Here is a 109705-nt window from a genome sequence, read left to right on the forward strand (position 1 = left end):
TCGAGACCGAGGCGTATCAGCCGGAAGATTGCGGGGTGATCGTGGCCGACGGCTACGATGCCGAAATCCTGCGCCACGCGCCGCTGTCCGCACTCGCGCCCGCACGGCGCAAGGCGCAGCTCGAACGTCTCGCACGCGCGGCGATGCGGCGACACACCGGGCTGCTCGATCCGCACTGCGCGCAAATCCCGCTGTAAAGGGCTGTCGCGGCGGTCGAAACTGCGGCATACCGGCATCGTGCTCAGCCCGGAAACGCCAATCCTCCTTGCCCTGCTGATCGTCAGCCTCGTCACTGCGGCGATGGTCGCGCTGCGCTATTTCCTGTCGAGCGGGCTGTTCGCCTGGGCGACGAAGAAGCTGCGCCCGGGGCTGTACGACGGCCTCGATGTCCAGATCGGCCGCGAAATCCGCTGGTCGCTGATCGCCGCACTGATTTACGGTGCTCCCGCGGGAATCGTGTTCTGGGGGTGGCGCCATCACGGCTGGACGCTGATGTACACCGACCCGGCGGCCTATCCGCTGTGGTACCTGCCTGTTTCGGTGCTGGTCTATCTGTTCCTGCAGGACACCTGGTTCTACTGGACCCACCGCGCGATGCACACGAGGGCGCTGTTCAAGGCGATGCACGCGGTCCACCACCAGAGCCGCCCGCCGACCGCTTGGACCGCGATGAGCTTCCACCCGCTCGAATCCGTGACCGGGGCGATCGTGATCCCGGCGCTGGTGTTCGTCATCCCGATCCACCTGGCGATGATCGGCGTCGTGCTCGCGGTCGCGACGGTGATGGGGGTGACCAACCACATGGGGTGGGAGATTTTCCCGCGCCGGATCGTTCATTCGCCGTTGGGGAACTGGCTGATAACCGCCAGCCATCACGAACGGCACCATGAGGAATATCGATGCAATTTCGGGCTGTATTTCCGGTTCTGGGATCGCGTGTGCAGCACCGATCGGGGTCTGTCGCGGCGGATCGTCGCACAGACGCGGCGCGCGGCGTGAGACGTCTTGCGTTGCTCGCGGCCGGTGCCGTTGCCACTTCCGCCGCTCCCGCGGCTGCAAACGAGGTCGTCATCACCGTCACCAATGTCCGTTCTGCCGACGGCGTGGTGCGGGCCTGCATGACCACCAAAGAAAGCATTTTTCCGCGCTGCATCAAGGATGCGGACTCGCACCGCACCGTCGTACCCGCCGGGCAGACCGTCACCATCCGGTTTACCGGGGTGAAGCCCGGCAACTACGCCATCGCGCTGCTTCACGATGAAAACAACAACGGCAAGGCCGACCGCACGCTCGGCATGATCCCGAAGGAAGGCTACGGCTTTTCGCGCGACGCCAAGGTCAGCATGGGTCCGCCCAAGTTCGGCGATGCGGTGTTCACGCACGGTACCGACAAGCAGCGGCTGACGATCAAGATGCGCTACTGGTAGGCCCAAGCGCCCGCGCCGCAGTGACGTCACGCCGGCGCGGGTGCGACTCGACGTCAGACGCACCGCACTCCGCCCAACTTTCCGGCGCGACTTAAGGATATGTTTACCACGCAGGGCCAGAACGCTCCCGATAACGGTGTAACAAGGGGCAAAACTGGCCATGGACACGCTGCGGGGCGCATTCGATTCCGGAAACGAGGCCGACGACGGCGACGATTGGGGTGCCCATGAAGAGGGCAGCTCGCGCGAGATTCCGCCCGAAGCCATCGGCCAGGACGAACGCCGCATGCAGGTGCGGGCCTACAATCACTGGGCCAGCCTGCTCGGCGATCGCAGCTTCCCCTCGATCGAGGATCTCGAACCGCACAATCTCCACGATTTCGGACCGAATTCGGTGCTGCTCGATTTCTCGAGCGGGATCGACGATCCGATCGTCCAGTACCTCGGCGAGACACTCGGCGAGGAATGCGGTGCCGACGGCCCGATCTCCCGGCTTTCCGATGTGCCGCCGCGCTCGCTGCTGAGCCGGATCACCGATCACTATATGCAGATCCTCGCCAACGAGGCGCCGATCGGGTTCGAGGCCGAATTCGTCAATCAGCGCGGGGCATCGATCCTTTATCGCGGCATCCTGCTGCCCTATTCGAGCGACGACGAAACGATCGATTTCATCTATGGCGTCATCAACTGGAAGGAGATGGCGGACCAGGTGACTGCGGACGAGCTGTTGCTCGAAATCGACCAGGCGCTCGAAGCGGAGGAGCCCGTCGAGGACGAAGACAAACCGCAAAAGCATCACGCCGACCCGGTTACCGAATGGGCAGATTCGCCGCTGGCGGACATGGAAGATTCTGCGGTTGCCGAACAACCGGTCGAGGAAACGCACGACATTGACGATTTCGATGGCTCGCTGGCTTCGCTGGTCGGCGGCACCGATGATGGCGACGAAGACGCCGACGAACCCGATCTTCCCGATTTCAGCCAGTACCGGCTCGACGATCCCGAAGCGGACGAAGACGAAGACGAAGACGAGGAAAGCCCCGCCTACAGTTTCGCATCGCTTACCGACTATATCGAACCTCCGACCAAGAAGGCACTCGTTCTCGGCAGCGGGGAGTTCGATCCCGCCGATTTCGAAACGCCCGATGCCGACGCGCAGGAACCCGAGTTCTCCGCCGAGGAAGACGCCGCGCCGCTTGCAGAGGCGCAGGAATTCGACCCCGAATCTCCGGACCTGTCCGACGATCTGCCCGCAGATGCCGGACTGCACGATTGCCTCGCCTCGGCGCGCGAACTCGCGCAGAATGCGCGCGCTTCGGAGGATCGCAGCCGCCACGCGCTCTATGCCGCGGTCGGCCGCGCCTACGATTTCTCGCTCGCCGCAAGGGCCGAGCCGCAGGAATACGAGGAGCTGATCGAGGAAAGCGGCCTCACCGTTCAGGAGCGCGCTCCGATGACCCCGGTGGTCAAGCTCGTGTTCGGCAGCGATTACGACAAGACCCGCCTGACCGAATATGCCGCCGTACTCAGCCACGCGCACCGGCTCGAACTGGCCCGCGGTTCGCTTGCCGACTTCCTGAGCGAGGCCGAGGGCGGTCTCAAGGGCGTGGTCAAGGCCGAACGCCGTCTGCGCCGCGAAGAGAACGGCAAGACCGTAGAGCCCGAAGATGCGGTACGCCATGCGCTGGCACAAAAGCTGCGCGAACTCGATGCGCTGACGATCGATGCCCTGGCGGGCGAAGGCCCCGAATTCGGCCTGGTGATGATCCGCCGCGACGGCGCGGGCAAGGTCGAGCTGATCGGCGAGGTGCCCGAGGATCTGCCGCTGGTCGAACGCGCTGCGCGCAAGCTGGTCGGCTGACGGACATCGCGCTGGCCCGGGCCGACTTGGCGCGCCGGGCGAAGAGCGCTAGGCGGCTGCCGATGCTGTTCGGTCGAGCCCCCTTGCGTGTGCAGCCCTATTTCGGGTTTCGAGGCGAGGAGCGGCTGTTCCTGACCGCGCGGGCGCTGCGTTCGCGCGAACCGGTGTTCGAAAGCCGCAATTTCCTGTCCGATTTGCGAACGATGGTGCGCCAGTATGCCTCGCACGAGGTGCCGGGCGTCGAGATCGAGTTCGAGTACCGACAGGACGATGGCGCATCCGTGACCCGGCGCGTTGCGACCGGGCCCGAAGGATTTGCCCACTTCGATCTCGCATTCCCCGCGCCGCACACGCGTCCCGAATTCACTCGGTGGGAAACGGCGACCCTGCGCTGGAACGCGGTCGCGGGCGAGCATGACGCTGGCGAGGCAGAAGCCTACATTCTCGCTCCCGGACGCAAGGCGGGCCTCGCGGTGATCTCGGATATCGACGATACGATCGTCGAAACAGGCATCACCGGCAATGTTCGCGTGATCGCCCGCAACTGGAAGCGGGTGATGGCGCAGATGCCACATGCACGCGAACTGGTTCCGGGCGCGCGGGATTTCTACGGAGTGCTGGGAGGCGGGACAGCCGCCGCCATCGCGCCGCCGCCCGATCTCGCTGGAGGCGAACTGCCGGTGCAGCATCGGCCCGTGTTCTACGTCTCATCGAGCCCCTGGAACCTGTTTTCGTATCTGGTCGCGTTCAAGCGCCAGCGCGACCTGCCGATCGGCCCGGTCATGCTGCGCGATTGGGGCTTCAATCGCGCGACCTTGGGGTCGGAAGGCCACGGGTCGCACAAGCGCGAGGCGATCGACCGGATCATCGACCAATATCCCGATCTGCGCTTCGTGCTGGTGGGCGACGACACGCAGAAGGACCTGATCGCTTTCGGCGGCGTCGTGGCCGACCTTCCCGGCAGGGTCGCGGCGGTGTTCATCCGGGAAATTTCGCTCGCAGCGGCAAGCGAGGCGGAACTGGCAGCGCGATCGTCGATCGAGCAGGCCGGCGTGCCGTTCTGGATGGGAAGCGACTATTCGGACGCGCATGACTTGCTTGCGCAGATCGGTTTGGCAGAGGATCCCGCCGTCGAGGATATCATCCGCGCAGGCGAGGTGTCGTGAGCGGACCGGCCGAACCGGAGCGCAGGCGGAAAGGAAAGCGGATGGTGTGGTGGACCTTCGGTATCATCGTGCTGCTCATCGCCGGCGGCGGCGCCGCGTTGCAGTTTGCCATCGCGCGCAACGGCCCGGCGGTGCTTTCCACGGTCGATCGGCTGGCGGGCGGCGATGCGGGTGGGAGGATGCAGGCCGCCATCTCGATCGGAGACCATCCGGCGCAAAAACTGATCGTGTGGGGCCCGCAATCGCGCGATCCGTCTGGCGCCCCGCTCCCGGTGCTGCTGTTTGTCCATGGCGGCAGCTGGAACTCGGGCGATCCGGCCGATTATGGATTTTTCGCGCGTGCCTTTGTGCCAAAAGGGTTCGTGGTGGTGCTCGCGGGCTATCGCAAGCACCCCGACGCGGTCTATCCGGCGATGCTCGAAGACACGGCGGTTGCCGTCGCCTGGACCCGCGCGGAAATCGCCGGCTATGGCGGCGATCCCGACCGTATCACTCTGGTCGGCCATTCGGCCGGGGCATACAACGTGGTGCAGGTTGCGCTCGAGCGGCAATGGCTCGGGCGGCGCGGCCTTGCGGCAGACGATCTGGCAGGCGTGGTGGGGCTCGCGGGTCCGTACGATTTCTACCCGTTCGACAGCGACAGCGCGATCGCATCGTTCGGGGACGCGGACGACCCCGCAGCGACCCAGCCGGTCAATCACGTGCGCGCCGATGCGCCGCCACTGCTGCTGATCCACGGCGAGAAGGACACGCTGGTCAAACCGCGCAACACCCGCGAGCTGGCGAAGCGGATCGCGGCAGCGGGCGGCAGGGTGACCACCAGGTTCTACCCGGCGATGAACCACAACGACCCGCTGGTTTCGCTCGCTGCACCGTGGCGTTCGCGCCGCGACGTCGACGATCTGATCGCCGAATTCGCCCTCTCGGCGACCAGACGGGACGAAACTTCAGTTCCGGTTCAGGCCGAAACACGTTAGGCCGATGGCGATGCGCCGCTTCCCAGCCCTTTTCGCGTATGCGTTCGCCCTCGTCGCGACCTGCCTGTGGGCGGTCCAGCCGGTGGCGGCGCAGTCGATCCTGCGCGATGCAGAAACCGAAGCGCTGCTGCGCGACATGGCCGCGCCGCTGGTCGAGGCCTCCGAGCTCGAGCCCGAGAATGTCGAAATCGTCCTGATCAACGACACCTCGATCAACGCCTTCGTTGCGGGCGGGCAGGTCGTCTACGTTCACGCCGGCCTGATCAACGCGGCCGAAACCGCCAACGAAGTGCAGGGCGTGATCGCCCACGAACTGGGCCACATCACCGCCGGCCATGTGGTGCGTTTCGACGAACGGGTGCGCAGCGCACAGGGCATCACGATCCTGTCGCTGCTGCTGGGCGTCGGCGCGGCGCTGGCCGGGGCGGGCGACGCGGCAATCGGCGCGATGATGGCCGGTCAGCAGGCTGCACTCGGCAGCTTCCTCGCCTTCAATCGCAACCAGGAGGCCGCGACCGATCTTGCCGGGGTACGCTATCTGTCGGGCGCGGGCATCTCCGGGCGCGGCATGATTTCGTTTTTCGAGAAGCTGCGCAATTTCGAAATTCGCCGCGGCTACAGCCAGGCCGACGAAGCCGCCTACGGCCGCACCCACCCGCTGTCGGGCGATCGCATCGCCACGCTGCGCGAAGTGCTGGAGAAAGACGCGGCGTGGGCAACGCCGGAAGATCCGGAGCTGCAAGCCCGGTTCGAGCGGGTGCAGGCCAAGCTCTACGGCTATCTCGCCGAGCCCCAGCGCACGCTTAATCTTTATCCCGAAAGCGACACCAGCGATGCCGCGCGCTACGCCCGCGCCTACGCCTATCACAAGGATGCGCGGACGGACCGGGCGATAGCCGAAACCGATGCGCTGCTCGCGACCGCTCCCGACAACCCGTATTACCTCGAGCTCAAGGGCCAGGTGCTGCTCGAATCCGGGCGACCCGGAGAAGCGCTCGATCCGCTGCGGCGCGCCACGGAGCTGTCGCTGAGCGAGCCCCTGATCGCGTCGATGTTCGGTCACGCGCTGATCGCCACCGAGGATCAGGACAATTACGCCGAAGCGGAGCAAGTGCTGCGCGCGGCGGTGGCGCGCGATCGCTTCAATCCCTTCGCCTGGTACCAGCTCGGCGTGGTCTATGCCGCGCGCGGCGACATCCCCCGCGCGCGTCTTGCCAGCGCCGAACAGCAGGTGATGGCGCAACGCTATCCCGAAGCGCTCCGCAACGCGCAGGCGGCCGAAGCCGGTCTGCCGGTGGGGTCGCCCGACTGGATCAGGGCGCAGGATGTCGCGCTGCAGGCCCGCTCCGAACTGGAACGGCTGCGCGACCGGCGCTAGGGTCGCCTCCTGCGCAACCGGATCGGCTTTATGAAATCGACACTTCCCACCACCTTCGCGACCGCACTGATGGCGCTCGTATTCGGCTTTCTCGGCGCGGCGCTGTGGTCGTATAGCGGACTTGCGGACAACCGCACGCGCACCTTCCTGCTCGACAATCCCGACATGCTGCCGCAGATGGCGCAGGCCTATCAGCAGCAGGAAGCGGGCAAGCGGCTCGCTTCGATCGGGAACGACGTTTACGCTCCGTTCGAAGGCGTCATTCTCGGCAATCCGCAAGGCGGCACTGTGCTGGTCGAGTTCACCGACTACAACTGCCCCTATTGCGAAGCGAGCCTCGCCGATGTCGACCGGCTGGTGGCGGACAACCCTGATCTCAAGGTCGTCGTGCGCGAATGGCCGATCTTCGAGGGCAGCGATGTCGCCGCCCGGATGGCGCTCGCAGCCGGAATGCAGGGCAAATACGAGGCGTTCCACGCCGCGATGTTCGAAAACGGCCCGGTCACGCCCGAATCGGTCGAACGGGCGGCGCGCGCCGCAGGGCTCGATCTCGATCGGGCACGGACCGACGCCGCCTCCGATGCGGTGACGGTCGAACTCGCGCGCAACGCGACGCTCGCCCAGTCGCTCGGCTTCGGAGGAACGCCGGCCTGGGTCACCAGCGACGCCGCATTCGAAGGCGCGGTCGGCTTCGAAGGGCTGAAATCGGCGCTCGAAGGGTCCGGTCCGCAAACGGGCGGCTGATGCGCCGCGTCGCGTTCTTTGTCGCAGCAATCGCGGCGCTGCCCGCCAGCGCCGCCAGCGCCGCACCCGATCCTGCCGCTATCGACCTCGCGACCGAGCGCACCGCGATCGGCCATTTCCAGGCGCTCGACCAGAAACTGCAGGATGTCGGGTGGAAACTGGTGCGCGGCAACGCGCCGTTTTGCCAGCGTCAGATCCGCTCGATCGGGCTGCAATTGCAGGACCTCGCGAGCTACGGTGCGCCCGACATCGCGCGCTTGGCGCTCGGCCTTTCGGGCGATTTCGCGGTCCAGACCGCTGCGCGCGGATCGCCGGCTGCGCTGTCCGGCGAATTCACTCCCAACCGTGAGATCACCCGGCTTGGCGATCGGGACCCCAACCTGTGGGAAGCGGGCGAGCGCCGCCATTGGCAACGCCTGACCCGGGCGCACGACTGGATCGATTCCGCGCTCGCCGACGGGCGGAGCCTTGCGTTCGGTTTTGCCGATGGCGGGGAAGCGGCTCCCGAGCCGGTCGTCATATGTGCGACCCGCTTCGAACTGGCAGGCGAAGGCAAGCGCGCCGTCGCGACCGGAGACCGGGTGGTGATCGGGATGAATTTTGCCGGCTTTTCCTACGCCGAAGAAATCTTCGCCGGAGCGGTTGCGCACGAACTGGCGCATAATCTGCTGGGTCATCGCGCGTGGCTTTCAGAACACGGGCGCAAGCGCCGCAACGTGCGCCGCGCAGAGCGCGAGGCCGATCGGCTGATGCCATGGCTGATGGCCAATGCTGGATACGATCCGGCAGCCGCCTACCGCTTCATGACGACCTGGGGGCCGCGCCACGATGGCGGGCTGTTCCGGGCGCGCACGCACGACGGGTGGGACGAACGCGCCGAATTCATCGCGGCCGAACTGCCGGCGATCGCGGCACTGATGGAGCGCGAGGGAAAAGCCGACTGGTCGCGCCATTTCACCCGCGATATCGACCCGAATTCCGACGAAAGGATCGCGAGCGGCGATTAGGCGAGGCTTGCGCGGGCGCGACGGGAAGTGTCCGGCGAGCGCCCATTCCGCGCGAAAGCCCCTGCTAACCTGCGAAAAATGGTCTACATAGTCCGACGATGGCGATGATCCGGATCCAGCCTGCGCCGTTCTTTGCGAGCAAGAACCGGGCGTTTTGGAACCTGCAGCTGGCTGGCTGGGGAGGGGCGTTCCTGCTGCGCGCGCTTTCTGCGCTGGCCAACGGATTGCCGCTCGATCTGCTGGCGGTGATCCTCGTCAACACGCTCACCGGGTTTTCGATCACCCTGGTCCTGTCGGTAATCTATCGCCAGCTGATCAATCGCAAGCCGATCGTCACCTGGGGCGGCACCGCGCTGGTGCTGCTGGCCGCGGTCATCTTTCACGCCACGATCGATGCGTGGGTGCAGGGCATCTATTACGGCGGCAGCCGCGAGACGACCTTTGCCCAGCGCTTCATCGGCATCACCTACATCCCGCTCACGCTGCTCGGTGCGTGGAGCGCGCTGTATTTCGCGATCAACTACTTCCTGACGGTCGAACAGCAGGCCGACCGGCTGCAACGGCTCGAAGCGCAGACGACTGCGGCGCAGCTCGCGATGCTGCGCTATCAGCTCAATCCGCACTTCCTGTTCAACACGCTGAATTCGATCAGCACGCTCGTGCTGCTCAAGCAGACCGGTCAGGCCAACGCGATGCTGACCCGCCTTTCGGGCTTCCTGCGCCACACGCTCATCGCCGAGCCGGGCAGCCAGGTGACGCTCGCGCAGGAGGTCGAGACGCTGCAGCTGTATCTCGAGATCGAGCGCATGCGGTTCGAAGATCGGTTGCGCACGCACTTCGAGCTCGAAGAAGCCGCCTTGGAAGCCTGCCTCCCGTCGATGCTGCTGCAACCGCTGGTCGAAAACGCGATCAAGTATGCCGTCAGCCCACAGGAAGAAGGCGCGCGAATCTCCGTCACCGCGCGGGTCGTCGGCGAACGGCTGCGGGTCACGGTCGAGGATACCGGGCCGGGAGTCGACGGGCCGATCCACGAAAACCTGTTCGACAACGCCTCGACCACCCAGGGTCAGCCGGTGTCGACCGGCGTCGGGCTCGCCAACATCCGCAACCGGTTGATGCAGGCCTACGGCGAGGACCAGGTGTTCGAAACCCGCTCCGAACCGGGCGGCGGCTTCACCGTGCTGATCGAAATTCCTTACGAACGGGCGAGCGAAAGCGCGAGCGAGCCCGAACCCGGTCGCGAAGCGGCGGCACCCCCCGCTGCAGCCGCTTCCGACAATGCCGAACGGGCCGATCCGGCCGGGGCATCGGCGACCGTCATCCCCCTGAACCCCCCGCGCACAATGGGATCATCTGCATGACTATCCGTACTATCCTCGTCGATGACGAGAAACTCGCCATCCAGGGCCTCCAGGTCCGGCTCGAACCGTTCGAGGATATCGAGGTGATCGATACCTGCGCCAACGGGCGCGAAGCGATCCGCAAGATCAAGACCGAGAAGCCCGATCTCGTCTTTCTCGACATCCAGATGCCGGGATTCGACGGATTCTCGGTCGTGAAGGGCGTGATGGAAATCGATCCGCCGCTGTTCGTGTTCGTCACCGCCTACGAGGAGCACGCGATCCGCGCGTTCGAGGCGAATGCGGTCAATTACCTGATGAAGCCGGTCGACGAGGACAAGCTAGCCGACACGATCGAACGCGTGCGCCAGCGCATCGCCGAGAAGAAATCGACCGAGGATGCGGAGCAATTGCTCGACGTGCTGGCCGAGGTCGCGCCCGATCGCGCGGCGCAGTTCAACGATGCCAGCGGCGAAAGCACCGAGCGCTTCGAGAAGCTCATCAACGTCAAGGACCGCGGGCAGATTTTCCGCGTCGAGGTCGATTCGATCGAGCATATCGACGCGGCGGGCGACTACATGATCATCTCGACCGGCGACAATTCGCTGGTTCTGCGCGAGACGATGAAGGATCTCGAACGCCGTCTCGATCCACGCAAGTTCCAGCGTGTACACCGCTCGACCATCGTCAATCTCGACCAGGTCCGGCAGGTCAAGCCGCACACGAACGGCGAATGCTTCCTGGTGCTGGACAGCGGCGCCGAGGTGAAGGTTTCAAGGTCGTACAGAGATGTGGTGGCGCGGTTCGTGCATTGATTTTCGCTCGCGGCGAGTGCGCGTTGCGCACCGCCTCCGCGGGGGCGGCCTGACCGGCCGACGCGCGGTCGCGCTCTGACTGCCGTGGCCAGAAACCAATCGGCTGCGAAGCAGTCGCAAGGCCGACCGGCCGCCCCCTTCGGCTAGCTGGCAAGCCAGCCGCTCAGGATAAACTACGCGATGCGACCTTCAGGTCGCGTGAGCGAGGATATCGCGAGCGCGGATGCGCTTGCGGAAAACAAACGACTCCGTCAAACCGCGCTACATGACCACTTTCACCCTTCCCGGTTTCGATCTCGACGCTTTCGTCCAAGCAACTCTGGACGAGGATCTTGGGACAGGGCTCGAAGGTGGCGGAAAAGACGTCACCAGCGAAAGCGTGATCCCCGCCGATGCGCGGTTTTCCGGGGTGATGGACAGCCGCGATGCGATCGTGGTCGCGGGGCTGCCGCTGGCCGAGGCGTTCTTCAGGGCACTCGATCCCGACGTGCGGATCGAAACCCTGGTGCACGACGGCGACAAGGTGAGTGCGGGCACCGACCTGATGCGACTCACCGGCAATGCCCGCGCCATGCTGACGGCTGAGCGGAGCGCGCTCAACATCGTGCAGCATCTGTCCGGCATCGCCACCATGGCGAACGCATACGTTATCGCCATGCGCGGGCCGGGCGGCAATCCCTCCTGCACCTTGCTCGATACCCGCAAGACCCTGCCCGGCCTGCGCTTCCTCGAGAAATATGCGACGCGGCAGGGCGGCGCGCAGAACCATCGCATGGGCCTGTGGGATGCGGCGATGATCAAGGACAACCACGTCGCAGTCGCAGGCAGTGTCGGCGAAGCCGTGCGCCGCGCGCGCGATGCGGGCGTGAAGCACATCATCTGCGAGGTCGACCGGCTCGACCAGATCGAACCGGCTCTGGAGGCGGGGGCGCACCACCTGTTGCTCGACAACATGTCCCCCGAAATGCTCAGGCAGGCAGTCGGGATGGTTGCGGGCCGCGTGCCGACGGAGGCCAGCGGCGGGGTCAATCTCGACACCATCGCGGCGAAAGCGGCGAGCGGGGTTGATTACGTCTCCGTGGGCCGGCTTACGCAAAGCGCTCCGGCAGCCGACATCGGCCTCGATTTCACCCCGCTGTGAGGATTGCGAAGGGACCGCGCCCGCTTTCGGTGCGACTGTTCGCGCTCGCCTTTCTCATCGCCGCGCTAGCCGCATTCGCGGAGAACATCAGCGATCTCGAGCTTGCGCAGTTCAACTGGACGGTCCGCGCGCCGTGGTTCGCGTGGGATCGCGACTGGACGATCATCGCAAGCAGCGCCGAACTGTCGATCGCGATGATCCCCGTGTGCTGGATTTACGTGCTCGGCAGCGGCACCGCACGCTGGGTGGTGCTCGCCTTCGGACTGGTCAAGCTGCTGAGCTTCCAGCCCTTGCTCGAAGTGTGGCTGATCGCCGGCCCGATCAATCCGCTGTGGGTGATCGAACCGGGGCTGATCCTGTTTGCGCTCGCCATGCTGTTCACGCCCGCCACCCGGAGCTGGCTGGACAGGCGCGACGAACCGGATGAAACGGTGTTCGAATGATCCCGGTGCGCGCCCTTCACTGCATGATCGCCTGCGCGGCGCTTATGGTTCCGGCGGGTGCCACGGCGCAGGCCTATCAATGCCGCATGCCGCAAGTCTCCACCGTTCCGCAGGTCTCGCCCGACAGCCGCCCGCGAGTCCTTCCGGTCACCGGCTACACGCTGGCGCTGAGCTGGTCCCCGGCGTTTTGCCGCACCCGGCAGGATAGCCGGGCGCACAAGACGCAATGTTCGGGCGACAACGGGCGGTTCGGGTTGGTGGTGCACGGCCTGTGGCCGCAAGGCAGCCGCACCTGGCCGCAATGGTGCCCGGCCAAAGGCCGCCTGACCCCGGCGGAGGTGCGCCGCAACCTGTGCATGATGCCCTCCGCCCGGCTGGTGGCGCGGCAATGGGCCAAGCACGGCAGCTGCATGACGCAGCGGCCCGATACCTATTTCAAGGTGACGCGGATATTGTGGGACAGCCTGCGCATCCCCGATTACGACCGCATCAGCCGCGAGGACGGCCTCACCGCCGGTCGCATCCGGCAGGCCTTCGCCGACGCCAATGGCGGGTGGAGCGCCGACCAGATCGGCGTGAAACTCAACCGCGACGGCTGGCTGCAGGAAATCCGGCTTTGCTACAGCAAGCGCTTCCGCCCGACCCGCTGCGATGCCCGCCGCTATGGCGCGCGCGACGAGGTGCAGGCGAAAATCTGGCGAGGACTGTGACGAGATGGACGTAACGGCGACCAGAGAGAAACTGCGCGTACTTGGCGATCGCGAATGGCCCGAAGAATGGGGGTTCGAACAGGCCGGTGACGACTTCCTTGGCTGGAGCCATCGCTATCGCCTCGACACGCCGCTCGACACATCCGAGGTCGAAAGTTTCGAGCGGCAGCACGCAGTGGCGCTGCCGGCAGACTATCGGCAATTCCTGATCGAACTCGGTAATGGCGGTGCCGGCCCTGGCTACGGAATCTGGCCGCTCGGCGAAGGTGAGAACGGCCCGCTGCCCGACGAGATGCTCGCCAATCTATCGCAGCCATTCGCGCATACCGAGCCGTGGAACGAGAATGGCCTGCCGGATGAGGAATATTATTCATATTCGGTGATTGCGGGCGCGTTGGAAATCGCCACCGATGGGGATGCGCTGTATTATTTTCTAGTCTTGAACGGGCCCGCCGCGGGGCAGGTCTGGTATGACCGCCGAACCGACGGCAAGGGCCTCGGACCGGTGCGCGATGCGGGCGGCGCCATCATGACGTTCGGGCCATGGTACGAAGCATGGCTTGGGCTGGCGCTCGACAGGTTTGCCTCCGAATGATTTGATCGCGATCAAATCACTACGGGCGCCCATGTGGCATATGAAGCTGCATGATCGACATCGAACAAATCTCACCGACAGCCCACCGCATCGTCGTGATGGAAGAATTCCACCAGGCCGACGCTGAACAGCTGGTCGACTTCGCCAAGAAGCGCAACGCAGCGGGAGGCGGCGGAAACCTGTTGTTCGACGCCACGGCCGTGGCGGGCTTCACCTTCTCGGCGGTGACCGTCGAACTGGCGCATATTCCGACCCTCGTGAAATGGATCTACGGGCTCGATCGAATCGCCATCGTTTCCGACGAGGAATGGATCCGCACCGGCTCGCGGATCGAAAGCGCGCTGCTGCCTGGCGTCTCCTACGCGGTCTATGACAAGGACGAAGCCGAGGCTGCGCGCGCCTGGATCATGGAGGAGACGGAAGGCCCGCACACCGGCGCGTTCCACGAACTCGATATCGGGAAGCCGGGCATCGCCGCCTTCGAACTGACCGGGCGGTTGGACCGCGCAGAATCCGAACGCGGTGTCGCGATGGTGCGCGCTCGGCTGGAGGACCCCGACTGCTCGAAACTGCTGATCGTGATCAGGAGCTGGCACGGCTTCGATCTCGACGCGATGTTCAGCAGCGAAGTGGTGCGCGGGAAGCTCGACCTGATCGGCAAGCTCGATCGCTACGCCATCGTCGGCGGACCCGACTGGATCCACGGCATGGTCGGCCCGATCAACCTGCTGCTCAAACCCGACATCCGCGCCTTCGATCTCGACGAACAGGACGAGGCGTTGGCGTGGCTGGAAGAAACCGCGGCGGCGAAGCAAGACCGCCCCGCGATGCTAAGCGACTAGCGCGCATCCGCCCCAATGCGGTAAGGCAGAGGCATGGCGCCGCCGCAAGAACCGCAATCCGACACTGCCGAGTCTCCGGATCTCGTCGGTCGCGGGTTCGTGCTGGGCGAACGCCTGCTGTTGATCGTCGCGGCGATCATGACCTTCATCGCCGCCGGGGCCGAGATCGTTTCGATCTACCAGCGCGGCAGCATCGATCTCGCCGATATCCTGCTGATGTTCCTCTACACCGAGGTGATCGGGATGATCGCGGTGTTCTATACCGGCAAGGGATCGTTCTTCATCTACCCGATCTTTATCGCGATCACCGCGCTGGCGCGGCTGGTGGTGCTGCAGGGCAAGGACATGGCCCCGGAGAATGTGGCTTTCGAGGCCGGAGCGATCCTGTTGCTGGCGTTCGCGGCGCTGGTGCTGTCGCGGGTGCGGAGCGGTTAGCGCCGCTCCCTGAAGAATCCGCGCAGCAGTTCCGCCGCTTCCGCTTCGCCCATGCCCGAATAGACTTCGGGCCGGTGCAGGCATTGCTCCTGCTCGAACACGCGCGCGCCGTATTCGACCGCCCCGCCCTTGGGGTCGCTCGCGGCGTAATACAGCCGCGCGATCCGGGCGTGGCTGATCGCGCCGGCGCACATCGCGCAGGGTTCCAGCGTCACGTAGAGATCGCAACCGGTCAGGCGCTCGTCGCCGAGTGTCTCGGCTGCCAGCCGCAGCGCGCGGATCTCGGCGTGGCCGGTCGGATCGGGCGGCGAGCGGGTGGCGTTGGCGGCGACGGCGATCACGTCCTCGCCCTTCACCACCGCTGCCCCCACAGGGACCTCACCCGCCTCGGCTGCCTCGCGTGCAGCATCGAGGGCCATTTGCATCGGTTGCGGGATCGGCCATCTGTTCCCTTGGCGGTTCATACGTGGCCGCTAGCCGGGGCATCGAGCGGGCGCAACTTGCTTGACGATTCGGCACCTCGCGGCTATGCGCGCCGCTTCCCGGGATAACCCGTCAAATTAACCCAAGTGTCTGGACCGCCGAATCACTCGTGCGGACCGCCACTGTGAACGAACGAGAGATATCATGTCGCGGATTTGCGAACTGACCGGCAAGGGCCGCCAGGTGGGCCACAATGTGAGCCACGCCAACAACAAGACCAAGCGCGTGTTCCTGCCCAACCTGCAGAACGTCACGCTGCTGAGCGAGAAGCTCGATCGCAGCTTCAAGTTCCGCGTCTCCACGCAGGGCCTGCGTTCGGTCGAGCACAACGGCGGACTCGACAACTGGCTGCTCAAGACCAGCGACGACAAGCTTTCGGCCAATGCGCTCAAGGTAAAGCGCGAGCTGAAGAAGGCGATGGCGGCAGCCTGACCCCCCGGTCCGTTCGCGGGCCGGCCAGACAACAGCAGGGCGTGCAGGGCAGCTTGCACGCCCTTTGCTTTGCCGGTCGGCTATTTTCCGTCGCCGAAGGTTTCGGCGTCCGCCGCCGACGGATCGAATCGCAGCTTGACCAGCAGCGTGCGCTGCAGCGCCGCCAGATTGTCGTCCGACATCAGCCACACCGTCACCGACCCGTCCGCGCGGGGGCGCAATGCCAGCGCCTCGTAATTTTCGCGCGGGACAATCCCAGCGAGGTCGAGCGCAAGCGCGGGCGACCAGGGTTGTTCTTGTCCGGCGCGCGGCGGATCGCCGATCACCAGCTTGCTTTCGAACGGAGGCCAGCCGCCGATCCCGAAATCGAGATTGCGCATCAGCAGCAGCACCCGCCCGTCGGGCAGCTGCGCCATGTCGGTGACCGCAAAACCCGGCGCGGGATTGCGGAAGGCGAAGCTTTCGGCCTCGGCGCCTTCTACCGGATCGGTTGCGAATACCAGGCCTTCGGCAGCACCTTCGGGCAGTATCACGAACCGGCCATCGGCGAGCCGTACCATCGCCTCCGCACCCGAATTGACCTTCCAGTCGACCTCGCGATCGAGATCGCGCAGGCCGTGGGCATCGCTGGCGATGGTAAAGCGGTGCACGGTGTGAACATTCTCGAATCCGAGCCAGTAATTGCCGGTCACCGGGTCGCGGGTGGCGGATTCGATGTCCCACAGATCGTGGCCGCGCCCCGTTTCGACCGGTTGACGCGCAATCGTGCGCACCCTGCTAGCACGATCGGGCTCGGTGAAGGTGAAGCGCGTCCCGCGATCGGAAAAGGCGCGCAAGGTGTCTTCGCCCAGCGGCAGCATCGCCGAATAGCCGCCGAACATCAGCCCCTCCCCGTCGATGTGCCAGATGCCTTCGAGCGACCACCCGCTTGCGGAAAGCTCGCGTGAACCGGAAAGCTGCTCGAGCGTGATTGCATTCGGGGGACCTGACCGGACTTCGCTACGCAACCACGCCGTGGGCGCACACAGCGCGGCGACCAAGGCCGTCGCAACCAAGCGGCGGGTGCGCATCGGATCAGTTCATCGGGCCGACGAAGAGCAGCGGATCGAGCCGGGTATCGTTCCACTTGAGGCCCCAGTGCAGGTGCGGGCCCGTGGCGCGTCCGGTCGCGCCGACATTGCCGATATACTGGCCCTGCCGAACTGTCTGGCCTTCCTCCACTGCGACCTTGGACGCGTGGAGGAAGGCGCTGTTGAGGCCCATCCCGTGATCGATGATGATGAGCCCGCCTTCGAGGCTGAACCCGGTCCGCGCGAGCACGACCACCCCGTCCGCCGGAGCGACGAAAGGCTCGCCATCGCCCGGCGCGATATCGATTCCGGAATGGTAGCTGCCCGGCTCGCCGGCATAGATGCGTTGCCGCCCGAACCGCCCGGAGATCCGGCCTTTCACCGGCCAGATGAATTGCTGTTTCCACCCGACCGCGCCGGTGGCCTTCGCCCGCGCTGCGTTGATCGCGTTGTACTCGGGCTCGCGAACCTTCCAGTAGGCTTCAAGATTGCGCCCCGGTCGGCGCGCGACATTGACCCGCTCGATCTGCCATGCGCGCGGCGCGATCGTCAGGTCCTCGCGCACCACCTGGCCGCTCGCCACGGTGGCGCTGAGCGTCAGCGAGTCGTCGCTGTCGCGATCGAAGGCGGCGAAGAACGATCCGTCGTCGGCAAGATCGAGGACGCGTTCGCCGAGCGTCGCGCGCACCGTGCCGTCCGGAACGACACCGCGGATGAAGCCGCCCTGCGTAAGCTCCCCCGAATAGGAAAAGCGGGTGTTTTGAACGGCCTGCCGGTTTGGCGGCGGTGCTTCCGGTATGGGACGCGCATCATCGATCGTTGCGGTGTAGGCCTGTTCGGGCGCAGGCGCGGCGCTTTCGGGAGCCGCCGCTTCGCTGCCGGTGCAGCTGATCAGCGCGGCAAGGCCGAGCGTCGCCGCGAACAGCGGAGCGAGATGTGCAGGCCGCGCCTTCATCCCTGCCCGAGCAGGCGCCGCGTCGCGATTTCGGGCGAGGCATAGGCTTCCTGATGCTCGGCGCTCCAGTAGCGCAGCTCCTCGAGCGGGATGGCCTCGCCGGTCACCGCGCACAGCACGTGCTGCCCGGGCCTCAAGACGCGGAAGGAAGCGGGTCCGTAATAGAGCTTGGCGGCCTTGTCGCCGGTCGACATCAACATGATCTGCCTTCTAGCATTGCAGGCTTAACCGAACAAATCCTCTTGTTCAGGATTGGATGACGGCGGCTTGCGGCGCTTCGAGGGCTTGCCGGCAGGTGCAGCGGGGGCCGGTTTGCCGACCGCAACGCCAAGCATCCCGTCGCGAAACTGCAGCGACAGCGCCGCTTCCTTTTCCGCCTGCGCCTTGCCGGTGAGCGCCCTGCCTTCCGGATCGCGCACGATCGCATAGCCGCGCTCGAGCGGCTTTTCGGGATGCAGCTGGCTGGCCAGCCGCGCGAGCGCCGCCAGCCGGTCCTGCCCCGATTTCAACGGACGTTGGACCAGCGCCGGAATCAGCCGCGCGCGTTCGAGTCGGCGCTGCGCCTCCGCATGCGCGCGGGTCAGCACCGGCGGCGATAGCCGCGCGCCGACCCCCGCCAGCCGTTCGCGCCCCTGCACCGCGCGGTCGGCCAGCCCGCGCCTGAGCCGCTCGGACAGCTCGTCGAGCCGCTGCGCCTGCGGTTGCAACAGCGTTTCGGCGCGCGGCATGCGGCGCACCCGCGCTTCGAGCCGCTCGCGCCCGAGCTCGACCGGGCGATGGACCGCGCGACGCTGGCGCGTGGCAAAATCGGCCAGCGTGGCTTCGAGGTCGATTCGCACCGGAACCGCCATTTCCGCCGCTGCGGTGGGGGTCGGCGCGCGGCAATCGGCAGCATGATCGGCGAGCGTGGTGTCGGTCTCGTGCCCGATCGCCGAAATAACCGGTATGGTACATTCTGCAATGGCACGAACCACGGATTCTTCGTTGAAACTCCACAAATCCTCGATCGAACCGCCCCCGCGCGCGACGATCAGCAGATCGGGGCGCGGCACACCTCCGCCCGGTTCGAGCGCCGAAAACCCCCGAATTGCGGTCGACACCTGCTCGGCCGCGCCCTGACCCTGCACCAGCACCGGCCACACCACCACATGACTCGGAAAACGATCCGCCAGGCGGTGCAGAATGTCGCGAATAACCGATCCGGTTGGCGACGTGACCACGCCGATCGTGCGCGGCAGGAACGGCAACGGCCGCTTGCGCTCGCGGGCAAACAACCCCTCGGCTTCGAGCCGCGCGCGCGTTTTCTCGAGCAGCGCCAGCAGCGCCCCCTCGCCCGCCAGCTCCAGCTGCTCGATCACGATCTGGTATTTGGAGCGCCCGGCGTAGGTGGTGAGCTTGCCGGTCGCGATCACTTCCAGCCCGTCTTCCGGGTTGAACGCCAGCCGCCCGGTGCTGCCGCGCCACATCACCCCGTCGAGCACCGCCTTCTCGTCCTTGAGCGCGCAATAGAGGTGCCCCGACGCCGCGCGCTTCACGCCCGACAGCTCGCCGCGCAGCCGCACATGGCCGAACCGGTCCTCGACTGCGCGCTTGAGCAGGTTCGAAATCTCGGTGATCGACAGCGGCTGCGCGTTGTCGCCCTGCCGCTCGCGCGCTACCAGCCCTGCTGGATCGTCGGATCGGGAATGACCAGAGGAGGGAGCGCGCGCCATGAATGTCCTGTTGCTGGGTGCGGGAGGCCGCGAACATGCGCTGGCGTGGAAGCTCGCGCAATCCCCGAGCCTGACGCGGCTCTACGCTGCCCCCGGAAATCCCGGCATGGCCGAGCACGCCGAACTGGTGCCGCTCGATGCCGGCGATCACGGTTCGGTCACCCATTTCTGCGCCACCAACGACATCGGGCTGGTCGTGATCGGGCCCGAGGCACCGCTGGTGGACGGGCTTGCCGACAGCCTGCGCGCCAAGGGATTCGCGGTGTTCGGCCCGTCGCAGGCGGCCGCGCAACTCGAAGGGTCGAAGGGCTTCACCAAGGACCTGTGCGCGCGCGCAGGTATCCCCACCGGGGCTTACGTGCGCACGAAGTCGCTTGCAGAGGCCGATCGCGCGCTCGCCCGGTTCGCCGCACCCTATGTGCTCAAGGCCGATGGCCTCGCGGCGGGCAAGGGTGTGGTGATCGCCGAGGGCATCGAGCAGGCTGAGATCGCGCTCGCCGACATGTTCGGCGGCGGGTTCGGGGAAGCGGGCGCGGAGGTGGTGATCGAGGAATTTCTCGAGGGCGAGGAAGCGAGCTTCTTCGCGCTGACCGATGGTCAAGCCATTCTCCCTTTCGGCACCGCGCAGGATCACAAGCGCGTTGGCGAAGGCGATACTGGCCCCAACACCGGCGGGATGGGTGCTTATTCGCCCGCCCCGGTGCTGACACCGGCCATGCAGACCCGCGTGATCGAGGAAATCATCCGACCCACGGTCGAAACCATGCGCGGCGAGGGCATGCCCTATTCGGGGTGCTCTATGCCGGGCTGATGCTGACGGCGGACGGCCCGAGGCTGATCGAATACAATTGCCGGTTCGGAGATCCCGAATGCCAGGTGCTGATGATGCGCTTCAAGGGCGATCTGGTGGCGGTGATGCTGGCCTGCGCGAAAGGCGAGTTGGCGGGTGTGAAGGCGAAATTCGCCGAAGACACCGCGCTGACGGTGGTGATGGCGGCCAGGGGATACCCCGGCACCCCGGAAAGGGGCGGCGCGATCGATCTCGGATCGTCGGAAAGGGAGGGCGCAAAGGTCTTCCACGCAGGAACGGCGGTGGAGGATGGCCAGCTGGTCGCGAGTGGCGGCAGGGTGCTGAACGTCACCGCGATGGGCACGAACGTGACCGAAGCGCAGGCCGCAGCGTATCGCGCGGTCGATGCAGTGCAGTTCGAGAGCGGGTTCTGTCGCAGGGACATCGGATGGCGAGAAATAGAGCGGGAAGCAGAATCAGGCTGAACGGGCTGGAAATGATCTTGATCAATCCATGTTTCATCAAAAGGTGTATGATGGGCGCATGAAACAGCGCGCTCTTGCCCTTGCATTCGTCGCCATGTCGCTGGCTGCGTGCCAGACGACCGGTCCTGCAACCGAGGATGTGACCGCCGCGCCCGACCCGCCCGCGTTCGTCGAAGCGGCGTGCGGGGGCTGCCACGCGGTGCAGCCGCCGTTCCTTTCGCCCAATCCGCAAGCGCCGACATTCGAGGCGATCGCCAACCGCGATGGACTGTCGGAAGATACGCTCGCCGAATGGCTGGCAGACGCGCACAATTATCCCGAGGTGATGGATTTCGACCTCGAGCCCGGCCAGATCGACGCGGTCGCGGAGTACATGATCACCCTGCGTCGCGGGGACTACCGGGTCGTGAAGTAACGGTTCACAACCGCTCCAGCATCAGCGCCTGCATGTCCGTTTCCGGACGCGGGCCGTAATGCGAAATCACTTCCGAGGCCGCGATCGCGCCGCGCTTGAGGCACTTGGTCAGCGGTTCGCCCTTGGCGAAGCCCGACAGGAACCCGGCGGCGAACTGGTCGCCCGCGCCGGTCGTGTCGACCACCCTGGTCACCGGCACCGCCGCGACTTCGGCGCGGGTACCGTGCGCGATCGCCACCGCACCCTTTTCGCTGCGGGTTGCAACCAGCACCGGAACCTTGTCCTTCACCGCTGCAATCCCGGCCTCGAAATCGTCTTCGCCCGTCAGCGTCGCCAGCTCGCTTTCGTTGACGAACAGGATATCGATCACCCCGTCATCGATCATGGCGCGGAAATCGCCGCCGTGGCGGTCGATCACGAAGCTTTCGGAGGCAGTGAAGGCGATCTTGCGGCCCGCCTCACGCGCGACCTTGATCGCGCGGCGCATTGCCCGGCGCGGCTCTTCCGGATCCCACAGATAGCCCTCGAGATAGAGGATCGCGCCGCTTGCGATCAGCTCTTCGTCGAGCGCGGCGGCAGGCAGGTACTGGCCCGCGCCGAGGAAGGTGTTCATCGTCCGCTCGCCATCGGGAGTGACGAAGATCAGCACCCGCCCGGTTGCCGGTTCGCCATCCCGCGCCGGAGTGTCGAAATCGATCCCGGTGGCGCGCATGTCGTGGCGGAACACCTTGCCGAGCTGGTCGTCGGCAACCTGGCCGATGAAAGCGCATTGCAGCCCGAGCGTCGATAGCCCCGCCAGCGTGTTCGCCGCCGATCCGCCGGAAACCTCGCGCGCGGGCGGCATCGCGGCGTAGAGCTCTTCGGCACGGGCCTCGTCGATCAGGGTCATGCCGCCGCGGTTGAGCTGGAGCTCGTCGATCAGCTCCTCCTGGCACGAGGCAATCACGTCGACCACGGCATTGCCGATGGCGATCACGTCATAACGCGGCGCGGCTGCGGAATCTGGCACTTGAAATCACCTGTCTGCTTGAAAGTCCGGGAGGTGGCGCTCCGCATAGGGATGAGACCTGCAACCTGCAATGGTCGAGATCGCTCGCACGCCGTTGCGGATCACCACCGATCGGGGTTTGACTTGACGCGGGAAGCTGGCGCATCTGCCTCGGTCGTGAATTCCGTGATCGCCTCGCTGCTTAAGGCCATACGCCAGCTCGCCGATCCGGCGGTAGTGAGAGTTGCCGCGAAGAGCATCGCGATCACCGTCCTGATCTTCGTGCTGGCCGGGTTCGTCCTGTATTACGCGCTGGTCCTGGGACTCGCGCGGGTCGGCCTCGACGGCGGAGGATTGGCGGGGGCGACCGCGGCCGTGCTGATCGCTCTGGTCGCCTTCTGGTTCCTGTTTCGCGTCGTGGCGCTAGGGGTGCTGCAGTTCTTTGCCGACGAGATCGTGGCAGCGGTCGAGGCGCGGCATTATCCCGATGCGGCAAAGCGGGCCACGCCGCTGCCGTTCCGCCGCGACCTCGCCAACTCTTTGCGTGGGATCGGGCGCGCGCTGCTGTTCAACCTGATCGCGCTGCCCATCGCGATCCTGCTGGTGTTCACCGCGATCGGTCCGGCAATCGTGTTCCTGCTGGTCAACGCGGTGCTGCTGGGGCGCGAGCTGACCGACATGGCATGGTTGCGGCATTGCGGCGATCCGCCCGGGCCGACGCCGGTGTCGGGGATTCAGCGGTTTGCGCTCGGCGGTGCGATCGCCGCCATGATGCTGGTGCCGTTCGCCGGGCTGCTCGCCCCGATCATCGGTGCGGCGGCGGGGACCCATGTCACACTCGGCGCGATGGGCCGCCGCGCACCGGAGGATCCGGCGCATGCGTAGCCTCGTGGCAGTTGCGGTACTGTTCGCGGTGTCGGCCTGCGCCGGGGGATCGGCGAGGGTGCCGACCCGACCCTCCGCAGCGCCCGCCCCGGTCGCAGCCGCACCGCCTGCGGGAGCATTCAAGGCCCCGCAAGTGCTACGCGGGCGCGGGCTCGACGGGATCATCGGCGCCCGCGCAACCACCCTTACGGCACGGTTCGGAAGCGCCCGGATCGACCTGACCGAAGGCGACGCGCGCAAGCTGCAGTTCGCCAGCGATCGCTGCGTGCTCGACGTGTTCCTCTACCCGCTCGAGGCCGGGGCGGAACCGGTCGCCACCCATGTCGAAACACGCTGGCGGGCAGGCGGAGCCGAAGCCGACCGTGCGGACTGCATCGCGGAGATAGATCGCGGCTGAAGCGGCTTGGTAACTCCGTCTTAAGCGTGTTCGTGCCATAGCGCCTCGCAAAGCTATGAGGGGTTGAACCGGCTTATGACGACGCATTTCAAAGAGCTCGCACAGCGCGTTGCGGCCGATGGACAGGTAACGGCAGACGAGGTGCTGGCGCTGCGCCGCCAGGGCTGGGGCGACGGTGCCATCTATCAGGACGAGGCCGAGGCCCTGTTTGCGATCAACAACGTGCTCAAAGAGCGCGACAGCGAATGGTGCGACTTCTTCGTCGAGGCGATCGGCGAATTCGTGCTCAACGGCACACCGCCGCGCCTGCAATGCAACGACAGCGAAGCCCAATGGCTGATCGCGCAAGTCGATCACGACGGCATCGTCGAAAGCCTCGTCGAGCTCGAAACCATCGTTCGCATCATCGAACGCGCCGAAAACGTTCCGGTGCGGCTCAAGAACTACGTGCTCGAACAGGTCGAGCGCGAAGTGCTGACGGGCGTCGGCCCGACCCGCTGCGGCGGGGAGCTTTCGGCCACGCATATCAGCTCGGCCGAATGCCGCATCCTGCGCCGGGTGATCTTTGCCAGCGGAGGCTACGGCCCCGCGGCGGTCAGCCGGTTCGATGCCGAGTTGCTGTTTCGCCTGAAGGACGCGACGCTCGAAGACGAAAACGCGCCGGAATGGGCCGACCTGTTCGTCGACGGGGTAGCCAATTTCCTGCGCGGCTTCACGCTCGACAACGCGCAGCTGAGCCACGAGCGCAAGCTCGAACTGGTGAAGTTCGTCGAGAGCGAGAGCAAGGGCCATGCGGCCTTCATCGCGGCAATGATGCAGAGCCGCGCCGGGATCGGCGAGCGGATCGGCTGGGCGGTCGAGCATCTGCGCGGCACCGATGGTCCGCAGAACGACTATCTCGGCGATCTCGCTGCGGGCGACGAAGTCACCGACACCGAGCAGAGCTGGGTCGATGCGCAGATTGCGGGCGATGGACAGGTGGACGACCTCGAACGTCGCCTGATTGCGCGACTGCTCGAAGAGGATTGAGGCGCTACTCGGTTTCGAAGTCGAGCGGCGCTTCCGCCCCGCCTTCCTTCGGTAGCGGGCCGCGTGGTGGTACGGCAGGCACCGGGATACCCGCTTCGGGAGGCCTGCGGCGTTTCGGCATTGTAGCCTCAAGGATCGAGAGCAGGATCGCCCGGTGCGGACCATCCAGCGCCGACAATACGCGCTGCACTCGCGAATTGGTAACCCGGTCGGACTTGCGCCGATTGCCTTCGTCGAATGAACCCGCTCCTGGGCGGCGGTCTGACCTCAGGCTCTGCATCACCGCTTCGAAATGGGCGATCTCGGCTTTTATCAGAATGCGCTCTTCCTGATCGTGCGTTCCGGCGAGTTTGGCCTTCAGCTTGAGCACTTCGCTGTCGAGAACGGCAATCACATGCAACAATGAATGAGGTCGCGGGGGAGAGCGTCGCTTTTCAAGGCGGGCCCTTGCCTCCTTGCTGCGCAACAGGCTTTCGAGCGTCCGACGAGCGGCATAGCGGCGATGCTCGTCCGCATGCCGCATCAGCTCTTCGTAGCGCTTCCTGTAGTCGCGTCTCGGCTCGTTCATGCGAGGTGTCTTATCACACCAACACGGCCCGCGCCATATGGCTTGCGCATCCTAAATGCTGCGCATCACACCATGAAGCTTTCGCCGCAGCCGCATGCGCCCTTGGCGTTGGGATTGTCGAACACGAAACCGGCGGTGAAATCATCCTCGACCCAGTCCATGGTCGAGCCGACGAGATAGAGCACGCTCGCGCCGTCAATGTAGAAGGTGCCGCCGGGGGTTTCGATCTTCTCGTCGAACCTGGTTTCCTCGGTGACGTAATCGACCGAATAGGCAAGTCCCGAGCACCCGCGGCGCGGGGTCGACAGCTTGACCCCGATCGCGCCCTCGGGGGCCTGGCTCATCAGGTGCGCGATCCGGTCTTCGGCGCCCTTGGTCAGGATCACGGCGGCGGGTGCTTCGAGCCGCCGCTTCGACAAGCTCAGCGGCTCCTCAGTATGGGCGGGTTTATCGGTCATCACAGCATCCCCAGTTCGAGCCGCGCTTCGTCGGACATCTTCTCCGGCGACCATGGCGGATCCCACACCAGATTGACCTCGGCATCGCGAATCCCCGGCACCGAGGAAGCACGCAGCTCGACTTCGCCCGGCATCGTTTCGGCAACCGGGCAGTGCGGCGTGGTCAGCGTCATGGTGATCGTCGCATCGGCCTCGTCATCGACCTCGACGCCGTAGATCAGCCCCAGATCGTAGATATTGACCGGAATTTCCGGGTCGTAGATTTCCTTGAGCGCCTCGACCACTGCCGCCTGCAAGTCGCTCCCGGGACCGCCCGCCGCGCCTGCCTCGGGCTGCTTGTTCAAGAACCCTTCGAGGTAATCGCGCTCGCGCTTTGGTGCGGCCGTCGCGTCGTCGCCATCGACCGCGTCGGAGACTCGCGCGCGCGGCGGCTTTGCCACCTCGTCGTTGGGGGCCGGAGCGGCCACGAAATCCTTTTCGTCCTGCGGCTTGTTCATGGCGTCATGCCTTTCCAAAAATCCGGCGGGTGCGGGCGATGCCTTCGAGCAGCGCGTCGATATCGGCGTCGGTCGAATAGAGCCCGAAGCTGGCGCGCGCGGTCGCCGGGACACCGAGATAATCCATCAACGGCTGCGCGCAATGGTGCCCGGCGCGGATCGCGACATTGGCCTCGTCAAGGATGGTGCCGAGATCGTGCGGGTGGATGCCGTCTATCGCGAAGCTGACGATACCGGCGCTGTCGGCGGGGCCGAACACGGTGACATCGTTCATCGCGGCGAGTTCGCGGCGCAGACGCGCGACCAGACCTGTTTCGGCGGCATGGATACGGTCGAGCCCGATTGTGCTGACGTAATCCGCAGCGGCAGCGAAGGCGATCGCCTCGGCAATCGCGGGGGTCCCCGCTTCGAAGCGCTGCGGTGGCGGAGCGTAGGTGGTCTTTTCGAACGTCACGCGGTCGATCATCGCGCCGCCGCCTTCCCACGGGGGCATGGCGTCGAGAATGTCCGCTTTCGCCCACAGCGCGCCGATCCCGGTCGGTCCGTAGAGCTTGTGCGCGGAAAAGACGTAGAAATCGCAGCCAAGCGCCGCGACATCGACCGGCATGTGCGGCGCGCTCTGGCAGCCGTCGAGCAGCAGCTTGGCACCGACCTTGTGCGCCATCGCCGCCGCGCGCGGCGCATCGAGCACGCTGCCCAGCACATTGGAGACATGCCCGAAGGCCACCAGTTTGTGCTGATCTGTGAGCATGGCCCCGGCGGCGTCGAGATCGATCCGGTGATCGTCGGTCAGCGGGCAAACGTCGATCACGGCACCGGTCGCTTGCGCGACCATCTGCCACGGCACGATGTTGGAGTGATGCTCGAGCCGAGAGAGCAGGATGCGGTCGCCGGACTTCAGGTTTGCCCGGCCCCAGCTGTTGGCCACGAGGTTGATCGCCTCGGTCGCGCCTCGCGTAAAGACGATCTCGTCCTCCGCACCGCCAAGCAACGTGGCAATCCGCCGCCGCGCCGCTTCATAGGCGAGCGTCATCTCCGCCGAGCGTGCATAGACCCCGCGATGGACCGTGGCATAATCCTCCCCCAGCGCGCGTGCCATCGTCTCGATCACCGCACGCGGCTTTTGCGCCGTCGCGGCGGTGTCGAGATAATGCCACGGCGCGCCGTCGCGGGTCACGAGGCCCGGAAAGTCGGCGCGCAGGTCGCGCGTCATGGCGGCCGGCGCGTTCACAGCGTCGCACCTTCCAGAACTTCGAGTGCCGCTTCGAGCAGTCGCTCGCGTTCCGCCTCGTCCTCCAATTCGACGAAGGCATCGCCGAGAAAGGCCTGCACCAGCAGCCGCTGCCCCAGCTCCGGCGGAATGCCGCGCGCAGCCATGTAATAGCGCGCCGCTTCGTCGAGCTCGCCCACGGTCGCGCCGTGCGCGCATTTCACATCGTCGGCGAAAATTTCGAGCTGCGGCACCGCGTTGGCGCTGGCTCCGGCCTCTAGCAGCAAGCCCTTGAAATCCTGCGCAGCGTCGGTCTTCTGCGCGCGCCGGGCGACCTTGATCTCGCCGAGGAAGTTGCCGGTGGCCTTGCCCCAATGGACGCTGCGCACGGTCTGGTTGCTGGTGGCCTCCGGTTCGGCATGAACGGTGGTGGTGACGAATTCGCGCACTGCATCGCCGCCGCCGATCGTCACGCCGCCGAACTCGAAATGCGCGCCTTTGCCCAGGGTCACTTCCACTTCGACGCGGGTGTAATCCGTGCCCAAAATCGTGACGAACATCTCCGCGCGCGCGCCTTCGCCGAGCGTCAGGCGGATGCGGTGCAGTTCGGGCCGGTCGCTGCCGACCACCATGCAGTGCCGCTGCGTCTCGCCATCCGCGAGCGCGATCTCCTGCCACGCATCGAGCGCGTCCGCGCCGAGCCGCTCGAGCGCGGAGATGTCCGCGTAGCGCCAGGCTTCGTCGCGTCGGGAGGGCAGGGTCGCCGCCTCAGGCATCGGCCATCACCGCGTCGTAGCCTTCCTCTTCGAGCCGCAGCGCGAGTTCGGGTCCGCCGGTTGCAACGATGCGCCCACCGGCGAGCACGCTGACCTTGTCGGGCTTCACCACGTCGAGCAGGCGCTGGTAGTGGGTGATCAGCAGCACGCCCTTGTCCGGCTGGCGCATGATCGCGTTGATCCCGTCGCCGACCACGCGCAACGCGTCGATATCGAGGCCGCTGTCGGTTTCGTCGAGCACCGCGAAGGCGGGATCGAGAATGCCCATCTGCACCATCTCGGCGCGCTTTTTCTCACCGCCAGAAAAGCCGACATTGACCTGCCGCTTGAGCATTTCCATGTCCATTTTCAGCAGCGCGGCCTTGTCCCTGGCGAGCTTCAGGAACTCGCCACCCGACAGCGGTTCCTCCCCGCGATACTTGCGCTGCGCATTGAGCGCCTCGCGCAGGAACTGGACATTGGAGACGCCGGGGATTTCGACCGGATACTGGAAGCCCAGGAACAGTCCGGCACCCGCGCGCTCGTGCGGATCGAGGTCGAACAGGTCCTGGCCGCGGAACGTCACCGTACCTTCGGTAACCTCGTAGCCCGGCTTGCCGCCCAGCACATGCGCCAGCGTCGATTTGCCCGCACCGTTGGGGCCCATTATTGCGTGGATCTCACCCGCTGCCACCTCGAGCGTCAGGCCGCGCAGAATTTCCTTGCCGTCGATCTCGGCGCGAAGGTTATCAATTCTGAGCATCGAGCGGTTCGCTTTCCTGGACGGGTTCCTGCACAGGACGGTTGAGCAGGAGCCCGTCGCCCTGATTCTCGCGATATTCGACCTGCCGCGCCTCCGCGCGCTGAAGCCGCTGGGTGAACTGGTTGTCGAGATCGCGCCCGCGCGCGATGTGGATCATGCCGATATTGCCGAACAGCCGGTCGACCTCTTCGGGCGTCAGCTTCGTCTTGGCCCCGATCATGGCCGCGTTCGATCGCGTGATCGCCTGCGCCGCGATGTCGGCGCATCGCGGAATGTCAGAGCGGTGCTGCATCTCGAAATCGGCCACCCCGCGCACGATCCTGTTCGAGCTGCCGAGGCAGTTGCGATATTGCACCACGAACGGGCGAATGATGCGCGGATATTCGACCGTCCAGGTTTCCGGCTCATCGTTCTTGATGGCGACCGCGGTTTCGGTCGCTCCCTGAAGGCTCATCGCCAGTGCAAGTGCGGTAGAGATCATGGTGTCAGTCCTGGCTTTCCGTTTCATCGATGGGTGAATGGCTGCGATCGCCATGGTCGCGCGCCCGGCGACTGGATCGCTTTTCCTCGATCCGCTGGCGCATTCCCGCAGTGATCCGCGCGAGCACACCGTCCATGTTCTCGAGCACTTCGCTGGCCTTGACCCGCATCACCTTTATCCCGACCGCTTCGAGGCTCTTGTCGCGGCGGGTCGCGAGCGCTTCGTTGTCGCCTTCCTCGAAGATATCGACCGCCATGCCGAGCGAGTGGCAGTTGAAATCGACGATCGCGCTGCCAACCACGGCGTGGCGTTTGAAGGTGTGACGACCGAGATTGGCAGAGGCGAAGCGCTTGGCGAGCGCCTTGTGCGCGTCGGACGAAAACCGCCGCCGCTCGCGCGCCTGGCTGTGCAGCTCATCGAGCCGCGATTCCGAAATCTTCCAACCGCGCCCCTTCTTGTTGAGATTGGGCGCGGTTTCGGAGGTGTCCTTGAGGCCTAAAGTCTTGCGGGTGGTCATTGGGCAGGACTTACCGCGCCAGAGTACGCGCTTCCTAAGGCGCCAAGTAAAGCCTCAATCGCCAATATTGCCAGTAGAATGCCCGTATTGAAGGCCGGGACCACCATTATCCAGAATTGGACTGGGCGGCACGATCGATCAGTAGCGACCCCAGATTGTGAAGGCTTGCCCGATAGGTTGCCTGTCTGAAACCAAAGCCTCGCGACCCCAATGAAGAGGAAGGCCAGAAAAGCGAAAAAGGCAAAGGCGACCAGAGATGTAATCACCCCACGCTCCCCTCAAGCGAAATCGCCAGCAGCTTCTGAGCCTCAACCGCAAATTCCATCGGAAGCTCTTTGAGCACGTCCTTCGCAAAGCCGTTGACGATCAGCGCCACGGCCTCTTCCTCGTCCAGCCCGCGCTGCATCGCGTAGAACAGCTGCTCGTCGCTGATCTTCGAGGTGGTCGCCTCGTGTTCGATCTGCGCGCCGGGGTTCTTGACCTCGATATAGGGCACGGTGTGCGCGCCGCATTCGTCGCCGAGCAGCAGACTGTCGCACTGGGTGAAGTTGCGCACGCCATCGGCCTTGGGGCCGACGCGGACCAGCCCGCGATAGGTGTTGGACGATTTGCCCGCGCTGATGCCCTTCGAGATGATCGTCGAGCGCGATCCGCGCCCGTTGTGGATCATCTTGGTGCCGGTATCGGCCTGCTGGAAATTGTTGGTCACCGCGACCGAGTAGAACTCGCCCACGCTGTCTTCGCCGTTGAGCACGCAACTGGGGTATTTCCACGTCACCGCAGAGCCGGTTTCGACCTGGGTCCAGCTGATCTTCGAGCGGTCGCCCTGGCACAGCCCGCGCTTGGTGACGAAATTGTAGATCCCGCCAACGCCTTCGGAATTGCCCGGATACCAGTTCTGAACGGTCGAATACTTGATTTCGGCATCTTCCATCGCGACCAGCTCGACCACGGCGGCGTGGAGCTGGTTTTCGTCGCGCATCGGCGCGGTGCAGCCTTCGAGATAGGAGACGTAAGAGCCCTTCTCCGCCACGATCAGCGTGCGTTCGAACTGACCGGTGTTCTCGGCGTTGATGCGGAAATAGGTGGAGAGCTCCATCGGGCAGCGCACGCCTTCGGGCACGTAGACGAAGGTCCCGTCGGAGAAGACCGCGCTGTTGAGCGTGGCGAAGTAATTGTCCTGACGCGGAACGACGCGGCCGAGCCACTTCTTCACCAGCTCGGGGTATTCCCTGATCGCCTCGCTGATCGACAGGAAGATCACGCCTGCGCGTTTCAATTCCTCACGGAAGGTGGTGGCGACGCTGACGCTGTCGAACACCGCATCCACAGCAACCTTGCGCGCGCCCTTCACTCCGGCGAGCACTTCCTGCTCCGCCACCGGAATGCCAAGCTTGTCGTAGACCCGCTTGATCTCGGGATCGAGCTCGTCGAGCGATCCCAGTTCGATCTTCTTCTTGGGCGCGGCGTAGTAATAGGCGTCTTGGTAATCGATCTTGGGATAGCCGACCTTGGCCCAGTCCGGCTCCTCCATCTCCTGCCACATGCGGAACGCCTTGAGCCGCCAGTCGAGCATCCATTCCGGCTCGCCCTTCTTGGCGGAAATGAACCGAACGGTATCTTCGCTGAGACCCTTCTCGGCGAATTCGGTTTCGATATCCGAGGACCAGCCGTGTTCGTATTCGGCCGCCTTGGCCGCCGCATCCCTGGCTTCGCGGTCGATGTCCTGGGTGTCGAGATTGTCGGTCATGCCGCGTGCTCTTTGGGCTGAATTGCAGGGGCGGCGCGCAATTGGTCGAGCGTAACCTCGGCCAGCGCGCTGCGGAGTTTCCGGTTGATGATCGGCCAGTGCGGCTTCATCGTGCAGCCGGTCTCGAAATCGCACTCGCCGTGCTCGATACAGGCGGTGAGCGTGATCGGACCCTCCACCGCTTCGACGATGTCGGCAACCGTGATCGCTGCCGCCGGGCGACCGAGCTGCAGACCGCCGCCCGCGCCGCGCACGGACCGCAGCAGACCCGCCGCCGTGAGCTTGGAGACGAGCCGCTGCACCGTCGGCACCGGAAGCCCCGTCTCGCTCGCCAGCTCCGCCGCACTCACCCGCCCGTCACCGCAATGCGTCGCCGCCTGAACCATCGTGATGACGGCATAATCGGCGAGGTTGGACAGGCGCATGGTGAGGCTCGTAATCCGCTAGTTGCGAGTGGTTCTTAAATCCGACTGATTCGGTCGGATTTCAAATACGCACGGATCGCTCCGATTTCAAGCACAGCGCCCTGGGCCATGGCTACTCGATGGCGCGAAACTGCGCGAGCCGGTCGAAATTCTTGAGCCGGATCATGGTGTGAAAGATCGGGTCCGCCGGTCCCCCCAGGCGCGACGGTGTATAGCCGCAGAAGCGCCTGATTTCGCGGATCATGTGCGGCTGATCGTAGAATGCGGCGGCGATCTCGGCCTCGGCCTCGTCGCCGAGGTCCTCCTGCGAAAGCAACGCCGCTGCCCTGACCGCACGGAATTTGCGCGCGAGCGCCGCCGGTGGCAGCCCGAAATACCGTTCGATCAGGCGTTCGCCCTGTCGCCGCGAATAGGTGAGCCGCGCGAACAGGTCCTCCATCTCGGGGTTGAGCGACGACCCCAGCCAGCAAATCGTGGTTTCGATCAGCCGCTCATGCGAAGGGGCGATTTTCCCGAGCCGCCGCCCGATCCAGTCGGCCAGTTCGTGGCAGGCCGCTTCCCCGCTGGTCGTGCCGGTATTGTAGCGCGCAATCAAGCTGTCGCCGAAAACGTCGATATCGTGGCCGAGAAACTCCCGGGCCGGCACCAGGCGATCGATATGCGTGTTTGCGGGCTGTCCGGTCAGCGCCGCCCAGCCCAGCGGGGAAAGCGACGCGCCGATCGAATGCCACGGCCCCCGCATCCGGAACCCCATCGCCGCACTGAAACCGCAGAACATATAGGCGCCGGGCGAGACGGGTTGCACCCCCCCGGGCAGATCCGCCTCGCCTTCGCCGCGCGGGAACAGCACCACCTGGCCCAGCCCGCCAGGATGCCGATCTTCGATCTCGACCTGCTCGGTCGAAAAGAAGAAAGTCGTCAGAATATGGCGATTTAGCTCAGGCGGCGGGTCAAAGTATGCTAGGGAAAAATGGGACGGCATGATAGCCTGGAGCGACCCTCTATCGTGCCGTCCCACAACCCTTTGAAGGCAAGCTTCGAATGCTTGCTTCAACCGGCTTGAGGAAAAGCTGTAAAGGGGCGGCGCTGTGTCTCATTGTATCTCAGCGACATTCAGACCGATGGAGTTGAGATCGGCAAGTCACTACAGTGCTAGTTGGCTTGCTTTGAGGCGATCCACACCTCGACGTTCTCTTCGAGGATGGAGAGCGGAACCGGTCCGCTGGTCAGCACGGCATCGTGGAATTCGCGTATGTCGAAATCGTCGCCCAGTTCGGCCTGCGCCCGCGCTCGCAATTGCATGATCTCGAGCTTGCCAATCATGTAGGCCGTCGCCTGGCCGGGCGTGGTGATGTAGCGCTCGATCGCCTTGACGATGTCGCCTTCGGGATTGGGGGTGTTGTCCTTCAGATATTGGATCGCCTGTTCCCGCGTCCACCTCTTCGAATGGATCCCGGTGTCGACCACCAGTCGGCACGCGCGCCACAGCTCCATCCCGAGCCGTCCAAAATCGGAATACGGGTCCTGGTAGAAGCCCATGTCCTTGCCGAGCTCCTCGGTGTAGAGGCCCCATCCCTCGGTATAGGCCGTGACACCCCCGAACCGCCGGAACGGCGGAAGGTCGCCCAGTTCGGTTTGCAGCGCGCGCTGCAGATGGTGGCCCGGGAACCCTTCGTGATAGGCGAGCGCTTCAAGCTCGTTTCTCGACATGTCGCGCAAGTTGTAGAGGTTCACGTAATAGGTGCCGGGCCGCGATCCGTCGGGCGCGGGGCTCTGGTAGAAGGCCTTGCCCGCGCTCTTTTCGCGGAACGCCTCGACCGGCTTGATGATCATCGGCGCCTCGGGCAGGCGGCCGAAAAATTCCGGCAGCTTCGCTTCCATTGCGTCGAGCCTGGCCTGCGCTTCGGCGAGGTAATCCTCGCGGCTGGTATGGAAGAACCGGTCGTCGGTCCGTGTGAATTCGAAGAAGTCCTGCAACGATCCCTCAAATCCGACCTGGTCCATGATCGCGCGCATTTCGCGATGGATCCGATCGACTTCGCGCAGGCCGATGTCATGGATTTCGTCCGCGGTCAGATCGGTGGTGGTGTAGCTGCCCAGCAGCGCCGCGTAATACTTGTCGCCATCGGGCAGGCGCCAGATCCCGTCATCGGTCGGCGCGATCGCCTGCTGGCGCTTCATTTCGGCAAGCAGCCTTGTGTAGGCGGGCAGTGCCGATTCCATCCAGGCCAGCTCCGCCGCGCCAAGCAAGGCAACCGCAGCGCCAGCCATCTTGAGCACTTCGCCTTCCGGTACGGGCAGTGCCATGACCTTTGTCTCGAAATCTCTCAGCACCGCATTGTCTTTCCCGGCGGCGATCAGCGCTTCGAGATCGGCTATGACATAGGGATAGACCCAGTCGGGCGGCATGACGCCGGAATCGGCACGCGCCCGGCTTTCGGCGGTCAGCGCATCGAGATTGGGGCCGATCCCCGCTATTCGCGCGACATAGGCCTCGGCGTGTTCCACCGAGTCGACGCGGTGGATGTTGATCAGAAACGCCGGAATGCTCGTATGTGCCCCGCGGCGGTGATCGAACAGGAATCCGTATTCGCGGTAAGGATGCAGCGACGCACGCCGCTCCGCCAGTTGATCGAACAGCCGGTACGACAGCGCATCCGGCTGCGGCAGCGATTCGAGATCATAGTCGGCGCGCATGGTTGCCGCCGTGTCCTGCAACAGCCGGAATTCGCGCTCTGCCGCCGCGTCCGAGGGGTCGTCCCACCGGCCGTAATCGTCATCGCGGATACCGCGATAGGCCTTGGTTTCAGGCGACATGGCCAGCTGTGCCGCATCGTATCCATCGAACAGCGCGGACAAGGCGACGGGCGTGGCAGGAGCGCTCTCGATCGTCGGCGGCGCGGATTCGGCCAGCGGGGCTTGCGGATAAGTCGCGCAGCCTGCCAGCGAGAAAGTCGAAACGGCGAATAAGGCAATACGAACCATGGGGCCTCTGCGAGAATGCTTCTGGGTGGATAACGGCGCAGACGCGATTCGGTGCCGGAGCACCGCCACGGCCTAGCCGAGTTCGCGAAAATTCTTGGGATCGATCATTTCGCTCAGGAATGGACTGTCCTTGTCGGCCAGCCGCTTCGGCGTGCGACCGGCAAAGCGGGTGATTTCGCGAATCATGTGCGACTGATCGAAGAACGCCGCGCCGAGTTCGGCCTCGAATTCCGGAGTCAGCTGCGGGAAGGACAGCAGCGCCGCCGCGCGCAGGGCGCGATATTTGCGCGCGAGGGCCTGCGGCGGCAGCCCGAAATAGCGTTCCACCAGGCGCTGCACCTGGCGATCCGAATAGGCGGCCTTGGCCATCAACGCGCCGATGTCGGGACTGAGCGACGATCCGAGCCAGCCATTGACCAGCCGAATCAGCTCGGCATGGCGCGGATTGATCGGCTTCGCCTTGCGGGCGATATATTCGCCGATCGCCAGCGCGCAGTCCCGGCCGCTCCTGCTGCCCGCACGGTATTCGGCGATGAGCTGTTCGCCGAGCGGTACGACGTCGTCGCCCAGGATCTCGCGCGCTTCGCGCAGCCGGTCGCGGTTCTGGCCGGCATGCAGTCCGGTGAGTGCCGCCCAGCCCAGCGGTGTCAGCGCAGCCCCGATGGCGTGAAACGGGCCATTGACCACGATCGGAGTCGCGGTCGACAGCGGCGTCATCACGGCGATTTCGGGATTGGGATCGCAGCGCCCGTCGCCGAACTGCATTTCCCCCTTGCCGTACGGAAACAGCGCCAGATGACCCACCGATGCGGGCTGAACATCGCGAATCAGCTGTTCGTCGCAACGGAAGTGATACAGCGTGGTGACGTAGTCGCTGACGGCGGCGGGCGGCGCGATGTAGTCTACCGAGATGAGCGAAGCAGCGGTAAGCTCGGGATCGACCTTGCCGTGATCTTCCGAGTCCCGGCTCGGGTCTGCATTTTCGGAATCGTACATCGAATTTGCCCCAACGCGCGACATGTAGCGGCTTTTCAATGAATTGGCACAAAAAAAGGGCGGCTCCATGATGGAGCCGCCCATTTGAGTTGAGGAACTCTTCGCATTGCTGCTCCGAGCCCTTCGGGTCGCAGGGCAGTATGTAAACCCACTTGAGCGCGAAGAATTGTATGCAAACGACAAGGTTGGCGATGAGTTCGCTGGAAACTCCGGAATATTCAGACATATTCATGTCGGCGGTCTGCAGATGGGTGCCGCGAATCGCTGTGCCGGGTGCGACTGCAGGTTTTCGGCGCGGCATCTCGACAGGCCCGCGAAAATCGGCATAGCCGCGCGCGATGCTGTTCCGCTTGTTCAAACCCGCGCTGTTCGCTCTCGATTCCGAGGCGGGGCATAGGCTGGCGATCGCCGCGCTCAGGAAGCTGCCGATCCGAGGCCCCCAGAGCGCGGAATCCGGCCCGCTCGCGATCGACGTCGCAGGGCTCGGCTTTCCCAATCCGGTTGGAGTCGCCGCGGGGTTCGACAAGGATGCCGAGGTGCCCGACGCGCTGCTCGGCCTCGGCTTCGGCTTTACCGAGGTCGGATCGATAACCCCGCGGCCGCAAGCCGGCAATCCCCGGCCACGCCTGTTCCGGCTGGTCGAGGACGACGCGGTCATCAACCGGATGGGCTTCAACAATGCCGGGGCTGCGGCCGCGCTGGCGCGACTCGAACGGCGCGCCGGGAGGCCGGGCATCGTCGGCATCAATATCGGCGCGAACAAGGATTCGTCCGATCGCATCGCCGACTATGCCGCGATGACGCGGGCGATGACGCCCTATGCGAGCTATCTGGCCGTCAACGTGTCGAGCCCCAACACGCCCGGCCTGCGCGCGCTGCAGGACGAAGCGGCGCTTTCCGCACTGATCGACGCGGTGATCGCAGCGCGGGCGGAGGCGGGGTCGATCTCTCCGCCTCCGATATTCCTCAAGGTCGCACCCGATCTCGAACCGGCCGATATCGATGCGATCGCGCGAATCGCGCTGGACAAGCGGCTGGGCGCGCTGATCGTTTCGAACACCACCATTGCGCGCCCCGCCCTTCGCTCGCACCATGCAGGGGAAACAGGCGGGCTCTCGGGTGCACCCCTGCGCCCGCTTGCGCTCGAGCGGCTGCGCGATTTTCGCAAGGCGACAGAGGGTGCGATCCCCCTGGTCGGGGTCGGCGGCATTGCCAGCGCCGAACACGCGTGGGAACGGATCCGCGCCGGTGCCAGCCTGGTCCAGCTCTATTCGGCGATGGTCTACGAAGGACCGGGGCTGGGCAAGCGGATCGTGCGCGGGCTCGACCGGCTGATGCGGCGCGACGGATTTTCCAGCATTGCCGAAGCGGTGGGAAGCGAATAGCGCCGCATTTGTCATGAAGCACACCTATCTGATCGGCCTCGCGCTCGCCCTCTCGCTCGCTGGCTGCAAGGCCTATGGCGCCCCCGACGGCGCCCCGCCCTCCCCATCGCAAGCGACCTCGATCGGCGCGGTCAGCAGCGCCGATCCGCGCGCGACCGCCGCAGGCGAGGCAATCCTCGCCAAGGGTGGGTCGGCGACCGACGCGGCGATCGCGGTGATGCTGGCGCTGACGGTGGTCGAGCCGCAGAGCTCGGGCATCGGCGGGGGCGGTTTCATGGTGCGCTCCGACGGCGACAGCATCGTGACGATAGACGGGCGCGAGACCGCTCCGGCGGCGGCGACCGGTACGCGTTTCCTCGATGGCAAGGGCGAGCGTCTGCCGCGCGAGATCAGCGTCACGTCCGGCCTCAGCGTCGGGGTCCCGGGCAACATCGCGCTCGCCGCCAAGGCCCATGACCGGTACGGCAAACTCGAATGGTCGGAACTGTTCGAACCGGCCATCGGGCTGGCGCGCGACGGGTTCGTGATGAACCGCCGGCTGCACGAATCGCTGTCCGACCAGAAAGGCCGCGCCGACCGCAGCGCGGAAGCGCGCCGGATCTTCTTCGGCCCGGATGGCAATGCGCTGCCGGTCGGTGCGCTGGTCCGCAACCCCGAATTCGCCGACACGCTCGCGGACCTCGCCGAAAGCGGCCCGCAGGCCATGTACGATCGCAATGCCGCCAGCCTCGCGCGCTATATCGCCGAAGAGACGCCGCAGGGCGGGCGGATGAGCGCCACCGACATCACCGGCTATACCGCCAAGGATCGCGATCCGGTGTGCGTACGTTACCGTGTCTACAAGGTGTGCGGCATGGGGCCGCCATCGTCGGGCGGCGTCGCCGTGGGCCAGATGCTCGCCCAGCTCGAGCGCTTCGACCTCGCCGCGCTCGGGCCGGACAGCGCCGAATTCTGGCACCTGTTTCTCGAATCGCAGCGCATCGCTTACGCCGACCGCGAGCTCTACCTCGCCGATGACGATTTCGTGACCGTGCCGGTCGCCGGACTGCTCGATCCGGACTATCTTGCGAGCCGCAGCGTGCTGATCGATCCAGCCACAGCGCTGGCGGAGGCAACGCCCGGCACGCCGCCCGGAGCGCCGCTGGCGCTGGCCGATGGCGACGAACCGCAGGAAAGCGGCACCACGCATTTCTCGGTCGTCGATGCCGAAGGCAACGCGGTGAGTTACACCTCCACGATCGAGGGTGCATTCGGTTCGGGGCTGTTCTTCGGCGGGTTCTACCTCAACAACGAGCTGACCGATTTCAGTTTCAGCCCCGACGCCCAAGGCAGTCCGGTCGCCAACCGGGTCGAGGGCGGAAAGCGCCCGCGCAGCTCGATGGCGCCCACCATCGTGTTCGACGAGCAGGGAGAGATCGTCCTCGTAATCGGGGCAGCGGGCGGACCGACGATCCCGGTTCAGGTCGCGCGCTCGATCATCGGTGTGCTCGATTTCGGCATGGGTGCGCAGGAGGCGCTCGGATTGCCGTTCATCATGGCTTTCGGCCCGACCGTGGTGATCGAGCAGGGCACCGCTCTCGAGGCGATGCAGCCGCAGCTCCAGGCGCTGGGCCATGAGCGGATCCGTCCATCCTCCCCGCCGCTCAAGGCCAACGCGCTGCTGCGCAAGCCGGACGGAAGCTGGGAAGTGGCGACCGATCCGCGCATCGCGCCGCTGCTCGTCTACGAGTAAGCGTCCGAAATCCATCGCGATTCGCCGAACGTCGCCCTCAGGGGCTGCCAGCCGAAGCTTGCCGCTACGGCAATCCCGCCCTAATCCAGCCGCACAAGTCGATAGAGTCTCGCGTGTGCCGCCCCGGTTCCGGGTAGACGGCCCGGGGAGAGGAGGAGCCCTCAGGGGCACAGGAGAATGTCAGTGCACGCGCCAGCCACGCCGTCGACCGCCATGCCGGTGGTCAACCCCGCCGACGACCCGCACCTGCAGGACATCGACGCCGCCAACAACCTCATCGAACTGTTCCTGAAGCGCGCCGACGAAAAGGGCGAGACGCCGTTTCTGGGCCGCAAGCAAGACGGCGAGTGGCGCACCCAGAGCTGGCGCGAGGTCGCCGACCAGGTGTGCCTGCTGGCGGAAAGCCTGCGCCGCATCGGCCTCAAGGATGGCGAGCGAGTCGCGCTCGTGTCCGAAAATCGCCCGGAATGGTGCATTGCCGATCTCGCGATCATGGCGGCGGGGTGCATCTCCGTGCCGACCTACACCACCAATACCCAGCGCGATCACGCGCACATCCTCGACAATTCGGGCGCGCGCGCGGTGATCGTCTCGAACGAGAAACTGCTCGGCCCGCTGGTCGGCGCGATCGGGCAGACGGGAATCGTCGATCACGTGATCGGGATCGAAGACCTGCACCGCAAACAGGCCGGGAGCTTCGAGTATCACGGGTGGGACGCGTTGATCCAGGGCGACGCTGCGGCAGCGCGCAAGGCGGTCGACGAGCGAATCTCGCATATCTCCCGCGACGACACCGCCTGCCTGATCTACACCAGCGGCACCGGCGGCGCGCCGCGCGGGGTCAAGCAGCATCACGGATCGATCCTGTGCAATGTCGCGGGCGCAGCGGAAATCCTCATTACCGATTTCGGAATTACCGACGAACGTTTCCTGTCGTTCCTGCCGCTCTCTCACGCTTACGAACACACCGGCGGGCAATATCTGCCGATCTCGGTCGGGGCGGAGATTTACTACTCCGAAGGTCTCGAAAAGCTCGCCTCGAACATCGAGGAAGTCCGCCCGACCATCATGGTCGTCGTCCCGCGCCTGTTCGAGGTGCTGCGCACCCGGATCATGAAGCAAGTCGAAAAACAGGGCAAAGTCGCCAACTTCCTGATGGACAAGGCGCTGAAGATCGCAGATCACGCAACCGAGGGCAAGACCCGCACCCGACACAAGCCTCTGAATTTCCTGGTCGAAAAGACCCTCCGCCCGAAAATCCGGCAGAAATTCGGCGGACGGGTGAAGGCAATGGTTTCGGGCGGCGCGCCGCTCAACCCCGAAGTCGGCAATTTCTTCGAGGCGATGGGGCTGACGATGCTGCAGGGTTACGGCCAGACCGAGGCCGGGCCGGTGATCAGCTGCAACCGCCCGCGCGTCGGCCTCAAGATGGACACGGTCGGCCCGCCGATGCGCGGCGTGGAAATCAGGATCGCCGAGGATGGCGAAATCCTGTGCCGCGGCGAGCTGGTGATGCACGGCTACTGGCGCAACGACGCCGAAACCGCGCGCACGATCCAGGACGGCTGGCTCCATACCGGCGATATCGGGCACCTCGACGACAAGGGCCGGATCGTCATCACCGATCGCAAGAAGGACATGATCGTCAACGACAAGGGCGACAATGTCGCACCGCAGAAGATCGAGGGGATGCTGACGCTGCAGCCCGAGGTCGCGCAGGCGATGGTGAGCGGCGACAAGCGGCCCTACGTGGTCGGGCTGATCGTGCCGGATGCCGAGTGGGCGCTCGAATGGTCTCGCGCCAATGGCGAGAAGTTCGACATGAAGGCGCTGCAGGATCTGCCCGCCTTCAAGAAGGCGGTGCGCGAAGCGGTCGACCGCACCAACACCGACCTGTCGGTGATCGAAAAGGTCCGCAAGTTCGAATTCGCGGACGAGGCCTTCACGATCGAGAACGAGGAAATGACGCCGAGCATGAAGATTCGGCGGCACAAGATCCGCGATCGCTATCGGGAGCGGATCGACGGGATGTATTGAGGACTAGGGCGATAGAGATTTCAGCTCGATCAATGTTGCTTCGAGCTCTTTCCTTTCGGAAATGATCGCAGCGAGAAGCGCCTCTGCCTCTATGTTGGTAATTGGCACCCGATTGGTGACAGAGAATCCTTTCCTGACTTCGGTAGTTTCATTGACCAGCCTCCAACGGCCAGTCCCGTTGGGTTTGACAGTGAAACAGCCGTGGACAAGGTGGTTTCGCTGCTTTTCCCTGAGACTCCAATTTTCCAACTGCGCCACCGCTTTATTTGCGCTGGGATTGTTCGGCCAACTCCGACGCAACGCTTGAGCAAGGTTTCTTGTCCGATGGGCGGCCGTCTCGTGTAGTTTGGGCGGAGCTTCGAGGCTTGCGAAAACTTCGAACGCGAAGGCGGAAATGATCGCTTTCTCGGCGCGAGCAAAGTTGTCGAGACACTGGCCTCGCCAATGGTTGACTGCGGTTATTGCATCATTCCCCATCTGGGTGCGGTTTTCGCAAACCGACAGGCGAAATCAAGCCGCTTCAACGTCTTCGACGTATTCGGGATAAAAACTCGGCGCGCGGTCCGACCAGCCCGGTGCGGTCGCGGCGGCTTCGCTCAGCGATTGCAGCAACATCTTGCGGCGTTCGGGGCGGATTTGCGGGAGAGCGGAGGCGGCGCAGAAGGCTGCGGGCAAGAAGGGCCGCGATTCGGCTCCCAGCAGGCGCTCGTAGAGGAAGCGAAAGGCAGAGAAGCTCGCAATCCGCTCCTGTTCGAGGTCGAACGTCACCATCCTCACCAGCTTGCCGATGAAGCGCTCGACTTCGCCGATCGTCCCTTCGCACGGGACCAGTTCGCGCAGCGCCTTGAGGTCCTGATAGGCAACATACTGCCGGCGGATCGCGGTGTTTTCGTGCTCGGTCCGGCCCCACAGCTTGAAGGCATCGCAGCGCGCCAGGCCGATATCGAGGCTGCGCTTGATATAACGCTGCTCGCACGGTTCGAAGCTCGCGAACTCGCGCATTTCGCTGATCGCCATCGTGGCAGTGCCGGCAAGGGCCATGTGATCGCCTCCCTGTTGGAAGACGGTTGTCGGCTAACTTGGTTAATACGTCGTAAGGATGGGTTTGTTTTTTCCGCACCCCATTCGGGGCGCGATATCCTCGCTCACGCGATCAAAGATCGCTTCGCTGCGGGCGGGCGGTCGCCCTTGCGGCCCTTCGGGCCGATTCATCAGATCAAACCAGCGAGGGGGCTGCTTGGATCGGCATATTTGCGGCGCCCCATGCGGCCCGCAAGATAGGCCTCGCGCCCGGCCTCCACCGCGAGTTTCATCGCGCGCGCCATGCGGATCGGGTCTTTCGCTTCGGCAATTGCGGTGTTCATCAGGATGCCGTCGCAGCCGAGCTCCATACCGACCGCGGCATCGGAGGCGGTGCCGACACCCGCATCGACCAGCACCGGCACATTCGCGCCTTCGACGATCAGGCGGATCGTCACCTGGTTCTGGATGCCCAGCCCCGACCCGATCGGCGCGCCGAGCGGCATGATCGCCACCGCGCCCGCATCCTCGAGCTGCTTCGCCGCGATCGGATCGTCGACGCAATAGACCATCGGGAGGAATCCCTCCTTGGCCAAGACCTCGGTCGCCTTGAGCGTTTCGCGCATGTCGGGATAGAGCGTGCGCGCCTCGCCCAGCACTTCGAGCTTCACGAGATCCCAGCCGCCCGCCTCGCGTGCCAGCCTGAGGGTGCGCACCGCGTCCTCGCCGGTAAAGCATCCGGCGGTGTTGGGAAGGTAGGTGATCTTCCTGGGATCGATATAGTCGGTCAGCATCGGTGCCTTGGGATCGCTGACATTCACCCGGCGCACCGCCACGGTGACGATCTCCGCGCCGCTTGCCTCGACCGCGGCGGCGTTCTGCTCGAAATCCTTGTACTTGCCGGTGCCGACGATCAGCCGCGAGGTGAAGGTGCGCCCGGCGACGGTCCACGTGTCGGCAGCCGAACCCTGGTGATCCCCGCCCCGACAAAGTGGACGATTTCGAGCATGTCGCCCGATGCGAGCGCCGCCTCCTCCAGCGTCGAGCGCGGCACGATTTCCCCGTTGCGCTCGACCGCGACCTTTTGCGGGGCTAGTTCGAGTTCGCGCACGAGGTCCGCAATCGTCGCTGCCGCCGTCTGGCGCGGTTCGCCATTGAGGGTGATGGTCTTGGTCTCGCTCATGCGCACCGAAATAGGCGGATCAGCCGCCTGCGCAACCGCGAGTTTTCGGGTAAGCGCCTGCTCAGCGCGGGGCGCGCAGGTTGAGCAGGTGTCCCGCCGCGACCAGCGAGACGCCGATCAGCGTCAGCACGAACTCCTTCGGGCCGTGCGGTACCGCGAGCGCGCCGCCCATGAAGGTAAGGCCCATCATGGCGGTGACGAACGGCATGCGGCGACGATGCTTGATCGCCCCCCACCCGATCGCCACGGCGGCGACGAACAGCGCGAGCGCCAGCCCGATCCGGTGGATCAGCGGGTCGGCCAGGAAATGCCCGCCCAGCCCCAGCGCCGATACTATCAGCACCGTCACCAGGCAGTGCAGCGCGCACATCCCCGCCAGGCCGATCCCGACCTGGTCGAGTCGACGGCGAATCGTGGGAGAGGGCGTAAATTGTTCCATCGCTGGCTGGCGACATATGTAACATTATCACATTTCGCAAGGCCATTTGCGAGGAATCCGCCCGCGATTGCGATCGCTGCATCGTCGATTGCGGCAATCAGGCTTGCAACCGGGTGCGGCGCAGCACAATGAGGCGACACCATGGCCACGACCGCCCAATCACCCGTTTCGCTCGATCGCCAGCGGGAATCGCCCGCCCGCCCGCTTGCGCTAGCGCGATGGCTTGAATTGGTAGCGCTGATGATCGTTGTGATCGTAGCGGTCGGCGGGATCACGCGGCTGACCGAAAGCGGTCTGTCGATCACGCAGTGGCAGCCGGTGACCGGGATCCTTCCGCCGCTCGACCAGGCCGCATGGGAGGTCGAATTCGCAGAATACCGCGCGACTCCCGAATACCGCTTCGAAGCGAGCGCGGGCGGCATGACGCTGGCCGAGTTCAAGTTCATCTACTTCTGGGAATGGTTCCACCGGGTCATCGGTCGCCTGATCGGTCTCGCCTACGCCCTGCCGCTGGCGTGGTTCTGGATGAAGGGCGCTATACCTAGGGGCTACAAGCCGCGGCTCTTCGCGCTGCTGGGCCTCGGAGCGCTGCAAGGCACAATTGGCTGGCTGATGGTGCGCAGCGGGCTTTCCGGACAAATGACCGATGTGAGCCATTTCTGGCTCTCGGTGCATCTGCTCACCGCCCTGTTCACGCTCGGCGGCCTGGTCTGGACCGCGCTCGACCTGCGCCGGCTGGCGCGCGACCCTGCGGCGCGGCCAGCGTCGCTCACGGCTGCCTCGCTGGCAGTCGCCATCGTCGTGTTCATGCAACTGCTGCTCGGCGCATGGGTCGCCGGGCTCAATGCCGGTCATGCCGCCTACGATTGGCCGCTGATGAACGGGCGTCTGGTGCCGGAAATCGACTGGTCGGGCGGGTTCTGGTGGACTCTCACCCACGATCCGTTCCTGCTGCATTTCCTCCACCGCTGGTGGGCCTGGATTGCGGTCGCCGCGCTGGTGTGGATCGCCCGCCGCGTGCGCAAGGCGGAGCGCCGCGCCTCGATTGCGGTGCACAGCGCGTTCGGAACGATGGTAATCCTCGGCATCGCCACGGTCATGAGCGGCGTGTCCTTGTGGATCGCGGTGGCGCACCAGCTCACCGGCGCGTTGCTCGTCGCCAGCCTCGCCTGGGCCATGCATGCCGATGGCGTCCGGCAGCGGGCCACTGCCGACTGACGAAACGCGATGACCGAAACCCTCGCCGCTCTCGCCTGGTGCCCCTTCCCCGACCGCGAAACCGCACGCGCGATCGCGGCGTCGTTGCTAGACGAAAAGCTGATCGCCTGCGCCAACATCATCGGCGATGTCGAGGCGCTGTACGAATGGAACGGCGAACGCGGATCGGGCTGCGAAACGGCCGTTTTGTTCAAGACCAACAGTGCGATGCTCGATCGGCTGGTCGAACGCTTGGGCGAACTGCACCCCTATGATACACCCGCGATCCTCGCCTGGTGCTGCGATGTCGCGCATCCGGCGACTGTGGATTGGTTGGGGGCAATCGGGGGCGCTAAACGGCAATGAACGGGTTTTCGCGTCGCGCGGCCTTGAGTGCTGCGTTGGCTGGTGCTTGCGGGGGGCTGTCTCTCGCGCACGGACAGGTCTACGCGGCTGCACAGCTGAATATCCCGAAGCGGCCGATGCTGCTGTCGCGGCGGATCGAGCGCGGGTTGCACGACGGGGCATCGATCGCGGTGGAGCGCGCGTGGCAGATCGATTTCTCGAACCAGGGCAACGGATACGCGGTTACCGGCAGGCAGGTTTCCGCCCGGGTCGAGGCACCGGCAGCCCTGTCCGCTCTCGCGCGGATCGAGGAATCGCGCTCGACCGACGGCATGTTCCCGATCCTGCTGTCTGCTTCGGGCCTCGTCGTCGCGGCCGGCCGCTACACCCGCGACCACGACATCGACGCGGCGGTTCGGGAGGCCAAGAGCGTGATCGGCGGCTGGGCGATTCCGGCCGATGCCAAGCTTATGCAGCTGCAATATCTCGCGCAGTTGCAGCGCTCGGCCGGAAGCATGCTCGAAAAGTTGCCCGCTGACCTGTTTTTTCCCGGCCCGGCTCCGGCGCGCTCGGTCCAGACGGTCGATCTGCCCGAGGGGCTGAAGGGTGAATTCGAGGTGACCTACGAAGCGCGCCGCGCCCCCGGCGGGGCGTGGCTGGAACATGCCGTGCGCCGCGTCATCACGCGGATCGGGGAGAGCGAACGGCGCTCGAGCGAGGTCTGGACGATGGGCGAGTTCTAGCGCTTGCGGCAGACCCGCTCGTTCTGCGGTATTATTTTACCTCTCCCGAATCGCCCGGTTTTGCTTGACTTCCGCGCCCTCCCGGCACAAATGCGCGCCACTTCGCGAGCATCACCGGCCCTCGGTCGCGTCGCGACGATAACCAGCCAATTTGGGTTAAGGACATTCAGCCATGAAGGCTCTGAGCAAGCAGACCCGGTCGATCAAACCGGCCGAGGTCGAAAAGAACTGGCACCTGATCGATGCCGAAGGCCTCGTCGTGGGTCGGGTCGCTACGATCATCGCCAATATCCTGCGCGGCAAGCACAAGCCGAGCTTCACCCCGCATGTCGATTGCGGCGATCACGTGGTCGTGATCAACGCCGACAAGGTGCAGTTCACCGGCAAGAAGGCGACCGACAAGGTCTATTACAAGCACACCGGCCACCCCGGCGGGATCAAGGAGACTACTCCTGCCAAGGTGCTCGAAGGGCGTTTCCCCGAGCGCGTGCTTGAAAAGGCGGTCGAGCGCATGATTCCGCGCGGTCCGCTGGGCCGGCAGCAGATGAAGGCGCTGCACCTCTACAACGGGACCGAGCATCCGCACGACGGGCAGAACCCGCAGGTGCTCGACGTCGCTTCGATGAATCGCAAGAACAAGGTCACTGCGTAATGGCTGACGAAAAGACAACCACGAACTCCGGCGAAACCGTGTCCGACCTGTCGGATCTGAAGGACATCGCCGGCGATGCACCCGAAGCCGATGCCGCCGCGATCGCGGTCAGCACCGCGCCGCTGCGCGAGCAGGAGCTCGACGCACAGGGCCGGGCCTACGCCACCGGTCGCCGCAAGGACGCGAAGGCCCGCGTCTGGGTCAAGCCCGGAACCGGCAAGGTCACCGTCAACGGCAAGGACCAGGAAGTCTACTTCGCCCGTCCGACGCTGCGCCTCATCATCGACCAGCCGTTCGCGATCACCGATCGGCAGGGCCAGTACGATGTCGTCGCCACCGTCAAGGGCGGCGGTCTTTCGGGTCAGGCCGGTGCGGTCAAGCACGGCATCAGCCAGGCGCTGACCAAGTACGAGCCGGAGCTGCGCGCCACCGTTAAGGCGGCCGGCTTCCTCACCCGCGACAGCCGCGTGGTCGAGCGCAAGAAGTACGGCCGCGCCAAGGCACGTCGCAGCTTCCAGTTCTCGAAGCGCTAAGCGCCTCGAGCACGCAAATTGCAGAAAAGGGCGGCTTCCTCGGCGGGAGCCGCCCTTTTTTCGATGATCCTGCGAATCGGCGCGCTAGCGCTGCAGCAGGATCAATCCCCACGACAGGCCGGTGGCCGACAGGAACAGTGGCCAAGACCAGTACATCTTGAAATCCACTATGTGCATCGAGTGGACTGCCAGTGACCCGCCGCTCGACCCCTGCGAACCGACCACCAGCGCGATGGCCCAGGTCAGGACCGCCGCGAGAGTCATCGCCTTCAAAACGCCCATGACGCGCTCCTTTCCAAACAAGGTGTCTTTTCAGACACATATCCGGCCTGGCCGCACCGTCGAATCCGCGCGCGAACAAAGCCTAGGTAGTTTCACCAAGGAATCGTTACCGCGAATGCGATAAAAAAGGTTAAACCCGCAGTTGGGTTTTCTGCACCGGGGCCGGGCCGAACCGCCTGAGATCGACCGAAACCGTGCCGCCGCGCTCGCAGGTAAGCACCTGATAGGAGGGCGGCTCGCCGTGCCGCAGCCTGGTCGACAGGGTGCCGGCCCCAATCATCCGCGCCGAGTGTCCGTCGCGTGTGCGCACCTCGTCGATCGGACGATGGATATGCCCCGACATCACGATATCCGCGCCCGCCCCCGCAATCGCGGCAAAGGCGCGGTCGCCGCCGATTGTGGGATTATCGCCCCCGTCGCGGGGCGCGAGCAGCGGGTGGTGCGCGGTTACGATGATCGTGCGCGGATCACCCTCCAGCTCGCACAGCCGCGCCAGCGTGCGTTGCAACGCGTCGCGCATCACCACCCCGTCGGACCACGGAAAGCGCGGCTGCGCGCGCACGGTGGTCTTGAGCGGGACCAGCACGACATCGTCCGATTCGAACCCGGCGCCGACCTGATCGTCGAGCCGGCGGTAGCGCCGATACGGGTCGGTAAATCGCTCCCACGGACTGTAATAGGGCATGTCGTGATTGCCCGGATCGAGCCAGACCGGGACCCCGAGCGATGCGAACCACTGCGCTGCGGCGCGGTATTCGCGGTGCTTGGCACGCTGGGTCAGGTCGCCGGTGCAGATCACCGCATCGGGCCGTTCGCGTTCGACCGCTTCGGCGACGCGGGCCAGTGCGGCGCGGTCCTCGATTCCGAAATGGATGTCGCTGGTGTGGAACAGGCGGGTTGTCATGCTGTGGATCTCAAAGCGCGAATGGCGAGCCGGCGCAATGGCATTGTCGCGCGGCGCAACTCTTGCCGCCCGATCACACCCTGCCCGTCAGGATCAGCCATGCGGCTCCGGCGTTGAGCGCGGTGTAGGCGAGATAGGCCCAGGCCAGCGCGGGCCAGCCATTCGCGGCGAGCAGCAGCGCGGCGAGCAGCACGACAAATTCGGCCACGATCGTCAGCCGCCCTCCCACGCTCCTGACGAATCCCGGCATCTGCCCGACCAGCGGATGTCCGCTTTCGAGCACCGCCCGATGGATGGCGAAATTGCCGATCCCGAGCAGGAAGATGATGGCGACCGCGATCCACATGCATGACAGTATGACGCAAACCCCGGTCGGCTGGAAACACCCATTTGTCGGTCGATCTGCAGCATCGGTCAGGCGGGCGCTGCGCCAATCGATTCGCGTTCGCGGACGATCGATCGGCGCGTGAAGGCGCGCGTGCAGGGCGGTATCCCGATCTTCGACACGGCGCCCCACCAACCCCCGGGTTCGAACCCCCGCTCGAACCGAGGCGTCCTGTCAGGAGGAGAGACCGATGAAGACATTGACCCTTGCCGCCGCCGCGTTCGGCGTTGCCGCCACCGCCGTCCCTGCCATTGCCGGGCAGTCCCCGCAGCCGACCACCGTGGTCAGCACTGCGGGGCTCGATCTGGCGACGCCCGAAGGCCAGAAGATGCTCGACAAGCGCGTCAACGCCGCAGCGCGCAGGATCTGCCAGACCGACCGCGCTCCCACCGGATCGCGGCTGCGTACGCTCGAAAGCCGCAGCTGCTACGCCAAGGCGCGCGCGAGCGCAAAGCGCCAGGTGGCGTCAGCCATCGCCGATCAGCAACGCGGCGGCTAGCTTGCCGCCGACGTGCGCCCCGCGGTGCACCCATGGCGGCCCGGCCCTCCAGTCCCGGGGGCCGGGCCGCTTCATGTTGGGAGACAATGTGGCCAGCTCAACGCCCGGCCATCGCCTTCACCTTCGACAGGAATGTCCGACCGATCCTGAGCGCATCGCCGTTCTGCAGCTCTGCCGACCATACGCCGAGACCGTCATGACGGAGCCCGCGAATATTGTCGCGCCGCAGGATGGTCGACCGGTGGATGCGGATGAATTCGTCCGGATCGAGCCGCGCTTCGAGGCCGGCAATGGTCTGGAGCAACAGATAGGAATGCGCCTTTTCGCCTTCGCCGACATGCAGGCGCACGTAATCGCGCTCGGCATCGATCCGGTGAACCTCACTGACTGCGATGCGCAGCAATTCCGAGCGATGCGGCACCCACAGCTCCTCGAGCCACCGGCTCCCCTTTTCCTTGCGCGATCCGCGTCGGGCGATTGCCCGCTCGATCGCGCGCTCGAGCCGGTCGGCGGCGACGGGTTTCAAAACGTAATCGATCGCTTCCAGGTCGAACGCTTCGACCGCGAAATGATCGTGCGCGGTAACGAAGATGACCGCAGGCGGATTGTCCAGATCGGCAAGCTTGCGCGCCACCCCCAGCCCGTCGAGCTCGGGCATGGTCATGTCGAGCAGCACCAGATCGGGAGCGAGCTTGTCGATCAGCCGCAGCGCCGCCGCACCGTCGCTGGCGGTGCCTGCAACGCTGATCGCGTCGATCTCTGCGCAGATGACCTGGATCCGTTCCACCGCCAGCGGTTCGTCGTCGACGATCAGGGTGCGCAGCGCGCTCTGTTCGGTTGCAGCATCAGCCATGGCAGGTCAGCGGAATGCGAATCTCGGTCTGGTATCCTCCGGGAATCGGGCCCGAGGTCAAGCCGATATCGGGTCCGAACCGGGCTTCGAGCCGGTCGCGGACATTGGCAAGGCCGATACCGAAGCCATGTTTCACGCCTTCGGGTACGCCCGGACCATCATCGCTGACGGTCAGCACCAGCCGGTCGAATTCCTCGCGCGCGGCAACCGTTATGGTGATCTGGCGGTTGACCGTCGACACCGCGTACTTGACCGAATTTTCGACCAGCGGCTGTAGGATCATGCCCGGCACCCTTGCATCGACGAGGTCGTCTGGCAGATCGAACACGCAATTCAGCCGCTCGGGAAAGCGCACCGCCTCGATATCGAGATACAGCCTTTGCAGGTCGAATTCGTCGTTCAGCGGCACGTCCGATGTCGGGTCTTCGGCGAGGCTGTGGCGGTAGAAGCGACTGATCGTCTGGATCATGCGCTCGGCGCGATCCGGCTTGCCGGTGATGACCAGCGCCGACAGCGAATTCAAGGTGTTGAACAGGAAATGCGGGTTGACCTGATAGCGCAGCGATCGCAGCTCGGCCGCCTTCGCGGCAGACCGGAACTGCTGTTCGCGCCGTTCGGCAGCGCGGGCCTGCGAGATCGCCAGCAGCGCGAGATACAGCGCCGCCCAGGTCAGCAGGATATAGTACCGGCTCAGCGCGGAATCGACCAGCGGCAGCCATTGCTCGCCCTTGTCGCCCGCTTCCTGCAAGGTAACGGTGATGGTCGCTGGGTTGTCGGGATCTTCGTCCTCTGGCGGAGCATAGTCCCAGCCTGACGGGCGCGGGATTTCCGCGAAAAGATTGCCCGCCTCGTCGCGGCGCAGGCTGATTCCGCGCTCCTGGGCGAATTTCTGCTCCATCTTCTCCTGGATCGGGGCGAACAACATCTGATTGACCTGTGCCACCAGAACCGCGCCGGGGAGAGCGGCGATCAGCGCCACGCACATCATGATCCAGCGACTGCGCGCCTGGAACAATCTGAGGATGAACCACAGGACCAGCGTCACCAGCACACCGGTCGCGCACACCGTGCCGCGCCGCCACAACAGATCGGTATCGAGATCCATCCCGATCAGCGAGCCGCGGGCCGTGATCAGCAGGAAATACACAGCCCACAACACCACCGCCGAAATAAGGACGGTGCGAACCGAAACGGTCGGCGGACTGTCGATGATCTCAGGTCTGTGCATTGACGGGCCGAGAGATAGACCCTGACCGCGCCGCTCGCCAAGGTCGCGGAGAGTGGATCATCGGATCAGGTCGGGCCTTGGTCGAATGGCGGCCGGGTTAAGGGGCTGAATCCGGCTTCAGGCCCGCGGCTTGATCATATCCGCCGGTACAACCCATTTGGAAAACTGCTCTCCGGTAAGCAGATCGAGCGCCAGCGCCGCCTCTTGCAGGGTTGTACCCTCGGCGTGCGCCTTCTTGGCGATCTTTGCCGCATTGTCGTAGCCGATATGCGGGTTGAGCGCAGTCACCAGCATCAGGCTCTCGTTGAGCAGCTTTTCGATCCGCGCTTCGTTGGCTTCGATCCCGGTGACGCAGTGATCGGTAAAGCTGCGCGCCGAATCGCTCAGCAGCCGGATCGATTGAAGCACTCCGTAGATCATCACCGGCTTGAACACGTTGAGCTCGAGATGCCCGTTCGATCCGGCGATGCTGACGGTCGTGTGATTGCCCATCACCTGCGCGCACACCATGGTCAGCGCCTCGCACTGGGTCGGGTTGACCTTGCCCGGCATGATCGAGGAGCCCGGCTCGTTGGCGGGCAGCGCGATCTCGCCGAGGCCGCAGCGCGGGCCCGAACCGAGCAGACGGATATCGTTGGCGATCTTCATCAGGCTGACCGCGACCGAATTGAGCGCGCCCGACAGCTCGACCAGCGCATCGTGCGCGGCGAGTGCCTCGAACTTGTTGGCGGCACTGACGAAATCGTGCCCGGTCGCGGCGGCGACCTGCGCGGCGAATGTCTCGGCGAACCCGGCCTTCGAATTGATCCCGGTGCCCACCGCGGTGCCGCCCTGCGCCAGTTCCAGCACGCGCGGCAGTGCGTTTTCGAGCCGCACGATCGCATATTCGACCTGCTTGGCATAGCCCGAGAATTCCTGACCCAGCGTCAGCGGGGTCGCGTCCTGAAGGTGCGTGCGACCGATCTTGACGATGTCGGCAAAGGCTTTCGCTTTGCCATCGAGCGCGCCGTGGAGATGGTGCAGCGCCGGAATCAGCTGCTCGATCGTCTCGCTTGCCGCGGCGATGTGCATCGCCGTCGGAAACGTGTCGTTCGAACTTTGTCCCATGTTGCAGTGATCGTTGGGGTGCACCGGCTCCTTGCCGCCATGCTGTCCTGTAAGGATCTGGTTCGCGCGGCTGGCGATCACCTCGTTGGCATTCATGTTCGATTGCGTGCCCGAACCGGTCTGCCACACGCTGAGGGGAAACTGGCTCGCCAGCGTGCCGTCGATCACTTCTCCCGCCGCCTTGACGATAGCTTCGCCCAGATCGCTGGCGAGCACGCCTAGCTCCATGTTCGCCTTCGCCGCCGCGCGCTTCTGGATTCCCAGGGCCTTGACCAGCGGCGCCGGCATGGTTTCGGTCCCGATCGCAAAATTCGCCAGGCTTCGCTGAGTCTGCGCGCCCCAGTGCGCATCGGCCGGCACAGCCACCTCGCCGAGCGAATCGCTTTCGATCCGGACGTTGCCCGTCGCCCCGAAAATCTGTCCGTCGTTGCGTATGTCACTCATCGAAGCTTTCCTTATGCCGGTCGATTGCGGGGTCCCATAAGCATCGCCGAGCGGGCACGTCAAAGCTCTTGGAAGTGACGCCCGCGAAGTATAGGAGGGGGTTGACGCGCTGTATTGCTCGGATAATACAGCTATCCGGAGGGCAAATGACCGATATCGCCGCATCTTTTGACACTTCTGCCGCCCGCCGGGCGATGATCGACAGCCAGCTGCGCACCAGCGGCGTGAACGAAGAGTTTGCGCTCGCCCGGATGCTCGCAGTGCCGCGCGAAGACTTCCTGCCCGACCACAAGGCGCCGCTCGCCTATATCGACCGTGCCGTCCCGCTGGGCGATGATGGCCATCTCGCTGCGCCGCTGTTTTACGGCAAGTTGCTGATCGAGGCTGCGCCGATGCCGGGAGACCGGGTGCTCGTGGTCGAAGGCGGCACCGGCTATCTGACCGAGCTCCTGCGGCCGCTGGTCGCAGAAACCGACACGATGTCCGCCGCACAAGCCGCTGAGGCTCCGGAGCAGTCGGGCAAATCCTACTCGCTGGTTCTGATCGATGGCGCGATCGAGCAGCTGCCTGAAGGGCTGGCCGCTCGTGTCGAGGAGGACGGGCGCCTCGTTTCAGGCCTGTTGCTGCGGCAGGTCACCAGGCTCGCTTCGGGGCGGAAGGTTTCGGGCAGGATCGCGCTGCTGCCGATCGAGGACCTCGGCATCCCGGTGCTTCATGCCTTCGACAAGCCGAAAAGCTGGTCGTTTTCGTGACTTTCGCTTCACTCCGACGGGCAGCGGCGCTCGGTACCGCATGTGCCACATGTGCCGTCGCGGCACCGGCTCAGGCAGATACGCTGCGCGAGGCGTTGGTGCATGCCTACAACACCAACCCGACGCTGCAGGGCGCGCGCGCCAACCAGCGCGCGACCGACGAGGAAGTCCCGATAAACCGCGCACAGGGCCTGCCTTCGGTTGACGTGGTTGCCAACCACATCGAATTCCTGAAGGTTTCGCCCAACTCGTTCACCGCGCCCGCGCGCCGTCTTCAGATCGGACCGGATCTTGCGGTCCCAATCTATTCGGGCGGAGCGGTCAAGAACGCGATACGCGGAGCAAAGGAGCGCGTCTCCGCCGGCCGCGCCGATCTGCGCGCGACCGAAAGCGCGATCTTCAGCCGCACGGTCGCCGCCTATATGGACGTGCTGCGCACCGAGGCGCTGGCGTCGCTGGCCGCAAACCAGGTCGAAGTGTTGCGGGTGAATCTCGAAGCGACCAGCGACCGGTTCGAGATCGGCGACCTGACCCGCACCGATGTGGCGCAGTCGCAATCGCGCCTGGCGGTGGCCGAAGGCGACCTGCAGACCGCCTATGGCAATTTGATTGCCGCACGCGAAACATATCTCCAGCTGGTGGGCAAGGCACCCACCGATCTCGAAGCGCCCCCGCCGCTGCCCGGCTTGCCTGCTACGGTCGGCATGGCGGAGGTCGCCGCGCTCGAGAACAATCCCGATCTGATTGCCGCGAAGGAGCGCGCCGACGCGGCGCGGTTCGACACCAAGGCCGCAGGTGCCGGACGGCTTCCGACCGTAAGCGGCTTCGCGAATTACGATTACACCGACTATTTCGGCACGCTCGGCGGCCCGATCTCGTCCGATTTCACCCAGTCCGAGACCACCGCCAATGTCGGCGTGCAGATCAACATCCCGATTTTCCAGGGCGGGTTGACCGCCGCCCGGCAACGCCAGGCCGGGGCCCGCGAAACCGCGGCGCTGGAGCAGGTCATCGCCACCGAACGCGACGTGATCGCGCAGACGCGATCGGCCTATTCGAGCTGGCAGGCCGCCAACGCCGTGATCGAAAGCTCGAAATCCGCCGTCGAGGCGGCGGAAGTGAGCCTCGAAGGTGTGCGCGCCGAAAATTCGATCGGCAATCGCACGATCCTCGACGTGCTCAATGCCGAGCAGGAATTGCTGCAGGCGCGTGCGCAACTCGTGACGGCGCGGCGCAACGCCTATGTCGCGGGATTCACGCTGCTCGCGGCGATGGGGCGGGCCGAGGCGCGCGATCTCAACCTCGATACCGGGGGTCCACTCTACGATCCGCAGGTCAATTACGACCGGGTCCGCGGACGGCTGTGGGACTGGGACCGCGATCCCGCACCCGCCGCCAATTCGACCAGAACCGTTGACATTCCCGCTGCCGACGCAACAATCGGCCCACAGCTGGAACCCGGCGAGTAGCGTCGGGATCCTTCGAAACTTGCAACGTCGGGGCAATTGATGGCGCAGAATAACGAAGCTTCGGTCGAAGAAATCCTCGAATCGATCAAACGCGTCATCGCGCGTGACAACCGCGACGAGGCGATGGAAGCGCGCCGTCGGCGCGTGGCCGAGGCGGACGACGCGGCCGAACGGCCCCTTGCCACGGATAGCGACGGTCCCCAATCTGCCGAGGCCGAAGCGGAGGAAGACGCCGAGGAGATCCTCGACTTGGCGGATATGCAGTTCCCGCACGATTTCGCTGAGTCGGCCGGAGACGATGAGCTCGACGACAGCGACGGGCCGCTGATTGCCGAGAACGTGCGCGGCGCGATGCAGGAAAATCTCGCCGCTCTCGCGATGCTCGCCGAACCGGGCGCAAAACCGCAGATCGTGCGCTCGGGCGAGACGTCGCTCGAAGGACTGACTCGCGAATTGCTGCGTCCGATGCTGGCCGAATGGCTCGACAGGAACCTGCCGACCATGGTCGAAAAGCTGGTCCGCGCCGAGATTTCCCGGATCGCGGGCAAAAAGGGCTGATCGCACCCGATCGGCTTGGTGATACTCCGCAGCGCGGTTTTGCTGGCCTCGGCTCCGCCTACGGGCTAGTTGCGATGCTCATGAAGAGAATGCCGACACTGGCCGTCGCTCTGGCGGCCGCCTCGTTCGTTTCAGCCCCGCTTGCGGCAGATGATCACACAGCCCCCTCGACCGAGGCGGTTGCCGGGGTGACTGCGCCGCCGATGACGGCGCAAGACCTGATCACGATGCCACGCCTGGGTGCGCCAACGGTCACGCCGTTCGGTCGATACGCGGTCTATTCGGTGACCGAAACCGATCCCGAAACCTACGAGCGCGCGGCGAAGCATTACGTGCTCGATCTCTCCCGGCCCGGGGCCCGGCCGGTGGCGTTCGATCTCGGCATCAAGGCGGGCTCGCTGGCCTTCGGTCCCGACAATTTCCTGTATTTCCTGAGTTCGGAACACACCGACGAGGATGCGGAAAAACGCTCGCGCGTCTGGCGCGCCGCGCTTGAAGGAAACGGCAATGTCACCGGGCCGATGGTGGTGGCCGACATTGCCGGCGCCGATATCGCCGGGTTCAAGCTTGCACCCGGCGGCGACAAGATCGCGCTATGGTCGCAAATCGATCGCGACTGTCCGCGGTTCGGATGCGAGCCAGAGGCCACGCCGGTCGGTAGCGGGCGACTGTACGAAGGCGATGCCGGGTTTGTCCGGCACTGGGACCGCTGGATTGAGCCGGGCCGTTTCAACCGCGTGTTCGTGTTCGGCCTCCAAGACGGTGTGGTGATCGGAGACGGAGTGCCGCTCGACGGGGCCGATCCGGCGACCGGGATCACCGGCAACACCCCCACAATGCCGTTCGGTGGCGGCGAAGACATCGCCTGGGCTCCTGATGGCAATGGGCTCTATTTCGTTTTGCGGGAGTCCGGATCGGGCGAGCCGATGTCGACCGATCTCGACATCTACTATGCCGATGCGCTCTCGGGCTTTCGCACCGCTCTGACATTCGAGAACGAGGCGACCGATACCGCCCCCACGCCGTCGCCCGATGGCAGGTTTCTCGCCTATCTCGCCATGTCGCGTCCCGGCTACGAAGCCGATCGCCTCGTTGTGCAGTTGCGCGATCTGGAAACCGGGGAAACGCGCGCGCTGACGCAGGACGTCGATCTCTCCTTCGGCAGCCTGACCTGGGACGCCGACGGTCGCTACCTGCTCGCCACCGCCAGCGAGGTGCTCGATACGCCGGTGTTCCGCATCGATCCGCGCAGCGGGGAGACGACCAGGCTCGACCTCATGGCGGGGAACGAGGCGCATATCGGCAATCTCGCCGCGCTGCCCGGCGACCGGCTGCTGTTCACCCGCGATTCGATCGGGGCGCCGGGCGAACTCTACCTGTCCACCGGGCTGAAACAGGCCCGTCCGCTGACCGATATCGTCACCTCCCGGATGGGAACGATGGCGAGCACCGTGACCACGCGGTTCAGCTTCGCCGGAGCGGAAGGCAACACCGTGTGGGGCCAGATCACCCGGCTCGAGGATCAGCAGGGCCCGATCCCCGCAATTCTCTACATCCATGGCGGCCCGCAGGGATCGTTTTCCGACAGCTGGTCATCGCGCTGGAATCCGCGCGTCGTCGCAAGCCAGGGGTACGCGGTGATCTCGGTCGATTTCCATGGCAGCGCGGGATACGGGCAGGATTTCATGGACGCGATCAACCGCGACTGGGGCGGCAAGCCGCTGGTCGATCTCCAGCGCGGGCTCGAGGCCGCACTCGAGCGAGACAGCCAGATCGACGGCACCCGCGCCTGCGCAATGGGCGCGAGCTATGGCGGCTACATGGTCAACTGGATCGCCGGCAATTGGCCCGACCGGTTCGATTGCCTCGTCCAGCACGATGGCCTGTTCGACCTGCGCAGCTTCTACTATTCGACCGAGGAACTGTGGTTTCCGCGCTGGGATTTCGGCGGATCGTACAGCGAAGCGCGCGATACCTACGAGCGCTGGAACCCGGTCAACCACGTCGACAAGTGGCAAACCCCCATGCTGGTGATCACAGGCGAGCAGGATTTCCGCGTGCCCTACACGCAGGGCCTGCAAAGTTTCACCGCGCTGCAGGAGCGCGGCATTCCTTCGCAATTGCTGGTCTTCCCGGATGAAAACCACTGGGTGTTGGGCGCGAAGAACTCGCTGCAATGGCACACCACCGTGTTCGACTGGCTGGCGCGCCACCTCAAGGACGATGCGGCAGGCGAATGAGCGATAGCGACCTGCTGGCGGCGCAGACCGCGCTGGCGAAGAAGTATGGCAGCGCGAAGCAGGCTGATGGGCCGGGAGACGGCATCGCGCGGCACATCTTTTTGTGCGCGCTGTCCGAAAAGCAGAAATGCTGCTCGCGCGAAGAAGGCGAAATCGCGTGGCAGTTCCTCAAGGATCGGCTCAAGGAACGCGGCCTGGCGGGGCCGAAACGCACCGCCGACAGCCCGCGCGGGCCGGGCGGCGGGATCCAGCGCACCAAGGCCGATTGTCTCCAGATCTGCGCCTCGGGCCCGATCGCGGTCGTTTGGCCCGACGGCGTGTGGTACCACTCGTGCAGCCCGGACGTGCTCGAACGGATCATCGAGGAGCATCTGGTCGGCGGAGTCCCGGTCGAGGAATTCCGCCTGAGTGGGCCGACTGTAGGCTAGTCCTCGTCCTTGCGCGACCAGAGCTCGTCGCTGCGCGGCAGCCGGTTGTCGACCGAGTCGTCGTGTCCGGTGCCGTTGGAGAGGAACACCAGCCCCATCAAGGCGCCGCCGAGCAGCATCGTAAACGCGATGCCGAGCGCGACCGCGATGTAGAAATGCACCGAAACTGCGCCATTGAAGGCGTAGAGCAATCCGATCGCCAGCAGCACCGTGGCGATCGTCACCGCCAGAAGCAGTCGCATGATCTGGCGGTAGCGAGCCCAGGCGTGGGCCGCATTCTCGGGGTCGTCGAGGGGGACTTGTTGACCATGGCGGCCCACATGGGCTGCACCGCATGGCTTTGCAATCGATTCGAGCCAACCGGTACCCGGGACACTGCGGATTCGCTTTTTCGCGGCGGAAATGGCATTTTCCATGGTGAAGGAGAGAATTGCCGACATGACCATAGCCAACATCATTGCCGGCCGGTCCGCCGATAGCATCATATCGTGCGATGCCGCGACATCGGTCGCCGAGGTGGTCGAGCTGCTCGCGGGCAAGCGCATCGGGGCGCTTCCGGTGCTGCGCGACGGCAAGATCGCCGGAATCGTGTCCGAGCGCGACGTGATCTACAAGCTCGCGGAAATCGGCCGTAGCGCGCTCGACCAGCCCGTCGAGACGATCATGACCTCGCCGCCCGTCACCGTCGAGCCCAGCACCAAGGTCAACGACGCACTCGCGCTGATGACCCGGCGACGGTTCCGGCACTTTCCGGTGGTGGAGAACGGCGAGCTGGTGGCGTTCATTTCGATCGGCGATCTGGTGAAGACCAAGATCGACGAGATCGAACACGAAGCCGAAGCGCTGCGCAGCTATATCCAGACCGCTTGAGGAACGCACCCGCGCTCCCTAGATTGGTACCATGGCCGAAACGCTCACCCTCACGCCCGCCGCCGCCAAGCGTGTGGCGCTGATCGCGCAGAAACAGACGCGGCCCGCAATCCTGCGGCTTTCGGTCGAAGGCGGGGGCTGTTCCGGGTTTCAATACAGGTTCGACCTCGCCGATGCACCGGATGCAGACGATTCGGTCAGCGAAACCGACGGCGTGATACTGGTGGTCGATCCGGTCAGCCTCGACCTGGTCGGCGGAAGCATCGTCGATTTCGTCGAATCGCTCGGTGGCGCCGCATTCCGGGTGGAAAATCCCAACGCCGCGGCCGGCTGCGGTTGCGGGTCGAGCTTCGGGATTTAGGTTAGACCCGGGCGGCGAGTTGGGGCAGTAGTGCCCGCATGAAGATCGCCACATTCAACATCAACGGGATCAAGGCGCGGCTGCCGCGCCTCAAGGAATGGCTTGCGGAAACGCGGCCTGCGGTCGCGTGCCTGCAGGAAATCAAGAGCGTCGACGAGAACTTTCCGGCGAGCGAGCTGGAGGAGCTGGGTTACCACGTGCTCGTTCACGGTCAGAAAGCCTTCAACGGCGTCGCAATCCTGACCGATGGCGAAGCCGGATACGAACCGCCGAAGGAAGTTCAACGTGGGCTGGGGATCGATGGCCCGAAAGATGGCGAGGGCGAACAGGCGAGGTATCTGGAAGTCGATGTTGCGAAGTCCGACGGCGCTGCGACGCGGATCGTGTGCATCTACCTGCCGAACGGCAACCCGCATCCGGGGCCGAAGTTCGACTACAAGCTCGCCTGGATGGACAGACTGCGCGCGCGCATGGGCGCGATCTGGGCGGCCGAAGTGCCTGCGGCGGTGCTGGGCGATTTCAACGTCATTCCCGAGGATGACGACACCTTTTCGGTCAAGGCGATGGTGTCCGACGCGCTGATGCAGCCCGAATCGCGCGCAGCCTATGCCCGGCTCCTGGCGGACGGCTGGACCGATGCATTGCGGACCCTCAATCCGCGCGGGGGGGTGTGGACCTACTGGGATTATCAGGCCGGCGCGTGGCAACGCGACCACGGGTTCCGGATCGACCACGTCCTGCTGTCTCCCGAGCTTGCCGATCGGTTGCTTGCCGTCGGAGTCGATCGCGAACATCGCGGACGCGAAAAGGCCAGCGATCACGCGCCGGTCTGGGCGACGCTCAAGGACTAGATCGAACCGAAGCGGCTCCCGCCTTGGCGGGAGCGCTCTTCGATTACCGGTAGAAGATGTGTGTATCGATCTGAGCGGTGCGCGTCTTGCGGCGGCTCCAGCTCGGACGGACATACTTGGCGTGGAAGTACACCGCGTCGCCGGCTTCCGAATCCCACAGGTCTTCGTGCGCGATTCGGGCGATCGCCTTGGCGCGGTCCCAAGCGGCGGAGCCGGTCCTGATCCGAGGCATCCGTCCGTTCTTCACGAACGAGAACTGCGCCCGCTGATACACGACCCCACAATAACTCGCGGGAAAACGGCGGTCTTCCGAGCGATTGATCACGACATGCGCGACCGCAAGCTGCCCGGCGAGCGGCTCGCCACGCGATTCGAAATAGACCGCCCCCGCAAGGCAACGCATCTGTTCGCTCATCTGCGTGTCCGTATCGACCCGGCGAACCAGGTCGCGAAGCGACGAGGCCTGTTGCTCGATCGGTGCTGCGGTCGTCTCTGGGAGAGGCTGAACGACTTCTGCGGAGACGAAAACTGGCTGTTCGGGAACGATTTCGATCGTTTCTGCAGCGGTCTGGTCGAATTCGGCAGACGCGGAGGGAGCGACGGCCTCGGAATCGATTTCCTGGGCGATCGCCCCGGCACCATCGGCACTGGAGAAACTCAACCCGGCAATGGCTGCGACAGTCACAGCACTCAATGAATAAGTCTTTCGACCCATTGTCTCTTCATTCTGGGCGGTGAGCGAGCGCTGTCGCAGGCGAGAACCTGTGCGATTTTTCGCAGGTCGTTATGGAGGTTCAAAAAAAATGCCTGCCGGCCGCTCCCCGTCTGCGTGCCGGAAGGACGACCGAATTGCCGCACCCGCCAGCCAGCGCACCTGGAAGCTGTGGCGCGACATAGTCTCAAATGAAACCAAGTCAAACGATCAGGGCAGAAGCGCGACGAACCGTGCCGGATCGGAGACGTCCGCCTCAATAATCCAGATATCGCGGTCCTGGTTTCTGCGGCGATCGAGATAATCCGAAAATTCCATCGGATTTTCAACATCTTGAGATTTCGTACGCACGAATACACGCGATCCGTCGAGTTGCGGCATTCTTTCGTAAAGTTCTGCACTTTCGCCGCGACACATGATTACAACCAGTATCGTGCCCGCATCGCGTTCGCCCTTGGCGAGCACCATCGCGTTCCCTCCTTCGGCTTCGGCCAGCCGGATCAACGCGCCCGCTTCGAGATGGGCGGGAAGGCGCGCGGTCATGTCACTTGCTCGCGCTGGCAGGGGGAGGGGCGTAGCCTGGCAGGCTCGAAAGCGCGATGCGTGACCGCATGAATGTTCCGGTGCCGCGCCCGATCTCGTCGCCCTCGGCATCGATCAGCCGCGATTCGGCGACGAACACGCGTCGTTTGCCGCTGACCCAGCGCCCTTCGGCGACGACCTCGCCCAAGCGCACCGGCTTGGTGAAGTGCAGGTTGAAGCTGGTAGTCAACAGGAAGCGATCTGTCGCCAGCGTGTTCGCGGCGTAGAAGGCGGCATCGTCAAGCATTTTGAAATAGATCGTACCGTGCGCCGCGCCTGCGGCGTGATAGACCTCCTCGTCGATTGTGAACGTCAGGCGCGACCGCCCCTGTCCGGTGATTTCCAGCCTCGAGGCGAATTTTCGATTGATGGGCGCGGACGCATAGAGCCGCTCGAGCGCGCGATGGTGCAGATCGGCACCCGCCGAATTGGCAGGTTCGGCCCCGTCCTTCTTGTCGTCAGGCAGCATCACGCAGGAACTGGTTGGTCAACACCGCGTAGAGCGCATCGCGATCGGGGGCGTCGAGCAACAATTGCAACATCGCCTCGTCGCGGGTCGGACGCGAAATGGCCGCCAGCGCATGCAGGTGGGTCGCGCCGGCATCTTCGGGTGAAACCAGCCCGAATACAAGCGAAACAGGCATCGCATCAGCGGCGGCGAAATCAACCGGGTGTTCGAGCTTGAGCAGCGCAACCGTGGGTCGCTGCACAGCGCAGCTGCGGCAATGCGGGATCGCGATCCCGCGTCCAAACCCGGTGCTGCCGAGCGCCTCGCGCTGTTCGAGCCCATCCAACACGGCGGCCTCATCCAGCCCGTACACGTCTGAAAATAGCCGCGAGAGGCGATCAAGCACCTGCCGCTTGGTTGCCATATCGGCGATCGCGACCGCATCGGGCAGCATTCCAAAATTCACGTCCATGGTAAATTCGAGATTCCGTTATTCCAATTGCATGCTTTGCCACGGCAAAGTGGGCACCGCGGGAGGGGCAATGCAGCACCGCTTGTGATTCCCAGAACCGGATCCGCACCACTACCGATCCGCCTTCCGCCATTCGGTCGGGGCCTGATCCTAGCGCGGTTCGACCCAACCGATCGATCCGTCCGCGCGGCGATAGACCATATTATGCCTGCCGGTTCCAGCATTTTTGAAGAACAGGGCCGGCGTGTCGCGCAGATCGAGCATCATCACCGCGTCCGCGACGCTGCTGGTCGGAATGTTGACGCTGGTTTCGGCGATAATCGGCGGCGCTTCGGTGAGGACTTCGTCTTCCGGCTCTTCCGCCGCGAAGATGGTGTAGGCGGCTTCCTCCTCGGCGCGCGCATGATCGGCCTGGGCATGTCGGTCCTTGAGCCGCCGCTTGTAGCGCCGCAGCTGCTTCTCGATCTTGCCTGCCGCTTCGTCGAGCGCGACGTGGGCATCCTGCGCGCTACCCTGCGCCTTGAGGATCAGGCCGTGCATCACGTGGGACACGATGTCGCAGGTGAACGTTCCCGCCGCCCCCTTGCCGAAGGTCACATGGGAGGTGAGCGCGCGGTCGAAATACTTTTCGACTATTCCTTCCAGCCGATCGGCCGCGTGTTCCTGAAGCGCTGCACCGGTTTCAACCTGGTGCCCCGAAACCCGAATATCCATCGTCGTCCGGTCTCCTTCGTTTGTCGTTCCGTTCCCGTCCCGGTTTCAGCGGGCCCAGATCGGGTTCTCGATCCCCGCCATGAATTCGCGGTGACGGGCGAGTTCTTCGGGACTGGCGGCATGGGGGCGCGGTTCGCGGAGGATACGGCTCGATCCTGCCGCCACCGTCATCGCGCCGGACTGGTCTCTCACTTCGATAGCGGCTGCGGTTTCCTCGGCCGCCAGTTCGAGCCCGATCTGTCGTCCGCCGGTCAGTTCGACATACACCTGCGCGAGCAGCTCGGCGTCGAGCAGCGCGCCGTGCTTCACCCGGTGGCTGCGATCGATACCGTAGCGGGTGCACAGGGCATCGAGCGACAGCTTCGCGCCGGGATGCTTCCGGCGCGCGATCGCGACGGTATCGACCATACGATCGAGCGAAACCGGCTCGCGCCCGATCCGTTCCAGCTCGGCGTTGAGAAACCCGAAATCGAAGCCCGCATTGTGCGCGACCAGTGGCGCGTCGCCGAGAAATGCGAGCAATTCGACCGCGGTTTCGGAGAACAGCGGCTTGGCGGCGAGGAACGCCGAGGACAGTCCATGCACCGCTTCGGCGGCGGCGGGCATGTCGCGCTGGGGATTGTAGTAAGCGTGGTAGGTGCTGCCGGTCTCGACCCGGTCGATCATTTCGATGCACCCGATCTCGACCATCCGATCCCCCGTCTTCGGGTCGAGCCCGGTGGTCTCGGTGTCGAAAACAATTTCCCGCATTCTTGGCACTATCGGCGCAACATCGGTGAATCGCAAGAGGGGGAAATGCGGGTGTCCGGTTAGGCTGTTCGCTGTGCCAGCTCATCGACGATCAGGCGCACCTGCGCTTCGGTTTCCGCGAGCGATACGCCGGTGTCGATCACATGCGTTGCGCGCGCGCGCTTTTCGACATCGGGCACCTGCAGTTGCAGGATATGCTCGAACTTTTCCTGGGTCATCCCGGCTCGGGCGAGCACCCGCTCCCGCTGGACCTGCGCCGGCGCGGACACGACCACCACAGCGTCGAATGCCGCTTCCCCGCCGCGTTCGAACAGCAGCGGGATGTCGAACACCAGCATCCTTGCACCGGCGTTGTCGGCCAGAAATTGCGCGCGTTTTTCCGCAACTGCCGGGTGGACGATCGCTTCAAGCCTTTGCAGCGCATCCTTGTCGCCGAACACGAGCTGTCCGAGCCGGTCGCGATCGACGCCGCCGGGTCCGGTCGATCCGGGAAAGGCGGCCTCGATGGCGGGCAGCAATGCGCCGTTCGTGCCTTGCATCGCGCGAACTTCGGCATCGGCGTCGAACACCGGAACTCCGGCCCGCTCGAACATGGCCGCGACGGTCGACTTGCCCATGCCGATCGAGCCGGTGAGGCCGATCATCAGCGGCTTGCGTTGCGGGGACCCCGTCGCGCCGCTCATTCCTGCAGCCTTTCCAGCAGTTCGGCATCGAATTCGCGAGGAGGCGACATCCCGAAGAACCTCTCGAACGCGGTCGCCGCCTGCCCGATCAGCATCGCCAGCCCGCCGATCGTCCGCAAGCCGGAGGCGCGCGCACCGGCCAGAAACGCGGTTTCGACCGGGTCGGTGACGATATCATAGGCGATGCTGCCCGGCGGTGCGTGGGTCCAGTCGAACGCAAGAGACGGCTGCCCGCGCATGCCAAGCGGAGAGGCGTTGATCACCAGGTCGAAACATTGCTCGCGGTCGTCGAATGCGAAATCGGTGGGGCCGGCGAAGTGTTCGATCGGCACGGCGTAGTGCTCGCCATCAGGCGCGAGTTCGTCGAGCAGCGCGCGCGCCTTGTCGGGGTTGCGTGCGGCGACGACGAGGGTGAAGCGATGCTGCGCAAGCGCGGTGATGATCGCGCGGGCAGCTCCGCCGCTGCCGATGATCCGCGCCATGCGGAACAGATGGTCCTGATCCAGAAACGGCTGCAATGGTTCGATAAAACCGTCGGCATCGGTGTTGTATCCGACCAGCTCTCGGCCTTCGCGCACAGCGGTGTTCACCGCGCCGATCCGCGCGGCAATCGGATCGAGCCGGTCGAGCATCGGAATGATCGCCTGCTTGTGCGGCATGGTGACGTTGCAGCCGCGCCAGTCCGCATTCCCGACACGGTCCGCGATATAGGCAGCCAATCCCCCGGAGGTCACATGCACGGCATCGTACGCCGCATCGAGCCCCAGTTTCTCGAGCCAGAAACCGTGGATCAGCGGCGATTTAGACTGCGCGATCGGATCGCCGATCACTTGGGCATACGGCGCGCTCACGAGCGCAGGACCCCATGTTCACGCAGGGCGCCGAGCACCGGGAGGAGCGGCATGCCGAGCACGGTGAACTGGTCGCCTTCGATAGTTTCAAACAATTGCACGCCCATCGCTTCAATCCGGAAGCAACCCACTGTGAAACCCACTTCGGGCCATTCGTGGTCGAGGTAATGCTCGATGAAATCGTCCGACATCTCGCGCACGTGCAGCCGCGCGACATCGGAATGACTCCACTCGCAGGTGTGGTCGCGCACAAGCGCCGCGCCGCTGTGCAGTTCCATCACCTTGCCCGAGAAAAACCGCAGATGCTCGGCGGCGTTGCCGCGCGAGGTCGGCTTGTCGAACCTTTCGTTCTCGACCACGACCAGCGAATCGCTGCCCAGCACGATCGCGTCCGTGTACTCGGACGCCAGCGCAGCCGCCTTGGCAACGCTCAGCGCCTGGGCGATTTGCGCAGGGGAAGCATCGGTCAGCCCCGCTTCGATCCGGCGCTCGTCGATCTCAGCAGGAATCGCTTCGTAGCGAACTCCCGCCGCATCGAGCATCGCCCGGCGCGACGCCGATTTCGACGCGAGGATCAGCCGCGGGCGCTCATTGCTCATATCGGCTTGGATACCCCGTCGACCGGTTTTTCGCGGCGTTTGCGCTCCTGCACCAGGCGGATGATCGCCGCCGCGCTCTCTTCGATCGAACGTCGGGTTACGTCGATCACCGGCCAGCCATTGTCGGCAAACATCCGCCGCGCGAACTGGATTTCGGCCTTCACCCGCTCGTTGTCGACATAGGATGTCTCGGTCGCTTCGTTGAGCGAGAGCAGGCGGTTGCGCCGGATCTGCACCAGCCGCTCGGGCGCGGTGGTAAGGCCGACGACCAGCGGATTGCGCAAGCGGAACAGGCTGTCGGGCGGCGGGCTTTCGACCACCAGCGGGATGTTCGCCGTCTTGTAGCCGCGATTGGCAAGGTAGATGCTGGTCGGCGTCTTCGAGCTGCGCGACACGCCGGCGAGCACGATGTCGGCTTCTTCCCAGTCGTCGTGCCCGATCCCGTCATCGTGCGCGATCGTGTACTGGATCGCATCGACGCGGCGGAAATAGTCGGCATCCATCAGGTGCTGGCGGCCAGGGCGGCCGTGCGCCTCTTGCCCGAGCTGCGCTTCGAGCGCGGCAGTCACTTGATCGAGCACCGGAACCGCAGGCAGACCCAGCGTGCGACAATGATCTTCGAGCCGTGTGCGGGTATCGGGGTTGACCAGGGTGAACAGCACCAGCCCCGGATTGTCGGCGAGATCGGGGACGATCCGGTCGAGGTGCTGGAGCGATCGCACCATCGGCCAGAAATGGCGGCTGACGTCGGGTCCGTCGAATTGCGCCAGCGCTGCCTTGGCGATCATTTCGAGCGTCTCGCCGGTCGAATCCGAGACGAGGTGCAGGTTGAGACGAGGCATAGGGGTGATTCGGCGGCCCGGTTGCGGCTTGTGGATACGCGTGGGCATAAACCACGGGACAGGATCGTCGACAAGCGGGGTATGGATTTTCCTGCGCGCTGCCGGCGATTCCGCGAGCGCGTTTCTCGACACGAAGCAGAAGAATTCGACAGGCTGGGGACAGTGGGGATAGATCGTGCTTGACCGCGCAATCGCTCGGATTCGCATCGGTCGGCTGGGGGTGTTCGGGACGGGAGAAATCGGGCAGGAGCCGGGAATTCCCGCTATCCACAGGGCCAACAGACTCCTTCAACCCATTTATAAATAATTATTAATTGTTTAGAGGAACGCAATGCCCGGTCCGCTGCTCGATACATTGAAGGGTGCGAAGCCCGATATCGCCCCCGTCTGGCTCATGCGCCAAGCGGGGCGATACCTGCCGGAATATCGCGAACTGCGCGCGGAAAAGGGCGGGTTTCTCGAACTGGTCTATGACAGCGAAGCCGCGGCCGAAATCACCGTCCAGCCGATCCGGCGGTTCGGGTTCGATGGCGCGATCCTGTTTTCCGATATCCTGATCGTCCCGCATGCGATGGGGCAAGGGCTTGCGTTTCTCGCCGGAGAGGGGCCGAAGCTGAGCCCGACCCTGCTCGAAGCGGAACTGAACGATTTCACCGCCACCCCCGCGAGGTTCGATCCGATCTACGAGACGGTGCGGCTCACCCGCCGGCAGATCGGCGACGCGGTGACGATGCTCGGCTTTGCAGGATCGCCCTGGACGGTCGCAACCTACATGATCGCGGGCGAAGGTTCGAAGGATCAGGGCCCCGCGCGGCTGCTCGCCTACCGCGATCCGGCCCGCATGCAGGCAATCCTCGATGCGATCATCGAGGTGTCGGTTACCTATCTGCGGGGTCAGATCGATGCGGGTGCCGAGGCGGTGCAATTGTTCGACAGCTGGGCGGGGAGCCTCGCACCCGACGAGTTCGAGCGCTGGGTGATCGCTCCCAATGCCGCGATCGTCGCGCAGATCGGGCAATCGCATTCGGATACGCCGGTGATCGGCTTTCCCAAGGGGGCAGGGGCGAAACTGCCCGCTTATGCCCGCGAGACCGGGGTCGATGCGATCGGGCTCGACGAGACGCTCGATCCGGTCTGGGCGCATGAAGTGCTGCCCGACGGCATGCCGGTTCAGGGCAATCTCGATCCCCTGCTGGTCGAAGCCGGCGGTCCGATGCTGCCGAACCGCGTTCGAGCGATCCTCGACGCGTTCGAGGATCGCCCCCATATCTTCAACCTCGGGCATGGCATCGGCCAATTCACGCCGATCGAGCATGTCGAGCGGTTGCTCGCCGCTGTCAGGGGAGGGTAGGGCACCACCATGCAGACCACGCTTCTTTCGCTCTATCCCTGGTTGAAGATCGGGCACGTCATCTTCATGACCTTCTGGCTTGCCGGATTGTTCATGCTGCCGCGCCAGTGCATCTATATGCTCGACCACGCGCCGGGCAGCGCGGGCGAGGCCAAGTGGGCCGAGCGGATGGGCAAGCTGCGCACCATCATCCTCACGCCCAGCCTGACTGCGGTGTGGGTGCTGGGACTGACGCTGGCGGTGACGATCGGGGCGTTCAGCGAGGGTTGGTTTCATGCCAAGCTGACGCTGGTTGTGCTGCTGTCGGGCTATCACGGCTGGCTGGTTGCACAGACCAGGAAAATGGCGCGGGGCGAGCGACCGCTGAGTGAAAAGCGCCTGCGCATGGTCGGCGAGGTGCCGGGCCTCCTGCTCGTCCTGATCGTCGCGCTCGTCTACCTGAAGCCGTTCTGAGACGATAAGCGGGTCACCGCGCGCTTTCCCGATTGACCTTCGTGCAACCGGGACATATTTTCCCTGACATCACCTCCGGTTTGACGGCGCGGCTTCCGCCCCGTCGGTCTGCTTTCTCCAAGCCCAGCCCTGCCGACCAGTCTGGTCGCGACACCAACAGGGCGCCTCGTTCACAGAGGTACTGACCTGCCGGCCATCCAACTATCTGGAATATTTACACAATGCATCTTAAAGACCTGAAACAGAAAACCCCGGCCGAGCTGGTTGCCATGGCCGAAGAGCTTGGGGTCGAGGGCGCTTCGACCATGCGGCGGCAGGACCTGCTGTTCAGCATTCTGCGCGAACTCGCCGAAGACGATGAATACGACGACAAGATCATGGGAATCGGCACGATCGAGGTGCTGCAGGATGGATTCGGCTTCCTCCGCTCGCCCGAGGCGAATTATCTTGCCGGACCCGATGATATCTACGTGTCGCCCAACCAGATCCGCAAATGGGGCCTGCGCACCGGCGATACGGTCGAAGGCGAAATTCGCGCGCCGCGGGATGGGGAGCGGTATTTTGCCCTGACCAGCCTCAGTTCGGTCAATTTCGAGGATCCCTCGGCGGTGCGGATGCGCACCAATTTCGACAACCTGACCCCGCTCTATCCCGATCAGAAACTCAATCTCGATACCGCCGATCCGACGGTGAAGGACAAGTCGGCGCGGGTGATCGACATCATTTCACCGCAGGGCAAGGGCCAGCGTGCGCTGATCGTCGCGCCGCCGCGAACCGGCAAGACGGTGCTGCTGCAGAACATCGCCAAGGCGATCACCGACAATCATCCCGAAGTGTTCCTGCTGGTGTTGCTGGTCGATGAGCGACCCGAGGAAGTGACCGACATGCAGCGCAGCGTGAAGGGCGAGGTGATCTCCTCGACTTTCGATGAGCCGGCCAATCGCCACGTCCAGGTCGCTGAAATGGTGATCGAAAAGGCCAAGCGGCTGGTCGAACACAAGCACGACGTGGTGATCCTGCTCGATTCGATCACGCGTCTCGGTCGGGCCTACAACACCGTGGTTCCAAGCTCGGGCAAGGTGCTGACCGGCGGTGTCGATGCCAACGCGCTCCAGCGGCCCAAGCGCTTCTTCGGCGCGGCGCGCAATATCGAAGAAGGCGGTTCGCTTTCGATCATCGCAACCGCGCTGATCGATACCGGGAGCCGGATGGACGAAGTGATCTTCGAGGAATTCAAAGGCACCGGTAACTCGGAAATCGTGCTCGACCGCAAGGTTTCGGATAAGCGCATCTTCCCCGCGCTCGATGTCGGCAAATCCGGCACCCGCAAGGAAGAACTGCTGGTCGAGAAGGACAAGCTGTCGAAGATGTGGGTGCTGCGCCGGATCCTGATGCAGATGGGCACGGTCGACGCGATGGAATTCCTGCTCGACAAGATGAAGGACTCGAAAACCAACGAGGATTTCTTCGAGACGATGAACCAGTAAGTGATTGCAATAAGGCGATTTCAACGGACATTGCGGCTGGAATGTTGGCAATTGCGGTGCCCGCGGCTAAGGCTCCGATCGTATGCTGAGTCAGTATCTCTACATTAGCACTGCGCCGAGCCTGTCGCGCGAAGAGGTCGAGAAGATTCTCGAAACGAGTACGCGCAACAATCCGGCACACGGGATCACCGGGCTATTGCTCTATAACGGGCGGAATTTCCTGCAATTGCTCGAGGGTGAGGAAAACGAACTGGTCGGGCTGATGATGCGGATCGGCAGCGACAAGCGGCATACCGGCGTGTCGCTGCTGTCGAGCACGCAAATCGACGCCCGCAGCTGTCCGGATTGGGCGATGAAGCGCATGTTCATCGCGGAATCGGTCCAGAGCCGACGCGATACGCTGGACGACGAGTTGCCCCAGGCGCTCGACCCGGAGATCCGCAAGATGATCGTCAATTTCGCGGTCTTGAACTAGCCGGCGCTACATCTCTCTTGCGCGTTCCAGCTGCGCAGCCATCATTTCCCAGACCTTGTTCACAGCCTTCAGCGGTCGAACCATGACTTTGAAATCGATGATCAGCCCGCTTTCGTCGAAGGTGATCATGTCGACGCCGTTGACGTGGATGCCGTCCATGTCGGTGGTGAACTCGAGTACCGCCGTACCGTTTCCAAGGACTTCGCGTATGTAGCGAAAGCTGTCGTTCCCAAGGGTTTGGCTGGCTGCTGCGAGATAGGCGATGACAATTGGTCTGCCGATCTGCGGGGTGTGGACGACCGGCGAATGGAACACTGCATCCTCGTGCATGATCGCGATCAGATCGTCGGGCCTGCTCCCGTTGTCGACCACTTCATGCCATCGGGCGAGTGCACGTTCTGTATTCATAACAGATACTTAGGAAAGATTCGCAGCAAAGAACGCCGATGTCCGCCGATCGGCCAGCTGCGCGGCCTGTTCATTGCGGCGCTTGCCGACTTCGGTCGCAAAGCCGTGGTCCAGACCTTCGTAGTCGTGCAGCGTCACCTTCGGGTGATCGTCCAGCCCCTCATGCATCGCCGCCTGAGTGTCCTTGTCGACAAAGCCGTCCTCGGTCGGGATGTGGAGCATGAGCGGATGGGCGATCGCATGCTTTTCTCGCAGCAGGCCATCGATCCCGACGCCATAATAGCCGACCGAAGCGTCGATATCGGTGCGCGCCGCGGTCATGTAGGCGAGCCGGCCGCCGAGGCAGTAACCGACGCAGCCGACCTTCGTGATCCCCATGTCGCGGCGAATATGATGGATCGTCGCCTCGATATCGCGGATCCCCTGATCTTGATCGAACTTGCCCATCAGATCGAGTGCGCGCTCGAATTCCTGTTCGACATCGGGATCGAGCTCGACCCCCGGCTCAAGCCGCCAGAACAGGTCCGGCGCGACCGCCAGATACCCTTCGGCAGCGAGTTTGTCGCATTTCTGCCGGATACCCGGATTGACCCCGAAAATCTCCTGAATCACGATTATCGCGGCCTTCGCGCCGCCAGCCGGGCGCGCAACATAGGCGGAGAATTGCGCGTCGCCGGAAAGAGTGGGGATCGAAACGGTCTCGGTCATCGCGGATTTCCTCTTGAATGGGTGGATTGCGACTCCGGTCTATCCATTGCGTTCGGTTCATGCCAATCCCAAATGACAGGCGAGCGAAGGAACATCGCGCCATTGCGGGAGGACGCCCAATGAAGATCAATGTCGAAATCGATTGTACGCCCGAGGAAGCGCGCACCTTCATGGGTTTGCCCGACGTGAGTCAGGCCAACAGCATCTATGTCGACAACATCGCCAAGGCGATGAAGGGCGTCAGCAGTCCGGACCAGCTGCAGGAGTATGCCCAGGCGCTGGCGCCGATGGGGCAGGTGGGTCTCAAACTGTTCCAGAGCTTCGTCGAGGGCGGAATGCGTGCGAGCCAGGGCGGCGCGGGCGGCAAGGGGAGCTCGAAGAAGGACGACGACTGACCTGAGGGGCTGATTCGGCGCATGTCGGACACGATTTTCGCGGTTTCCAGCGGCGCTCCTCCGGCAGCCATCGGGGTAATCCGGGTTTCGGGCCCCGCAGCACGTCATGCGGTGAAGACTCTGGCTGGTCGGGTGCCCGAGCCGCGGCGCGCTTCCCTTGCAGAATTGCGCGATGTTGAAGAGCGACTGCTCGATCAGGCGTTGATCCTGTGGTTTCCCGGTCCCGCCACTGCGACGGGAGAGGATCTCGCCGAATTCCACTGCCACGGGGGCCGGGCGGTGCTGAGGGCGGTCGAGCGCGCTCTGGAGAGCCTTGAAGGGGTGCGAGCGGCGGAACCCGGCGAGTTCACCCGGCGCGCCTTCGCCAACGGTCGGATTGATCTTGCCGAGGCGGAAGGTTTGGCCGATCTGCTGGCGGCGGAGACCGAGCTTCAGCGCGCGTCGGCCATCGCCAATGCCAGCGGAGCCATGTCGGCCAAAGTCGAAAGCTGGCGCGAACAGGTCCTTCACCTGTCGGCTCAGGTTGAGGCTGCTCTCGATTTTTCGGACGAGGACGACGTCGAGCAGCTGCCGGAGGGTTTCACGTGGAACATGGCCCGGCTGGGCAGTGAGATTGCCGAGTGGCTCGGCAGACCCCGCTCCGATCGCCTGGGAGAAGGGTTCCGCGTCGTGCTCGCCGGACCGCCAAACTCGGGTAAGTCCACGCTTTTCAACGCCTTGATCGAAAGCGAAGCGGCCATCACTTCGGCGATCGCGGGGACCACTCGCGATGTGATCGAACGATCCGTGGCGATTGCGGGTGTGCCGTTTACTTTCGTCGACACTGCGGGTTTGCGCGTGAAAGGATCGGACGAGATCGAGGCGATCGGGATCGACCGGGCGCGCGAGCAGCTGCGGCGCGCCGATGTCGTGCTTTGGCTCGGTGATGAGGAAGAAGGGCCGGAAAACGCGTGGGAAATCGCAGCGCGCATGGACGCTCCGGATTTTGCACCCAAATCGCGCGCCATGTCTACGCTTTCCGCCGTATCCGGTGAGGGGGTTGCGGCACTCAAGGCGCTGTTGGTCGATACGGCACGCGAGCGATTGCCCAAGCCGGGCGAGGCCGCGCTCAACGCTCGCCAGCATGATCGGTTGAGCGAGGCAGCGACCGCGCTCAGGGCTGCGCAGGCGCATAGCGATCTGCTGCTCGTGGGCGAAGAGTTGCGCCGCGCGCGGCTCGCATTCGACCGGTTGATCGGCAGGGCAACGACGGAAGACATGCTCGACGCCCTGTTCGGACGATTTTGCATCGGGAAATAGCCGGTCACCCTGTTCGGCCCCGTTTCACGTGGAACAGCTTTGACGCGGCGCGGATCAGACCCTATTTGCCCCGCCATGCATCGTTTCGACGTTCTCGTGATCGGCGGGGGGCACGCCGGCGTCGAGGCTGCCTGTGCGGCGGCCCGGATGGGCGCGCATACCGGATTGGTGAGCTTCGACCTCGAAGCGATCGGAGCGATGAGCTGCAACCCGGCGATCGGCGGGCTGGGCAAGGGGCATCTGGTTCGCGAGGTCGACGCACTCGACGGCGTGATCGGACGCGCGGCCGATGCCGGGGCGATCCACTACCGCATGCTCAACCGCTCGAAGGGCAGCGCCGTCTGGGGTCCGCGCGTGCAGGCCGATCGCAGGTTGTTCAAGGCGTCGGTCCAGGCGCAGGTGAGGGCGCAGGCCAGGCTCGACCTGATCGAGGGCGAAGCCGCCGCCCTGGTGCTCGAGGGCGGCGCGGTCGCCGGGCTGGATCTTGCCGACGGCACAGTCCTTCGCGCGCGCCGCGTCATCCTGTGCACAGGGACTTTTCTCGGGGGCGTGCTGTTCCGCGGCGAAGAGCGGTTTGAGGGGGGGCGCATCGGTGAAAACGCCGCGATCCGGCTCGCCGAGCAATTGCACGGTGCGAATTTGCCGATGGCGCGGCTCAAGACCGGCACCCCGCCACGGCTGGATGGGCGCACGATCGACTGGGCGGCTCTACCCGAGCAGCCTTCCGACGCCGAGCCATGGACGATGTCGCCTCTGACGCCGAACCGCCTGAATCCGCAGGTTTTTTGCGCGATCACACGGACGACGCAGGTGGCCCATGATGCGATTCGCGCCAACCTGCACCGATCGCCGCTGTTTTCCGGCGCCATCGGCGCGGCCGGTCCGCGGTATTGTCCGTCGATCGAGGACAAGATCCACCGGTTCGGCGATCGCGACGGACATCAGGTGTTTCTCGAACCCGAGGGGCTGGCGAGTCATCTCGTCTACCCGAACGGCATCAGCACGTCGCTGCCGGTCGATGTGCAGGAGACTGTGGTGCGCGCCATGCCGGGGCTCGAACGCGTTACCATCGTCGAACCCGGTTACGCGGTGGAATACGATCACATCGATCCGCGCGCGCTGACTCCCGACCTGCAGTTGCGTGCCATTCCCGGCCTGTATTGTGCCGGGCAGATCAACGGGACCACGGGATACGAAGAAGCGGCGGCGCAGGGTCTTGTCGCAGGGCTCGAGGCGGCGGCTGCGGAACTGGGCAGGGACGCGCCGCGGCTCGACCGTGCGAACTCGTATATCGCTGTAATGCTGGATGATTTGACGCTGCAGGGTGTCAGCGAGCCGTACCGGATGTTGACCGCGCGCGCGGAGTATCGCTTGCGCCTCCGGGCAAACAATGCGGCCACCCGCCTGACCGCTATCGGTGTTGCGGCCGGTTGCGTTGGAGAGCAGCGCCGCAGGTGGATGGAGCAGCGCGAAACGGCCCGTGCCGAACTCACTGCCGCGTTTGCCCGGACAGTGCACGCCCGGGAACTGGTGGACGCTGGCCTGTCTGTACGGCGCGACAGCGGCGAGAAACCGGTGGCGGAGTGGCTGCGACACGACGGGATCGATTTCGATGCCGTTCGTCCCTGGATGGGCGCGTTGCCGGAATTCGACCTATCGCTTGCGGAAGAGATGGCCGAGGATGCCGCGTACGCACCCTATCTCGCGCGTCAGGATGCCGAACTGCGCGATTTGCGGGCCAGCGAAGAGCTGCCGCTGCCGGGTGACTTCCCCTATGCGGCGGTGCCCGGCCTGTCGAACGAGATGATCGAGCGGCTGTCTGCCGCGGCACCGACGACGCTCGCGGCGGCGAGCCGTGTTCCGGGCGTCACCCCGGCGGCGCTGTCGGCCTTGCTGGTGCATGCTCGACGCCACCAGTCCAGCCAGCGCGCCGCGTGAGCGCGCCCACAATAATCCGAACCGAGAGCGAGGCACGTGAGTACACCGCGCGCTGGGCCGATGACGCGGCGATGGCGCGGCTCGAACGGTTTTCAGACTTGTTGCTCGCCGAAAACCAGGCTCAGAACCTGATCAGCAAGCCTTCCGAAGCGGCGCTGTGGCAGCGGCACATCGCCGACAGCGCGCAATTGCTCGAACATGTTCCACGTGAAACAATTGCGGGCACGGCGCCGGGGCCCTGGCTCGACCTCGGAACGGGTGCGGGATTCCCCGGATTGGTCATCGCGGCGATCTGCCCGCACCTTGATGTCGTTCTGGTCGAATCGCGGCCCCGCCGCAGCGCGTTCTTGCGCGACAGTGTCGACAATCTCGGCCTGCGAAACTGCCGGGTAGTTGGTGAGCGGCTCGAACGGGTCAAACCTTTCAAAAGCTGGGTCATTTCGGCACGCGCCTTCGCTCCGCTGGAAAAGCTCCTCCGTTTATCCGCACCGTTCTCCACAAACCGGACCCTCTACCTCTTGCCCAAAGGGCGCTCGGCAACGCACGAACTGAATGCACTCAAGCCGTCGATTCGCGCGATGTTTCACGTGGAACGGTCTCTGACCGACGACGAAGCGGGCATCATCACCCGTGCCTGAGAGTGCGAAGCGCGCTATAGGTCGCGCATAAGAGAAGGAATTTCCATGCTGACGATCGCCATTGCGAACCAGAAGGGCGGGGTGGGCAAGACGACCACCGCGATCAATATCGCCACCGCAATGGCTGCGACCGGATGGAAAACCCTCCTGATCGACCTCGACCCCCAAGGCAACGCTTCGACCGGGATGGGTGTTGGCGCGGGCGCGCGAGGATTCTCGAGCTACGACGTTGTGGTCGACCAACTGCCGCTGACCGAGGCGATCGGCCCGACCGGCATTCCCGGACTGGATATTGTCCCGGCAACTCAGGACCTTAGCGGAGCCGAAGTGGAGCTGGTTTCGGTCGAGGAGCGTACCGCCCGGCTCGCGCAAGCCCTTGAAGGGCACCGCGGTCATGAAATCTGCTTCATCGATTGCCCGCCGTCGCTCGGGTTGCTGACTCTCAACGCGCTGTGCGCGGCCGATACGCTACTGGTGCCGCTGCAATGCGAGTTCTTCGCGCTCGAAGGGCTGAGCCAGCTGCTGCAGACCGTTGAGCGGGTCCAGCAGCGGTTCAATCCCGCACTCGGGATTATTGGCGTGGCGCTGACGATGTTCGATCGCCGTAACCGCCTGACCGACCAGGTTGCCGACGATGTGCGCGATTGCCTCGGCAATCTCGTGTTCGAAACGGTCATCCCGCGCAACGTGCGCCTGTCCGAAGCGCCGAGCCACGGGCTCCCGGCGCTGGTTTACGACAAGGATTGCATGGGAAGTCGCGCCTATATGGGGCTTGCGCGCGAGCTGATCGGCCGGTTTCCGCCCGAAAGGCAGGCGGCATGACCGAAAAACCGACCGATCCGATCCGCTTTACCGTGCCGCAGCGCGGCCCCGCCGATCGCAAGATGAAGCTGGGCAAGGGGCTGGGCGCGCTGCTGGGCGAGAGCCGGCGCGAAGAGCCGCTGGTGCATCCGGACGCTTCCGAAGACCCGCAGACAACCGATGGGACGGTGCCGCGCGGCACTACTCCTCTGAAAACACTGTCGATTGCGTCGATCGAACCGCTGCCGAACAACCCGCGCAAGCATTTCGACGAGGCGGCGCTCGACGAACTCGCTTCGTCGATCGCGGTGCGCGGGGTGATCCAGCCGATCATCGTTCGCCCAAAGGGCAATGGCCGGTTCGAGCTGGTGGCTGGCGAGCGCCGTTGGCGGGCCGCGCAAAAGGCGCGCCTGCACGAGATCCCAGCACTGGTGCGCGAACTCGACGACCGCGAGGTCATGGCGCTCGCGCTGATCGAGAACCTGCAACGCGAAGATCTGAATCCGGTAGAAGAAGCACGGGCTTATCAGACGCTTAGCGACGACGAAGGGATGACCCAGGCGGAAATCGCCCGGATGGTTGAAAAGTCGCGCAGCCATGTCGCAAATATCCAGCGCTTGCTCAATCTCCCTGGCGAAGTGCTCGATCTGGTCGAGAGCGGGAGCTTGTCGATGGGGCACGCCCGGGCGCTGATCGGACAGGACGATGCGGCGTCGCTCGCGCAGCGCGCCGTCAACGACAACCTGTCGGTGCGCGACATCGAAAAGCTGGTTCGCCAGCTGAACCGCAAAGCCGGCGACACTGTGTCCCGCGGCTCTGCCAACCGCGCCACTTCGACCGAAAACGCCGATATTGCTGCGGTCCAGAGCCATCTCGAGGAATTTCTCGGGCTGAGAGTGCGAATCAAGGCCGATGCAGACCCCCGCTCGGGAGCGATCACGATCCGCTACAACACGCTCGATCAGCTCGATCTCGTGTGCCAGCGACTGACCGGCGGCGACATTTAGTCGAACTTAACCGAGCGACAAGCGACCAGGAGCGCGCAAATGCGCGTTTTGCGCGGGATTCCGCGCCAATTCCTACTGCGCTGTTAACCATACCTAAAAACGAACTCTGAACCCGGTGATCCTACTTAGGCGAGGCGAACGGGCGGCTATGCCCGCTCGGCAGGCTCCCCCGGGCAAAATCGGATCGGGGTGCCTGCAACGGGATATGACCACGCTTGGAAGGACCAATAATGACTAAGACTCTTCGCTTCGGGGCCGCCGGCATCACGATGTTTGCCGCCCTCGGAATGGGCACCGCAGCCCACGCCGACACCGCCACTGCCGATGCATCGGCCGAGGTTCTCGACGCACTCGTTCTCACCAACACTGCCGCGCTCGATTTCGGCGCGATGGTCGTGAGCGGCGCCGGCACCGTGGTTCTCGACCCGGCCAACTCGCTGACCTGCACCGATCCGGACATCGTCTGCTCGGGCACCACTTCGGCGGCCGCGTTCACCGTTGAAGGCACCGCCAACAAGGCCGTGACCATCAACCTGCCGACCGGCACCGTGAACCTGCGTCACCCGAACTACAACGCCGCGACCAGCGCCGGCGAGCACACGATCGAACTCGACACCTTCACGTCGAGCGACAACAACGCGACGTCGGGCGATCCCGAAGTTACGCTCGACGGGACGGGCGATGGCAGCTTCACCGTGGGCGGCACGATCACCATCGACGGCAGCGAAGAAGCCGGCCTGTTCGAAGCGACCTTCGACGTATCGGTCGAATATTCGTAATAACGCACCGGGTTGCGCCTGATCCAGGCGCCCCGCTGAAATCAGGAAAGCCGCGCCTCTCCCCGGGGCGCGGCTTTTCGCATGCGCGGCCCGGATTTGCGCGCGCGATTTAATCATCCTTAACCCTATCCGCTTACCACACTCGGTGAAACCACGCAGGTCCGCGCGCAGGCGCGGGCTGCGACTTACCGGGGGTCTCACTGTCGATGTCATTCAAATCGTTCCGTAAATGCGCTCGCAGGGCAATGACCGCCGCCGTGTTGGCCGCAGCTGCATTCGCAGCCCCGGTTAACGCCCAGGGCGACTTGCTGGTGGCGCCGACCCGCGTGATTCTCGATGGCAGTCGCGGAACCGAGGTGATCCTCAGCAATATCGGCAGCGAGGAAGCGACTTACCGGATCGGGCTCGAACTGCGGCGGATGGAAGAGAACGGGCGGCTCGTTCCGGTCGAGAAGGCCGAGGCCAATGCGACCGAGGAAGCTGCACTCGGCATGATCCGCTATGCCCCGCGGCGAATCACCCTGCCGCCGGGCCAGCCGCAGGCGGTGCGCCTGGCCGCGCGTCCGGGCGCCGACCTGCCCGACGGCGAGTACCGGGTGCACATGTCGTTCAAGGCAATTCCCAAGCCGCGCTCGGTGACCGAGCAGCAAACCCAGGCACAGGGCGTTTCGATCCAGCTGATCCCGATTTACGGAGTGACGATCCCGATCATCGTGCGCCACGGTCGTCTCGAGGCGCAGGTCGCGATCAACCAGCCGAAAATCGTCGCCGGAGAGAACGGCCCCGAACTCGCGGTCACCATGAGCCGCGCGGGCGACAGCTCGGTCTATGGCGAACTGCGCATCACCAAGCCGGGGCTGGACGATCCGATCGCGCTGCTGCGCGGCGTTGCGATCTATCCCGAGATCGGCACCCGCGAATTGCGCATCCAGCTGACCGAGCAGCAGGCCGCCAGCATCACCGGCCAGCTGCGTTTCGAATATCGCGAGATGCCCGAAGCCGGCGGCGGCCTGATCGCCGCAGTCGACGCCTTCGTCGGCTGAGGCGACGGATTGGCGGCTTGAGGGCTGCACACAAGACCATGACCAAGCGTCGATCCCGGATCCTGAACGCCGCCGCAAGACTTGCGGTGGCGCTTGGCGCATCCGCGCTCGGCGCGCTTGCATTGCCCCCTCCGGCCCTGGCGCAGCAGGACGATGTCGCGCGCTTGCCTGCCGGGTGGCAGGCAAACGAGGACGATTTCCTTTTTCTCCAGCTGGTTATCGAAAACTACAAGCTCACCTACGACGTGCGCGGATACCAGACCGATCGCGGCGTGTGCCTCGATCTTGCCGACGTCATTCAGTCGCTCGACCTGCCGGTGCGGATCGACAAGAAGTCGCGCCGCGCAACTGGCTGGCTGTTCAGCGAGGACCAGACATTCACCCTCGACCGCGAGCAGAATACAGTACAAAACGTGAACACAGGGCGCGCGCCGGTTGCGCGCGACATTTACGATACGCCCGAAGGGTGGTGTGTCGATACCGCTGCCCTGTCGCGCTGGTTCGGGATCGATTTCCGGCCCGATCTGTACAACGCGGTGGTGCGGCTCAAGACCGACCGCGAACTGCCGTTCATCAAGGCGATCGAGCGCAGAAGTCGTGCCGCGCGACTTCGTGCCAAGCCGAAACAGTTCGACCTGACCAAATTCCCCAACGCAGAAATGGAATATCGCCCGTGGCGGACCCCGTCGCTCGATGTGGTGGCGCAGGCTGGCTACCGCACCGGCAATGCGATCGGCGGGCGCGACGGGGGTTCGGGTCGGCTTGAACTCTATGCCGCGGGCGAGGCGCTCGGGGCCAGCTACACCGCGCGGATTGCGACCGACGACCAGCTATCTCCGCAGACGGTGCGTCTGCGCGCCTATCGCAACGATCCAGACGGCAATCTGCTCGGACCGCTCAAGGCCACGCAGGTCGCCGCTGGCGATGTCGAAACCGTCGCGGGGCGGCTGACCGGGCAGACGGCGATCGGTCGCGGTGCCTTCGTCAGCAATCGCCCGCTGGGGCAGACATCGCGGTTCGATACGACGACGCTGCGCGGCACCCTGCCTGCCGGCTGGGATGCAGAGCTTTACCGCAACGGTCAGCTGATCGGATTCCAGGACGATCGCGGCGACGGGCGCTACGAATTCATCGATGTCGAGCTGTTCTATGGCCGCAATGATCTGGAAGTCGTGCTGTACGGACCGCAGGGCCAGATCCGGCGCGAAACCTCATCGGTCCCGGTCGGATTCAACCAGATCGAGCCCGGCCAGACGTATTATTGGGCGGGAGTGGTCCAGAACCAGCGCGATCTGTTCGATCTCGGCAACGGGATCGAGCGCGCGCCGCAGAAGTGGCGCTGGGGCGTCGGGGTCGAACGCGGGCTGGATCAGAGGACAAGCGCCGCGATCGGCGTGCAGAACCTGTTTTTTGCCGGAGCCCGCCGCACCTATGCGGAGGGTTCTGTCGCACGCAGTTTCGGGCGGATGCAGCTCGAACTGGTCGGCGCGCATGAATTCGGCGCGGGCAGCGTCGCCGAACTGAATGCGGCAGGCCGGTTCGGTCGCTTGAATTTCGGTGCCAACACTCTGATTTCGTTCGGTAACTTTACCAGCGAATTCGTTACCCAGGATCTCGATTACCGAGCCGGCTTTACCGTCGACACGTCGCTTGCGCTTGGCCGGTTTGGATTGCCGATCCAGGCCGAGGCGGTGCATTCGAAGCTCAAGGACGAGTCCGAGGTCAACGAATTCCTGCTGACCACCTCGGTCAATGCCGGCCGTGCGGCGTTTTCCGCGCAGCTCGACCACCGCGAACGATCGGCCAGCCCGACCGCGCGGGCCTCGGCCGATACGCGGTTGCGGCTGCTCGCCAATGCGCGGTTCAAGGGCCTGCGGGTGCGTGGCAATGCCGCATTCCTGCTCAATGGCCGACAAAAGGGGTTCGACAATGCGACGGTGCGGGTCGACAAGGACATCGATGACGTATCCGACCTCCAGGCCGAGGTCGAGTATACGGCACGGCAGGACGAATTCCGTTTCGCTGCGGGTTATACGCGGCGGTTCGACAAGTTCTCGCTGCGCAGCGATGCCTACGTCACCTCTAGCGGCGGGATCGGGGCGAACATCCAGCTCGCCTTCAGCCTCGGGCCCGATCCGGTCGGGGGCGGGGTCCGCGTGACTCATTCCAAGCTCGCGCGCAGCGGCCAGGCCGCGGTCACGGTGTTCCGCGACGACGACGGCAACGGCGTGCGCGATCCGGGCGAGGAATTGCTCAAGGACGTGCTGGTCGAAGCCGGGTTGCGCCGCACCGATGCCATCACCGGCGAGAATGGCCGCGCGATCGTCGACGATCTGCGACCTTTCCGCCCGGTGCTGGTCGGGGTCGACGAAAGCTCGCTGGGCGATCCGTTCCTCGCCCCGGCGGTCAAGGGGATCGTGCTGACCCCGCGCCCCGGCGTCGTCGCGCAGATCGAGCTACCGGTATCGCCGACCGGCGAGGTCGAGGGCATGCTGCTCAATCCCGCCGGGGTCGAACAGCCGGGCGTCGCGCTCGAGCTGGTCGATCTGCGCGGCAACCTCGTTGCGACCACGATCAGCGAATTCGACGGCTTCTTCCTGCTGCAGAAGGTGCCCTATGGCGAATACCGCCTGCGCGTGGCCGAGGCCGCGGCGAACACGCTGTCAGTGGCAAGCGATCTGACGAGCGCAAGGCCGGGGGGCACTCTGACGGTCAACCGCGCCAACGACATCGTGCGGCTCGGCCCGATCAAACTCCGCCGAAACGATCCGCCCGAGCGCAATCGCGCGGGCGAAACGACCATCGCCGCTGCGCCGGTCGGCCCGGCGAGCGGCGATCCCCTGGCCGACGATACCCCGCTTCCCTGAGGGATCGCGGGCGACAGACCGTTACTGCTTGATCATCTTGACCGGGCGCGGTGCCGGGGCCGGGACCGGACGCGGCGTCTGCTTGATCAGTTTGGGCGAGGGCGCCGGAGGAATGATCCGGGCACCCGGAATGCGTTCTTCGCGCACCGTTTCGCGCACGATCACGCGCTGGCGGATCTCGGTTTGCACCGGCACCCACGCGACCTGCGGTTGCTGGCACCCGCAGCCATACCCGTAATAGCCTGCATGCGCCGGTGCGTAGCCGTAACCCTGATATCCGTATCCCGCCGCCGGATAAGGCATCACGCGCGCGGCGCCCGGCTGCCCGTATTGCGACAGGTATCCGTCGAGCGCTGCTTCGCAATCGTAGCGGTCGTTCATTTTCCCGCCGCCGACGAGGTTTCCGAGCAGCACTCCGGCAAGTCCCCCGGTACCGGCACCGATCAGCGTCCCGGCAAGGCGATCACCATCGGCGACACGATTGCCGATCAACCCGCCGGCGACCGCGCCGAGCAGGCCGCCGATGATTCCGCCCTTGTCGCCTTCGCTGCGCCCGGCAGTCCGCCGCTCGCATTCCGCAAGCCACTGGTCGCGTTCGAACACCAACGGTGCGGCCGCTGCCGGACCGCCGGGATACGGTGCATACCCCTGCTGTAGGTAAGGACCGCGCTGGACCGCATCGGGATACGGCGCCGGTCGCTCGATCCGGCGGGTGCGCGTGATCGTCTCCACCCCGTCGGGACCGACCGTGTATTCCTCCTCGAACAGCTGCTGTCGGGTCGTCTGCGGAACCGGCACGGGCGGAACCGTGCGAACTTCGGGCGGACCGGGCTGAACCGGCACCGGCAGCGGCGGAAGCTCATCCTGCGCGAGCGCGGGCGCGGCGAGTCCCAGAGCCGGGAGCGCAATGGCCAGGCCGGACATGGCGCGGAGCGGGTGGCGACGTTTCGACATGGAATTCCCCCAGGACTTGGACGCGTGGCAGTGCCGAATCGCACCGCAGGTTGCACATTTCGTTAGCTAAATGTTTACCACTCCGCCGGGCGAGCGACCAAGCCGGGCCTTGCCCCTGTCTCGTTTCGGGGCGTTTGAGCGCGACAGGGTGTGCGCGTCAGATACGGTTCGAAAGCAGCGCCGCCAGCTGCTCGAGCCCTTCGGCGTCCGCCGGGGAAAAGCGCGCCGGGCTGGGGCTGTCGAGATCGATCACGGCGATCACCTCGCCTTCGCGCACCACCGGCACGACCAGCTCCGATCGGCTGGCGGCGTCGCAGGCGATGTGGCCGGGGAAGGCGTGCACGTCTTCGACCAGCTGGGTTTCGCCCGATTGCGCCGCCACGCCGCACACGCCGGCCCCGATCGGGATCCGGATGCAAGCGGGCCGCCCCACGAACGGGCCGAGCACCAGTTCGCGTCCGCCCGATTTCGCCTCGCCCACGCGGTAGAACCCCGCCCAGTTGAGATCGGGCACGAATTCCCGAATCAGCGCCGCGACATTGGCCATGTTGGCGACTGCATCGGGCTCGTCGGCGGTGAGCGCATCGGCGGCGTCGACCAGCTGGCGATAGCGCTCCGCTGTGTCGAGACCGGTTTCGGGTTGGAAATCGTACATCGCTCAACCCCTTGGCGCGAACGCCCTGTTGCCGCAAGCTCCGGCGCGGCTTATCTCGGCGGACATGGCTATTCTTCGCAAACTCGCAATCGCCCTGGTCGTCTTTCTCGCGATCGCCGGAATCGGCTTCTACGTCCTGTCGCGTGGTGACACCGCGGACCTTTCGGTCGAGGCGGTTGCCGGGACCGACCCGACCCTGCAGGAACCCGAAGCGGAGAGCTTTCCCACGGTGCAGATCGCCACGCCGGTCGGCTGGGGGCAGGACCAGCTGCCCGACGCCGCCGAAGGCCTGACGGTCAACCGCTTCGCCGATGGGCTGGATCATCCGCGTGTGCTCTATGCGCTGCCCAACGGCGACGTGCTGGTGACGCTGACCCGCGCACCCGAAGAGGAACAGGGCGGCGGTATCATGGACACGATCCGCGGCTGGGTCGCCTCCTACCTGTTTTCGCAGGCCGGCGCGGCCGGGACGTCGCCCAACCAGATCGTGCTGCTGCGCGACGCCGATGGCGACGGTGTGGCCGAAGTGAAGACGGTGATCCGCGAGGAGGGGCTCGATTCCCCTTCGGGCATGAGCTGGCATGACGGCACGCTCTATGTCGCCAATCACAACGCCGTGCTCGCCTTCGACTACGCGCTGGGAAGCGACAAGGTGAGCGGCGAACCGCGCAAGCTGATGGATCTGCCTCCGGGAGGCGGTCACTGGATGCGCAACGTGGAAATTCACCCGGACGGCGACCGGCTATTCGTCGCGGTCGGATCGGTCAGCAATATCGGCGAAAGCGGAATGGCGGTCGAAGAAGGCCGGGCGATGATCTGGGAATACAATCTCGAGACCAATCGCCAGCGCAAGTTTGCCGAGGGGCTGCGCAATCCCAACGGCATGGATTTCAGCCCGTGGAGCGGAGAACTGTGGACCACGGTGAATGAGCGCGACATGCTCGGATCCGACCTGGTGCCCGATTACCTCACCAACGTTCCGGTCGGCGCGCATTACGGCTGGCCGTGGATCTACTTCAAGGACAATTTCGATCGCCGGGTCGATGCGCCGATGCCGGCCTATCTGCAGGAATATACCCGCAAGCCCGAATTCGCGATGGGTCCGCACGTCGCCGCGCTTGGGCTGGTGTTCAGCCGCGAAGGCCACCGGATGGGCGGCCGCATGGCGAGGGGGGCGTTCATCGCTCGCCACGGCTCGTGGAACCGCAAGCCGCCCTCGGGTTACGACGTGGTCTATGTCGCGTTCGACGAACGCGGGAACCCCACCGGCAAGCCTCAGCCGGTGCTGACCGGATTCCTCAATGCCGACGGCACCACCAAGGGGCGCCCGACCTGGGTCGAGTGGGCGGGCGATGGATCGCTGCTGGTGTCGGACGATACCGCCGGGATCATCTGGCGTGCGGTCGCGCCCGGCGCCGAACCCGGCGCGGCGATTGCACGGGTAAGGGGCAATGCCCTGCCGCCGCAGCGCGAGCTGCGCGATCCGCGGGCGACTTTCGAAGAGGATTACCTGCGCCGCCAGTCGCAGCAATAGCGGCTGCCAGAGGGGCGTGGCCTCGGCTCGCCCGGTCGGCAGCGCTGCTACTTGCACTTGCTGTCGAAGATGCGCCCCATCAGGTCGATGACGTATTGATACGCCGTTCGCCCGGAAAGATTGCCGCGCGCGATCGACCAGGCAAGTGCGTCCTCTTCGTCCACTTCCAGTTTCAGCGGATCGGTGTAGGCGCGAACCATGTCGAGGTAGGCTTCCCGGTCGCACGGATGAAAGCCGAGCCTCAACCCGAACCGGTCGGCAAGCGCCAGAGCATTGTCGCGCTCGTCGCGCTCGTGCAGTGCGTTCGCTCCGTCTGCCTCGCGGGCGACAATCGAGCGGCGATTGGAGGTCACGGCAACCAGCAGATTTGGCGGACGTGCCACCGCTCCGCCATCAAGCAGGCTGCGCAGCATCAGGTTTTCGCGCATGTCATCCTGGCCAAAGCCGAGATCGTCGAGGAACAGGATGAACCCTCGATGCTGAGCTGCGAGAAGCTCGATCAGCTGCGGCAGAGTCGCAAGCGAAGGAGAGAGATATTCGACCAGCGCGATCTCGCCTCCGCTGACTTCATGCGCTTCTGCTGCGGCAGCGCGCACGAGCGACGATTTACCCATCCCGCGTGCGCCCCACAGCAACATGTCGTGGCACGGCATCAATCTCCCGAACCGCTCCAGATTGGCCACGACCGCCCGCTTCTGCTCGTCGATCCCGCGCAACACGTCGAGCGAAGTCGCGTTGGGCGAGGCAATGCCGCGAATCTCCACCAACGGGTCGGGCCATTCCACCGCTCGCACGCGCTCCCCATCCCAGACATAGGCGGGGGACTCATTCCAATCGACCGGCGGCGTGACGGCAGGTGCCAGGCGCTCCAGCGCGTCGGCGATTCTCTCGATCGGATCGCGAGGTTCGGTCATAGTTGCGCCGCGCAACCCTGCATCGCTCAGCCTGCGAGCTTTTCGACGGGGAGGGTGTAGAGCAGATCGGCCCCGGCGGTTGCGCCCGCCTTAAGCCCGTGGGCTTCGGGGACGATCCGGTCGAGGAAAAACCGCACCGTGACCGGCTTGGTCTCGGCGAGCGAGGGTGCCGCGCCATTCGCGACCGCCTGCGCCTGTTTCATCAGCTGCCATCCCGCAACCGCCACGGCCGCCATGGTGCAGAACGGGACGCTGCCGGCAAGCCGATCGTCGAAGCTCGCCTCATCGCGCATCCAGCGCGCGATATTGGCACAATCGTTGGCGAGCGCGGTGAGGCTGGCTTCGCCCGAAGCATCGCGCGCGATGTCCTCGAACAGCGCGATCATCGCTTCGCCGCCATCGAGGCCGAGTTTGCGGGTGACGAGGTCTGCGGCCTGGATGCCGTTGGTGCCTTCGTAGATCGGGGCGATCCTGGAATCGCGCCAGTGCTGCGCCGCGCCGGTCTCCTCGACAAAGCCCATTCCACCGTGGACCTGGATTCCGATCCCGGCGACTTCGACGCCGGCATCGGTGCCCCACGCCTTGACCAGCGGGACTAGGATATCGGCTCGGTGCTTGGCCGCCTCATTGCCGATCGTGCCGCGATCGACCTGTCCGGCGCAGTAATACAGCAGCGCGCGCACGCCCTCGGTCAGCGCCTTCATCCGCAGGATCATGCGACGCACGTCGGGATGCTCGATGATCGCCACCGGGTTCTTGTCGGGCGAGCCGGCGCGCGCCGATTGCACCCGGTCGATGGCATAGGCCAGCGCCTGCTGCGTCGCGCGCTCGGCGATCTGGTTGCCCTGGTTGCCGACATTGATCCGCGCGTTGTTCATCATCGTGAACATCGCCATCAGGCCGCGATTGGGCTCACCGACCAGTTCGCCGACGCATCCGCCATTGTCGCCATAGGACATGACGCAGGTCGGCGAGGCGTTGATGCCGAGCTTGTGCTCGAGGCTGACGCAGCGCAGATCGTTGCGGTTGCCGAGCGAGCCGTCTTCGTTGACGTGATACTTGGGCACGAGGAACAGCGAGATGCCGCGCGAGCCCTCGGGCGCATCGGGCAGGCGTGCGAGGACGAGGTGGATGATGTTCTCGGCGAGTTCGTGCTCGCCCCAGGTGATGTAGATTTTCTGGCCCTGGATCAGGTACTTGCCCGCATGCTCGCCCGTCTCGACAGGCGTTGCGGTCGAGCGCAGCGCGCCGACATCGCTCCCGGCGGCGGGTTCGGTGAGGTTCATCGTCCCCGACCATTTGCCGCTGACCAGATCGGGCAGGTATTTGGCCTGCTGGTCCTTGCTGCCATGGTGTTCGAGCGCCTCGATCGCGCCGACCGACAGCATCGGCAGCAGGTTGAACGCCATGTTCGCCGCGCCAAGATTTTCGAGCACGTTGCAGGCGAGCGTGAACGGCAGGCCCTGTCCGCCGAATTCCTCCGGTGAGGCGATCGCGTTCCAGCCCTGCTCGACATAGGCGTCATAGGCTTCCTTGAACCCGTCGGGCAGGCGGACCACGCCGTTTTCGAGCTTTGCCCCTTCGAGATCGCCGATCCGGTTGAGCGGTGCGAATTCCCCCGCCGCGAATTGTCCGACTCCCTCGACGATCGCTTCGACCAGATCGGGCTCGGCATGCGCGAATTTCTCCGACTGGGCAAGTTCCTCGATCCCGGCATTGACGCGGATGGCGAGCAGCTGGTCCTGGGTCGGCGGAGTGTAGGGTGTCACGGGCGAATCTCGTCCTTGTCTGTGGTGTCCGGCAATGCGGGGGTGCGCGTTTTGCTTGGCAGCGCCTAGGTTAGAATATAGCGCGCCTGGGATGAGCGGCAAGAACGTTACGGAAGTGCTGCCGGCCGACGCCGATGGAATCGCGCGGGCGGCACGAATCCTCGAATCCGGTGGGCTGGTCGCGGTGCCGACCGAAACCGTCTACGGGCTCGCCGCGCGCGCCGACAGCGCCGAAGCCGTGGCGAAGATCTACGCCGCCAAGGGCCGCCCCGATTTCAACCCGCTGATCGTGCACGTCCGCGACCTGGAGCAGGCCCTGTCGCTGGCCGAGTTCGACGAGCGCGCGCTCGATCTGGCCGAACGGTTCTGGCCCGGCCCGCTGACGCTGGTCCTGCCGCTGCGGGCCGATGCCCGGGTGACGAAAGCGGTGACTGCCGGGCTTCCCACGATCGCGCTGCGACAGCCCTCGCACCGGGTAATGCGCGATGTGCTTTCCCATACCGGCTTTGCGCTGGCGGCGCCTTCGGCCAACCGCAGCGAGGAAATCAGCCCGACCTGTGCCGAACATGTGACGGCCTCGCTCGGAAACGATTGCCCGCTGGTGCTCGACGGAGGGTCCAGTACGAAAGGGCTCGAATCGACCATCGTGTCCCTGCGCGAAGGCGGGCGCTGGTCGCTCTTGCGGCCCGGGCCGGTGACGCTGGAAACCCTCAATCGCCTGCTGGGCGCCGATGCGCATGTCGATCAGGATGCGATCGAAGCGCCCGGCCAGCTCGAACGGCACTATTCGCCGGGCAAGCCGCTGCGGCTGAGCGCGAAGGTCGCCGAAGACGGCGAATTCCTGATCGGGTTCGGCGCGATTGCCGGTGACTGCAATCTGTCACCCTCGGGCGATCTCAACGAAGCCGCTGCACGGCTCTACGAATGCCTGCATCTGGGCGCGAATTCGGACATGCCGCGGATTGCGGTCGCACCGGTGCCCTACGGCGAAGTCGGGATGGCGATCAACGACCGGCTGAGGCGCGCGGCAAGCCAGCCCGACTAATCGTCCTCCGGTTCGGCCGGGATCGTCGGCAGGGTTTGCCGCAGCTCGGCATAGGTCGCCCGCGCCGCGTCGCAGGCGGCATCGTCACCGTCGCGACACCGCGTGATCTCCTGGTCATAGCGCCGTTCCAGCGTGCCGAGCCGTTCCTCGCGCTTGCGGATTTCGCGCCCGCGCTTCTCGTCGGCTTCCGACTGGCTGGTGGTGGCGAGATCGACCGCCTTGCTTCCGACCCTGACCGGTGCCGTCACGACTTCGGCGGCGGTGCGCACCAGGCATGCGGATAGCGCGAAACTGCCGATGCAAACGAACAAGGGGGCTGCGATCCGCATGCCCCCTTTTCGCCTGACGGGATTCGCTTGGCAACCGGCGTTGCGCCGCGCCTATTCCTCGGCGGCGGCATCCGCTGCGGTTTCGCTTGCATCCGGCTCAGCCGCGGCGGTCGCAGCTGGACGGCAGCTCAGCGAGCCCGATCCGGCTGTTTCGACCGAGCAGGTAGCACTCCCGGTGACGACGACATTGCCCGATCCGGCGATCTCCGCATCGACCGTGCCGTCGGAGGCGAGGGCGACATTGCCCGATCCGGCTATTTCGACCGTGACCGTATCGGCGGTGAGTTCGGCCAGCTTGACGTCACCCGATCCGGCTATTTCGACCGAAAGCATCTTTGCGGTGCCTGCGGCGGTGACTTCGCCCGACCCCGCGATTTCGATCGCGAGCTTTTCGGCTTCGACATTCTTGATCGTCACATCGCCCGAACCGGCGATCTCGATCACGGCCTCGCTCGCGACACCATCGGCTTCGATCGTGCCGCTTCCCGCGATCGCCAGAGTGCTCGCCGCAGGCATGCCAACCCGCACGATCGCTTCGCCCGACCCATCGAAGATCTTGCGATCGCGAGCGATGACAAGCCGGTTTTCGTCGCGATCGAAACGCAGCGCTTCGCCCGCTGCGGCGTCGCCTTCGAGAGTAATCGTCAGGGTTTCGCTCTCGGTGATGATCACCCGGTCGGGTCCGGCCAGTTCGAGCTTGGTCGGCGGCGGCCCCGACATGTCGAATTCCGCCAGCGGGACACCGGAAACCTCGTCCCAGTCATCCATGTAGGCACACCCCGAGAGCGCGGCACCCAATGCGAGCGCGGCGAGGGGAGCGATATTCTTCGCCAACCAGCGGACCATGTGAAACCTCCGTTATTCCCAAACCAGTGCGTATTGGTGACATAATACACCAAGCCTGTCTACGCAACCGGGGGAAACGGCGGTCGGTCCGTCCGCATCGGCGGTCGGTCGAATCAGAAAGGGCCGCCCTGCGGGGCGGCCCTTGCTGGTGACGATCCGTGATCGGACGACCTATTTGTCGTCGTCGTCGTTGTCGTAATATTGCGGCGCGTGCTCGCGCAGCACGGCGAGGATCTTCTCGAGTGCAGTCGCCTCGTCGGTTTCTTCCATCGCCGCGAGTTCGCGAGCGAGACGGCTCGAAGCCGCTTCGAAGATCTGCCGCTCAGAATAGCTTTGCTCGGGCTGGTCTTCCGGGCGGAACAGGTCGCGGGTCACTTCGGCGATCAGGACGATCTCGCCCGAATTGATCTTTGCCTCGTATTCCTGTGCGCGGCGCGACCACATGGTGCGCTTGACCTTCGGCTTGCCCTTGAGCGTTTCCATCGCATCCTTCAGGGTCTTGTCCGACGACAGCTTGCGCATACCGATCGACTCGACCTTGTTGAGCGGGACGCGCAGCGTCATGCGCTCCTTTTCGAACCGCAGGACATACAGTTCGAGCTGCATTCCGGCGATTTCCTCGCTCTGCAGTTCGATGACACGACCGACGCCGTGCTTGGGGTAAACAACGTAATCTCCGACCGTGAAGGCGGGCGCATTGCTAGCCATGCGAGTTCCTTTCCTGGGGCTTCCCAGCAGCGGACAGGGGGCGAATCATCCCGCAGGCCGGAGCCTCGGCGTGCGAGGTCGGGCACCGTGTCGTAACCGTCCGGTTATGTTGCTACTGGTCTGAAGCCTTTCTGCTTTTCGTCACCAACGCCGGGACCAACCGACGCGGTTGATCCATTATATAACATACTCGCAACAATATTGCGAGTCGAAGCTTGCGAGTTCCGTTCGCAGCTGGCGGGGCATGTCAAGGGCGTATGTCGCAGTGAGCGGCCAGTGCGTCGGCAAAAACGGTTCGATGTCCTGGCGAAGATGCGGGACCTGCTGCGAAGCGCGCCGTCGCCGCGCCCGCGGGGCTAATCGCCCTCGCCAGGCTCCGCGCTGAAATACTTCTCGAACTTGCCCTTCTCGCCCTTGTGCTCGTCGGCATCGGCGGGCGGTTCCTTCTGGCTCGTGATGTTCGGCCACTCGGCAGAAAACTTGGTGTTGAGCTCGAGCCACTTCTCCAGCCCGTCCTCTGTATCGGGCAGAATCGCTTCGGCCGGGCATTCCGGTTCGCACACGCCGCAATCGATGCATTCGCTGGGATTGATGACCAGCATGTTCTCGCCTTCGTAGAAGCAATCCACCGGGCACACTTCGACACAGTCGGTATACTTGCAGCGGATGCAGTCATCGGTGACGACGTAAGTCATTGGGCGTCTTTCGGTTCAAATGGCGCGATTCGAAGCGCTGCTATGGCGATTTAGCCGGTGCGGTCAACCTCACGATAATGCGACTTGGCCAGCGCGGGCGAGGCACGCCGATCGGGCAGCGACACAACCTCGATAATGCGAATCTCGTTCCCGATCATCAGGGTCAGGACATCGCCGATACCGACATTCTCGCTGGGCCGCAGCACATGTTTTCTGTTGCAGCGTAAAGTGCGCGTCGCGATCATCGCCCGGGCTATCGAGCGGGTGCGGGCGAACCGCAGATAGACGAGCAGCCGGTCGATCCGGATCGCTGGCGGCCCGGGCACGCTCACGCGCTTGCGCTCATCCGCCCAGCAGGTCCGCCAGACCATCGAAGGCGCCGGTGCTGCGCGCCGGGCCGGTGTCGGGCCTCGGGCCGCGAGGCTTGTCGCCGTGCCTGCGGGGCGGTTTCGCGCCTTTGCCCTGCCCTTTGCCCTGACCCTTGCCTTGCGATCTGCCGGCCCGGCGATCGGGCTTGCCGACTCGATCGGGGCGTCTCGGCCGCCAGGTCCAGCTGTCGGGCGCGGGCGGGCCGTATGCGCCGTCGGGCAGGGCGCGCGCGCGCTGCAGGCGGAAGCCTGCGCTGCCGAGCAGCCGCCGCGCGTTCTCCTCCTCGAGCCCGATCGACACCGGCAGCGCCAGGTCGAGCCGGAAGCGCGGATGGCGGTCCTTTGTGGCACCAGTGGCCTTGGCTCTCGCCTCGAACCCGCCGCGCAGGATCTTCTCGGCCAGGTCGACGCGGATGATCTGGCTGCCGGCGGGCCGATATCCGGCGGGCAGGCGACTGCTTTCGGCAAGCACCGGCAGCATCGCCGGTTCGAGCGGGCGCGGGTCGAGCCCCAGCGCGTGCAGCAGCTGGCGCGGCGCGGGCTTGAGCAAGTCGCGCGCGAAGACGTCGAGCGCACCAAAGGTCACGCCGAGCTTGCGCAGGAACGGCCGCATTTCCTTGGGCAGGTGCTGGAGCCCGGCCTTTTCGCGGCTCACCACCCCGCGCGCATCGATCAGCGTGATCAGCAGCGCGCGCGCCTGCGATCCGGCCTCCGGATCGAGCGCCGCCGCAGCGAGCTTGCGCAAGGGCGCGAGTGGTTCGAGCTGCTGTTCCAGCCATGTCAGCAGACCGGCTTCGAGCTCCGCACGCGGCGCTTCGGCCAGCATGGAAATTTCGCGCGCGAGTTCCAGCCGCACCGTACCGAAATCGTCGGTCAGGACGATGTCCGCCAGCGGCTTGTTCTGCCAGCAGATTTTCCCCGATGCGATGGCGAGCTCTCCCAGCCCGTCGCCCATCAGCCATTTCGCGCGCTGCGCCAGGATCGCCGGCATTGCCTTCTCACCTGCCGCCAGCAGCATCTTGCGATCCGCGACGGTGGCATCGGGATCGACCGCGAAGCGGAACCCGTCGAGCCGACCGATCGCCTCCCCTTCGACCGTCACTTGGCCATCGGGCTCGAGCGTGACGGGCAGCGCGCTGGCATCTTGTCCCAGGGATTTCATCAGTATCGTCGTCCTTCGGTTGACAAAACGCTCGGTCAGTCGCGCATGCAGCGCATCGGAAAGCTTCGCTTCGACCGCGCGCGCCCGCGCCGCCATCTCGTCGCGCGCCAGCACCCAGTCGGGCCGCTGGCAGATATACGCCCAGGATCGGATCGCGGCTATCCTCCCCTGCAGCGTGTCGATATCGCCCTGCATCCGGTCGAGTTCGGCAATCCGTGCCGCGACGAAATCCGCGCCGAGATAGCCCTGCTGGAGGTCTTGCCACAACCGCGCGACGAACCGGGCATGCGGATCGACGCCGACCTGGCGGAAATCGGGCAGCGAACATGCCTCCCAAAAACGCCGCACCGATCCCGCGCCGCGCACGGTCCCGCCAATCGGATCGTTCGCCAGCCGCTTCAGCACGGCAAGGTCGATTGATTCCGGAGCAGGGCGAAGCACATCGTGCTGCGGCTTGCTTTCAAGATCGCCAATCAGGACGTCGAGCGTATCGAAGCGCGGCTCGGCCTCGCGCCAGAACAGGTGCGTGAGCGGAGCGAAATGGTGCTCCTCGATCGCGTAGACTTCCTCGTCGGTGAATTCGAGCGGAGCGCCCGAGCGATCGCCGCCGCCCGCGAGGGTGCCGAATGTGCCGTCGCGCTGGTGCCTCCCGGCGCGCCCGGCGATCTGCGCCATCTCTGCCGGGGTCAGCCGCCGTTTGCGCCGGCCGTCGAACTTGGTGAGCGCGGCGAAGGCGACATGGTCGAGATCGAGATTGAGCCCCATGCCGATTGCATCGGTGGCGACGATATAGTCGACTTCACCATTCTGGAACAATTCGACCTGCTTGTTGCGCGTTTCCGGTGAAAGCGCGCCCATCACCACCGCCGCGCCTCCGCGAAAGCGCCGCAAAGCCTCGGCCATGGCGTAGACCTGCTCGACCGAGAAGGCGACGACGGCACTGCGCGGCGGCAGGCGCGACAGCTTGGTCGATCCGGCATGCGTGAGCGTCGAGAAGCGCGGACGCTCGACCATTTCGGCGCGGGGGATCAGCGCCCTGACGATCGGTTCGAGCGTCGCCGAACCGAGGATCATGGTTTCCTCGCGCCCGCGCGCATGCAGCAGCCGGTCGGTAAAGATGTGCCCGCGTTCCGGATCCGCGCCGATCTGCGCCTCGTCGACCGCCACGAAGGCATGAGGCCCGCTCTTTCCGGCGCCCAGTCGATCCATCGCCTCGGCAGTGCAGCAGAAATAGCGCGCGTCGGGCGGTTCGATGCGCTCTTCGCCGGTAATCAACGCAACCGCCTTGTCGCCCTTGATCCCGCGCACCCGGTCGTAGACCTCGCGCGCCAGCAGTCGCAGCGGAAAGCCCATCATGCCGCTCGAATGCCCGCACATCCGCTCGATCGCGAGATGGGTCTTGCCGGTATTGGTCGGGCCCAGAACGGCTCGCACGGTGCTGTCGGAAGAAGCGGTGTTCACCGGCGCGCTTGTGTCAAACTTGCCCGACAGAGGCAATGGCGCGACCGGCACTGGACGCTTGCCGGACCGACGCAAAACACCCTATCGCGCGCTGGACTCGTCTGGTCGCTTGGTTAACGGCAAGTTTACCTTGATCGGGCAGAGCGGAAGGCCGAAAATAGCCGGACGAAGGACTTGTGCGCGCAGGGGCGGCACGTGCGGGGAAGCGGATTGGATAAAACAAGCGAAACGAAGCGGGACCAGGACGGCACGGACGATTCCGTGTCTTCCACCTCGCTCGCCCCCTATTTCCGCAATGCGGCACGGCATGCGCCGCCCACCAGGCCGCAGGTCTACAAGCGCCAGGCCCTCGCGCGGGTGCGCGGTTTCAGCGATCGCTACGACGAGTGGAAGCTTTCGGTCGGAACGTGGTTCGACCGGCTCGACCTCGCTCCCGACCTTGCCGAAAACATCGGCAGCCGCCGCTGGTTTCGCGGGCTCGGGACGATGCTGGGCCTCGGCGCAGCTGCGTTGGCGTTCTGGCCCAGCTGGACGCCGCTCGAAGCGCGCCCGGCCATGCCGCAGGGCGAGGAAATCCGCGACGAGTTTCGCAGCCAGATGATCATGCCGCTGGCGCTCGGCGCCGATAGCGGGCGGCGAATGGGTCCGACAGCGCAGGTCAAACCGCTCGCCAGCGCCCCCGAACGCCCGCAGATCGAGCTGGTCGCGACGCTTGCCGACGGCGACAGTTTCGCAGCCATGTTGCGCCGCGCCGGCGTGGCAGGCGGCGACATCGGCCGGGTCAGCGCGCTGATCGGCGAAGCGATGTCGCTGTCCGAAATCATGCCCGGCACGCAGATGGACATCACGCTCGGCCGGCGCCCCGGCCCAGGCGCGCCGCGCCCGCTCGATGCACTTGCGTTCCGAGCCCGGTTCGATCTTGAACTCCAGGTCAAGCGTCCCGGCGAAAATGGCGAAGGGCCGCTCACGCTCGAGCGCAAGGTCATTCGCGTCGACGACACCCCGTTGCGCCTGCGTGGCCCGGTCGGATCGAGCCTCTACCGCTCGATGCGCGCCGCCGGGGTTCCCGCCAGCGCGGTCCAGGATTACCTGCGCACGGTCGACGAACATCTCGATCTCGATCGCGAAGTGCGCTCGACCGACGAATTCGATATCGTCATCGCCTATCGCCGCGCGGCCACCGGGGAACGCCAGGCCGGGCAGCTGCTGTTTGCCGGGATCGACCGGGGGGGCAAGCCGCGGACCCAGCTGATGCGCTGGGGCAGCGAGGGCCGCTTTTTCGAAGCTTCCGGCGTGGGCGAGCAGCGCCGCGGCCTGCTGGCTCCGGTACCCGGCGCGATATCGTCGCGCTACGGCATGCGGCGCCACCCGATCCTGGGCTACCGCAGGATGCACGCTGGGCTCGATTTCCGCGCCGGGCGCGGCACCCCGATCGTGGCGGTGACCGACGGTCAGGTCGTATCGGCCGGTCGCGCGGGCGGCTGCGGAATCGCGGTCAAACTCTCGCACGGCAACGGGCTTCAGACCCGCTATTGCCACATGAGCCGGATGGCAGTGAGCAGCGGGCAGAGCGTGCGGCGCGGCCAGGTGATCGGCTATGTCGGATCGACCGGGCTTTCGACCGGGCCGCACCTGCACTACGAAATGTATCGCAACGGGCAATCGGTCAATCCGGCCAGCGTTTCGTTCGTCACCCGCTCCCAGCTCGAAGGCACCGAACTGCTCGATTTCCGCCAGCAATTGATTCGGCTGCGCGAGATCGAACCGGGCGCGGCGCTCGAGGATCTCGAGGTGTTGCAATCCGAGAAAGATGAGCCGGAGCGCGAGATCGAGAAGATCGACAGCCGTCAGGCGCTCCGCTGACGCCCGGTCACAGGTGCGATTGCGCGACCTTTGAAATTGCGGCAACACACCGCGCCATGACTGGCAGCTATCCCAACACCCGCCTGCGCCGCACCCGCGCACACGGCTGGAGCCGCGCGCTCCACCGCGAAACTGTGTTGACTCCTGCGGACCTGATCTGGCCGTTGTTCGTCACCGAGGGTGACGGCGTGGAAGAGCCGATCGCCACCCTGCCGGGCGTCTCGCGCTGGTCGGTCGACGGGATCGTGGCGCGGGCAAGGGAAGCGGTGGATCTCGGCATTCCGGTCGTGGCGCTGTTCCCCAACACGCCCGCAGGCCGGCGCTCCGACGACGGCGCCGAGGCGCACAATCCCGACAATCTTATGTGCCGCGCGATTCGGGCGATCAAGGACGCCTGCGGCAACGATATCGGCGTGCTGACCGATGTCGCGCTCGATCCCTACACCAGCCACGGGCAGGACGGGCTGCTCGATGCCAGTGGCTACGTCACCAACGACGAAACCGTCGCGGCATTGGTCGACCAGGCGATCAACCAGGCCGAGGCCGGGGCCGACATCATCGCCCCGTCGGACATGATGGACGGCCGCATCCACGCGATCCGGATGGCGCTGGAGATGGGCAATCACCCCAACGTCCAGATCATGAGCTATGCCGCGAAGTATGCGAGCGCGTTCTACGGACCGTTTCGCGATGCCGTGGGCTCGGGCGGGCTGCTGAAGGGCGACAAGAAGACCTACCAGATGGACCCGGCCAACGGCGACGAGGCCCTGCGCGAAGTCGAACTCGACATTGCGGAAGGAGCCGACAGCGTCATGGTCAAGCCCGGGCTCGCATATCTCGACATCATCTACCGGGTGAAGCAGGCGTTCGGCGTCCCCGTCTTCGCGTACCAGGTGAGCGGCGAATACGCGATGATCGAGGCCGCGCAGGCAGCCGGCGCGGGCGACCGCGATGCGTTGCTGATGGAAAAGCTGATCGCGTTCAAGCGCGCCGGGTGCAACGGCGTGCTGACCTATCACGCGCCGGTTGCCGCGCGCCTGCTCGATGGCTGACTTCCGGACGGAAACCGAACGACTGATCCTGCGCGACTGGCGCGAGGCGGATTGGGCGCCGTTCTGGGGGGCACCAACACGCCCACTGTCATGCGGTGGCTTGGCGGAGTGATGGACGACGAGGCCATGGCGAAAAGCCGCATCCGCATGGAGGGCTATCGCGCGCAGTTTGGCCACACGTTCTGGGTGGTCGAGCGCAAAGCCGACGGCGCGGTGCTGGGCTTTTGCGGGCTCAAGCGCTGCACCGAGGAAGCCGGCCCGCTGGGCATGATGGAAGCGGGCTGGCGGCTGCGCGAAGATGCATGGGGCAAGGGCTATGCAAAGGAAGCCGCCGAAGCGACCCTCGACCTGGGTTTCACGCGCTTCGATGCCGACGAGATCATTGCCCTGACGGTCGAGAAGAACACCGCGAGCTGGGGGCTGATGCTGCGGCTGGGCATGGAGCGCCGCCGCGACCTCGATTTCGGCCAGACGCACTGGTCCGGCACCGAGCGCGACACCATCGTGCATGCGATCACCCGCCGGCAATGGCAGGCGCGGCATGGGTGATCTCGTGCTCGAAACCGAGCGGCTCGTGTTGCGAAAGATCGACGAAGACGATGCCGCGTTGCAATTCAGGATACTCAACACGCCAGCGGTCATGCGCCACCTTGGCGGAGTGAAGGAATTGCACGAGATCGAGGCCAAGCACGCCCGGGCGATGGCCAGCTTTGCGCGCGAGGGCTTCGGTTTCATGATGATGATCGAGAAAGCCCATAACGGTCTTCCCGGCGGCGAGCTGGTCGGTCATTGCGGGATCAAGCGGGTCGACAATCCGCTCGCCCCCAATGGCGGCGATCACGAGATCGGCTGGCTGGTGCGCGAGGACCGCTGGCGACGCGGCTACGCTTTCGAGGCGATGGAAGCGGTGATCGAGTGGGGCTTCGGCCGGGTCGGAGCGCCGCACCTGGTGGCGCTCACCTGCGAGACCAACACCGGAAGCTGGCGGTTGATGGAAAAGCTCGGCATGGTCCGCCGGAAGGATCTCGACTTCGTCGATCCGGCTTTTCCGGACAAGGACAATCCGACCATCCAGTATTCGATCACCAAGGCTCAATGGGAGGAGCGCACATGTACCGCCCCGGCGTGAACATTATCCCGATCCACGGCAAAACCCCGCGCATCCACGACACCGCCTTCGTCGCGCCCGGCTGCACGATCATCGGCGATGTCGAGATCGGGGCGGGCAGCTCGATCTGGTACAATTGCGTGCTGCGCGCCGACGTGTCCTCGATCACGATCGGGGAGCGCACCAATGTCCAGGATGGCAGCGTGCTGCATTGCGATCCGCCGCGTCCGGGTGATCCCGACGGGTCGCCGCTGGTGATCGGCGACGACGTGCTGATCGGCCACATGGCGATGGTGCATGGCTGCACGATCCGCGATCGCGGGTTCGTCGGTCTGGGCGCGATCGCGATGAACAAGTCGGTAATCGGTTCGGACGCGATGCTGGCGGCGGGCGCGATGCTGACCGAAGGCAAGGTGATGGAAGACCGCATGCTATGGGCCGGTCGACCCGCCAAACCGATGAAGGAACTGTCCGATGCGGCGATCGCGGGAATGCGGATGGGGGTCGCGCATTATGCGGAGAACGCCAGGCATCACGCGCTCGCCGTGTTCGAATGCGGGTTGAAGTGAGCGCCGCGCAAAGTTGACACACCTGACACTGTGTCAGGCACGATTGCGCGCGCATATTCCTTTTCCGCTAATGGTTTGAGCCGAAAAAGCGAAGTTGACACTTCTCCAACCCGAAACACGGTCGGGGATGCGATTTTCAAAGAGCCGCGCGGATTATGGCGCGCGGCCGGCGTGTAGGAAAGCGCGTCAGGCGGTCGCGGGCTGGCGCATGTAGCGCAGCATGTAGGGCACGAAGTCGATCTTGCCGATTGCCAGCCCTTCCTTTCGCAGGATCGCATAGGCGGTGGTGAGGTGGAAATAGAACTGCGCCAGCGCCCAGTCGCGGACGTATTCCTGCGCATTGAGATCAAACGTCATGCCATTGGGCAGGACCAGTTCGATCGCGGCGTCGTCCGCGACAAAATCGAGCTTGCTCCACTCCTCGATGGCCTTTCGCCTCGTCGCGATCCATTCGCGCGCTTCGGCGAGAGTGCCGGGGTTCTCTTCGGTCGAAGTGAACGCGATGCCGGCCAGCCGCGCGACCGCTTCGCCGGGCATGTTGCAGAGAAACCGGACCTGAACCGAAAGATCATGCATGTCTTCGGCCAGCTTCGCGCCCAGCAGCGCATCCCCCTGCGGGTCGGCTTCTGCTTTCGCCAGCAGCCCGTCGAGCGCAGCCAGCATCTGGCTCCAGACCGGTACGATTTGTTCCTTGATCGACATCGCGATTCTCCCGTTTCAAATTGAAACCTAAAGGAGTGGAGAGAAAAGGCAAGCGCGACTATGCACTCGTCATGGCGAGCCGCAGGCGAAGCAATCCATCACCCAACCTTTCGCCGACTTGACGCGCTGGTCGATGGATTGCCGCGTCGCCTCTTCGAGGCTCCTCGCAATGACGAATCTCTAATCCCGCACCAGCGCCCGCAGACTCTCGATCCGGTCGGCTTCGTGCACCGGCTTGTCCCAGCGGATGCGGTGGATGCGGGGGAAGCGCATGGCGAGGCCCGACTTGTGCCGTTTCGACGAATGGACGCTGTCGAACGCGACTTCGAACACGAGGCTACGCTCGACTTCGCGCACCGGGCCGAAGCGGTTGAGCGTCGTCTGCCGCACCAGCCGGTCGAGCTTTTTGAGTTCCGCGTCGGTGAAGCCCGAATAGGCCTTGCCCACCGGCAGCAGTTCCGCGCCCGCATCCGGGTCGCCGTCCCAGCAGCCGAAAGTGTAGTCGGAATAGAAGCTCGAGCGTTTGCCGCTGCCGCGCTGCGCATACATCAGCACCGCGTCGATCAGCAGCGGATCGCGCTTCCACTTGTACCACAGCCCGACCTTGCGCCCGGCGATATACGCACTGTCGCGGCGCTTGAGCATCAGCCCTTCGATCGCATCGTCGCGCGCGCCTTCGCGAATCTCGGCGAGGTGGTCGAAATCGCGCGCTTCGACGATGCTGGAGATATCGAATTGGCTGTCCGGCAAGCGCGGCATCAGCGTTTCGAGCGCGTCGCGGCGGAGGGTCCATGCGCGCTCGCGCAGGTCCTCGCCTTCGACGATGAGCGCGTCGTAGAGCCGTACGAAAGCCGGGAACTCGGCCAGCATTTTCTTGCTCACCGTCTTGCGCCCGAGCCTTTGCTGGAGCGCATTGAAACTCGCCGCGCCGCCTGCCTCTCCGCCCTGCGCCGAGCCGCGCACCAGCAACTCGCCATCGAGCACCGCATCGAGCGGCAGCACGTCGAGCAATTCCGGGAATGTCGCCGAGATATCGTCGCCCGATCGCGAATAGAGCCGTGTCTCTCCGCCCACGCGCACCAGCTGTACGCGGATGCCGTCCCACTTCCATTCGGCGGCATAGTCGGCGAGGTCGACCACCGTATCCTCGAGCGGATGCGCCAGCATGAACGGGCGAAAGCGCGGCATGTTGGCGACATCGGGCGGATCGCCGCCTTCGGCGGCCCAGTGAAACAGATCGGCATAGGGCGGGGAGAGCGCGTGCCAGTATTCCTCGACCTCCTCGACCGGAACCTCGAAGGCCAGCGCGAAGGCGGTCTTGGCGAGCCGCGCCGAAACGCCGATCCGCATGCCGCCGGTCGCCAGCTTGATCAGCGCGAACCGGCCGTTGGCGTCGAGCCGGTCGAGCAGCTTGGGCAGCTCGTTCGGCGCGGTGGCGCGGGTGAGGCCGGACAGCAGTTCGACCACCTGCGAAACGCTCGGTGGATCGTCGTCGACCTCACCTCCGGGCCACAACAGGCTCGCGGTCTCGGCCGTGTCGCCGACGAAATCGCGGCTCAGCGTCCACAGTACCGGATCGACCCGCTCCTTCATCAGGTTGCGGATCGTCGAGCTTTTCACCGCCGGAAAATCGAGCTCTCCGGTCAGCGCCGCCAGCGCCCAGCCGCGATCGGGATCGGGCGTTTCGCGCAAATACTCGGCGATAAGCGCAAGCTTGCGGTTGCGGCTGGTGGTGTAGACGAGGGTGTCGAGCAGGGCAGAGAAGCGTTTCACTCGTCTTCATCCTCACGACCCACCAATGCCAGCGCGCGCGCTTTGCGCTGGCCGAGTTCGCACCAGCGCAGCAGCGCTTCCTCGCGGCCGTGAGTGATCCACGTTTCCGCCGGGTCGACCTCGTCGATCGTGCGGGTCAGCTCGTTCCAGTCGGCGTGGTCGGAGATTACCAGCGGCAGTTGCACGTTGCGCTGGCGGGCGCGCTGGCGCACCCGCATCCAGCCGCTCGCCATCGCGGTGATCGGATCGGGCAGGCGGCGCGACCAGCGATCGTTGAGCGCGCTGGGCGGGCAGACGACGATGTGACCGCGCATGTCGTCCTTGTCGTGATCGCTGACCAGCCGCAGTTCGCCCAGGTCGACGCCGTGCTCTTCGTAGAGCCGGCACATCTTCTCCATCGCACCATGGAGGTAGATCTGCTCGACGTGACCCGCCGCGCGCAGTTCGGCGATCACCCGCTGCGCCTTGCCGAGCGCGTAGGCGCCGACGGCGACACACTGGTCCGGGTGATTGTTTAGAGCCGTCAGCAGCTTGCCGATCTCGTCCGCGATTGGCGGGTGCGTGAACAGCGGCAGGCCGAAGGTGGCCTCGGTGATGAAGATGTCGCACGGTGTCACTTCGAACGGCGCACAGGTGGGATCGGGCCGGCGCTTGTAATCGCCGGTGATGACCACGCGCTCGCCTGCATGTTCGAGCAGAATCTGCGCCGAGCCGAGCACATGGCCGGCGGGGATGTAGGTCGCCTCGACCCCGCCCGCGAGCCTGATCGTCTCGCCATATTCAACCGGCACGGCCCTGTGCGGGATTGCGCCCGCGTCGTCCTCGGCCCCGGTACGATAGCGCAGTTCCATGATCGCCAGCGTCTCGGGCGTGGCGATGGTCTCGCCATGCCCGCCGCGCGCATGATCGGCGTGGCCGTGGGTCACGAGCGCGCGCTCGACCGCGCGTCCGGGATCGACCCAGCAATCGGCGGGGACGATGTGCACGCCCCACGGTTCGGGCCGGATCCAGGAAAAGGGTGCGGTCATACAGGATCAACGAAAAGGGCGCGGGTGAGTTTCCTCAACCGCGCCCCCCTTTCGATTTCGCAGCGGTTCAGCTGTCCTTGTCGCTGTCCGAAGCTTCCGGCTTGGCATCGCCCTTTTGACCGGCATTCTTGGCCGGCGACGCCTTCTTCGCGGCGGGCTTCTTCTTCGCCGGAGCCTTGCGCTTGGGTTTCGCTTTCGGCGGGGCCGGAGTCAGCTCGAACGCGGGCTTGCCGTCCTTGATGCTGACATGCACCTCGCCGCCATCGGACAGCTTGCCGAACAGCAGCTCTTCGGCGAGCGGCTGCTTGATCCGCTCCTGGATCAGGCGGCTCATCGGGCGCGCGCCGTAGAGCTTGTCGTAGCCCTTGTCGGCCAGCCAGCTCCGCGCGTCGCTGTCGAACTGGATGTGGACGTTCTGTTCGGCCAGCTGCAGTTCGAGCTCGAGGATGAACTTGTCGACCACGCGGGCAACGGTGCTCTTGCCGAGATAGGCGAACGGCACGATCGCATCGAGGCGGTTGCGGAATTCCGGGGTGAACATCTTGTTCACCGCTTCGGTCCCGGCGTCTTCCTTGGACACGTCGCCAAACCCGATGCCGCTGCGCGCCATGTCGGACGCGCCGGCATTGGTCGTCATGATCAGCACGACGTTGCGGAAATCGACCGTCTTGCCGTGATGATCGGTCAGGCGGCCGTTATCCATCACCTGCAGCAGGATGTTGAACAGGTCCGGGTGCGCCTTCTCGATCTCGTCGAGCAGCAGCACGCAGTGCGGGTTCTGGTCGATCGCATCGGTGAGCAGGCCGCCCTGGTCGTATCCGACATAGCCCGGAGGCGCGCCGATCAGGCGGCTGACCGAATGGCGCTCCATATATTCGGACATGTCGAACCGCTTGAGATCGATCCCCATGATGCTGGCAAGCTGGCGCGCGACCTCGGTCTTGCCCACGCCGGTCGGGCCGGAGAACAGGAACGAGCCGATCGGTTTGTCCGGATCGCGCAAGCCCGCGCGGCTCAGCTTCATCGCGGTTGACAGACGGTGGATCGCCTCGTCCTGCCCGAACACGACATGCTTGAGATCGCGTTCGAGATTTTCGAGCGCCTTCTTGTCGTCCTTGCTGACCGATTTCGGCGGAATCCGCGCCATCGTCGCGATCACCTGCTCGATCTCCTTGGCGGTGATCTTCTTCTTGCGACGGCTCGGCGGCACCAGCATCTGCATCGCGCCGACCTCGTCGATCACGTCGATCGCCTTGTCGGGCAGCTTGCGGTCGTTGATGTAGCGCGCCGACAGCTCGACCGCGGTCTTGATCGCGTCGGGCGTGTACTTGACGTTGTGATGCTCCTCGAAGGCGCTGCGCAGGCCCCTGAGAATCTTCACCGTATCCTCGATCGTCGGTTCGTTGACGTCGATCTTCTGGAACCGCCGCAGCAGCGCGCGGTCCTTTTCGAAATGGTTGCGGAATTCCTTGTAGGTGGTCGAGCCGATGCAGCGGATCGTCCCGCCCGACAGCGCCGGCTTGAGCAGGTTGGAGGCGTCCATCGCCCCGCCGCTGGTCGCGCCCGCGCCGATCACCGTGTGGATCTCGTCGATGAACAGGATCGCATCGGGCATGCCCTCGAGCTCGGAAACGACCTGTTTCAGCCGCTCTTCGAAATCGCCGCGATAGCGCGTACCCGCCAGCAGCGCGCCCATGTCGAGCGAGTAGATCACCGCGTCCTTGAGCACGTCGGGTACGTCGCCTTCGACGATCTTGCGCGCGAGCCCTTCGGCGATCGCGGTCTTGCCGACGCCGGGATCGCCGACATAGAGCGGGTTGTTCTTCGAGCGGCGGCACAGGATCTGGACCGTGCGATCGACTTCGGGCCCGCGACCGATCAGCGGATCGATCCGCCCGCTTTCCGCCTTGGCATTGAGGTTGACGGTGAATTGATCGAGCGCGGTTTCCTTCTTGTTGCCGCCCTCCTTGGTCTGTTCGGGGCCTCTCCGCTTTCGTCGTTGCCCTGCGGCGCTTTCGATTCGAGCTGTCGCCCGCCCTTGCCGATGCCGTGGCTGATATAGCTCACCGCGTCGAGGCGGCTCATGTCCTGCTGTTGCAGGAAATAGACCGCGTACGAATCGCGTTCGGAAAACAGCGCGACCAGCACGTTCGCGCCGGTCACCGTGTCCTTGCCGGAAGATTGCACGTGCAGGATGGCGCGCTGGATCACCCGCTGGAACCCGGCGGTGGGCTGGGGATCGGCGTCGTCCTCGGTCTTGAGACTCTGATACTCCTGATCGAGATATTGCTTCACCACCTCGCCCAGCTCGGCCAGGTCGACCCCGCACGCCGCCATCACCTGCGCGGCGTCTTCGTCATCGATCAGCGCAAGCAGCAGGTGCTCGAGCGTTGCATACTCGTGCCGACGTTCGGACGCGTTGCCGAGCGCATTGTGGAGGGTTCGTTCGAGGTTCTGGGCGAAGCTAGGCATGAAGCGATCTCTGGGAGGGGGCGAAGGGGGCTCGGAAAAACCGAGCGCGCGAGGGGGTACAGCGGCTATATGGGTCGCAGCCGAAAGATTGCGAATCCGGATTGAGGAAATGCCGTGACGTCACCTCGCGGATTTCCCGAACAGCGCGTCGGCAGCGGCGCGGTGCGCGGATGCCTTGTCGCGATGCGCTTTCACTCGGGCAATCTCGGCTTCGAGCAATGCGACGCGCTCGTCGAGCTCGTCCCGCGAATAGGGCGAAAGGTCCTCCCTCGCGAGCCGGCTCGCTGCGTCGCCCTTGGGCCGGGGAAGGTCGTGCTCTTCCATCGCTGCGACATTCGCAAGGCGACCGGGTTGCTGTCAATCCACGACAACGGTATTTGCGCCATCTGGATGCGGGGGGTTGCCGATGCGCGACACCCGGATCGCAACGCGGCGAGAACGGGGCGGACATGGTAGAACAGGCAATGGCCGAGCGGGTAATTCCCGCGACGATGGATGCGATCGGCTTCGACGATCCCGGCGCACCGGAGGTTCTCGCGCTGGAACAGGCCGATGTTCCACCGCCCGGCGCGCAGGATGTCCTGATCAAGGTCGCCTATGCCGGGGTCAATCGCCCCGACTGCCTCCAGCGCGCCGGGGCCTACCCGCCGCCGCCGGGCGCCTCGCCGATCCTCGGGCTCGAAGTCGCGGGCGAGGTCGTCGCCGTCGGCAGCGCAGTGCCGGGCGAGCTGCTCGGCAGCCGGGTCGCGGCGCTGACCCCGGGCGGGGGCTACGCGCAATTCTGCGCCGCGCCGTGGCAACACTGCCTGCCGGTGCCCGACAGCATGCGGCTCGACCATGCGGCGGCGCTGCCCGAAACGCTGTTCACGGTGTGGCACAACGTGTTCGAGCGCGGGATGGCCGCGAAGGCGAGCGGTTGCTGGTCCATGGCGGCACCAGCGGAATCGGAACGATGGCGATCATGCTTGCCAAGGCATTCGACATCGAGGTGATCGTGACCTGCGGCGACGACGCGAAATGCGCCGCCGCGCGCAAGATCGGAGCCGATCTGGCGATCAATTACAACAGCGCGGATTTCGTCGGGGCCGTAAAGGGGCGCACCGGCGGCAGGGGCGTCGATGTGGTGCTCGATATGGTCTCGGGCGATTACGTACCGCGCAACCTGCAATGTCTCGCCGAAGACGGACGGCACGTCACCATTGCGGTGCTGGGCGGGGCCAAGGCGGAGCTGTTCATGCCGATGGTCATGATGCGGCGGCTGACCCTGACCGGATCGACCCTGCGCCCGCGATCGGATGCGTTCAAGGCCGCACTGGCAGACGAGATCGCGGCCAATGCCTGGCCGCTGTTCACCGACGGAGAGCTCGCGCCGATCATGGACCGGACCTTCCCTCTTGATCAGGCCGCCGCCGCCCACGCGCGGATGGAAGCGGGCGAACATATTGGCAAGATCGTGCTGGAGGTGTTCGGTGGCTGACGAACTGACCCTTCACGAGGACCCGCGCAGCGGCAATTGCTACAAGATCAAGCTGACCGCGGCGCTGCTCGGCCTGCCGCTGGCAACCCGGCAGTACGACATCATGCAGGGCGAAACGCGCACGCCCGAATTCCTCGCCCGCGTAAACCCCAACGGCCGCATCCCGGTGTTGCAGATCGGCGAGGGAGAACAAGCGCGGTTTCTCCCCGAAAGCAACGCCGCGTGCTGGTATCTCGGGGCGGGGACCGATCTGGTGCCGCAGGATCGCTTTGGTCAGGCCGACATGTTGCGCTGGATGTTCTTCGAACAGTACAGTCACGAACCCAATGTCGCGACGCTGCGCTTCTGGCTGCGGTTCGTGGGGGAGGCCAACCTTTCGAACGAGCAGCGCGCGCAGATCATGGCCAAACGGGTGGCGGGCTGCGCTGCGCTCGAGCTGATGGACGGGCACCTGGCGGGCCGCGAATTCCTCTGCGGCGAGCGGGTGACGCTCGCCGACATCGCGCTGTTTCCCTACACCCATGTCGCCGAGGAAGGCGGTTTCGGGCTCGACGATTACGCGAACATCCGGGGCTGGATCGCGCGGATCGGGAAGCTGCCCGGGTTTACCCCGATGGAATGACGGGCGCGCGCGGACGGCTTTCGCTTGCCCCTCGGGCGTTCATCGCCTATCTGGATCGGTGCAACGGCCGCTCCGCAAGGGGCGGCCCTTCTATTTTGAACGGAGATTACCCTTGGCCCAGTCCAAGACACAGCCCACCCCGCTGATGCCGCATGCGACCGCCACTTGGCTGGTCGATCACACCGGTCTGTCGTTCGAGCAGATCGCCGAATTCTGCGGGCTTCACATCCTCGAAGTGCAGGCCATGGCCGATGATCTGGCGGGCAGCAAATACACCGGTCGCGATCCGGTTCATGCCGGCGAGCTGACGCTCGGGGAGATCAAGACCGGCGAAGAAAACCCCGAATACAGCCTCAAGATGCACAAGGCACCGGTCGAGGTCACCCGCACCAAGGGCCCGCGCTACACTCCGGTGTCGAAGCGTCAGGACAAGCCCGATGGCATTGCCTGGATCCTGCGCAATCATCCCGAAGTGTCGGACGCGCAGATTTCCAAGCTGATCGGCACCACCCGCAACACGATCGGCGCGATCCGCGAGCGTACGCACTGGAACATCCAGAACATCCAGCCCAAGGATCCGGTGACGCTGGGCCTGTGCTCGCAGCGCGAGCTTGATGCAGTCGTCGCCAAGGCGGCCAAGCGTGCAGGGATCACCGAAGAGGCCGAAGCCCCGGTCGACGGCGATACGCGTTCGGACAAGGACAAGCTGATCGAGGAATTGCGCGCCGAGCGCGAGGCCAACGTCAAGGCGGCGGCCGAAGCGGCACAGGAAGCCGAAGCGGAAGCGTGGCTGGCGGCGAAGCGCGCTGCCGAGGAACAGGGCGGCGAAGAACAAGGCGGCGAAGAACAGCCGACCGAGGAACCGCCCACCGAATAGGGCGAGCTGCGCCGACGCGTGTGGTGCGTTTGCATCATCGCGCGGCACGATTTGGACTGGGCCTGCAAAAACTTGCAAAAACCCTGCATGAGCGGGGTTGTCGCGGTTGTGCGACCAACGCAGAGCGTCCAAGGCTACTTACATGAATGTCAATTACGCCTACCATCACCCGACCCCGTGGGACACCGAGTTCGAGCAGCTGACGCTTCCCGAATTGTTCGAACGGACCGTCCGCCACGACCCCGATGCGCCGTTTCTGCATTTCCTCGGCCGCACCTATTCCTACCGCGAGATCTTTACCGAAGCGCAGCAGTTCGCTGCCGGCCTGGCGGAGATGGGGATTGGCAAGGGCGATCGCGTGGGTCTGTTCCTGCCGAACGTCCCGATCTACGCCTCCGCCTATTACGGCGCGATGATGGCGGGTGCGATCGCGGTCAATTTCTCGCCGCTCTACACCGTCGAGGAGCTGGCCTGGCAGGTCGAGGACAGCGGTACGCGGGTGCTGGTGACGCTCGACGTGCCCGAGCTGTTTGGCACCGCACGAAAGGTTCTGAAGACATCGAAACTCGAGCGGCTGGTGGTGGGAACGCTCGCCGACATGCTGCCGTGGTTCAAGGGGCGGCGCTCAAGCTGTTCAAGCGCAGCCAGATCGCCGATGTCGGCTATGGCCCCGAAATCCGCCACTGGGCGGGCATGATGGGCGAGTGGGACTGGGCCGCATGGGAGGCAGGCAGTGCGCAGCCGCTGGTCGAGCTCGACGCCGTCAAGGACCTCGCGCTGCTGCAATATACCGGCGGCACCACCGGCCGGCCCAAAGGCGCGATGCTCGGCCACAGCCAGCTCGCGACCAACGCGCTGCAGGTCGCCGCGATCAACCCGTTCGGCAATCCGCGCGAAGAAGTGTTCATGGGGGCGCTGCCGTTCTTCCATGTCTTTGCCAACACCAGCCTGCTCAACCACGCCGTCGCCAGCGGCGCCTCGATCGCGATGGTCCCG

Annotated in this window: 119 protein-coding genes and 4 pseudogenes (2 of these 123 running past the window's edge); 65 read left to right on the forward strand and 58 right to left on the reverse strand. The window is 64.9% G+C overall.

Features of this window, described 5'->3' with window-relative positions; all coding sequences use genetic code 11:
* From KDC96_RS12565 to KDC96_RS12645, 17 genes are all read left to right on the forward strand, one after another.
* Positions 1-197, forward strand: partial view of an MmcB family DNA repair protein gene (locus tag KDC96_RS12565; protein WP_212452659.1) — the 3' end only. Its footprint begins 295 nt before the window's first position; 197 of the gene's 492 nt are visible here — the last part of the coding sequence; its start codon lies beyond the left edge, outside the window; its stop codon occupies positions 195-197.
* 40 nt (positions 198-237) lie between these two features.
* Positions 238-999: a sterol desaturase family protein gene (locus tag KDC96_RS12570; RefSeq protein ID WP_249171789.1), complete on the forward strand. Its 762-nt coding sequence runs from the start codon at positions 238-240 to the stop codon at positions 997-999.
* Positions 996-1427 carry a DUF2141 domain-containing protein gene (locus KDC96_RS12575; protein WP_249171790.1) on the forward strand — a complete coding sequence of 144 codons (432 nt, stop codon included), beginning with the start codon at positions 996-998 and terminating at the stop codon, positions 1425-1427. Before KDC96_RS12570 ends, KDC96_RS12575 begins: the two co-directional genes overlap by 4 nt.
* A gap of 160 nt (positions 1428-1587) precedes the next feature.
* On the forward strand, positions 1588-3288 hold the full coding sequence (locus tag KDC96_RS12580; RefSeq protein ID WP_212448756.1) for a hypothetical protein: 1701 nt from the start codon (positions 1588-1590) through the stop codon (positions 3286-3288).
* A 62-nt stretch (positions 3289-3350) separates the two neighbouring features.
* Complete coding sequence (locus KDC96_RS12585) at positions 3351-4454, forward strand: phosphatase domain-containing protein (RefSeq protein ID WP_212448757.1); 1104 nt, start codon at positions 3351-3353, stop codon at positions 4452-4454.
* Positions 4455-4495: 41 nt separating this feature from the next.
* Positions 4496-5431: an alpha/beta hydrolase gene (locus KDC96_RS12590; protein ID WP_212448758.1), complete on the forward strand. Its 936-nt coding sequence runs from the start codon at positions 4496-4498 to the stop codon at positions 5429-5431.
* 4 nt (positions 5432-5435) lie between these two features.
* The gene (locus KDC96_RS12595; protein ID WP_371815487.1) at positions 5436-6809 is read left to right on the forward strand and encodes a M48 family metalloprotease; all 1374 of its coding nucleotides are present in this window, start codon (positions 5436-5438) and stop codon (positions 6807-6809) included.
* Between the two features lie 30 nt (positions 6810-6839).
* Positions 6840-7553, forward strand: coding sequence for a DsbA family protein (locus tag KDC96_RS12600; RefSeq protein ID WP_212448759.1), 714 nt, complete (start codon positions 6840-6842; stop codon positions 7551-7553).
* Positions 7553-8560, forward strand: coding sequence for a hypothetical protein (locus KDC96_RS12605; RefSeq protein ID WP_249171791.1), 1008 nt, complete (start codon positions 7553-7555; stop codon positions 8558-8560). Before KDC96_RS12600 ends, KDC96_RS12605 begins: the two co-directional genes overlap by 1 nt.
* A 98-nt stretch (positions 8561-8658) precedes the next feature.
* Positions 8659-9921, forward strand: a complete 1263-nt coding sequence (locus KDC96_RS12610) for a sensor histidine kinase (protein ID WP_212448760.1) — start codon at positions 8659-8661, stop codon at positions 9919-9921.
* Positions 9918-10715, forward strand: a complete 798-nt coding sequence (locus KDC96_RS12615; protein ID WP_212448761.1) for a LytTR family DNA-binding domain-containing protein — start codon at positions 9918-9920, stop codon at positions 10713-10715. The genes KDC96_RS12610 and KDC96_RS12615 overlap by 4 nt, the downstream gene beginning before the upstream one ends.
* Positions 10716-10980: 265 nt before the next feature.
* Complete coding sequence (gene nadC / locus KDC96_RS12620; protein WP_212448762.1) at positions 10981-11856, forward strand: carboxylating nicotinate-nucleotide diphosphorylase; 876 nt, start codon at positions 10981-10983, stop codon at positions 11854-11856.
* Positions 11853-12299, forward strand: coding sequence for a hypothetical protein (locus KDC96_RS12625; RefSeq protein WP_212448763.1), 447 nt, complete (start codon positions 11853-11855; stop codon positions 12297-12299). Before nadC ends, KDC96_RS12625 begins: the two co-directional genes overlap by 4 nt.
* Positions 12296-13009, forward strand: a complete 714-nt coding sequence (locus KDC96_RS12630) for a ribonuclease T2 (RefSeq protein ID WP_249171792.1) — start codon at positions 12296-12298, stop codon at positions 13007-13009. Before KDC96_RS12625 ends, KDC96_RS12630 begins: the two co-directional genes overlap by 4 nt.
* A gap of 4 nt (positions 13010-13013) precedes the next feature.
* Entirely contained in the window at positions 13014-13604 is a 591-nt protein-coding gene (locus KDC96_RS12635) for an SMI1/KNR4 family protein (RefSeq protein WP_212448764.1), read from the forward strand.
* A gap of 50 nt (positions 13605-13654) precedes the next feature.
* Positions 13655-14446 carry an STAS/SEC14 domain-containing protein gene (locus KDC96_RS12640; protein ID WP_212448765.1) on the forward strand — a complete coding sequence of 264 codons (792 nt, stop codon included), beginning with the start codon at positions 13655-13657 and terminating at the stop codon, positions 14444-14446.
* Positions 14447-14479: 33 nt separating this feature from the next.
* Positions 14480-14881, forward strand: a complete 402-nt coding sequence (locus KDC96_RS12645; protein ID WP_212448766.1) for a phosphate-starvation-inducible PsiE family protein — start codon at positions 14480-14482, stop codon at positions 14879-14881.
* Here KDC96_RS12645 and KDC96_RS12650 read toward each other — a convergent pair.
* On the reverse strand, positions 14878-15306 hold the full coding sequence (locus tag KDC96_RS12650; RefSeq protein WP_212448767.1) for a nucleoside deaminase: 429 nt from the start codon (positions 15304-15306) through the stop codon (positions 14878-14880). The two genes, KDC96_RS12645 and KDC96_RS12650, sit on opposite strands and share 4 nt — an antisense overlap.
* Positions 15307-15508: 202 nt before the next feature.
* On the opposite strand from KDC96_RS12650, the gene rpmB reads away from it, so the two are divergent.
* On the forward strand, positions 15509-15796 hold the full coding sequence (gene rpmB, locus KDC96_RS12655; RefSeq protein WP_212448768.1) for a 50S ribosomal protein L28: 288 nt from the start codon (positions 15509-15511) through the stop codon (positions 15794-15796).
* An 80-nt stretch (positions 15797-15876) separates the two neighbouring features.
* Here rpmB and KDC96_RS12660 read toward each other — a convergent pair whose 3' ends face one another.
* Genes KDC96_RS12660 through xseA form a run of 4 tightly spaced genes read right to left on the reverse strand, consistent with a single transcriptional unit; the run spans position 15877 to position 19533 of the window.
* Positions 15877-16866, reverse strand: coding sequence for an esterase-like activity of phytase family protein (locus KDC96_RS12660; RefSeq protein WP_212448769.1), 990 nt, complete (start codon positions 16864-16866; stop codon positions 15877-15879).
* 4 nt (positions 16867-16870) lie between these two features.
* The gene (locus KDC96_RS12665) at positions 16871-17821 is read right to left on the reverse strand and encodes a M23 family metallopeptidase (RefSeq protein ID WP_212448770.1); all 951 of its coding nucleotides are present in this window, start codon (positions 17819-17821) and stop codon (positions 16871-16873) included.
* The gene (locus tag KDC96_RS12670; protein WP_212448771.1) at positions 17818-18021 is read right to left on the reverse strand and encodes a DUF2093 domain-containing protein; all 204 of its coding nucleotides are present in this window, start codon (positions 18019-18021) and stop codon (positions 17818-17820) included. The genes KDC96_RS12665 and KDC96_RS12670 overlap by 4 nt, the downstream gene beginning before the upstream one ends.
* 24 nt (positions 18022-18045) lie before the next feature.
* Positions 18046-19533 carry an exodeoxyribonuclease VII large subunit gene (xseA, locus tag KDC96_RS12675; RefSeq protein WP_212448772.1) on the reverse strand — a complete coding sequence of 496 codons (1488 nt, stop codon included), beginning with the start codon at positions 19531-19533 and terminating at the stop codon, positions 18046-18048.
* Between xseA and purD the strand changes: the two are divergent.
* The 3 genes and pseudogenes from purD to KDC96_RS12685 form a co-directional block, all read left to right on the forward strand.
* Positions 19532-20346: pseudogene (gene purD, locus KDC96_RS16470) on the forward strand (phosphoribosylamine--glycine ligase); the annotation flags it as partial. The gene xseA and the pseudogene purD sit on opposite strands and share 2 nt — an antisense overlap.
* 177 nt (positions 20347-20523) lie before the next feature.
* On the forward strand, positions 20524-20808 hold the full coding sequence (locus KDC96_RS16475) for a phosphoribosylglycinamide synthetase C domain-containing protein (RefSeq protein WP_249172023.1): 285 nt from the start codon (positions 20524-20526) through the stop codon (positions 20806-20808).
* 58 nt (positions 20809-20866) lie between these two features.
* On the forward strand, positions 20867-21223 hold the full coding sequence (locus tag KDC96_RS12685) for a hypothetical protein (RefSeq protein ID WP_212448773.1): 357 nt from the start codon (positions 20867-20869) through the stop codon (positions 21221-21223).
* A 4-nt stretch (positions 21224-21227) separates the two neighbouring features.
* Here KDC96_RS12685 and KDC96_RS12690 read toward each other — a convergent pair whose 3' ends face one another.
* Positions 21228-22232 (reverse strand): adenosine kinase, encoded by a 1005-nt coding sequence (locus KDC96_RS12690; protein ID WP_212448774.1) that lies wholly within the window; start codon positions 22230-22232, stop codon positions 21228-21230.
* A gap of 156 nt (positions 22233-22388) precedes the next feature.
* Between KDC96_RS12690 and KDC96_RS12695 the strand changes: the two genes are divergently transcribed.
* The 3 genes from KDC96_RS12695 to KDC96_RS12705 all read left to right on the forward strand — a co-directional run bounded on the left by KDC96_RS12695 (position 22389) and on the right by KDC96_RS12705 (position 24522).
* On the forward strand, positions 22389-23096 hold the full coding sequence (locus tag KDC96_RS12695; RefSeq protein ID WP_249171793.1) for an EI24 domain-containing protein: 708 nt from the start codon (positions 22389-22391) through the stop codon (positions 23094-23096).
* Complete coding sequence (locus KDC96_RS12700) at positions 23089-23493, forward strand: hypothetical protein (RefSeq protein ID WP_212448776.1); 405 nt, start codon at positions 23089-23091, stop codon at positions 23491-23493. Before KDC96_RS12695 ends, KDC96_RS12700 begins: the two co-directional genes overlap by 8 nt.
* Positions 23494-23568: 75 nt before the next feature.
* Entirely contained in the window at positions 23569-24522 is a 954-nt protein-coding gene (locus KDC96_RS12705) for a hypothetical protein (RefSeq protein ID WP_212448777.1), read from the forward strand.
* Between the two features lie 4 nt (positions 24523-24526).
* Here the strand turns inward: KDC96_RS12705 and KDC96_RS12710 are convergent, their stop codons facing one another.
* From KDC96_RS12710 to KDC96_RS12770, 13 genes are all read right to left on the reverse strand, one after another.
* The gene (locus tag KDC96_RS12710; RefSeq protein WP_212448778.1) at positions 24527-25090 is read right to left on the reverse strand and encodes a hypothetical protein; all 564 of its coding nucleotides are present in this window, start codon (positions 25088-25090) and stop codon (positions 24527-24529) included.
* 65 nt (positions 25091-25155) lie between these two features.
* A complete protein-coding gene (locus KDC96_RS12715) occupies positions 25156-25548 on the reverse strand; it encodes an iron-sulfur cluster assembly accessory protein (protein ID WP_249171794.1) in 393 nt (130 codons plus the stop codon).
* Positions 25548-26045, reverse strand: coding sequence for an SUF system Fe-S cluster assembly protein (locus tag KDC96_RS12720; RefSeq protein WP_212448779.1), 498 nt, complete (start codon positions 26043-26045; stop codon positions 25548-25550). The genes KDC96_RS12715 and KDC96_RS12720 overlap by 1 nt, the downstream gene beginning before the upstream one ends.
* 4 nt (positions 26046-26049) lie before the next feature.
* Positions 26050-27258, reverse strand: a complete 1209-nt coding sequence (locus tag KDC96_RS12725; protein WP_212452675.1) for an aminotransferase class V-fold PLP-dependent enzyme — start codon at positions 27256-27258, stop codon at positions 26050-26052.
* Between the two features lie 14 nt (positions 27259-27272).
* On the reverse strand, positions 27273-28031 hold the full coding sequence (locus KDC96_RS12730; protein WP_212448780.1) for a SufD family Fe-S cluster assembly protein: 759 nt from the start codon (positions 28029-28031) through the stop codon (positions 27273-27275).
* Positions 28024-28773 (reverse strand): Fe-S cluster assembly ATPase SufC, encoded by a 750-nt coding sequence (gene sufC, locus KDC96_RS12735; protein WP_212448781.1) that lies wholly within the window; start codon positions 28771-28773, stop codon positions 28024-28026. Before sufC ends, KDC96_RS12730 begins: the two co-directional genes overlap by 8 nt.
* Positions 28760-29254 carry a hypothetical protein gene (locus tag KDC96_RS12740; RefSeq protein WP_212448782.1) on the reverse strand — a complete coding sequence of 165 codons (495 nt, stop codon included), beginning with the start codon at positions 29252-29254 and terminating at the stop codon, positions 28760-28762. The genes sufC and KDC96_RS12740 overlap by 14 nt, the downstream gene beginning before the upstream one ends.
* Positions 29255-29258: 4 nt before the next feature.
* Positions 29259-29771 (reverse strand): endonuclease domain-containing protein, encoded by a 513-nt coding sequence (locus KDC96_RS12745; protein ID WP_212448783.1) that lies wholly within the window; start codon positions 29769-29771, stop codon positions 29259-29261.
* Positions 29772-30033: 262 nt separating this feature from the next.
* Positions 30034-31521 carry a Fe-S cluster assembly protein SufB gene (gene sufB / locus KDC96_RS12750; protein ID WP_212448784.1) on the reverse strand — a complete coding sequence of 496 codons (1488 nt, stop codon included), beginning with the start codon at positions 31519-31521 and terminating at the stop codon, positions 30034-30036.
* Positions 31518-31946 (reverse strand): SUF system Fe-S cluster assembly regulator, encoded by a 429-nt coding sequence (locus KDC96_RS12755; RefSeq protein WP_212448785.1) that lies wholly within the window; start codon positions 31944-31946, stop codon positions 31518-31520. Before KDC96_RS12755 ends, sufB begins: the two co-directional genes overlap by 4 nt.
* 112 nt (positions 31947-32058) lie before the next feature.
* Complete coding sequence (locus KDC96_RS12760; protein WP_212448786.1) at positions 32059-32928, reverse strand: helix-turn-helix domain-containing protein; 870 nt, start codon at positions 32926-32928, stop codon at positions 32059-32061.
* A 170-nt stretch (positions 32929-33098) separates the two neighbouring features.
* Positions 33099-34931, reverse strand: a complete 1833-nt coding sequence (locus KDC96_RS12765) for a DUF885 family protein (protein WP_212448787.1) — start codon at positions 34929-34931, stop codon at positions 33099-33101.
* Positions 34932-35003: 72 nt separating this feature from the next.
* Complete coding sequence (locus KDC96_RS12770; protein WP_212448788.1) at positions 35004-35927, reverse strand: helix-turn-helix domain-containing protein; 924 nt, start codon at positions 35925-35927, stop codon at positions 35004-35006.
* 338 nt (positions 35928-36265) lie between these two features.
* Here KDC96_RS12770 and KDC96_RS12775 point away from each other — a divergent pair, with 338 nt between their 5' ends.
* The 3 genes from KDC96_RS12775 (at position 36266) to KDC96_RS12785 (ending at position 41081) form a co-directional block, all read left to right on the forward strand.
* Entirely contained in the window at positions 36266-37312 is a 1047-nt protein-coding gene (locus KDC96_RS12775) for a quinone-dependent dihydroorotate dehydrogenase (protein ID WP_212448789.1), read from the forward strand.
* A 13-nt stretch (positions 37313-37325) separates the two neighbouring features.
* A complete protein-coding gene (gene ggt / locus KDC96_RS12780) occupies positions 37326-39044 on the forward strand; it encodes a gamma-glutamyltransferase (RefSeq protein WP_212448790.1) in 1719 nt (572 codons plus the stop codon).
* 213 nt (positions 39045-39257) lie between these two features.
* A complete protein-coding gene (locus KDC96_RS12785; protein ID WP_212452677.1) occupies positions 39258-41081 on the forward strand; it encodes a long-chain fatty acid--CoA ligase in 1824 nt (607 codons plus the stop codon).
* Positions 41082-41084: 3 nt separating this feature from the next.
* Here the strand turns inward: KDC96_RS12785 and KDC96_RS12790 are convergent, their stop codons facing one another.
* The 5 genes from KDC96_RS12790 to KDC96_RS12810 all read right to left on the reverse strand — a co-directional run bounded on the left by KDC96_RS12790 (position 41085) and on the right by KDC96_RS12810 (position 43723).
* Entirely contained in the window at positions 41085-41558 is a 474-nt protein-coding gene (locus KDC96_RS12790; RefSeq protein WP_212448791.1) for a hypothetical protein, read from the reverse strand.
* A gap of 33 nt (positions 41559-41591) precedes the next feature.
* A complete protein-coding gene (locus tag KDC96_RS12795; RefSeq protein WP_212448792.1) occupies positions 41592-42122 on the reverse strand; it encodes a hypothetical protein in 531 nt (176 codons plus the stop codon).
* A gap of 170 nt (positions 42123-42292) precedes the next feature.
* Complete coding sequence (locus KDC96_RS12800) at positions 42293-43120, reverse strand: bifunctional sulfur carrier protein/thiazole synthase protein (RefSeq protein ID WP_305819768.1); 828 nt, start codon at positions 43118-43120, stop codon at positions 42293-42295.
* Positions 43015-43284, reverse strand: a complete 270-nt coding sequence (gene thiS, locus KDC96_RS12805; RefSeq protein ID WP_212448793.1) for a sulfur carrier protein ThiS — start codon at positions 43282-43284, stop codon at positions 43015-43017. The genes KDC96_RS12800 and thiS overlap by 106 nt, the downstream gene beginning before the upstream one ends.
* Positions 43285-43345: 61 nt before the next feature.
* Positions 43346-43723, reverse strand: coding sequence for a MerC domain-containing protein (locus KDC96_RS12810; RefSeq protein ID WP_212448794.1), 378 nt, complete (start codon positions 43721-43723; stop codon positions 43346-43348).
* A 141-nt stretch (positions 43724-43864) separates the two neighbouring features.
* On the opposite strand from KDC96_RS12810, the gene KDC96_RS12815 reads away from it, so the two are divergent.
* The 5 genes from KDC96_RS12815 (at position 43865) to rpsI (ending at position 47193) form a co-directional block, all read left to right on the forward strand.
* Positions 43865-44941: a COX15/CtaA family protein gene (locus tag KDC96_RS12815; protein ID WP_212448795.1), complete on the forward strand. Its 1077-nt coding sequence runs from the start codon at positions 43865-43867 to the stop codon at positions 44939-44941.
* 9 nt (positions 44942-44950) lie between these two features.
* Positions 44951-45286: a divalent-cation tolerance protein CutA gene (gene cutA, locus KDC96_RS12820; RefSeq protein WP_212448796.1), complete on the forward strand. Its 336-nt coding sequence runs from the start codon at positions 44951-44953 to the stop codon at positions 45284-45286.
* A gap of 116 nt (positions 45287-45402) precedes the next feature.
* Positions 45403-46008, forward strand: a complete 606-nt coding sequence (locus KDC96_RS12825; RefSeq protein ID WP_212448797.1) for a hypothetical protein — start codon at positions 45403-45405, stop codon at positions 46006-46008.
* A 172-nt stretch (positions 46009-46180) separates the two neighbouring features.
* On the forward strand, positions 46181-46660 hold the full coding sequence (gene rplM, locus KDC96_RS12830; protein ID WP_212448798.1) for a 50S ribosomal protein L13: 480 nt from the start codon (positions 46181-46183) through the stop codon (positions 46658-46660).
* Positions 46660-47193 (forward strand): 30S ribosomal protein S9, encoded by a 534-nt coding sequence (gene rpsI, locus KDC96_RS12835; protein ID WP_212448799.1) that lies wholly within the window; start codon positions 46660-46662, stop codon positions 47191-47193. Before rplM ends, rpsI begins: the two co-directional genes overlap by 1 nt.
* Positions 47194-47277: 84 nt before the next feature.
* Here rpsI and KDC96_RS12840 read toward each other — a convergent pair whose 3' ends face one another.
* The 3 genes from KDC96_RS12840 to KDC96_RS12850 form a co-directional block, all read right to left on the reverse strand.
* The gene (locus KDC96_RS12840) at positions 47278-47475 is read right to left on the reverse strand and encodes a hypothetical protein (protein WP_212448800.1); all 198 of its coding nucleotides are present in this window, start codon (positions 47473-47475) and stop codon (positions 47278-47280) included.
* Between the two features lie 130 nt (positions 47476-47605).
* Positions 47606-48379: a metallophosphoesterase gene (locus KDC96_RS12845; protein ID WP_212448801.1), complete on the reverse strand. Its 774-nt coding sequence runs from the start codon at positions 48377-48379 to the stop codon at positions 47606-47608.
* Positions 48380-48452: 73 nt separating this feature from the next.
* Complete coding sequence (locus tag KDC96_RS12850) at positions 48453-48725, reverse strand: hypothetical protein (RefSeq protein ID WP_212448802.1); 273 nt, start codon at positions 48723-48725, stop codon at positions 48453-48455.
* A gap of 229 nt (positions 48726-48954) precedes the next feature.
* On the opposite strand from KDC96_RS12850, the gene KDC96_RS12855 reads away from it, so the two are divergent.
* The gene (locus KDC96_RS12855; RefSeq protein ID WP_212448803.1) at positions 48955-49263 is read left to right on the forward strand and encodes a UrcA family protein; all 309 of its coding nucleotides are present in this window, start codon (positions 48955-48957) and stop codon (positions 49261-49263) included.
* A gap of 97 nt (positions 49264-49360) precedes the next feature.
* Here KDC96_RS12855 and KDC96_RS12860 read toward each other — a convergent pair whose 3' ends face one another.
* The 3 genes from KDC96_RS12860 to fumC all read right to left on the reverse strand — a co-directional run bounded on the left by KDC96_RS12860 (position 49361) and on the right by fumC (position 52895).
* Positions 49361-50116, reverse strand: a complete 756-nt coding sequence (locus tag KDC96_RS12860) for a LytTR family DNA-binding domain-containing protein (RefSeq protein ID WP_212448804.1) — start codon at positions 50114-50116, stop codon at positions 49361-49363.
* On the reverse strand, positions 50109-51344 hold the full coding sequence (locus tag KDC96_RS12865) for a sensor histidine kinase (RefSeq protein WP_212448805.1): 1236 nt from the start codon (positions 51342-51344) through the stop codon (positions 50109-50111). Before KDC96_RS12865 ends, KDC96_RS12860 begins: the two co-directional genes overlap by 8 nt.
* Before the next feature lie 117 nt (positions 51345-51461).
* Positions 51462-52895 carry a class II fumarate hydratase gene (fumC, locus tag KDC96_RS12870; RefSeq protein ID WP_212448806.1) on the reverse strand — a complete coding sequence of 478 codons (1434 nt, stop codon included), beginning with the start codon at positions 52893-52895 and terminating at the stop codon, positions 51462-51464.
* 146 nt (positions 52896-53041) lie between these two features.
* Here fumC and KDC96_RS12875 point away from each other — a divergent pair, with 146 nt between their 5' ends.
* The 5 genes from KDC96_RS12875 (at position 53042) to KDC96_RS12895 (ending at position 58342) form a co-directional block, all read left to right on the forward strand.
* On the forward strand, positions 53042-53647 hold the full coding sequence (locus tag KDC96_RS12875) for a protein-L-isoaspartate O-methyltransferase (RefSeq protein WP_212448807.1): 606 nt from the start codon (positions 53042-53044) through the stop codon (positions 53645-53647).
* Positions 53644-55116: a TolC family outer membrane protein gene (locus tag KDC96_RS12880; protein WP_212448808.1), complete on the forward strand. Its 1473-nt coding sequence runs from the start codon at positions 53644-53646 to the stop codon at positions 55114-55116. Before KDC96_RS12875 ends, KDC96_RS12880 begins: the two co-directional genes overlap by 4 nt.
* A gap of 39 nt (positions 55117-55155) precedes the next feature.
* Complete coding sequence (locus tag KDC96_RS12885) at positions 55156-55674, forward strand: DUF2497 domain-containing protein (protein ID WP_212448809.1); 519 nt, start codon at positions 55156-55158, stop codon at positions 55672-55674.
* Between the two features lie 80 nt (positions 55675-55754).
* Positions 55755-57914, forward strand: a complete 2160-nt coding sequence (locus KDC96_RS12890) for a S9 family peptidase (RefSeq protein ID WP_249171796.1) — start codon at positions 55755-55757, stop codon at positions 57912-57914.
* The gene (locus KDC96_RS12895) at positions 57911-58342 is read left to right on the forward strand and encodes a ferredoxin (RefSeq protein WP_212448810.1); all 432 of its coding nucleotides are present in this window, start codon (positions 57911-57913) and stop codon (positions 58340-58342) included. The genes KDC96_RS12890 and KDC96_RS12895 overlap by 4 nt, the downstream gene beginning before the upstream one ends.
* Here the strand turns inward: KDC96_RS12895 and KDC96_RS12900 are convergent.
* A complete protein-coding gene (locus KDC96_RS12900; protein ID WP_212452683.1) occupies positions 58339-58662 on the reverse strand; it encodes a hypothetical protein in 324 nt (107 codons plus the stop codon). The two genes, KDC96_RS12895 and KDC96_RS12900, sit on opposite strands and share 4 nt — an antisense overlap.
* 118 nt (positions 58663-58780) lie before the next feature.
* Here KDC96_RS12900 and KDC96_RS12905 point away from each other — a divergent pair, with 118 nt between their 5' ends.
* From KDC96_RS12905 to xth, 3 genes are read left to right on the forward strand one after another with little or no spacing between them, the layout of a single operon-like run.
* Positions 58781-59212 (forward strand): CBS domain-containing protein, encoded by a 432-nt coding sequence (locus KDC96_RS12905; RefSeq protein ID WP_212448811.1) that lies wholly within the window; start codon positions 58781-58783, stop codon positions 59210-59212.
* A gap of 31 nt (positions 59213-59243) precedes the next feature.
* On the forward strand, positions 59244-59573 hold the full coding sequence (locus KDC96_RS12910) for an iron-sulfur cluster assembly accessory protein (RefSeq protein ID WP_212448812.1): 330 nt from the start codon (positions 59244-59246) through the stop codon (positions 59571-59573).
* A 38-nt stretch (positions 59574-59611) separates the two neighbouring features.
* A complete protein-coding gene (xth, locus tag KDC96_RS12915; protein ID WP_212448813.1) occupies positions 59612-60424 on the forward strand; it encodes an exodeoxyribonuclease III in 813 nt (270 codons plus the stop codon).
* Positions 60425-60467: 43 nt separating this feature from the next.
* On the opposite strand, the gene KDC96_RS12920 is transcribed toward xth, so the two are convergent.
* From KDC96_RS12920 to KDC96_RS12965, 10 genes are all read right to left on the reverse strand, one after another.
* Positions 60468-61109 (reverse strand): cell wall hydrolase, encoded by a 642-nt coding sequence (locus KDC96_RS12920; protein ID WP_371815488.1) that lies wholly within the window; start codon positions 61107-61109, stop codon positions 60468-60470.
* A gap of 237 nt (positions 61110-61346) precedes the next feature.
* On the reverse strand, positions 61347-61790 hold the full coding sequence (locus tag KDC96_RS12925) for a DUF1491 family protein (RefSeq protein WP_371815489.1): 444 nt from the start codon (positions 61788-61790) through the stop codon (positions 61347-61349).
* Positions 61681-62187: a PaaI family thioesterase gene (locus tag KDC96_RS12930; protein ID WP_212448816.1), complete on the reverse strand. Its 507-nt coding sequence runs from the start codon at positions 62185-62187 to the stop codon at positions 61681-61683. The genes KDC96_RS12925 and KDC96_RS12930 overlap by 110 nt, the downstream gene beginning before the upstream one ends.
* The gene (locus KDC96_RS12935; protein ID WP_212448817.1) at positions 62177-62638 is read right to left on the reverse strand and encodes a PTS sugar transporter subunit IIA; all 462 of its coding nucleotides are present in this window, start codon (positions 62636-62638) and stop codon (positions 62177-62179) included. Before KDC96_RS12935 ends, KDC96_RS12930 begins: the two co-directional genes overlap by 11 nt.
* Before the next feature lie 150 nt (positions 62639-62788).
* Positions 62789-63352: a ribosome hibernation-promoting factor, HPF/YfiA family gene (hpf, locus tag KDC96_RS12940; protein WP_212448818.1), complete on the reverse strand. Its 564-nt coding sequence runs from the start codon at positions 63350-63352 to the stop codon at positions 62789-62791.
* Positions 63353-63397: 45 nt separating this feature from the next.
* Positions 63398-64102 carry a DNA polymerase III subunit epsilon gene (gene dnaQ, locus KDC96_RS12945; protein ID WP_212448819.1) on the reverse strand — a complete coding sequence of 235 codons (705 nt, stop codon included), beginning with the start codon at positions 64100-64102 and terminating at the stop codon, positions 63398-63400.
* Positions 64103-64161: 59 nt separating this feature from the next.
* Complete coding sequence (gene coaE / locus KDC96_RS12950) at positions 64162-64785, reverse strand: dephospho-CoA kinase (RefSeq protein WP_212448820.1); 624 nt, start codon at positions 64783-64785, stop codon at positions 64162-64164.
* Positions 64782-65636 (reverse strand): shikimate dehydrogenase, encoded by an 855-nt coding sequence (gene aroE, locus KDC96_RS12955; protein ID WP_212448821.1) that lies wholly within the window; start codon positions 65634-65636, stop codon positions 64782-64784. Before aroE ends, coaE begins: the two co-directional genes overlap by 4 nt.
* Positions 65633-66235 (reverse strand): nucleoside triphosphate pyrophosphatase, encoded by a 603-nt coding sequence (locus KDC96_RS12960; protein WP_212448822.1) that lies wholly within the window; start codon positions 66233-66235, stop codon positions 65633-65635. The genes aroE and KDC96_RS12960 overlap by 4 nt, the downstream gene beginning before the upstream one ends.
* Positions 66232-67077 carry a pyruvate, water dikinase regulatory protein gene (locus tag KDC96_RS12965; RefSeq protein WP_212448823.1) on the reverse strand — a complete coding sequence of 282 codons (846 nt, stop codon included), beginning with the start codon at positions 67075-67077 and terminating at the stop codon, positions 66232-66234. Before KDC96_RS12965 ends, KDC96_RS12960 begins: the two co-directional genes overlap by 4 nt.
* A 331-nt stretch (positions 67078-67408) precedes the next feature.
* Between KDC96_RS12965 and hemE the strand changes: the two genes are divergently transcribed.
* From hemE to KDC96_RS12985, 4 genes are all read left to right on the forward strand, one after another.
* Complete coding sequence (gene hemE, locus KDC96_RS12970; RefSeq protein WP_212448824.1) at positions 67409-68428, forward strand: uroporphyrinogen decarboxylase; 1020 nt, start codon at positions 67409-67411, stop codon at positions 68426-68428.
* A 9-nt stretch (positions 68429-68437) separates the two neighbouring features.
* Positions 68438-68881 carry a CopD family protein gene (locus KDC96_RS12975; RefSeq protein ID WP_212448825.1) on the forward strand — a complete coding sequence of 148 codons (444 nt, stop codon included), beginning with the start codon at positions 68438-68440 and terminating at the stop codon, positions 68879-68881.
* Between the two features lie 221 nt (positions 68882-69102).
* Positions 69103-70368, forward strand: a complete 1266-nt coding sequence (gene rho, locus KDC96_RS12980) for a transcription termination factor Rho (RefSeq protein WP_212448826.1) — start codon at positions 69103-69105, stop codon at positions 70366-70368.
* A gap of 82 nt (positions 70369-70450) precedes the next feature.
* Entirely contained in the window at positions 70451-70843 is a 393-nt protein-coding gene (locus tag KDC96_RS12985) for a BLUF domain-containing protein (protein WP_212448827.1), read from the forward strand.
* Between the two features lie 6 nt (positions 70844-70849).
* Here KDC96_RS12985 and KDC96_RS12990 read toward each other — a convergent pair whose 3' ends face one another.
* Positions 70850-71251 carry a nuclear transport factor 2 family protein gene (locus tag KDC96_RS12990; protein WP_212448828.1) on the reverse strand — a complete coding sequence of 134 codons (402 nt, stop codon included), beginning with the start codon at positions 71249-71251 and terminating at the stop codon, positions 70850-70852.
* Positions 71252-71260: 9 nt separating this feature from the next.
* Entirely contained in the window at positions 71261-71959 is a 699-nt protein-coding gene (locus KDC96_RS12995) for a dienelactone hydrolase family protein (RefSeq protein WP_212448829.1), read from the reverse strand.
* A 119-nt stretch (positions 71960-72078) separates the two neighbouring features.
* On the opposite strand from KDC96_RS12995, the gene KDC96_RS13000 reads away from it, so the two are divergent.
* The 9 genes from KDC96_RS13000 to KDC96_RS13040 all read left to right on the forward strand — a co-directional run bounded on the left by KDC96_RS13000 (position 72079) and on the right by KDC96_RS13040 (position 82726).
* Complete coding sequence (locus tag KDC96_RS13000) at positions 72079-72354, forward strand: DUF6489 family protein (protein ID WP_212448830.1); 276 nt, start codon at positions 72079-72081, stop codon at positions 72352-72354.
* A 21-nt stretch (positions 72355-72375) separates the two neighbouring features.
* Positions 72376-73653 (forward strand): tRNA uridine-5-carboxymethylaminomethyl(34) synthesis GTPase MnmE, encoded by a 1278-nt coding sequence (gene mnmE, locus KDC96_RS13005; protein ID WP_212448831.1) that lies wholly within the window; start codon positions 72376-72378, stop codon positions 73651-73653.
* A gap of 75 nt (positions 73654-73728) precedes the next feature.
* Positions 73729-75591, forward strand: coding sequence for a tRNA uridine-5-carboxymethylaminomethyl(34) synthesis enzyme MnmG (mnmG, locus tag KDC96_RS13010; protein WP_212448832.1), 1863 nt, complete (start codon positions 73729-73731; stop codon positions 75589-75591).
* 11 nt (positions 75592-75602) lie between these two features.
* Positions 75603-76229 carry a 16S rRNA (guanine(527)-N(7))-methyltransferase RsmG gene (gene rsmG, locus KDC96_RS13015; RefSeq protein ID WP_371815560.1) on the forward strand — a complete coding sequence of 209 codons (627 nt, stop codon included), beginning with the start codon at positions 75603-75605 and terminating at the stop codon, positions 76227-76229.
* 45 nt (positions 76230-76274) lie between these two features.
* Positions 76275-77051, forward strand: a complete 777-nt coding sequence (locus KDC96_RS13020) for a ParA family protein (protein ID WP_212448833.1) — start codon at positions 76275-76277, stop codon at positions 77049-77051.
* Positions 77048-78037 (forward strand): ParB/RepB/Spo0J family partition protein, encoded by a 990-nt coding sequence (locus tag KDC96_RS13025; RefSeq protein WP_212448834.1) that lies wholly within the window; start codon positions 77048-77050, stop codon positions 78035-78037. The genes KDC96_RS13020 and KDC96_RS13025 overlap by 4 nt, the downstream gene beginning before the upstream one ends.
* 230 nt (positions 78038-78267) lie before the next feature.
* Positions 78268-78816: a DUF4402 domain-containing protein gene (locus tag KDC96_RS13030; protein ID WP_212448835.1), complete on the forward strand. Its 549-nt coding sequence runs from the start codon at positions 78268-78270 to the stop codon at positions 78814-78816.
* Between the two features lie 245 nt (positions 78817-79061).
* Entirely contained in the window at positions 79062-79859 is a 798-nt protein-coding gene (locus KDC96_RS13035; RefSeq protein ID WP_212448836.1) for a molecular chaperone, read from the forward strand.
* 38 nt (positions 79860-79897) lie between these two features.
* On the forward strand, positions 79898-82726 hold the full coding sequence (locus tag KDC96_RS13040) for a collagen binding domain-containing protein (protein WP_212448837.1): 2829 nt from the start codon (positions 79898-79900) through the stop codon (positions 82724-82726).
* Positions 82727-82747: 21 nt separating this feature from the next.
* On the opposite strand, the gene KDC96_RS13045 is transcribed toward KDC96_RS13040, so the two are convergent.
* Together KDC96_RS13045 and KDC96_RS13050 are read right to left on the reverse strand one after the other, a co-directional pair.
* Positions 82748-83680: a hypothetical protein gene (locus KDC96_RS13045; protein ID WP_212448838.1), complete on the reverse strand. Its 933-nt coding sequence runs from the start codon at positions 83678-83680 to the stop codon at positions 82748-82750.
* Between the two features lie 157 nt (positions 83681-83837).
* Positions 83838-84335, reverse strand: a complete 498-nt coding sequence (locus KDC96_RS13050) for a GAF domain-containing protein (RefSeq protein WP_212448839.1) — start codon at positions 84333-84335, stop codon at positions 83838-83840.
* Between the two features lie 64 nt (positions 84336-84399).
* Between KDC96_RS13050 and KDC96_RS13055 the strand changes: the two genes are divergently transcribed.
* Positions 84400-85869, forward strand: a complete 1470-nt coding sequence (locus KDC96_RS13055; protein WP_212448840.1) for a sorbosone dehydrogenase family protein — start codon at positions 84400-84402, stop codon at positions 85867-85869.
* A 47-nt stretch (positions 85870-85916) separates the two neighbouring features.
* Here the strand turns inward: KDC96_RS13055 and KDC96_RS13060 are convergent, their stop codons facing one another.
* Both KDC96_RS13060 and KDC96_RS13065 read right to left on the reverse strand, forming a co-directional pair.
* Entirely contained in the window at positions 85917-86783 is an 867-nt protein-coding gene (locus KDC96_RS13060; RefSeq protein ID WP_212448841.1) for a DUF815 domain-containing protein, read from the reverse strand.
* Between the two features lie 26 nt (positions 86784-86809).
* Positions 86810-88552, reverse strand: coding sequence for an acyl-CoA dehydrogenase (locus tag KDC96_RS13065; RefSeq protein WP_212448842.1), 1743 nt, complete (start codon positions 88550-88552; stop codon positions 86810-86812).
* A gap of 91 nt (positions 88553-88643) precedes the next feature.
* Here KDC96_RS13065 and KDC96_RS13070 point away from each other — a divergent pair, with 91 nt between their 5' ends.
* Complete coding sequence (locus tag KDC96_RS13070) at positions 88644-89597, forward strand: L-threonylcarbamoyladenylate synthase (protein ID WP_212448843.1); 954 nt, start codon at positions 88644-88646, stop codon at positions 89595-89597.
* Here KDC96_RS13070 and KDC96_RS13075 read toward each other — a convergent pair.
* The 6 genes from KDC96_RS13075 to KDC96_RS13100 all read right to left on the reverse strand — a co-directional run bounded on the left by KDC96_RS13075 (position 89594) and on the right by KDC96_RS13100 (position 95082).
* Positions 89594-89926: a hypothetical protein gene (locus tag KDC96_RS13075; RefSeq protein WP_212448844.1), complete on the reverse strand. Its 333-nt coding sequence runs from the start codon at positions 89924-89926 to the stop codon at positions 89594-89596. The two genes, KDC96_RS13070 and KDC96_RS13075, sit on opposite strands and share 4 nt — an antisense overlap.
* Positions 89927-89977: 51 nt before the next feature.
* Positions 89978-90772, reverse strand: a complete 795-nt coding sequence (locus KDC96_RS13080) for a head GIN domain-containing protein (protein WP_212448845.1) — start codon at positions 90770-90772, stop codon at positions 89978-89980.
* A gap of 171 nt (positions 90773-90943) precedes the next feature.
* On the reverse strand, positions 90944-91480 hold the full coding sequence (locus tag KDC96_RS13085; RefSeq protein ID WP_212448846.1) for a CarD family transcriptional regulator: 537 nt from the start codon (positions 91478-91480) through the stop codon (positions 90944-90946).
* Between the two features lie 356 nt (positions 91481-91836).
* Positions 91837-92175: a ferredoxin FdxA gene (fdxA, locus tag KDC96_RS13090; protein WP_212448847.1), complete on the reverse strand. Its 339-nt coding sequence runs from the start codon at positions 92173-92175 to the stop codon at positions 91837-91839.
* A 50-nt stretch (positions 92176-92225) separates the two neighbouring features.
* On the reverse strand, positions 92226-92546 hold the full coding sequence (locus KDC96_RS13095; RefSeq protein ID WP_249171797.1) for a S4 domain-containing protein: 321 nt from the start codon (positions 92544-92546) through the stop codon (positions 92226-92228).
* The gene (locus KDC96_RS13100; protein ID WP_212452695.1) at positions 92518-95082 is read right to left on the reverse strand and encodes a helicase-related protein; all 2565 of its coding nucleotides are present in this window, start codon (positions 95080-95082) and stop codon (positions 92518-92520) included. The genes KDC96_RS13095 and KDC96_RS13100 overlap by 29 nt, the downstream gene beginning before the upstream one ends.
* Before the next feature lie 345 nt (positions 95083-95427).
* Between KDC96_RS13100 and KDC96_RS13105 the strand changes: the two genes are divergently transcribed.
* The 5 genes from KDC96_RS13105 to KDC96_RS13125 all read left to right on the forward strand — a co-directional run bounded on the left by KDC96_RS13105 (position 95428) and on the right by KDC96_RS13125 (position 99758).
* Entirely contained in the window at positions 95428-97029 is a 1602-nt protein-coding gene (locus KDC96_RS13105; RefSeq protein WP_249171798.1) for a M23 family metallopeptidase, read from the forward strand.
* Positions 97030-97085: 56 nt separating this feature from the next.
* On the forward strand, positions 97086-98081 hold the full coding sequence (gene hemB, locus KDC96_RS13110) for a porphobilinogen synthase (RefSeq protein WP_212448848.1): 996 nt from the start codon (positions 97086-97088) through the stop codon (positions 98079-98081).
* 90 nt (positions 98082-98171) lie between these two features.
* The gene (locus tag KDC96_RS13115) at positions 98172-98630 is read left to right on the forward strand and encodes a GNAT family N-acetyltransferase (RefSeq protein ID WP_371815490.1); all 459 of its coding nucleotides are present in this window, start codon (positions 98172-98174) and stop codon (positions 98628-98630) included.
* A complete protein-coding gene (locus KDC96_RS13120; protein WP_249171799.1) occupies positions 98590-99210 on the forward strand; it encodes a GNAT family N-acetyltransferase in 621 nt (206 codons plus the stop codon). Before KDC96_RS13115 ends, KDC96_RS13120 begins: the two co-directional genes overlap by 41 nt.
* Positions 99192-99758 (forward strand): gamma carbonic anhydrase family protein, encoded by a 567-nt coding sequence (locus KDC96_RS13125; RefSeq protein ID WP_212448849.1) that lies wholly within the window; start codon positions 99192-99194, stop codon positions 99756-99758. The genes KDC96_RS13120 and KDC96_RS13125 overlap by 19 nt, the downstream gene beginning before the upstream one ends.
* A 186-nt stretch (positions 99759-99944) precedes the next feature.
* Here KDC96_RS13125 and KDC96_RS13130 read toward each other — a convergent pair whose 3' ends face one another.
* From KDC96_RS13130 to KDC96_RS13150, 5 genes and pseudogenes are all read right to left on the reverse strand, one after another.
* A complete protein-coding gene (locus tag KDC96_RS13130; RefSeq protein WP_212448850.1) occupies positions 99945-100460 on the reverse strand; it encodes a DUF1993 domain-containing protein in 516 nt (171 codons plus the stop codon).
* 180 nt (positions 100461-100640) lie between these two features.
* The gene (locus KDC96_RS13135) at positions 100641-102233 is read right to left on the reverse strand and encodes a cisplatin damage response ATP-dependent DNA ligase (RefSeq protein ID WP_212448851.1); all 1593 of its coding nucleotides are present in this window, start codon (positions 102231-102233) and stop codon (positions 100641-100643) included.
* Complete coding sequence (locus KDC96_RS13140) at positions 102230-103261, reverse strand: ligase-associated DNA damage response exonuclease (protein WP_212448852.1); 1032 nt, start codon at positions 103259-103261, stop codon at positions 102230-102232. The genes KDC96_RS13135 and KDC96_RS13140 overlap by 4 nt, the downstream gene beginning before the upstream one ends.
* Before the next feature lie 67 nt (positions 103262-103328).
* Positions 103329-105733, reverse strand: a pseudogene (clpA, locus tag KDC96_RS13145) (ATP-dependent Clp protease ATP-binding subunit ClpA).
* 120 nt (positions 105734-105853) lie between these two features.
* Complete coding sequence (locus KDC96_RS13150; protein ID WP_212448853.1) at positions 105854-106057, reverse strand: DUF1192 domain-containing protein; 204 nt, start codon at positions 106055-106057, stop codon at positions 105854-105856.
* 167 nt (positions 106058-106224) lie between these two features.
* Here KDC96_RS13150 and KDC96_RS13155 point away from each other — a divergent pair.
* The 4 genes and pseudogenes from KDC96_RS13155 to KDC96_RS13170 form a co-directional block, all read left to right on the forward strand.
* A pseudogene (locus KDC96_RS13155) lies at positions 106225-107210 on the forward strand (NAD(P)H-quinone oxidoreductase).
* Positions 107203-107832: a glutathione S-transferase family protein gene (locus tag KDC96_RS13160; RefSeq protein WP_212448854.1), complete on the forward strand. Its 630-nt coding sequence runs from the start codon at positions 107203-107205 to the stop codon at positions 107830-107832. Before KDC96_RS13155 ends, KDC96_RS13160 begins: the two are co-directional and overlap by 8 nt.
* Positions 107833-107977: 145 nt before the next feature.
* A complete protein-coding gene (locus tag KDC96_RS13165) occupies positions 107978-108709 on the forward strand; it encodes a DUF1013 domain-containing protein (protein ID WP_212452701.1) in 732 nt (243 codons plus the stop codon).
* A 142-nt stretch (positions 108710-108851) separates the two neighbouring features.
* A pseudogene (locus KDC96_RS13170) lies at positions 108852-109705 on the forward strand (long-chain fatty acid--CoA ligase); it runs 834 nt beyond the window's last position.

This window comes from Erythrobacter sp. JK5 (assembly GCF_018205975.1).
GTDB lineage: Bacteria > Pseudomonadota > Alphaproteobacteria > Sphingomonadales > Sphingomonadaceae > Erythrobacter.

Bases quoted from the DNA above. Each gene is read 5' to 3' on its own strand.
- KDC96_RS12580 (WP_212448756.1), top strand. From the start codon at position 1,588: ATGGACACGCTGCGGGGCGCATTCGATTCCGGAAACGAGGCCGACGAC.
- KDC96_RS12585 (WP_212448757.1), top strand. From the start codon at position 3,351: ATGCTGTTCGGTCGAGCCCCCTTGCGTGTGCAGCCCTATTTCGGGTTT.
- KDC96_RS12590 (WP_212448758.1), top strand. From the start codon at position 4,496: ATGGTGTGGTGGACCTTCGGTATCATCGTGCTGCTCATCGCCGGCGGC.
- KDC96_RS12595 (WP_371815487.1), top strand. From the start codon at position 5,436: ATGGCGATGCGCCGCTTCCCAGCCCTTTTCGCGTATGCGTTCGCCCTC.
- KDC96_RS12600 (WP_212448759.1), top strand. From the start codon at position 6,840: ATGAAATCGACACTTCCCACCACCTTCGCGACCGCACTGATGGCGCTC.
- KDC96_RS12605 (WP_249171791.1), top strand. From the start codon at position 7,553: ATGCGCCGCGTCGCGTTCTTTGTCGCAGCAATCGCGGCGCTGCCCGCC.
- KDC96_RS12610 (WP_212448760.1), top strand. From the start codon at position 8,659: ATGGCGATGATCCGGATCCAGCCTGCGCCGTTCTTTGCGAGCAAGAAC.
- KDC96_RS12615 (WP_212448761.1), top strand. From the start codon at position 9,918: ATGACTATCCGTACTATCCTCGTCGATGACGAGAAACTCGCCATCCAG.
- nadC (WP_212448762.1), top strand. From the start codon at position 10,981: ATGACCACTTTCACCCTTCCCGGTTTCGATCTCGACGCTTTCGTCCAA.
- KDC96_RS12630 (WP_249171792.1), top strand. From the start codon at position 12,296: ATGATCCCGGTGCGCGCCCTTCACTGCATGATCGCCTGCGCGGCGCTT.
- KDC96_RS12635 (WP_212448764.1), top strand. From the start codon at position 13,014: ATGGACGTAACGGCGACCAGAGAGAAACTGCGCGTACTTGGCGATCGC.
- KDC96_RS12640 (WP_212448765.1), top strand. From the start codon at position 13,655: ATGATCGACATCGAACAAATCTCACCGACAGCCCACCGCATCGTCGTG.
- KDC96_RS12645 (WP_212448766.1), top strand. From the start codon at position 14,480: ATGGCGCCGCCGCAAGAACCGCAATCCGACACTGCCGAGTCTCCGGAT.
- KDC96_RS12650 (WP_212448767.1), bottom strand. From the start codon at position 15,306: ATGCAAATGGCCCTCGATGCTGCACGCGAGGCAGCCGAGGCGGGTGAG.
- rpmB (WP_212448768.1), top strand. From the start codon at position 15,509: ATGTCGCGGATTTGCGAACTGACCGGCAAGGGCCGCCAGGTGGGCCAC.
- KDC96_RS12660 (WP_212448769.1), bottom strand. From the start codon at position 16,866: ATGCGCACCCGCCGCTTGGTTGCGACGGCCTTGGTCGCCGCGCTGTGT.
- KDC96_RS12665 (WP_212448770.1), bottom strand. From the start codon at position 17,821: ATGAAGGCGCGGCCTGCACATCTCGCTCCGCTGTTCGCGGCGACGCTC.
- KDC96_RS12670 (WP_212448771.1), bottom strand. From the start codon at position 18,021: ATGTTGATGTCGACCGGCGACAAGGCCGCCAAGCTCTATTACGGACCC.
- xseA (WP_212448772.1), bottom strand. From the start codon at position 19,533: ATGGCGCGCGCTCCCTCCTCTGGTCATTCCCGATCCGACGATCCAGCA.
- KDC96_RS16475 (WP_249172023.1), top strand. From the start codon at position 20,524: ATGGCGGCCAGGGGATACCCCGGCACCCCGGAAAGGGGCGGCGCGATC.
- KDC96_RS12685 (WP_212448773.1), top strand. From the start codon at position 20,867: ATGAAACAGCGCGCTCTTGCCCTTGCATTCGTCGCCATGTCGCTGGCT.
- KDC96_RS12700 (WP_212448776.1), top strand. From the start codon at position 23,089: ATGCGTAGCCTCGTGGCAGTTGCGGTACTGTTCGCGGTGTCGGCCTGC.
- KDC96_RS12705 (WP_212448777.1), top strand. From the start codon at position 23,569: ATGACGACGCATTTCAAAGAGCTCGCACAGCGCGTTGCGGCCGATGGA.
- KDC96_RS12710 (WP_212448778.1), bottom strand. From the start codon at position 25,090: ATGAACGAGCCGAGACGCGACTACAGGAAGCGCTACGAAGAGCTGATG.
- KDC96_RS12715 (WP_249171794.1), bottom strand. From the start codon at position 25,548: ATGACCGATAAACCCGCCCATACTGAGGAGCCGCTGAGCTTGTCGAAG.
- KDC96_RS12720 (WP_212448779.1), bottom strand. From the start codon at position 26,045: ATGAACAAGCCGCAGGACGAAAAGGATTTCGTGGCCGCTCCGGCCCCC.
- KDC96_RS12725 (WP_212452675.1), bottom strand. From the start codon at position 27,258: ATGACGCGCGACCTGCGCGCCGACTTTCCGGGCCTCGTGACCCGCGAC.
- KDC96_RS12730 (WP_212448780.1), bottom strand. From the start codon at position 28,031: ATGCCTGAGGCGGCGACCCTGCCCTCCCGACGCGACGAAGCCTGGCGC.
- sufC (WP_212448781.1), bottom strand. From the start codon at position 28,773: ATGCTCAGAATTGATAACCTTCGCGCCGAGATCGACGGCAAGGAAATT.
- KDC96_RS12740 (WP_212448782.1), bottom strand. From the start codon at position 29,254: ATGATCTCTACCGCACTTGCACTGGCGATGAGCCTTCAGGGAGCGACC.
- KDC96_RS12745 (WP_212448783.1), bottom strand. From the start codon at position 29,771: ATGACCACCCGCAAGACTTTAGGCCTCAAGGACACCTCCGAAACCGCG.
- sufB (WP_212448784.1), bottom strand. From the start codon at position 31,521: ATGACCGACAATCTCGACACCCAGGACATCGACCGCGAAGCCAGGGAT.
- KDC96_RS12755 (WP_212448785.1), bottom strand. From the start codon at position 31,946: ATGCGCCTGTCCAACCTCGCCGATTATGCCGTCATCACGATGGTTCAG.
- KDC96_RS12760 (WP_212448786.1), bottom strand. From the start codon at position 32,928: ATGCCGTCCCATTTTTCCCTAGCATACTTTGACCCGCCGCCTGAGCTA.
- KDC96_RS12765 (WP_212448787.1), bottom strand. From the start codon at position 34,931: ATGGTTCGTATTGCCTTATTCGCCGTTTCGACTTTCTCGCTGGCAGGC.
- KDC96_RS12770 (WP_212448788.1), bottom strand. From the start codon at position 35,927: ATGTACGATTCCGAAAATGCAGACCCGAGCCGGGACTCGGAAGATCAC.
- KDC96_RS12775 (WP_212448789.1), top strand. From the start codon at position 36,266: ATGCTGTTCCGCTTGTTCAAACCCGCGCTGTTCGCTCTCGATTCCGAG.
- ggt (WP_212448790.1), top strand. From the start codon at position 37,326: ATGAAGCACACCTATCTGATCGGCCTCGCGCTCGCCCTCTCGCTCGCT.
- KDC96_RS12785 (WP_212452677.1), top strand. From the start codon at position 39,258: ATGCCGGTGGTCAACCCCGCCGACGACCCGCACCTGCAGGACATCGAC.
- KDC96_RS12790 (WP_212448791.1), bottom strand. From the start codon at position 41,558: ATGGGGAATGATGCAATAACCGCAGTCAACCATTGGCGAGGCCAGTGT.
- KDC96_RS12795 (WP_212448792.1), bottom strand. From the start codon at position 42,122: ATGGCCCTTGCCGGCACTGCCACGATGGCGATCAGCGAAATGCGCGAG.
- thiS (WP_212448793.1), bottom strand. From the start codon at position 43,284: ATGAGCGAGACCAAGACCATCACCCTCAATGGCGAACCGCGCCAGACG.
- KDC96_RS12810 (WP_212448794.1), bottom strand. From the start codon at position 43,723: ATGGAACAATTTACGCCCTCTCCCACGATTCGCCGTCGACTCGACCAG.
- KDC96_RS12815 (WP_212448795.1), top strand. From the start codon at position 43,865: ATGGCCACGACCGCCCAATCACCCGTTTCGCTCGATCGCCAGCGGGAA.
- cutA (WP_212448796.1), top strand. From the start codon at position 44,951: ATGACCGAAACCCTCGCCGCTCTCGCCTGGTGCCCCTTCCCCGACCGC.
- KDC96_RS12825 (WP_212448797.1), top strand. From the start codon at position 45,403: ATGCTGCTGTCGCGGCGGATCGAGCGCGGGTTGCACGACGGGGCATCG.
- rplM (WP_212448798.1), top strand. From the start codon at position 46,181: ATGAAGGCTCTGAGCAAGCAGACCCGGTCGATCAAACCGGCCGAGGTC.
- rpsI (WP_212448799.1), top strand. From the start codon at position 46,660: ATGGCTGACGAAAAGACAACCACGAACTCCGGCGAAACCGTGTCCGAC.
- KDC96_RS12840 (WP_212448800.1), bottom strand. From the start codon at position 47,475: ATGGGCGTTTTGAAGGCGATGACTCTCGCGGCGGTCCTGACCTGGGCC.
- KDC96_RS12845 (WP_212448801.1), bottom strand. From the start codon at position 48,379: ATGACAACCCGCCTGTTCCACACCAGCGACATCCATTTCGGAATCGAG.
- KDC96_RS12850 (WP_212448802.1), bottom strand. From the start codon at position 48,725: ATGTGGATCGCGGTCGCCATCATCTTCCTGCTCGGGATCGGCAATTTC.
- KDC96_RS12855 (WP_212448803.1), top strand. From the start codon at position 48,955: ATGAAGACATTGACCCTTGCCGCCGCCGCGTTCGGCGTTGCCGCCACC.
- KDC96_RS12860 (WP_212448804.1), bottom strand. From the start codon at position 50,116: ATGGCTGATGCTGCAACCGAACAGAGCGCGCTGCGCACCCTGATCGTC.
- KDC96_RS12865 (WP_212448805.1), bottom strand. From the start codon at position 51,344: ATGCACAGACCTGAGATCATCGACAGTCCGCCGACCGTTTCGGTTCGC.
- fumC (WP_212448806.1), bottom strand. From the start codon at position 52,895: ATGAGTGACATACGCAACGACGGACAGATTTTCGGGGCGACGGGCAAC.
- KDC96_RS12875 (WP_212448807.1), top strand. From the start codon at position 53,042: ATGACCGATATCGCCGCATCTTTTGACACTTCTGCCGCCCGCCGGGCG.
- KDC96_RS12885 (WP_212448809.1), top strand. From the start codon at position 55,156: ATGGCGCAGAATAACGAAGCTTCGGTCGAAGAAATCCTCGAATCGATC.
- KDC96_RS12890 (WP_249171796.1), top strand. From the start codon at position 55,755: ATGAAGAGAATGCCGACACTGGCCGTCGCTCTGGCGGCCGCCTCGTTC.
- KDC96_RS12895 (WP_212448810.1), top strand. From the start codon at position 57,911: ATGAGCGATAGCGACCTGCTGGCGGCGCAGACCGCGCTGGCGAAGAAG.
- KDC96_RS12905 (WP_212448811.1), top strand. From the start codon at position 58,781: ATGACCATAGCCAACATCATTGCCGGCCGGTCCGCCGATAGCATCATA.
- KDC96_RS12910 (WP_212448812.1), top strand. From the start codon at position 59,244: ATGGCCGAAACGCTCACCCTCACGCCCGCCGCCGCCAAGCGTGTGGCG.
- xth (WP_212448813.1), top strand. From the start codon at position 59,612: ATGAAGATCGCCACATTCAACATCAACGGGATCAAGGCGCGGCTGCCG.
- KDC96_RS12925 (WP_371815489.1), bottom strand. From the start codon at position 61,790: ATGCCGAGGGCGACGAGATCGGGCGCGGCACCGGAACATTCATGCGGT.
- KDC96_RS12930 (WP_212448816.1), bottom strand. From the start codon at position 62,187: ATGCTGCCTGACGACAAGAAGGACGGGGCCGAACCTGCCAATTCGGCG.
- KDC96_RS12935 (WP_212448817.1), bottom strand. From the start codon at position 62,638: ATGGACGTGAATTTTGGAATGCTGCCCGATGCGGTCGCGATCGCCGAT.
- hpf (WP_212448818.1), bottom strand. From the start codon at position 63,352: ATGGATATTCGGGTTTCGGGGCACCAGGTTGAAACCGGTGCAGCGCTT.
- dnaQ (WP_212448819.1), bottom strand. From the start codon at position 64,102: ATGCGGGAAATTGTTTTCGACACCGAGACCACCGGGCTCGACCCGAAG.
- coaE (WP_212448820.1), bottom strand. From the start codon at position 64,785: ATGAGCGGCGCGACGGGGTCCCCGCAACGCAAGCCGCTGATGATCGGC.
- KDC96_RS12960 (WP_212448822.1), bottom strand. From the start codon at position 66,235: ATGAGCAATGAGCGCCCGCGGCTGATCCTCGCGTCGAAATCGGCGTCG.
- KDC96_RS12965 (WP_212448823.1), bottom strand. From the start codon at position 67,077: ATGCCTCGTCTCAACCTGCACCTCGTCTCGGATTCGACCGGCGAGACG.
- hemE (WP_212448824.1), top strand. From the start codon at position 67,409: ATGCCCGGTCCGCTGCTCGATACATTGAAGGGTGCGAAGCCCGATATC.
- KDC96_RS12975 (WP_212448825.1), top strand. From the start codon at position 68,438: ATGCAGACCACGCTTCTTTCGCTCTATCCCTGGTTGAAGATCGGGCAC.
- rho (WP_212448826.1), top strand. From the start codon at position 69,103: ATGCATCTTAAAGACCTGAAACAGAAAACCCCGGCCGAGCTGGTTGCC.
- KDC96_RS12985 (WP_212448827.1), top strand. From the start codon at position 70,451: ATGCTGAGTCAGTATCTCTACATTAGCACTGCGCCGAGCCTGTCGCGC.
- KDC96_RS12990 (WP_212448828.1), bottom strand. From the start codon at position 71,251: ATGAATACAGAACGTGCACTCGCCCGATGGCATGAAGTGGTCGACAAC.
- KDC96_RS12995 (WP_212448829.1), bottom strand. From the start codon at position 71,959: ATGACCGAGACCGTTTCGATCCCCACTCTTTCCGGCGACGCGCAATTC.
- KDC96_RS13000 (WP_212448830.1), top strand. From the start codon at position 72,079: ATGAAGATCAATGTCGAAATCGATTGTACGCCCGAGGAAGCGCGCACC.
- mnmE (WP_212448831.1), top strand. From the start codon at position 72,376: ATGTCGGACACGATTTTCGCGGTTTCCAGCGGCGCTCCTCCGGCAGCC.
- mnmG (WP_212448832.1), top strand. From the start codon at position 73,729: ATGCATCGTTTCGACGTTCTCGTGATCGGCGGGGGGCACGCCGGCGTC.
- KDC96_RS13020 (WP_212448833.1), top strand. From the start codon at position 76,275: ATGCTGACGATCGCCATTGCGAACCAGAAGGGCGGGGTGGGCAAGACG.
- KDC96_RS13025 (WP_212448834.1), top strand. From the start codon at position 77,048: ATGACCGAAAAACCGACCGATCCGATCCGCTTTACCGTGCCGCAGCGC.
- KDC96_RS13030 (WP_212448835.1), top strand. From the start codon at position 78,268: ATGACTAAGACTCTTCGCTTCGGGGCCGCCGGCATCACGATGTTTGCC.
- KDC96_RS13035 (WP_212448836.1), top strand. From the start codon at position 79,062: ATGACCGCCGCCGTGTTGGCCGCAGCTGCATTCGCAGCCCCGGTTAAC.
- KDC96_RS13040 (WP_212448837.1), top strand. From the start codon at position 79,898: ATGACCAAGCGTCGATCCCGGATCCTGAACGCCGCCGCAAGACTTGCG.
- KDC96_RS13045 (WP_212448838.1), bottom strand. From the start codon at position 83,680: ATGTCGAAACGTCGCCACCCGCTCCGCGCCATGTCCGGCCTGGCCATT.
- KDC96_RS13050 (WP_212448839.1), bottom strand. From the start codon at position 84,335: ATGTACGATTTCCAACCCGAAACCGGTCTCGACACAGCGGAGCGCTAT.
- KDC96_RS13055 (WP_212448840.1), top strand. From the start codon at position 84,400: ATGGCTATTCTTCGCAAACTCGCAATCGCCCTGGTCGTCTTTCTCGCG.
- KDC96_RS13060 (WP_212448841.1), bottom strand. From the start codon at position 86,783: ATGACCGAACCTCGCGATCCGATCGAGAGAATCGCCGACGCGCTGGAG.
- KDC96_RS13070 (WP_212448843.1), top strand. From the start codon at position 88,644: ATGAGCGGCAAGAACGTTACGGAAGTGCTGCCGGCCGACGCCGATGGA.
- KDC96_RS13075 (WP_212448844.1), bottom strand. From the start codon at position 89,926: ATGCGGATCGCAGCCCCCTTGTTCGTTTGCATCGGCAGTTTCGCGCTA.
- KDC96_RS13080 (WP_212448845.1), bottom strand. From the start codon at position 90,772: ATGGTCCGCTGGTTGGCGAAGAATATCGCTCCCCTCGCCGCGCTCGCA.
- KDC96_RS13085 (WP_212448846.1), bottom strand. From the start codon at position 91,480: ATGGCTAGCAATGCGCCCGCCTTCACGGTCGGAGATTACGTTGTTTAC.
- fdxA (WP_212448847.1), bottom strand. From the start codon at position 92,175: ATGACTTACGTCGTCACCGATGACTGCATCCGCTGCAAGTATACCGAC.
- KDC96_RS13095 (WP_249171797.1), bottom strand. From the start codon at position 92,546: ATGGTCTGGCGGACCTGCTGGGCGGATGAGCGCAAGCGCGTGAGCGTG.
- KDC96_RS13100 (WP_212452695.1), bottom strand. From the start codon at position 95,082: ATGTGCGGGCATTCGAGCGGCATGATGGGCTTTCCGCTGCGACTGCTG.
- hemB (WP_212448848.1), top strand. From the start codon at position 97,086: ATGACTGGCAGCTATCCCAACACCCGCCTGCGCCGCACCCGCGCACAC.
- KDC96_RS13115 (WP_371815490.1), top strand. From the start codon at position 98,172: ATGCGGTGGCTTGGCGGAGTGATGGACGACGAGGCCATGGCGAAAAGC.
- KDC96_RS13120 (WP_249171799.1), top strand. From the start codon at position 98,590: ATGCGATCACCCGCCGGCAATGGCAGGCGCGGCATGGGTGATCTCGTG.
- KDC96_RS13125 (WP_212448849.1), top strand. From the start codon at position 99,192: ATGTACCGCCCCGGCGTGAACATTATCCCGATCCACGGCAAAACCCCG.
- KDC96_RS13130 (WP_212448850.1), bottom strand. From the start codon at position 100,460: ATGTCGATCAAGGAACAAATCGTACCGGTCTGGAGCCAGATGCTGGCT.
- KDC96_RS13140 (WP_212448852.1), bottom strand. From the start codon at position 103,261: ATGACCGCACCCTTTTCCTGGATCCGGCCCGAACCGTGGGGCGTGCAC.
- KDC96_RS13150 (WP_212448853.1), bottom strand. From the start codon at position 106,057: ATGGAAGAGCACGACCTTCCCCGGCCCAAGGGCGACGCAGCGAGCCGG.
- KDC96_RS13165 (WP_212452701.1), top strand. From the start codon at position 107,978: ATGCCGCATGCGACCGCCACTTGGCTGGTCGATCACACCGGTCTGTCG.